At 37.3% G+C, this 115343-nt stretch carries 125 protein-coding genes, 3 pseudogenes and 1 riboswitch (2 of these 129 only partly in view); of the genes and pseudogenes, 46 read left to right on the top strand and 82 right to left on the bottom strand.

Going from position 1 to position 115343, the window contains the following annotated elements:
- Positions 1 to 580 carry the final stretch of a UvrD-helicase domain-containing protein gene (locus RCG21_RS09350; protein WP_133338336.1) on the top strand. The gene continues 1730 nt to the left of window position 1, outside the view, so 580 of the gene's 2310 nt are visible here — the last part of the coding sequence; the start codon falls outside the window, past its left edge; the stop codon is at positions 578 to 580.
- Positions 581 to 597: 17 nt separating this feature from the next.
- Here the strand turns inward: RCG21_RS09350 and spoVIF are convergent, their stop codons facing one another.
- The 7 genes from spoVIF to RCG21_RS09315 form a co-directional block, all read right to left on the bottom strand.
- On the bottom strand, positions 598 to 855 hold the full coding sequence (gene spoVIF / locus RCG21_RS09345; RefSeq protein WP_026574562.1) for a sporulation-specific transcription regulator SpoVIF: 258 nt from the start codon (positions 853 to 855) through the stop codon (positions 598 to 600).
- A 127-nt stretch (positions 856 to 982) separates the two neighbouring features.
- Positions 983 to 1108 (bottom strand): YjcZ family sporulation protein, encoded by a 126-nt coding sequence (locus tag RCG21_RS09340; protein ID WP_133338338.1) that lies wholly within the window; start codon positions 1106 to 1108, stop codon positions 983 to 985.
- Between the two features lie 127 nt (positions 1109 to 1235).
- Positions 1236 to 1592 (bottom strand): stage V sporulation protein AE, encoded by a 357-nt coding sequence (gene spoVAE, locus RCG21_RS09335; RefSeq protein ID WP_133338340.1) that lies wholly within the window; start codon positions 1590 to 1592, stop codon positions 1236 to 1238.
- 4 nt (positions 1593 to 1596) lie between these two features.
- Complete coding sequence (gene spoVAD / locus RCG21_RS09330) at positions 1597 to 2622, bottom strand: stage V sporulation protein AD (protein ID WP_133338342.1); 1026 nt, start codon at positions 2620 to 2622, stop codon at positions 1597 to 1599.
- Positions 2623 to 3099, bottom strand: coding sequence for a stage V sporulation protein AC (spoVAC, locus tag RCG21_RS09325; protein WP_133338344.1), 477 nt, complete (start codon positions 3097 to 3099; stop codon positions 2623 to 2625).
- A gap of 15 nt (positions 3100 to 3114) precedes the next feature.
- A complete protein-coding gene (locus RCG21_RS09320) occupies positions 3115 to 3495 on the bottom strand; it encodes a YhcN/YlaJ family sporulation lipoprotein (protein WP_235824912.1) in 381 nt (126 codons plus the stop codon).
- 414 nt (positions 3496 to 3909) lie between these two features.
- Complete coding sequence (locus RCG21_RS09315; protein WP_133338422.1) at positions 3910 to 4266, bottom strand: DUF1360 domain-containing protein; 357 nt, start codon at positions 4264 to 4266, stop codon at positions 3910 to 3912.
- Positions 4267 to 4408: 142 nt separating this feature from the next.
- On the opposite strand from RCG21_RS09315, the gene RCG21_RS09310 reads away from it, so the two are divergent.
- Positions 4409 to 4909 (top strand): CotY/CotZ family spore coat protein, encoded by a 501-nt coding sequence (locus RCG21_RS09310; protein ID WP_026574556.1) that lies wholly within the window; start codon positions 4409 to 4411, stop codon positions 4907 to 4909.
- Between the two features lie 40 nt (positions 4910 to 4949).
- Here RCG21_RS09310 and RCG21_RS09305 read toward each other — a convergent pair whose 3' ends face one another.
- From RCG21_RS09305 to RCG21_RS09295, 3 genes are all read right to left on the bottom strand, one after another.
- Positions 4950 to 5447, bottom strand: a complete 498-nt coding sequence (locus RCG21_RS09305; RefSeq protein WP_133338348.1) for a CotO family spore coat protein — start codon at positions 5445 to 5447, stop codon at positions 4950 to 4952.
- Between the two features lie 120 nt (positions 5448 to 5567).
- Positions 5568 to 6335 carry an enoyl-ACP reductase FabI gene (gene fabI, locus RCG21_RS09300; RefSeq protein WP_133338350.1) on the bottom strand — a complete coding sequence of 256 codons (768 nt, stop codon included), beginning with the start codon at positions 6333 to 6335 and terminating at the stop codon, positions 5568 to 5570.
- 91 nt (positions 6336 to 6426) lie between these two features.
- Entirely contained in the window at positions 6427 to 8286 is a 1860-nt protein-coding gene (locus RCG21_RS09295) for a monovalent cation:proton antiporter family protein (RefSeq protein WP_133338352.1), read from the bottom strand.
- A 71-nt stretch (positions 8287 to 8357) separates the two neighbouring features.
- Here RCG21_RS09295 and prpE point away from each other — a divergent pair, with 71 nt between their 5' ends.
- Positions 8358 to 9098, top strand: a complete 741-nt coding sequence (prpE, locus tag RCG21_RS09290; protein WP_133338354.1) for a bis(5'-nucleosyl)-tetraphosphatase PrpE — start codon at positions 8358 to 8360, stop codon at positions 9096 to 9098.
- 51 nt (positions 9099 to 9149) lie between these two features.
- Here prpE and RCG21_RS09285 read toward each other — a convergent pair whose 3' ends face one another.
- The 4 genes from RCG21_RS09285 to RCG21_RS09270 are packed head-to-tail and all read right to left on the bottom strand — an operon-like array spanning position 9150 to position 11903.
- Complete coding sequence (locus tag RCG21_RS09285; protein WP_133338356.1) at positions 9150 to 10049, bottom strand: RluA family pseudouridine synthase; 900 nt, start codon at positions 10047 to 10049, stop codon at positions 9150 to 9152.
- Between the two features lie 18 nt (positions 10050 to 10067).
- Entirely contained in the window at positions 10068 to 10862 is a 795-nt protein-coding gene (locus RCG21_RS09280; protein ID WP_133338358.1) for an NAD kinase, read from the bottom strand.
- A 22-nt stretch (positions 10863 to 10884) separates the two neighbouring features.
- Positions 10885 to 11523 (bottom strand): GTP diphosphokinase, encoded by a 639-nt coding sequence (gene yjbM / locus RCG21_RS09275; RefSeq protein WP_133338360.1) that lies wholly within the window; start codon positions 11521 to 11523, stop codon positions 10885 to 10887.
- A gap of 20 nt (positions 11524 to 11543) precedes the next feature.
- Positions 11544 to 11903: a UPF0738 family protein gene (locus tag RCG21_RS09270; RefSeq protein ID WP_133338362.1), complete on the bottom strand. Its 360-nt coding sequence runs from the start codon at positions 11901 to 11903 to the stop codon at positions 11544 to 11546.
- 111 nt (positions 11904 to 12014) lie between these two features.
- On the opposite strand from RCG21_RS09270, the gene RCG21_RS09265 reads away from it, so the two are divergent.
- From RCG21_RS09265 to RCG21_RS33760, 4 genes are all read left to right on the top strand, one after another.
- Complete coding sequence (locus RCG21_RS09265) at positions 12015 to 12608, top strand: CYTH domain-containing protein (protein ID WP_308913094.1); 594 nt, start codon at positions 12015 to 12017, stop codon at positions 12606 to 12608.
- Between the two features lie 385 nt (positions 12609 to 12993).
- Positions 12994 to 13398 carry a globin domain-containing protein gene (locus tag RCG21_RS09260; protein WP_133338366.1) on the top strand — a complete coding sequence of 135 codons (405 nt, stop codon included), beginning with the start codon at positions 12994 to 12996 and terminating at the stop codon, positions 13396 to 13398.
- Positions 13395 to 14264, top strand: coding sequence for a ClpXP adapter SpxH family protein (locus RCG21_RS09255; RefSeq protein WP_235824913.1), 870 nt, complete (start codon positions 13395 to 13397; stop codon positions 14262 to 14264). The genes RCG21_RS09260 and RCG21_RS09255 overlap by 4 nt, the downstream gene beginning before the upstream one ends.
- Positions 14265 to 14724: 460 nt before the next feature.
- The gene (locus RCG21_RS33760) at positions 14725 to 14910 is read left to right on the top strand and encodes a hypothetical protein (RefSeq protein ID WP_504928505.1); all 186 of its coding nucleotides are present in this window, start codon (positions 14725 to 14727) and stop codon (positions 14908 to 14910) included.
- A gap of 36 nt (positions 14911 to 14946) precedes the next feature.
- Here the strand turns inward: RCG21_RS33760 and pepF are convergent, their stop codons facing one another.
- The 5 genes from pepF to spxA all read right to left on the bottom strand — a co-directional run bounded on the left by pepF (position 14947) and on the right by spxA (position 21375).
- The gene (pepF, locus tag RCG21_RS09250; protein ID WP_133338368.1) at positions 14947 to 16764 is read right to left on the bottom strand and encodes an oligoendopeptidase F; all 1818 of its coding nucleotides are present in this window, start codon (positions 16762 to 16764) and stop codon (positions 14947 to 14949) included.
- 113 nt (positions 16765 to 16877) lie between these two features.
- Positions 16878 to 18074 (bottom strand): competence protein CoiA, encoded by a 1197-nt coding sequence (locus RCG21_RS09245; RefSeq protein WP_133338370.1) that lies wholly within the window; start codon positions 18072 to 18074, stop codon positions 16878 to 16880.
- Positions 18075 to 18165: 91 nt separating this feature from the next.
- A complete protein-coding gene (cls, locus tag RCG21_RS09240) occupies positions 18166 to 19677 on the bottom strand; it encodes a cardiolipin synthase (RefSeq protein WP_133338426.1) in 1512 nt (503 codons plus the stop codon).
- 72 nt (positions 19678 to 19749) lie between these two features.
- Positions 19750 to 20421, bottom strand: a complete 672-nt coding sequence (gene mecA, locus RCG21_RS09235) for an adaptor protein MecA (RefSeq protein ID WP_026574540.1) — start codon at positions 20419 to 20421, stop codon at positions 19750 to 19752.
- 558 nt (positions 20422 to 20979) lie between these two features.
- Entirely contained in the window at positions 20980 to 21375 is a 396-nt protein-coding gene (gene spxA, locus RCG21_RS09230; protein WP_026574539.1) for a transcriptional regulator SpxA, read from the bottom strand.
- Between the two features lie 597 nt (positions 21376 to 21972).
- Between spxA and RCG21_RS09225 the strand changes: the two genes are divergently transcribed.
- Positions 21973 to 22155 carry a hypothetical protein gene (locus tag RCG21_RS09225; RefSeq protein ID WP_133338428.1) on the top strand — a complete coding sequence of 61 codons (183 nt, stop codon included), beginning with the start codon at positions 21973 to 21975 and terminating at the stop codon, positions 22153 to 22155.
- A gap of 40 nt (positions 22156 to 22195) precedes the next feature.
- Here RCG21_RS09225 and RCG21_RS09220 read toward each other — a convergent pair whose 3' ends face one another.
- From RCG21_RS09220 to RCG21_RS09200, 5 genes are all read right to left on the bottom strand, one after another.
- The gene (locus tag RCG21_RS09220) at positions 22196 to 23131 is read right to left on the bottom strand and encodes an ABC transporter ATP-binding protein (RefSeq protein WP_133338372.1); all 936 of its coding nucleotides are present in this window, start codon (positions 23129 to 23131) and stop codon (positions 22196 to 22198) included.
- Positions 23132 to 24175, bottom strand: coding sequence for an ABC transporter ATP-binding protein (locus tag RCG21_RS09215; RefSeq protein WP_133338430.1), 1044 nt, complete (start codon positions 24173 to 24175; stop codon positions 23132 to 23134).
- A 17-nt stretch (positions 24176 to 24192) separates the two neighbouring features.
- Positions 24193 to 25221: an oligopeptide ABC transporter permease gene (opp3C, locus tag RCG21_RS09210; protein ID WP_026574535.1), complete on the bottom strand. Its 1029-nt coding sequence runs from the start codon at positions 25219 to 25221 to the stop codon at positions 24193 to 24195.
- Positions 25218 to 26150, bottom strand: coding sequence for an oligopeptide ABC transporter permease (gene opp3b / locus RCG21_RS09205; RefSeq protein WP_133338374.1), 933 nt, complete (start codon positions 26148 to 26150; stop codon positions 25218 to 25220). The genes opp3C and opp3b overlap by 4 nt, the downstream gene beginning before the upstream one ends.
- 112 nt (positions 26151 to 26262) lie before the next feature.
- Complete coding sequence (locus tag RCG21_RS09200; protein ID WP_133338376.1) at positions 26263 to 27939, bottom strand: peptide ABC transporter substrate-binding protein; 1677 nt, start codon at positions 27937 to 27939, stop codon at positions 26263 to 26265.
- A 221-nt stretch (positions 27940 to 28160) separates the two neighbouring features.
- Between RCG21_RS09200 and RCG21_RS09195 the strand changes: the two genes are divergently transcribed.
- The gene (locus RCG21_RS09195; protein WP_165976354.1) at positions 28161 to 28517 is read left to right on the top strand and encodes a DUF3899 domain-containing protein; all 357 of its coding nucleotides are present in this window, start codon (positions 28161 to 28163) and stop codon (positions 28515 to 28517) included.
- 140 nt (positions 28518 to 28657) lie between these two features.
- Positions 28658 to 29650: a tryptophan--tRNA ligase gene (gene trpS, locus RCG21_RS09190; protein ID WP_133338380.1), complete on the top strand. Its 993-nt coding sequence runs from the start codon at positions 28658 to 28660 to the stop codon at positions 29648 to 29650.
- Positions 29651 to 29708: 58 nt separating this feature from the next.
- Here the strand turns inward: trpS and RCG21_RS09185 are convergent, their stop codons facing one another.
- From RCG21_RS09185 to RCG21_RS09145, 9 genes are all read right to left on the bottom strand, one after another.
- On the bottom strand, positions 29709 to 30455 hold the full coding sequence (locus RCG21_RS09185) for a YjbA family protein (protein WP_133338382.1): 747 nt from the start codon (positions 30453 to 30455) through the stop codon (positions 29709 to 29711).
- 196 nt (positions 30456 to 30651) lie between these two features.
- Positions 30652 to 32451, bottom strand: coding sequence for an oligopeptide ABC transporter substrate-binding protein (opp4A, locus tag RCG21_RS09180; RefSeq protein WP_372512612.1), 1800 nt, complete (start codon positions 32449 to 32451; stop codon positions 30652 to 30654).
- A gap of 18 nt (positions 32452 to 32469) precedes the next feature.
- Positions 32470 to 33378 (bottom strand): ABC transporter permease, encoded by a 909-nt coding sequence (locus tag RCG21_RS09175; protein ID WP_133338384.1) that lies wholly within the window; start codon positions 33376 to 33378, stop codon positions 32470 to 32472.
- Positions 33379 to 33394: 16 nt separating this feature from the next.
- Positions 33395 to 34363 carry an oligopeptide ABC transporter permease gene (gene opp4B / locus RCG21_RS09170; protein ID WP_133338386.1) on the bottom strand — a complete coding sequence of 323 codons (969 nt, stop codon included), beginning with the start codon at positions 34361 to 34363 and terminating at the stop codon, positions 33395 to 33397.
- A 16-nt stretch (positions 34364 to 34379) separates the two neighbouring features.
- Entirely contained in the window at positions 34380 to 35306 is a 927-nt protein-coding gene (locus RCG21_RS09165) for an ABC transporter ATP-binding protein (RefSeq protein WP_133338388.1), read from the bottom strand.
- Positions 35293 to 36315, bottom strand: coding sequence for an ABC transporter ATP-binding protein (locus RCG21_RS09160; RefSeq protein WP_133338390.1), 1023 nt, complete (start codon positions 36313 to 36315; stop codon positions 35293 to 35295). Before RCG21_RS09160 ends, RCG21_RS09165 begins: the two co-directional genes overlap by 14 nt.
- 208 nt (positions 36316 to 36523) lie before the next feature.
- Positions 36524 to 37294, bottom strand: a complete 771-nt coding sequence (locus tag RCG21_RS09155; RefSeq protein WP_133338392.1) for a DUF2268 domain-containing putative Zn-dependent protease — start codon at positions 37292 to 37294, stop codon at positions 36524 to 36526.
- Positions 37295 to 37407: 113 nt separating this feature from the next.
- Positions 37408 to 38646 (bottom strand): beta-ketoacyl-ACP synthase II, encoded by a 1239-nt coding sequence (gene fabF, locus RCG21_RS09150; protein ID WP_133338394.1) that lies wholly within the window; start codon positions 38644 to 38646, stop codon positions 37408 to 37410.
- Positions 38647 to 38727: 81 nt separating this feature from the next.
- Positions 38728 to 39660: a beta-ketoacyl-ACP synthase III gene (locus tag RCG21_RS09145; RefSeq protein ID WP_133338396.1), complete on the bottom strand. Its 933-nt coding sequence runs from the start codon at positions 39658 to 39660 to the stop codon at positions 38728 to 38730.
- Between the two features lie 198 nt (positions 39661 to 39858).
- Between RCG21_RS09145 and RCG21_RS09140 the strand changes: the two genes are divergently transcribed.
- On the top strand, positions 39859 to 40101 hold the full coding sequence (locus RCG21_RS09140; RefSeq protein ID WP_133338398.1) for a hypothetical protein: 243 nt from the start codon (positions 39859 to 39861) through the stop codon (positions 40099 to 40101).
- Between the two features lie 26 nt (positions 40102 to 40127).
- Here RCG21_RS09140 and RCG21_RS09135 read toward each other — a convergent pair whose 3' ends face one another.
- From RCG21_RS09135 to RCG21_RS09120, 4 genes are all read right to left on the bottom strand, one after another.
- Complete coding sequence (locus RCG21_RS09135) at positions 40128 to 40325, bottom strand: ComZ family protein (RefSeq protein WP_197031442.1); 198 nt, start codon at positions 40323 to 40325, stop codon at positions 40128 to 40130.
- Positions 40321 to 41286 (bottom strand): BMP family ABC transporter substrate-binding protein, encoded by a 966-nt coding sequence (locus RCG21_RS09130; RefSeq protein ID WP_133338400.1) that lies wholly within the window; start codon positions 41284 to 41286, stop codon positions 40321 to 40323. Before RCG21_RS09130 ends, RCG21_RS09135 begins: the two co-directional genes overlap by 5 nt.
- A 148-nt stretch (positions 41287 to 41434) precedes the next feature.
- Positions 41435 to 42283 (bottom strand): hypothetical protein, encoded by an 849-nt coding sequence (locus tag RCG21_RS09125; RefSeq protein ID WP_133338402.1) that lies wholly within the window; start codon positions 42281 to 42283, stop codon positions 41435 to 41437.
- A 78-nt stretch (positions 42284 to 42361) separates the two neighbouring features.
- Positions 42362 to 43084 (bottom strand): lipase family protein, encoded by a 723-nt coding sequence (locus RCG21_RS09120; protein ID WP_133338404.1) that lies wholly within the window; start codon positions 43082 to 43084, stop codon positions 42362 to 42364.
- A gap of 194 nt (positions 43085 to 43278) precedes the next feature.
- Between RCG21_RS09120 and RCG21_RS09115 the strand changes: the two genes are divergently transcribed.
- Entirely contained in the window at positions 43279 to 43461 is a 183-nt protein-coding gene (locus RCG21_RS09115; protein WP_026574517.1) for a YjzD family protein, read from the top strand.
- 50 nt (positions 43462 to 43511) lie between these two features.
- Here the strand turns inward: RCG21_RS09115 and clpB are convergent, their stop codons facing one another.
- Both clpB and RCG21_RS09105 read right to left on the bottom strand, forming a co-directional pair.
- Entirely contained in the window at positions 43512 to 46106 is a 2595-nt protein-coding gene (gene clpB / locus RCG21_RS09110; RefSeq protein ID WP_133338406.1) for an ATP-dependent chaperone ClpB, read from the bottom strand.
- 114 nt (positions 46107 to 46220) lie between these two features.
- Positions 46221 to 46400 carry a YjzC family protein gene (locus RCG21_RS09105; RefSeq protein WP_133338408.1) on the bottom strand — a complete coding sequence of 60 codons (180 nt, stop codon included), beginning with the start codon at positions 46398 to 46400 and terminating at the stop codon, positions 46221 to 46223.
- Between the two features lie 268 nt (positions 46401 to 46668).
- Here RCG21_RS09105 and RCG21_RS09100 point away from each other — a divergent pair, with 268 nt between their 5' ends.
- Positions 46669 to 47334: a Crp/Fnr family transcriptional regulator gene (locus RCG21_RS09100; protein WP_235824915.1), complete on the top strand. Its 666-nt coding sequence runs from the start codon at positions 46669 to 46671 to the stop codon at positions 47332 to 47334.
- 31 nt (positions 47335 to 47365) lie between these two features.
- On the opposite strand, the gene RCG21_RS09095 is transcribed toward RCG21_RS09100, so the two are convergent.
- The 3 genes from RCG21_RS09095 to RCG21_RS09085 all read right to left on the bottom strand — a co-directional run bounded on the left by RCG21_RS09095 (position 47366) and on the right by RCG21_RS09085 (position 50308).
- Positions 47366 to 48085 carry a YwiC-like family protein gene (locus RCG21_RS09095; RefSeq protein WP_133338412.1) on the bottom strand — a complete coding sequence of 240 codons (720 nt, stop codon included), beginning with the start codon at positions 48083 to 48085 and terminating at the stop codon, positions 47366 to 47368.
- 439 nt (positions 48086 to 48524) lie between these two features.
- On the bottom strand, positions 48525 to 49055 hold the full coding sequence (gene mobB, locus RCG21_RS09090) for a molybdopterin-guanine dinucleotide biosynthesis protein B (RefSeq protein WP_133338414.1): 531 nt from the start codon (positions 49053 to 49055) through the stop codon (positions 48525 to 48527).
- Positions 49043 to 50308 (bottom strand): molybdopterin molybdotransferase MoeA, encoded by a 1266-nt coding sequence (locus RCG21_RS09085; protein ID WP_133338416.1) that lies wholly within the window; start codon positions 50306 to 50308, stop codon positions 49043 to 49045. The genes mobB and RCG21_RS09085 overlap by 13 nt, the downstream gene beginning before the upstream one ends.
- Positions 50309 to 50540: 232 nt before the next feature.
- On the opposite strand from RCG21_RS09085, the gene ric reads away from it, so the two are divergent.
- Complete coding sequence (gene ric, locus RCG21_RS09080) at positions 50541 to 51239, top strand: iron-sulfur cluster repair di-iron protein (RefSeq protein ID WP_133338418.1); 699 nt, start codon at positions 50541 to 50543, stop codon at positions 51237 to 51239.
- A 63-nt stretch (positions 51240 to 51302) separates the two neighbouring features.
- Here ric and RCG21_RS09075 read toward each other — a convergent pair.
- Both RCG21_RS09075 and moaA read right to left on the bottom strand, forming a co-directional pair.
- Positions 51303 to 52633, bottom strand: a protein-coding gene (locus RCG21_RS09075; RefSeq protein WP_308913093.1) for an IS3 family transposase whose coding sequence is annotated in 2 segments (ribosomal slippage) — positions 51303 to 52264 and positions 52264 to 52633 — 1332 coding nt in all. Because the reading frame shifts where the segments join, the coding sequence is not laid out codon by codon here.
- Positions 52634 to 52761: 128 nt separating this feature from the next.
- Positions 52762 to 53778 (bottom strand): GTP 3',8-cyclase MoaA, encoded by a 1017-nt coding sequence (moaA, locus tag RCG21_RS09070; protein WP_235824937.1) that lies wholly within the window; start codon positions 53776 to 53778, stop codon positions 52762 to 52764.
- Between the two features lie 435 nt (positions 53779 to 54213).
- On the opposite strand from moaA, the gene RCG21_RS09065 reads away from it, so the two are divergent.
- Complete coding sequence (locus RCG21_RS09065) at positions 54214 to 54912, top strand: Crp/Fnr family transcriptional regulator (RefSeq protein ID WP_133339430.1); 699 nt, start codon at positions 54214 to 54216, stop codon at positions 54910 to 54912.
- A gap of 69 nt (positions 54913 to 54981) precedes the next feature.
- Here the strand turns inward: RCG21_RS09065 and RCG21_RS09060 are convergent, their stop codons facing one another.
- The 3 genes from RCG21_RS09060 to RCG21_RS09050 form a co-directional block, all read right to left on the bottom strand.
- Positions 54982 to 56106 (bottom strand): TIGR04053 family radical SAM/SPASM domain-containing protein, encoded by a 1125-nt coding sequence (locus tag RCG21_RS09060; protein WP_133339432.1) that lies wholly within the window; start codon positions 56104 to 56106, stop codon positions 54982 to 54984.
- A 175-nt stretch (positions 56107 to 56281) separates the two neighbouring features.
- Complete coding sequence (locus RCG21_RS09055) at positions 56282 to 56590, bottom strand: metal-sulfur cluster assembly factor (RefSeq protein WP_133339434.1); 309 nt, start codon at positions 56588 to 56590, stop codon at positions 56282 to 56284.
- Positions 56591 to 56621: 31 nt separating this feature from the next.
- Positions 56622 to 57389 (bottom strand): alpha/beta fold hydrolase, encoded by a 768-nt coding sequence (locus RCG21_RS09050; RefSeq protein WP_308913092.1) that lies wholly within the window; start codon positions 57387 to 57389, stop codon positions 56622 to 56624.
- A gap of 233 nt (positions 57390 to 57622) precedes the next feature.
- On the opposite strand from RCG21_RS09050, the gene RCG21_RS09045 reads away from it, so the two are divergent.
- The 3 genes from RCG21_RS09045 to RCG21_RS09035 all read left to right on the top strand — a co-directional run bounded on the left by RCG21_RS09045 (position 57623) and on the right by RCG21_RS09035 (position 58879).
- Complete coding sequence (locus tag RCG21_RS09045; RefSeq protein ID WP_133339438.1) at positions 57623 to 58435, top strand: Cof-type HAD-IIB family hydrolase; 813 nt, start codon at positions 57623 to 57625, stop codon at positions 58433 to 58435.
- Positions 58436 to 58544: 109 nt separating this feature from the next.
- On the top strand, positions 58545 to 58697 hold the full coding sequence (locus tag RCG21_RS09040; RefSeq protein ID WP_165976391.1) for a hypothetical protein: 153 nt from the start codon (positions 58545 to 58547) through the stop codon (positions 58695 to 58697).
- A 2-nt stretch (positions 58698 to 58699) separates the two neighbouring features.
- On the top strand, positions 58700 to 58879 hold the full coding sequence (locus RCG21_RS09035) for a DUF3813 domain-containing protein (protein ID WP_026574504.1): 180 nt from the start codon (positions 58700 to 58702) through the stop codon (positions 58877 to 58879).
- 37 nt (positions 58880 to 58916) lie between these two features.
- Here the strand turns inward: RCG21_RS09035 and RCG21_RS09030 are convergent, their stop codons facing one another.
- On the bottom strand, positions 58917 to 59696 hold the full coding sequence (locus RCG21_RS09030; protein WP_133339440.1) for a BsuPI-related putative proteinase inhibitor: 780 nt from the start codon (positions 59694 to 59696) through the stop codon (positions 58917 to 58919).
- An 11-nt stretch (positions 59697 to 59707) separates the two neighbouring features.
- Positions 59708 to 60550, bottom strand: a complete 843-nt coding sequence (locus RCG21_RS09025) for a YitT family protein (protein ID WP_133339442.1) — start codon at positions 60548 to 60550, stop codon at positions 59708 to 59710.
- A 128-nt stretch (positions 60551 to 60678) separates the two neighbouring features.
- Here RCG21_RS09025 and RCG21_RS09020 point away from each other — a divergent pair, with 128 nt between their 5' ends.
- A complete protein-coding gene (locus tag RCG21_RS09020) occupies positions 60679 to 61536 on the top strand; it encodes a DegV family protein (RefSeq protein ID WP_133339444.1) in 858 nt (285 codons plus the stop codon).
- Between the two features lie 286 nt (positions 61537 to 61822).
- On the opposite strand, the gene RCG21_RS09015 is transcribed toward RCG21_RS09020, so the two are convergent.
- Positions 61823 to 61954 carry a DUF3941 domain-containing protein gene (locus tag RCG21_RS09015; RefSeq protein ID WP_081810752.1) on the bottom strand — a complete coding sequence of 44 codons (132 nt, stop codon included), beginning with the start codon at positions 61952 to 61954 and terminating at the stop codon, positions 61823 to 61825.
- 71 nt (positions 61955 to 62025) lie between these two features.
- Positions 62026 to 62889: a CvfB family protein gene (locus tag RCG21_RS09010; RefSeq protein WP_133339446.1), complete on the bottom strand. Its 864-nt coding sequence runs from the start codon at positions 62887 to 62889 to the stop codon at positions 62026 to 62028.
- A 121-nt stretch (positions 62890 to 63010) separates the two neighbouring features.
- Between RCG21_RS09010 and RCG21_RS09005 the strand changes: the two genes are divergently transcribed.
- The gene (locus tag RCG21_RS09005; RefSeq protein WP_133339448.1) at positions 63011 to 63502 is read left to right on the top strand and encodes a YajQ family cyclic di-GMP-binding protein; all 492 of its coding nucleotides are present in this window, start codon (positions 63011 to 63013) and stop codon (positions 63500 to 63502) included.
- 98 nt (positions 63503 to 63600) lie between these two features.
- Positions 63601 to 64470 carry an SDR family oxidoreductase gene (locus tag RCG21_RS09000; RefSeq protein WP_308913091.1) on the top strand — a complete coding sequence of 290 codons (870 nt, stop codon included), beginning with the start codon at positions 63601 to 63603 and terminating at the stop codon, positions 64468 to 64470.
- Between the two features lie 86 nt (positions 64471 to 64556).
- Here the strand turns inward: RCG21_RS09000 and RCG21_RS08995 are convergent, their stop codons facing one another.
- Together RCG21_RS08995 and asnB are read right to left on the bottom strand one after the other, a co-directional pair.
- Entirely contained in the window at positions 64557 to 66089 is a 1533-nt protein-coding gene (locus RCG21_RS08995; RefSeq protein ID WP_308913090.1) for an alpha-amylase family glycosyl hydrolase, read from the bottom strand.
- An 89-nt stretch (positions 66090 to 66178) separates the two neighbouring features.
- Positions 66179 to 68026: an asparagine synthase (glutamine-hydrolyzing) gene (gene asnB, locus RCG21_RS08990; RefSeq protein ID WP_133339454.1), complete on the bottom strand. Its 1848-nt coding sequence runs from the start codon at positions 68024 to 68026 to the stop codon at positions 66179 to 66181.
- A 168-nt stretch (positions 68027 to 68194) separates the two neighbouring features.
- Here asnB and RCG21_RS08985 point away from each other — a divergent pair, with 168 nt between their 5' ends.
- Positions 68195 to 68758 carry a DUF2777 domain-containing protein gene (locus RCG21_RS08985; RefSeq protein WP_133339456.1) on the top strand — a complete coding sequence of 188 codons (564 nt, stop codon included), beginning with the start codon at positions 68195 to 68197 and terminating at the stop codon, positions 68756 to 68758.
- A 30-nt stretch (positions 68759 to 68788) separates the two neighbouring features.
- Here RCG21_RS08985 and RCG21_RS08980 read toward each other — a convergent pair whose 3' ends face one another.
- From RCG21_RS08980 to RCG21_RS08970, 3 genes are all read right to left on the bottom strand, one after another.
- On the bottom strand, positions 68789 to 69148 hold the full coding sequence (locus tag RCG21_RS08980) for a YisL family protein (protein WP_133339458.1): 360 nt from the start codon (positions 69146 to 69148) through the stop codon (positions 68789 to 68791).
- A gap of 91 nt (positions 69149 to 69239) precedes the next feature.
- Positions 69240 to 70331, bottom strand: a complete 1092-nt coding sequence (locus RCG21_RS08975) for a TadA family conjugal transfer-associated ATPase (RefSeq protein WP_133339460.1) — start codon at positions 70329 to 70331, stop codon at positions 69240 to 69242.
- A gap of 129 nt (positions 70332 to 70460) precedes the next feature.
- Positions 70461 to 70546: riboswitch (cyclic di-GMP riboswitch) on the bottom strand.
- A gap of 233 nt (positions 70547 to 70779) precedes the next feature.
- Positions 70780 to 71175, bottom strand: a complete 396-nt coding sequence (locus tag RCG21_RS08970; protein ID WP_026574485.1) for a globin domain-containing protein — start codon at positions 71173 to 71175, stop codon at positions 70780 to 70782.
- Positions 71176 to 71363: 188 nt separating this feature from the next.
- Between RCG21_RS08970 and RCG21_RS08965 the strand changes: the two genes are divergently transcribed.
- The 6 genes from RCG21_RS08965 to RCG21_RS08940 all read left to right on the top strand — a co-directional run bounded on the left by RCG21_RS08965 (position 71364) and on the right by RCG21_RS08940 (position 73399).
- Positions 71364 to 71585, top strand: a complete 222-nt coding sequence (locus tag RCG21_RS08965; RefSeq protein WP_026574484.1) for a spore germination protein — start codon at positions 71364 to 71366, stop codon at positions 71583 to 71585.
- Positions 71586 to 71602: 17 nt separating this feature from the next.
- Complete coding sequence (locus RCG21_RS08960; protein ID WP_133339462.1) at positions 71603 to 71851, top strand: spore germination protein GerPB; 249 nt, start codon at positions 71603 to 71605, stop codon at positions 71849 to 71851.
- Positions 71852 to 71944: 93 nt separating this feature from the next.
- On the top strand, positions 71945 to 72562 hold the full coding sequence (gerPC, locus tag RCG21_RS08955; protein ID WP_133339464.1) for a spore germination protein GerPC: 618 nt from the start codon (positions 71945 to 71947) through the stop codon (positions 72560 to 72562).
- Positions 72559 to 72765, top strand: coding sequence for a spore germination protein GerPD (locus RCG21_RS08950; protein ID WP_133339466.1), 207 nt, complete (start codon positions 72559 to 72561; stop codon positions 72763 to 72765). The genes gerPC and RCG21_RS08950 overlap by 4 nt, the downstream gene beginning before the upstream one ends.
- Positions 72746 to 73135: a spore germination protein GerPE gene (locus RCG21_RS08945; RefSeq protein ID WP_133339468.1), complete on the top strand. Its 390-nt coding sequence runs from the start codon at positions 72746 to 72748 to the stop codon at positions 73133 to 73135. The genes RCG21_RS08950 and RCG21_RS08945 overlap by 20 nt, the downstream gene beginning before the upstream one ends.
- A gap of 45 nt (positions 73136 to 73180) precedes the next feature.
- A complete protein-coding gene (locus tag RCG21_RS08940; RefSeq protein ID WP_133339470.1) occupies positions 73181 to 73399 on the top strand; it encodes a spore germination protein in 219 nt (72 codons plus the stop codon).
- Positions 73400 to 73443: 44 nt separating this feature from the next.
- On the opposite strand, the pseudogene addA reads toward RCG21_RS08940, so the two are convergent.
- The 5 genes and pseudogenes from addA to RCG21_RS08915 all read right to left on the bottom strand — a co-directional run bounded on the left by addA (position 73444) and on the right by RCG21_RS08915 (position 83028).
- Positions 73444 to 77228: pseudogene (gene addA / locus RCG21_RS08935) on the bottom strand (helicase-exonuclease AddAB subunit AddA).
- Entirely contained in the window at positions 77221 to 80706 is a 3486-nt protein-coding gene (addB, locus tag RCG21_RS08930; protein WP_133339474.1) for a helicase-exonuclease AddAB subunit AddB, read from the bottom strand. The pseudogene addA and the gene addB overlap by 8 nt, the downstream one beginning before the upstream one ends.
- A 155-nt stretch (positions 80707 to 80861) precedes the next feature.
- A complete protein-coding gene (gene lepB, locus RCG21_RS08925; RefSeq protein ID WP_133339476.1) occupies positions 80862 to 81416 on the bottom strand; it encodes a signal peptidase I in 555 nt (184 codons plus the stop codon).
- Complete coding sequence (locus tag RCG21_RS08920) at positions 81406 to 82062, bottom strand: TVP38/TMEM64 family protein (RefSeq protein ID WP_133339478.1); 657 nt, start codon at positions 82060 to 82062, stop codon at positions 81406 to 81408. The genes lepB and RCG21_RS08920 overlap by 11 nt, the downstream gene beginning before the upstream one ends.
- A 33-nt stretch (positions 82063 to 82095) precedes the next feature.
- Positions 82096 to 83028, bottom strand: a complete 933-nt coding sequence (locus tag RCG21_RS08915; RefSeq protein ID WP_133339480.1) for an LCP family protein — start codon at positions 83026 to 83028, stop codon at positions 82096 to 82098.
- 266 nt (positions 83029 to 83294) lie between these two features.
- Here RCG21_RS08915 and RCG21_RS08910 point away from each other — a divergent pair, with 266 nt between their 5' ends.
- Entirely contained in the window at positions 83295 to 83660 is a 366-nt protein-coding gene (locus tag RCG21_RS08910; protein ID WP_133339482.1) for a YhjD family protein, read from the top strand.
- 13 nt (positions 83661 to 83673) lie between these two features.
- Here the strand turns inward: RCG21_RS08910 and RCG21_RS08905 are convergent, their stop codons facing one another.
- Complete coding sequence (locus RCG21_RS08905; RefSeq protein WP_308913089.1) at positions 83674 to 84243, bottom strand: competence protein ComK; 570 nt, start codon at positions 84241 to 84243, stop codon at positions 83674 to 83676.
- A gap of 191 nt (positions 84244 to 84434) precedes the next feature.
- Here RCG21_RS08905 and RCG21_RS08900 point away from each other — a divergent pair, with 191 nt between their 5' ends.
- Positions 84435 to 84668 carry an IDEAL domain-containing protein gene (locus RCG21_RS08900; RefSeq protein WP_026574472.1) on the top strand — a complete coding sequence of 78 codons (234 nt, stop codon included), beginning with the start codon at positions 84435 to 84437 and terminating at the stop codon, positions 84666 to 84668.
- 90 nt (positions 84669 to 84758) lie between these two features.
- Here the strand turns inward: RCG21_RS08900 and RCG21_RS08895 are convergent, their stop codons facing one another.
- A complete protein-coding gene (locus tag RCG21_RS08895; protein ID WP_133339486.1) occupies positions 84759 to 86033 on the bottom strand; it encodes a M48 family metallopeptidase in 1275 nt (424 codons plus the stop codon).
- 329 nt (positions 86034 to 86362) lie between these two features.
- On the opposite strand from RCG21_RS08895, the gene RCG21_RS08890 reads away from it, so the two are divergent.
- On the top strand, positions 86363 to 87925 hold the full coding sequence (locus RCG21_RS08890; RefSeq protein ID WP_308913088.1) for a fatty acid--CoA ligase family protein: 1563 nt from the start codon (positions 86363 to 86365) through the stop codon (positions 87923 to 87925).
- A gap of 49 nt (positions 87926 to 87974) precedes the next feature.
- On the opposite strand, the gene lplA is transcribed toward RCG21_RS08890, so the two are convergent.
- From lplA to hemE, 5 genes are all read right to left on the bottom strand, one after another.
- The gene (gene lplA / locus RCG21_RS08885) at positions 87975 to 88964 is read right to left on the bottom strand and encodes a lipoate--protein ligase (RefSeq protein WP_308913087.1); all 990 of its coding nucleotides are present in this window, start codon (positions 88962 to 88964) and stop codon (positions 87975 to 87977) included.
- An 11-nt stretch (positions 88965 to 88975) separates the two neighbouring features.
- Positions 88976 to 89710 carry an MBL fold metallo-hydrolase gene (locus RCG21_RS08880; RefSeq protein WP_308913086.1) on the bottom strand — a complete coding sequence of 245 codons (735 nt, stop codon included), beginning with the start codon at positions 89708 to 89710 and terminating at the stop codon, positions 88976 to 88978.
- A 106-nt stretch (positions 89711 to 89816) separates the two neighbouring features.
- Entirely contained in the window at positions 89817 to 91256 is a 1440-nt protein-coding gene (hemY, locus tag RCG21_RS08875; protein ID WP_308913085.1) for a protoporphyrinogen oxidase, read from the bottom strand.
- 31 nt (positions 91257 to 91287) lie between these two features.
- Entirely contained in the window at positions 91288 to 92220 is a 933-nt protein-coding gene (gene hemH, locus RCG21_RS08870) for a ferrochelatase (RefSeq protein WP_133339496.1), read from the bottom strand.
- Between the two features lie 90 nt (positions 92221 to 92310).
- Positions 92311 to 93357, bottom strand: coding sequence for a uroporphyrinogen decarboxylase (hemE, locus tag RCG21_RS08865; protein ID WP_133339498.1), 1047 nt, complete (start codon positions 93355 to 93357; stop codon positions 92311 to 92313).
- A 271-nt stretch (positions 93358 to 93628) separates the two neighbouring features.
- Here hemE and RCG21_RS08860 point away from each other — a divergent pair, with 271 nt between their 5' ends.
- Together RCG21_RS08860 and RCG21_RS08855 are read left to right on the top strand one after the other, a co-directional pair.
- Positions 93629 to 94132, top strand: a complete 504-nt coding sequence (locus RCG21_RS08860) for an antibiotic biosynthesis monooxygenase family protein (RefSeq protein WP_133339500.1) — start codon at positions 93629 to 93631, stop codon at positions 94130 to 94132.
- Between the two features lie 169 nt (positions 94133 to 94301).
- On the top strand, positions 94302 to 95498 hold the full coding sequence (locus RCG21_RS08855) for a hypothetical protein (RefSeq protein ID WP_235824939.1): 1197 nt from the start codon (positions 94302 to 94304) through the stop codon (positions 95496 to 95498).
- A gap of 717 nt (positions 95499 to 96215) precedes the next feature.
- Here the strand turns inward: RCG21_RS08855 and RCG21_RS08850 are convergent.
- Together RCG21_RS08850 and RCG21_RS08845 are read right to left on the bottom strand one after the other, a co-directional pair.
- Positions 96216 to 96347, bottom strand: coding sequence for a hypothetical protein (locus tag RCG21_RS08850; protein ID WP_268884142.1), 132 nt, complete (start codon positions 96345 to 96347; stop codon positions 96216 to 96218).
- A gap of 336 nt (positions 96348 to 96683) precedes the next feature.
- Positions 96684 to 97313: a GNAT family N-acetyltransferase gene (locus tag RCG21_RS08845; protein ID WP_133339502.1), complete on the bottom strand. Its 630-nt coding sequence runs from the start codon at positions 97311 to 97313 to the stop codon at positions 96684 to 96686.
- 414 nt (positions 97314 to 97727) lie between these two features.
- Here RCG21_RS08845 and RCG21_RS08840 point away from each other — a divergent pair, with 414 nt between their 5' ends.
- Positions 97728 to 97910, top strand: coding sequence for a hypothetical protein (locus RCG21_RS08840; protein WP_133339504.1), 183 nt, complete (start codon positions 97728 to 97730; stop codon positions 97908 to 97910).
- 136 nt (positions 97911 to 98046) lie between these two features.
- Here RCG21_RS08840 and RCG21_RS08835 read toward each other — a convergent pair whose 3' ends face one another.
- Positions 98047 to 98511 (bottom strand): GNAT family N-acetyltransferase, encoded by a 465-nt coding sequence (locus tag RCG21_RS08835; protein WP_133339506.1) that lies wholly within the window; start codon positions 98509 to 98511, stop codon positions 98047 to 98049.
- A gap of 275 nt (positions 98512 to 98786) precedes the next feature.
- On the opposite strand from RCG21_RS08835, the gene RCG21_RS08830 reads away from it, so the two are divergent.
- On the top strand, positions 98787 to 99809 hold the full coding sequence (locus RCG21_RS08830; protein WP_372512610.1) for a GMC oxidoreductase: 1023 nt from the start codon (positions 98787 to 98789) through the stop codon (positions 99807 to 99809).
- Positions 99810 to 99896: 87 nt separating this feature from the next.
- Here RCG21_RS08830 and RCG21_RS08825 read toward each other — a convergent pair whose 3' ends face one another.
- Together RCG21_RS08825 and RCG21_RS08820 are read right to left on the bottom strand one after the other, a co-directional pair.
- Positions 99897 to 100235 carry a YmaF family protein gene (locus tag RCG21_RS08825; RefSeq protein WP_133339508.1) on the bottom strand — a complete coding sequence of 113 codons (339 nt, stop codon included), beginning with the start codon at positions 100233 to 100235 and terminating at the stop codon, positions 99897 to 99899.
- A gap of 330 nt (positions 100236 to 100565) precedes the next feature.
- A complete protein-coding gene (locus RCG21_RS08820; protein ID WP_133339510.1) occupies positions 100566 to 101405 on the bottom strand; it encodes a DUF2935 domain-containing protein in 840 nt (279 codons plus the stop codon).
- Between the two features lie 490 nt (positions 101406 to 101895).
- Here RCG21_RS08820 and RCG21_RS08815 point away from each other — a divergent pair, with 490 nt between their 5' ends.
- From RCG21_RS08815 to RCG21_RS08800, 4 genes are all read left to right on the top strand, one after another.
- Entirely contained in the window at positions 101896 to 102006 is a 111-nt protein-coding gene (locus tag RCG21_RS08815; protein WP_133339512.1) for a YjcZ family sporulation protein, read from the top strand.
- Between the two features lie 36 nt (positions 102007 to 102042).
- A complete protein-coding gene (locus RCG21_RS33510) occupies positions 102043 to 102207 on the top strand; it encodes a YjcZ family sporulation protein (protein WP_133339514.1) in 165 nt (54 codons plus the stop codon).
- A 325-nt stretch (positions 102208 to 102532) separates the two neighbouring features.
- Positions 102533 to 102661: a YjcZ family sporulation protein gene (locus RCG21_RS08805; RefSeq protein WP_308913084.1), complete on the top strand. Its 129-nt coding sequence runs from the start codon at positions 102533 to 102535 to the stop codon at positions 102659 to 102661.
- A 53-nt stretch (positions 102662 to 102714) separates the two neighbouring features.
- Positions 102715 to 102801 carry a YjcZ family sporulation protein gene (locus RCG21_RS08800; protein ID WP_133339518.1) on the top strand — a complete coding sequence of 29 codons (87 nt, stop codon included), beginning with the start codon at positions 102715 to 102717 and terminating at the stop codon, positions 102799 to 102801.
- 290 nt (positions 102802 to 103091) lie between these two features.
- On the opposite strand, the gene ltrA is transcribed toward RCG21_RS08800, so the two are convergent.
- Entirely contained in the window at positions 103092 to 104420 is a 1329-nt protein-coding gene (gene ltrA / locus RCG21_RS08795) for a group II intron reverse transcriptase/maturase (protein WP_308913083.1), read from the bottom strand.
- Between the two features lie 713 nt (positions 104421 to 105133).
- On the opposite strand from ltrA, the gene RCG21_RS08790 reads away from it, so the two are divergent.
- Entirely contained in the window at positions 105134 to 105664 is a 531-nt protein-coding gene (locus tag RCG21_RS08790; RefSeq protein WP_133340283.1) for an NAD(P)H-dependent oxidoreductase, read from the top strand.
- A gap of 77 nt (positions 105665 to 105741) precedes the next feature.
- Here the strand turns inward: RCG21_RS08790 and RCG21_RS08785 are convergent, their stop codons facing one another.
- Complete coding sequence (locus tag RCG21_RS08785; RefSeq protein WP_133340285.1) at positions 105742 to 106101, bottom strand: winged helix-turn-helix transcriptional regulator; 360 nt, start codon at positions 106099 to 106101, stop codon at positions 105742 to 105744.
- A 156-nt stretch (positions 106102 to 106257) separates the two neighbouring features.
- On the opposite strand from RCG21_RS08785, the gene RCG21_RS33505 reads away from it, so the two are divergent.
- Positions 106258 to 106419 (top strand): ATP-binding cassette domain-containing protein, encoded by a 162-nt coding sequence (locus RCG21_RS33505; protein ID WP_372512609.1) that lies wholly within the window; start codon positions 106258 to 106260, stop codon positions 106417 to 106419.
- A gap of 738 nt (positions 106420 to 107157) precedes the next feature.
- Here RCG21_RS33505 and RCG21_RS08775 read toward each other — a convergent pair.
- From RCG21_RS08775 to RCG21_RS08765, 3 genes are read right to left on the bottom strand one after another with little or no spacing between them, the layout of a single operon-like run.
- The gene (locus tag RCG21_RS08775) at positions 107158 to 107562 is read right to left on the bottom strand and encodes a DUF5360 family protein (RefSeq protein WP_133340287.1); all 405 of its coding nucleotides are present in this window, start codon (positions 107560 to 107562) and stop codon (positions 107158 to 107160) included.
- Positions 107559 to 107921, bottom strand: coding sequence for a DMT family transporter (locus RCG21_RS08770; RefSeq protein WP_133340309.1), 363 nt, complete (start codon positions 107919 to 107921; stop codon positions 107559 to 107561). The genes RCG21_RS08775 and RCG21_RS08770 overlap by 4 nt, the downstream gene beginning before the upstream one ends.
- Positions 107922 to 107942: 21 nt before the next feature.
- Positions 107943 to 108500: a TetR/AcrR family transcriptional regulator gene (locus RCG21_RS08765; RefSeq protein WP_133340289.1), complete on the bottom strand. Its 558-nt coding sequence runs from the start codon at positions 108498 to 108500 to the stop codon at positions 107943 to 107945.
- Positions 108501 to 108964: 464 nt separating this feature from the next.
- On the opposite strand from RCG21_RS08765, the gene RCG21_RS08760 reads away from it, so the two are divergent.
- Complete coding sequence (locus tag RCG21_RS08760; protein ID WP_133340291.1) at positions 108965 to 109156, top strand: ferredoxin; 192 nt, start codon at positions 108965 to 108967, stop codon at positions 109154 to 109156.
- 567 nt (positions 109157 to 109723) lie between these two features.
- On the opposite strand, the gene RCG21_RS08755 is transcribed toward RCG21_RS08760, so the two are convergent.
- Positions 109724 to 110272 (bottom strand): GNAT family N-acetyltransferase, encoded by a 549-nt coding sequence (locus RCG21_RS08755; protein ID WP_133340293.1) that lies wholly within the window; start codon positions 110270 to 110272, stop codon positions 109724 to 109726.
- A gap of 235 nt (positions 110273 to 110507) precedes the next feature.
- On the opposite strand from RCG21_RS08755, the gene RCG21_RS08750 reads away from it, so the two are divergent.
- The gene (locus tag RCG21_RS08750; protein ID WP_133340295.1) at positions 110508 to 111512 is read left to right on the top strand and encodes a DUF3231 family protein; all 1005 of its coding nucleotides are present in this window, start codon (positions 110508 to 110510) and stop codon (positions 111510 to 111512) included.
- A gap of 259 nt (positions 111513 to 111771) precedes the next feature.
- Here RCG21_RS08750 and RCG21_RS08745 read toward each other — a convergent pair whose 3' ends face one another.
- Together RCG21_RS08745 and RCG21_RS08740 are read right to left on the bottom strand one after the other, a co-directional pair.
- Positions 111772 to 112437, bottom strand: a complete 666-nt coding sequence (locus tag RCG21_RS08745; protein ID WP_133340297.1) for an HAD family hydrolase — start codon at positions 112435 to 112437, stop codon at positions 111772 to 111774.
- A 277-nt stretch (positions 112438 to 112714) separates the two neighbouring features.
- A pseudogene (locus tag RCG21_RS08740) lies at positions 112715 to 112822 on the bottom strand (VOC family protein); the annotation flags it as partial.
- Positions 112823 to 112998: 176 nt separating this feature from the next.
- Here RCG21_RS08740 and RCG21_RS08735 point away from each other — a divergent pair.
- Positions 112999 to 113376, top strand: coding sequence for a hypothetical protein (locus tag RCG21_RS08735; protein WP_308913082.1), 378 nt, complete (start codon positions 112999 to 113001; stop codon positions 113374 to 113376).
- Positions 113369 to 114408, top strand: a pseudogene (locus RCG21_RS08730) (IS3 family transposase); the annotation flags it as partial. The gene RCG21_RS08735 and the pseudogene RCG21_RS08730, both read left to right, overlap by 8 nt.
- Before the next feature lie 279 nt (positions 114409 to 114687).
- On the opposite strand, the gene RCG21_RS08725 reads toward RCG21_RS08730, so the two are convergent.
- A complete protein-coding gene (locus RCG21_RS08725; protein ID WP_133340303.1) occupies positions 114688 to 114897 on the bottom strand; it encodes a tape measure protein in 210 nt (69 codons plus the stop codon).
- A 273-nt stretch (positions 114898 to 115170) separates the two neighbouring features.
- Here RCG21_RS08725 and RCG21_RS08720 point away from each other — a divergent pair, with 273 nt between their 5' ends.
- On the top strand, positions 115171 to 115343 hold the 5' portion of the coding sequence (locus tag RCG21_RS08720; protein WP_308913081.1) for a DUF3231 family protein. The gene runs 832 nt beyond the window's last position; only the first 173 of its 1005 coding nucleotides appear in the window; it begins with the start codon at positions 115171 to 115173; its stop codon lies beyond the right edge, outside the window.

The following is a 115343-nucleotide window of genomic DNA, read 5'->3' as shown; positions in this document are numbered from 1 at the left end:
GGCGCATGCCTTTCAGGAAAAAAAATTAAAAAAAGCAGTCCCCACCATCCGGACATTAAAGCAAATGGCCCCGCTTACAGCCATTGAAATGATTGAAAAGGATATTGGATTTCTGGATTTCCTAAAGAAGCGGGGAAATGAATCAAATATGTTGGAGAAAGGTTCGGATGATATTAAGGACCTGAAAGTAGCAGCGAAAAATTTTAGTACAATTGAAGCCTTATTGGCTCATGCAGAACATATGTCTGCGATGAATAAGGAAATCAAAAATTTAAGTAAGCATTTTACTGAGGCCATTACTTTAAGTACGATTCATCGAGCAAAGGGACTCGAGTATCAAACCGTTTATGTTCTTGGTGCTGTGGATGGAAGCCTGCCGCATGATTTTGCCTTAGAGAGCTACCGGAACGGTGACTATTCAGCATTAGAAGAAGAAAGAAGATTATTTTACGTTGCGATGACACGTGCAAAGGAACAGCTTTACATCTCTGTTCCAAGTAACCGTAGAGGCAAAAAAGCAAATCGCTCACGTTTTTTGGCACCATTAATCAAAAGAAGACAAAGGCCCACTTCCTTATAGGAAAGTGGCCTTTGTCTTTATTTTTTATTATTCATCATATTTGCAATGGTATTAAAATCAAGCGATTTTCCATCGTTTATAATCGATTTAACAATTTGATCTTCTAATTCCTGAGGTACTGGTTTATTGGCAATTTGAGACACTCTTTTAATTACATTCCGGACTGTTTTTTCATCCCTAAAATTTGCATTTTGCAAAGAATTCGCTAATTCAAAGATATCTTTCATGTTCACGCCAGTTTTCTTTTCTATGTTTTTAAAGAACCCATTATCCATGTTATATTCTCACTCCTTCATAACAACTACTTTATAGTATGAAAGAAGGTCAAAAAGGTTCATAAAACAAAGAAAAGGCTGGCCATCCTTATAGCCAGCCCTCTTCCTTAATGCAAATCAGAAAATCTTAGACAATGAAGCTTGTTCCTACAATGATCAATAGGATAAATAATACAACGATTAAAACGAAAGTTGAACCTCCGTAGAAACCGCCGCCATAGCCGTAGCCGCCGTATCCGTATCCGAAGCACATAGACCTAGTCACCTCACTTTAGTAATCTCACTTATAACATATGAGAATACTGTAAAAAGTGTATAGGCAGCGTCCTTTTTTCGAATACTGGCAGTAAAAAATGGAGTATTGTCCTGCTCCTACGCTTCTACCCTTTTGGTCTAAATATGAGCGCTCCAATAAATCCAAAAATAATGGCAGCGGAAATTCCGGAGCTGGTTACTTCAAACATCCCTGTTAAAACCCCTACAATTCCATGTGCTTCTGCCTCTTGAAGCGCCCCGTGTACCAAAGAGTTACCGAAGCTCGTGATTGGAATGGTTGCCCCTGCTCCAGCAAAATCAATTAATGGCTCATAAAGGCCGAACCCATCCAATACAGAACCTATGCAGACCAGTAAACTTAAAGTATGACCCGGTGTTAGTTTGGCCACATCGAATAATAATTGTCCAATCACACAAATAATTCCACCAACTACGAACGCCCAAAAAAACATGGCAAGCATTTTATCACCCCTTTTCCCCATTCATTTCAATAGCAACGGCATGCGCAATGCAGGGAATAGATTCATTTTGTTGGAAACTTAACGGTGATAACAAAGCACCTGTGGCTACGACTAAAATTCGTTTGTAAACACCTTTTTTCATTTGGTTTAGTAAATGTCCATATAAAACAGTTGCTGAACAGCCTGCACCGCTTGCCCCGGATTGAACAGGCTGATCTTTTTTGTATATAAGTAAGCCGCAGTCCTGGAATTGTTTTCGCTCCAGCTTTAAGCCGCTTTTATTGATTAATTCAAAAGCCGTATCATGGCCGACTCTCCCTAAATCACCGGTGATGATAAGATCATAAAAGGATGGATCCAATTGTAAATCCCGAAAATGGGCCATAATCGTATCCGCAGCGGCAGGGGCCATCGCTCCCCCCATATTAAACGGATCTGTTAACCCCATGTCAATTACCTTGCCAATTGTTGCGGAGATCGTCACAGGCTGATTCTTCGATGAATCATTGGCTGCCATCAATGCTACACCTGCCCCTGTAACCGTCCATTGTGCTGTTGGCGGCTTTTGCCCGCCATACTCCGTTGGGTAGCGGAACTGCTTTTCAACAGCTGAATTGTGACTCGAAGCCCCTGTGAGAATATATTTCGCTCCTTGATTATTAATTACAAAAGAAGCAAGTGCTAATCCTTCCATGGATGTGGAACAGGCTCCAAAGAGACCGAAATAAGGGATTTGCATCGACCTTGCTGCAAAGCTTGTCGGTGTTATTTGATTAATCAGGTCACCCGCAAATAAAAATTGAACCTCCTCCTTATGAACATTTGCTTTTTGCAGAGCCATCTTGATTGATTCCTCCAGCAAAACCCGATGTGCTTTTTCGTATGTTTCCTGTCCCATCCACAAGTCTTCATGTAATAGATCAAAATCATTCGCTAAATTCCCATTCGCCTCAAATGGGCCACCTGATACACCCGTGGCCATAATCATTGGCCGGTTTGCAAATACCCAAGATTGATGCCCTTTTAACAATTACAAAACCCCCCACATTACCAGTAACGTTTTAATGAGCGCGACAACAAAAGCCGAAAAGACACCAAACAAAATAACAGACCCAGCCAGTTTAAACATATTTCCGCCGACTCCTAAAACAAACCCTTCCGTTCGATGCTCAATTGATGCAGAAATCACCGCATTGCCGAATCCTGTTACCGGTACCGCGCTTCCTGCTCCAGCAAATTGACCTAGACGGTCGTAGACTCCAAAACCAGTTAAAAGCATCGAAAAGAATACCATTGTTGCGACAGTTGGGTTTCCAGCTGTCTGCTCTGTAAAATTGAAAAAATATATGTAAAAGTAACTAACAGCCTGACCAATTACACATATCAAGCCGCCGACGAAAAAAGCCTTCAAGCAATTTTTTAAAACTGGCCGTTTAAACTCATGCTTTTGCTGCAGTTGTTGATAGTTTTGTTGCTGTGGAGTTAAATTTTTTTGTTTGCTTGCCATTCCAATGTCTCCCTTCTATGTCATATCTTTTGTCATTTTAATGATTTCACGCAGCCTTTTTTCAGCATCTTTTTCTGAAAATTTCTTGCTTTCTATTCGCTCATTTAATCGAACCGCTTCAAGGAAAATTTTATAATCACTCGAAACGGTGATATCCTCTTTTGGAAATCTCTTTTCTAAGAATTCGGTAAGGTTTTTTTCGATTTTTTTCATTTTGAAGCGGTGCATATGCTTAACCTTATAAACAACAAGTGTTTCTTTTGTTCCTTTGATGACTGCCGCATCATAGATTTCTGGAAAAGAACTGACTGCCTTTTCAATTTTTTGAACACGTGTTGTTTTTTTATCTCGATCGGTCATAATCGGATTGGGATTGGTTGTTTTTATCAGAGCCAATTGGCTATCCTTTCCCTTTTGGTTCCCGTTGCAGGATACTAAAAGACATACACATGAAAGTAGGATAAGTCGTTGAAAGTAAATCATTTTTTAGTTCCTTCCCTTGTCCATTAGTAAGAATCTTGTTATCCTATAGTTTTTTCGACCTGAACCAAAATTATGACAGATAAGATTATTTTAAAGATAAAAAAACACTGCCGGTGTTCCCGAGCAGTGTTTTCTGTTATTTCTGTGTCTTTTTCCCGCATCCACAGCCACTTTTTTTAATCCGCTTTGATTCTTTAAAGGTTTGGCTTGAGCCTTGATTGTTTTTATTTTGCTTATTCACTGTTCTCTCCACCCCATTGCAGTAACATTATGTTTTAGAATATGTGATGAAATGAAATCTTGTCTCTATAAATAACCATTTTTCCTTTACTTTTGAAGCCAATTTTGAACGATGGTTTCCAAAATGGACGACAGTCCTGCAATCGCTAAAATCAAAACCACGGGCTCATACAGAGCAGAATTAACATAATGTAACAGGACCAATGCGATGGATGACCAAATTCCTGTACACCAATAACAGCTTAGAAGCTCCCCAAAGAATCTTTTGATGGGGGTCTCTTTCGGCACATAATATACTTCCATTTCCCCCTGGTCATTCTCTTCGACCACCTCCGTAAAAAAAGGATTGCGGAGAAATTCTGTAATTTTATCAAATACCAATAATCTTGTCAGCCGAAAGGCCGCTAGCCCCAAAATAGTGAATTGTAAAAGACTAATATCCATAAACAAATTTGTCCTTCCTTTCCTTGATATAGTGAACTAGCCTAATTTTCTTAAAAAAGGCAATTGTCCGTAACCCAAAAGGCCCCTGTGAAATATGTTAGTAATGTAAGATATATATCACGGATTTAAGGAGGAAAAATAAATGGGTTGTGGAAATAATCATAACGATTTTCACGGTGACAGCTGTGTGTGCGAAGTAGTTCGTGCGATTAAAGATATACAAGATAATGCTGTTGAAAATGAGTGTGCGGAGTGTTCAAGTTGTTTTACTGAACCACTTGGCTCATTAGTTTCACCTACAAGAAGAGAACCAGTAGATACACGTGTGTTTGTTTTAAGTGATGCAAAAGGTAATCCATTCCATGCATTCTTTAACGGTGAAAATAATGCGTGTGTGTCAATCTTCTTCAGGGTGGAAGATGTATTTGACAACTGCTGTGCAACACTTCGTGTTCTAATCCCTGGACGCAGAGAAAGCGGAAACTTTGTTCCGGTGAACCTTGTTAATAATGGTAATGTTGACCTTTCAAGAGTTTGCCAAGTGGACCGTTTCCGTGCAAGCAATGACTGCGTAACAGTTGATTTAAAATGCTTCTGTGCAGTACAATGTATCGCTGATGTTAACTTAGGAATTTGTAACTAATAAAAGTAGCCAGTCGATAACGGCTGGCTTTTTTTATTGTTTAATTTTTTATTCCAATCATGATGACATCTTTTAAGTCAGCCACTGGAATCGTTTTAGTTGTTTGATCATGGAATTGAATGGTAATTTCCTGCCCCCGATAATCCTGTAAATACCCCTGATAATTTTTATCTACTGTATAAAATACACACGGTACAGGAGGAAGAGCCTTTGGAAAATCCACTAAATACCTTAAACGTTCCTTCATGTTCATTTCCTTAAAGCTTTTAACCTTTTTAAAGGAATATCTTTGCTTGTCACTTTTCTCCTTTTTGTCAGCAGCCTTTTTTTCTGACATTGTTACCTCAATTGGTACAATCTCCTTGTTCGATTCCTCCTTTAAAGAATTCCTTTTGGATTCGCCTTTTTGTTTGTTTTCTTCTATAGGAAGCGTTTTTTCTTGTTTAGTTGAATACACTTCCTGCATTTTGATAGAAGGAGTTTTTGAAAAAGGCTGGTAAATATAAAGTAATGGACCTTGGTTTTTCTTTTCTGTCATAAACCTTGAGCACCTCCAATACAAAGTCCTTCACTTTATATGTATGCTCGATGCCCATACTCGTTCACTTCTAATCTAAAATTCAAAATAAAAAAACCCGCAAAAATGCGGGTTTATTCATTAAAGAATGTGGTAACCAGAGTCAACGTGGATGTTTTCACCAGTAATTCCACGAGAAAGATCACTAAATAAAAATACGGCTGTGTCGCCAACCTCTTCTGGAGTTGTCGTTCTGCGCAATGGAGCCTTTTCTTCAATTTCCTTAAGGATTGAATTAAATTCACCAATTGCTTTTGCAGATAAGGTTCTGATCGGCCCTGCAGAAATGGAGTTTACGCGAATCCCATCCTTACCTAGGTCAGAAGCTAAATAACGGACACTTGCATCAAGAGAGGCTTTTGCAACACCCATAACATTATAGTTTTGAATCGCACGTTCACCGCCAAGATAGGTTAAGGTCACAACACTTCCACCTTCTGTCATTAAACCGCGTGCTTCTTTGGCAACAGCAGTTAAGGAGAAAGAACTGATATTTTGAGCAAGCAAGAATCCATCTCTGGATGTATTTACAAATTCACCTTTTAATTCTTCTGTTTTGGCAAAAGCAATACAATGAGCGATTCCATGAATGGTTCCCACTTCTTCTTTAATCGTTGCAAAGCACTTTGCAATATCTTCATCACTTGTTACGTCACATGGTAATACAAGTGTACCTTCTGCTTCTAGAGAATCCGCTAATTCACGGACGCTGCTTTCGATTCTTTCCCCTACATAGGTGAAAATTAATCTTGCACCTGCATTGTGAAGAGAGCGGGCAATCCCCCAAGCAATACTGCGTTTATTGGCAACACCCATGACTACAAATGTTTTTCCGTTTAGTGAAAACATGTATTTATTCCTCCTATATTTAACACAAGTTATTAGCACTTGGTACTAATTTTACACTATATTCGAAAGTATGTACATATCTAGTTGATTTTTAGCAATGCTCACAAAATTCAAGCTCCCTTTTCAATTGGTCAACGTATTCCTTGGATCCAGTCACAATTAAACGGTCGTTTACCTGCAGCTCTGTGTCACCATGAGGCACAATCGACTCATTCCCTCTGAAAATCCTGACAAAAATGATATCGCCTGTAAACGGAAATCTCCTTAACGACATCCCATCAAATTGCTCGTTTACCATGGCAATTTCATACAGTGCCATCTCTTGATTGGTCAAAATGTTAATCACTCGCGGTGATTCAATTAAAGAGCGAAGCAGGGCATTAGTTGATTTAAACACCGAAAATATTTCAATATTATGTTCCTTCAAGTGTTCTTCAAGATCAGGACTTTCAATTCTGGCAATTACCCTTGGAACTCCTTTTTCCTTCACAGCAACTGACAACGTGGCATTTATTTCTTCATCACCCGTGGAAATAACTACCACTTCTGATTGATATATCTTCGTTTGGCCAATCGTTTCGAGCGAAAAGTCCGGAATTTCAACAATATCAAATAGAGAATTCGCAATCTGCTTTTCCGATTTCTCAATTTTTGTATGGTACAGAACTGGATCATAAAGACCTGATTTTAATTCCCTTGAAACTGGCAATGTAATTTGGTTGGCTCCCAGGAAAGATACACTGACCTTTCGATTTGCAACCACTTCTTTTGGAAAAAGCTTTTTGAAAACCATTGGAGTAAAAATTGACGTAATAACTGCCACCAGAATTAGTGTTCCACTCATTTGTTCCGTTATAACCTTCATTCTCTCCCCAATTGTAGCTGCTGCAATAACTAGGGATAGGGTGGAGGTTAAGAGAAATCCTGAGGCCAAAACTGTCTTTGTATCGTACCAAATCTTTAATAGATAAACAGGAATAAGCTTTGATAGCAGCAGTCCAATCAATAAAAGCGGTATTAACAGCAATAGCTTTTTTTCACTAAAAAGGGACCAAATATCAAGTTTTACCCCTACCTCAACGAAAAATATCGGGATTAAAAAACCATACCCAAAGGAATCAAGCTTATGAACTAGCTCTTGATTCGGAGCCAATAGTGAAACAAGAACGCCTGCAAGGAATGCTCCTAATATATTTTCCGCTCCAACCGTTTCAGATAACCCCACTAAGACGATAATAAGCGTAAACACAGCCCTTGTGCCTATTTGGGAAGTCCCCGTTTCCAGCGCTTTGACAAAAGAACGGCTTTTAAATCGCTTTCCTACAAAATAAAGTCCAACACCTGCGGCAAATAAAATTAATAGCAGCCATGTGTTCCCATGTCCTTTATCATAAAGTGAGACAAAGACTGCCAGAAGAATCATCGTAACCAAATCAGCAATAACTGCGATAAGCAGAATGATTTGGCCAATTACCGTTTTCATCATGTTACCTTCCTTTAGGGTCGGCACAACTACACCTAATGAAATCGTTGAAATAATTAGAGTCATCAAGAATCCATTATGAATAAAGTCCAGCATGACAAAAACAAATGATAAGACTAAAGAAAAAATGAAAATCCCGATGAAAATAACTGTTGAGACAGCAAAAGAATTCGGCTCTCTTTTTCCATTCGGAAGAATTTCTCTTTTCTTTCCTTTTGAAAATACAGTAAAATCAATTTCCAAACCGCTTAAAAACATCAGAAAGATAAATCCCAAGGTGGATAAAGTCGAAAGCCACATATCTTGATGAACGACATTGAAGCCGCTTTTCCCGATGATTAACCCCATAATAATTTCGGCAACCACTACTGGGATAAAATTCAATTTAAGCCGATGCAGAATAATTGGTGTCAAAAATGCCATTGTGACAACAATTAATAAAGAAAGAACCGACGCATGCTGTGCCAAATTAATTCCTCCTCTCAAAAATAAAAAAAGTAAAATAACGAAAAATAGAAAGGTAAAGGGGGCTTCATACCATGAAAATAGATATTATTGGTGATATTCATGGCTGCTTTAAGGAATTCGAAGACCTGACGACTAAACTTGGCTATAATTGGGAAAGCGGGATTCCGCTTCATCCCCAAAAACGAGTTCTAGGTTTTGTTGGTGACTTAACCGATCGAGGCCCAGAGTCCTTAAAAGTGATTGACATTGTATGGAACTTAGTCATTGAGCAGCAAAAGGCTTATTACACTCCTGGAAACCATTGTAATAAATTGTACCGTTTCTTTGTTGGAAATCGTGTTCAAATCGCCCATGGTTTAGAAACAACAGTAGCAGAATATGAAGTATTAGACAAACGTGCTCAAAAATCAATTCGAAAAAAATTTATGGACCTTTATGAAAATGCACCGCTTTATTTAGTTTTAGACGAAAAAAAACTTATTATTGCCCATGCTGGAATTAAGAAAGAAATGATAGGAAAATCCGGATCAAAGGTTAAGACATTTGTTCTTTACGGAGATATTACCGGTGAAAAGCACCCGGATGGATCACCAGTTAGACGAGATTGGGCAAAAGCTTATCAGGGCGAAGCCTGCATTGTCTATGGCCACACACCTGTAAAGGACGCAAGAATCATTAACCATACATATAATATTGATACCGGTGCTGTTTTTGGTGGTAAACTGACTGCTCTGAGGTATCCGGAAATGGAAATCATTTCTGTGGATTCTACTATGCCATATGTAGAAGAAAAGTTTAAGCAATTTGATTGAAAATGAGTAATTATAACTAAAAACGAAACAGGCTGACACTGAGTATGTGAATTAGCGGTCAGCCTGTAAAAGTTCTTGCATATCATCTGGAAGTTTAGCTGTAAACGTCATTTCCTTCTTTAAAAGAGGGTGAATAAATGTTACTTTTTTACAATGCAATGCCTGCCGTTTAAGCAACGTCGTTTCTCCCCCGTATAAATCATCTCCGAGTAAGGGATGCCCAATCGAAGACATATGTACCCTAATTTGATGCGTTCTCCCCGTTTCGAGCTGCAACTCTGCATGGGTAAAAGCTTTATGTCTTTTCAATACTTTATAATGGGTACAAGCATATTGGCCATCTGAACGGACTTCTCTTTCAATAATACTATCCTCTTTCCTGCCAATTGGTTTTTCAATCGTCCCTTCATCATCCTCCAATGTCCCGCCCGCAAATGCTTCATACGTTCTTCTTACTTTGCCTACTAGCTGATCCTTACTAAAAAGATGATGAACATGGCGGTATTTAGCAATTAAGACAATTCCCGATGTATCCCGGTCCAGCCGAGTAACAATGTGTGAGGTTGCTTCTAATCCAATCCGCTGGTAATACCCCACTAAGGCATTAGCAAGGCTTCCTTTTGGGTGCTCTCTCGAAGGAATTGTGCTCATACCTGCAGGTTTTACTACGACAAGGAGGTATTCATCTTCAAACACAATATCAAGGGGTAAATCTTCCCCGAGTACACCTTCACCGGGTTTTTCTTTAGGAAATATTAATGAAAGTACATCATCTTTTTGTAACTTGTATCGCACATTTACTTCTACTTGATTAACAAGAATCCTTCCGCCCTTAAATTTAATATCTGTTAAGGCAGTCCGGGAAATTTCCTCATCCTTTAAAAAATCTTTAACCTGCCTGTCTGCATCTCTTTTATCAATTACCCAATTAAGTTCAAATTGTGAAGACATTTTCTTTCCTCCAGCAGATTAATCCGAAATAAAGGAATCGTGTACTCTCTTCCAAAACGGAAACGGCCGAAAGCGGGCAAAACGGATTTTTTCATCCGGCACTCTAAACTGAATCGATTTAACATCTTTGTGAAGCAGGGTAAGATGATCAATCGTTACCTGAAAATCTGAATGGTTTACAGGCTTTAGCATACAGGTATGATGGGCAGGCAGAATTAGTGGGGAGCCAACTGTCCGGAAAACTTTGTTATTAATGGAAGCCATCTCAGCAACCTGAATGGCTGAAATCGATGGGTGGATAATTGCCCCACCTAGTGCTTTGTTATAGGCCGTACTTCCAGAAGGTGTGGACACACATAGACCATCCCCGCGGAATCGTTCAAAATGCGCACCACGAATCTCAACATCCATGACAAGCGTACCCTCAACGCCCTTTACCGTTGATTCGTTTAACGCAAGGTATCTGGATTCCTGTCCTGCATGCTTATAACGAATGATGACCTCTAAAAGAGGATATTCAACCACCTGATAAGGAGTTTTAGCAATCGCAATTACAAGCTTTTCAATTTCATCCGGAATCCAATCTGCATAAAACCCAAGGTGACCGGTATGAATTCCGACAAAAGCAGTTTTATCTAATCGGCTGCTATACCGGTGAAAAGCATACAGCAATGTACCATCACCGCCAATGGATACAACAATATCCGGTTGGTCTTCATCATATACAAGATCAAAATCAAGTAAATAGGTTCTCATTTTGTGCATCAGAATGTTTGATTTTTGATCTCCTTTTGAAGTAATCGCAAATTTCATTCAACCCGCTCCTTACCGGTTTTTAATTCTTTTCTTCCTGCTTTAATTCTTTTTTTCTTGTAAAAAACGCTTGTGCTTCCTGTATTTCGCCTCGGATTAATGACATTTCCTCATCAAGGCGAAAAGCAGCCTCCGCGGCTCTTTTCAGCCGCATATGAATATCAGCAGGAAACATTCCTTTATATTTATAGTTCAATGAATGTTCAATCGTCGCCCAAAAATTCATTGCTAATGTCCTAATTTGGATTTCCGCCAGGATTTTTTTTTCCCCATGGATGGTTTGCACGGGGTAACGGATGACCACATGATAGGACCGGTAGCCGCTTGTTTTTTTATGAGAGATATAATCTCTTTCCTCAACAATTTCAAGATCATTTCGATTTCTTAATAAATTCACAACAGTATGTATATCATCGACAAACTGACACATCATGCGCAAACCGGCTATATCCTGCATCTCTTCCTCTAATTGATCAAGGGCAATTCCCTTTTGGGATGCTTTATCTAAAATACTGGCAATCGGTTTTACTCTACCTGTTACAAATTCAATGGGCGAGTGGTTGGAGTCAAGTTCAAACTGCCCGCGCATTCCTTTTAATTTAATCTTGAGTTCTTCCACTGCTTGTTTATATGGAGCTAAAAATTTATCCCAGTGGTTCATGATCTCACCCCAAACAACTTTTAAAAATTCTCCTCAACCTTCGAAACCATTTGATCCCCATAGTTTCCGTTTCCTCTAATATTACTGATGATATAATCAAGCTCTTCTGTAAACTGGGATAATTCTACCTGTTCATTGTTAAAGGAAAGCCATACAGATAGTTTGTTCTTTACTGCTGTTTTTAAAAGCTCCCATGTCTCTTCAGGGAATGCAATATAAGAGTAGTCCTCTTGATCTTCCATTAAATAAATAAAGGAAATCTGATCGGAGTCAACAAGAATTTGTTCTGCGGGCCGTAAATAAGTGATGGCTTCACCTACGGTAAACGTGATCTGATTCTCGGTAATCTTTCCATTCATTGCTGTTAATTTTTTTTTCATGATCTAACCTCCATTTTCACATCCCTATTTTAGCATAGTCGAACCATTTCTCCCAGAAATTGCAGTCGTGTTATGATTAGAAAAGAAACTTACGTGGAAGGAATGTAGAGGATGTTTCAAAACATTGAAATAGAATTTAAAAATATGCTGACCAAGGAAGAATATGAACTTCTTTTAATAAAATTCACCACCGTTGAAAGCAAATTGATTACACAGGAAAATCATTATTTTGATACTAAAGATTTTGCCTTGAAGAATGAACAGTCCGCTTTACGAATTCGCCAAAAGGGCCAGCAATTTGAAATGACATTAAAACAACCGGCAAATATCGGCTTGCTAGAAACAACACAAAATCTTACGGAAGCGGAGGCAACCCTTTCTATCCAGGAAGGAAAGCTTCCATCAGGGGCAATCAAAGAGATTATTTCAAAAATGGATATCGTGTTTTCGAAACTTAGTTATTTTGGGTCGCTTAAAACAAATAGAGCAGAAATGAACTATAAAGGTGGCATTCTCGTTCTCGATCACAGTCTTTATTTAAACAAAGAAGACTATGAATTAGAATACGAAGTGGAAAACGAACAACTTGGACAAAAGATTTTCGAGGAATTATTGAATCAATACAACATCCCCCACCGAAAAACCGAAAACAAAATCCAGCGCTTTTACAATCAGAAAAACTTATTAAAAAATAGCGCATTTTAAAGAACAATGTTGATTTTTTAAACAAGGTGATTGGAGCGGAAGGCACGAAGACTCCTCGAAAATGCTAACGCATTTTCTTCGTGCGTGGGCGGATTCAGGAAGCAATTCAGTGTCCTGTGGGAGTACGGGTTAGGGGAGACCCCGCAGGAGCAAAGCGACGAGGAGGCTCCCCAGACCGCCCACGAACCGCTTGTGCCTGGAGCGGTAACAAAGCCAATATTAAAAGGATATTTTTTCATCCTTTTTTTTCAATTAAAAGAAGGTTTCATTGTAAACATTACTAAGGAAGTTAAGGATTAATTTAAGCTTTTGAGCGATTTATTTGAGATATGAAAAAGCCATTGCTAAAATAAACTCATACAAACATTCTAAAGGAGTTGTCAACATGATTGAGAGTAAGCCTACACCATATGAGGCCATCGGCGAAAAAAACCTACACCGTCTTGTGGACACTTTTTATGGGCTGGTTGCACAACATCCTGACCTTGCACCAATCTTCCCTAATTCTTTTACTGAAATTGCTCGAAAACAAAAGCAGTTTCTTACACAATATTTAGGTGGACCACCATTATATACAGATGAACACGGACATCCTATGATGCGCGCTCGCCATTTACCCTTTCCAGTAACCCCGACGCGGGCGGAAGCATGGTTGTCCTGTATGAGACAGGCGATGAATAAAGTTGGTTTGGAAGGACCATTACGTGATGAATTTTACGCTAGGCTTCATCTTACTGCACAACATATGATAAACACACCAGATACGCAGGAAACTGGTGAATTACAGTGAGCAGAATTGGACATACAAGTTCAAAAAAGCAATGTGGAAAAAGTGAAAAAAAGCCTGTTGAAATTTACATGTTTATTGACCCTTTATGTCCCTCTTGCTGGGCGCTTGAACCGATACTTAAAAAGCTTCATATTGAATATGGCCGCTATTTTTCCATTAAACATGTCCTAAGCGGCAGGCTGGCCAATTTAAATTTAAGTAAAAAAAAGAATTATGAAAATATCGTGGAGCTATGGGAAAAGACAGCAAGCAGATCGGGAATGTCCTGCGATTCAAGTCTTTGGTATGAAAACCCGGTTGACTCCCCGCATATAGTCTCTATTGCCATTAAAGCAGCCGAGCTCCAAGGAAGACGAGCAGGAATCCGTTTCCTCCGTAAACTGCAGGAAGTTTTATTTTTGGATAAAAAAAATATTTCTGATTTAGAAGTATTAAATGATTGTGCCGGGGATGTAGGATTAGATATTGAGGAGTTTAGTACGGACCTCCATTCCGAGAGTGCGGCCAAAGCATTTCAATGCGATTTAAAAATAACCTCTGAAATGGATGTTCATGAAATTCCAACGCTTGTTTTCTTTAATGAAAATGTTGAAGACGAAGGGATTAAAATAACCGGAACCTATCCATATGAGATTTATGTACAAATCTTGGAGGAAATGCTCTCAGAACGGCCCGTTCAATCACCGCCGCCGCATCTTGAGACGTTTCTAAAGTTTTTTCGATTTGTCGCTTCAAAGGAAATTGCAGTCGTCTACAATATGACGATTTCCCAGGTGGAAAAAGAAATGAAAAAATTACTTTTAAAACAGGTAGTTGAACAAATACCAGCTAAATACGGGACATTTTGGCGATATATTGAAGAATAAAAGGGTGAAGGAATCCACCCTTTTTTTGTGGATATCTTCTTAACGAAAAGCTCTTTTCGTAAACTTTGTTGCTCTTGGTCTAAAAAATGTTCCATTTAGAGAATTTCCGGACAGCTTTAGCGAAGACATGGGGCAATCAAGTCCAAACTGGAAGCCGTAGGGAGAAACGTTTAACATTAATTTTGTTCGAAAAACACAATCAATCCGAAAACAACCTAACGAAAAGACCTTGCAGCTCCGGTTCTGCAAGGTCTTTTACTAATACGAACAAAAGGGGATGGGAGAAATCTTTCACGGTCAAACAAAGGGGTTTATGTTTGTTGTGATCAACTTCACGAGTTAACTATATCATGGTGTTGTACCTTAAACAATGACTTTGTGCTTTATTTCACAATATTGTCAAAAAGTCATATTTTTTCGAATTGGACAATAGACTAATAGTGAGATAAAGCAAAAGTAGGTGGAATTTCCGTTGAAGAAGCTCCCTATTTTCTTCCTGATTCTTTTTTTTATCCTTGCCTTTTTTCTTCATTTGCTTGCACTGCTTAAAATTTTCCCATTATGGATCAGCATCCCCCTGTTGTTCCTATCCATTTTCACCATTTTATTCTTCGTAAATGAAAGGAAACGATTTCGCGGGTTTTAAAAAGGGATGACGCATTTTTAAGCGCCATCCCTTTTCTCATGATAACAGCTGTTCAAGCTCGTTTAGCTTTTCTTCAAATACCTTGCAGGCATCTTTAATTGGCTGGGAGCTGGTCATGTCTACTCCTGCCTTTTTAAGGACTTCAATTGGGTAATCAGAGCTTCCTGCACTAAGGAACCCTATATAGCGCTTCACGGCAGGCTCCCCTTCTTCTAGAATTTGCTTACTTAATGCGGTTGCCGCACTAAATCCAGTGGCATATTGATAAACATAATAATTGTAATAGAAATGAGGGATTCTTGACCATTCTAAGCCTATTTCTTCATCAATGACAATATCCTCTTCTCCAAAATACTTTTTGTTTAGCTCATAGTATTCTTTTGTCAATAATTCAGCCGTTAACGCCTCGTTATTTTGAAGTTTTTGATGGATAAGGTGTTCAAATTCTGCAAACATGGTTTGCCGGAACACAGTTCCTCTAAATCCTTCTAAGTAATGGTTTAATAAGTAAATCCGTTTCTGTTCATCATCAATGGTCTTTAATAAATAATCGTTTAACAATGCTTCATTACAGGTCGATGCCACTTCGGCAACAAATATTGAATAGTTCCCATAAGGATAGGCCTGTGATTTACGTGTATAGTAACTATGCACGGAATGTCCTAACTCATGCGCAAGTGTGAACAGATTGTTCACATTATCCTGCCAGTTCAAGAGGATATAGGGATTGGTGCCATAGGAGCCAGAAGAGTACGCGCCGCTTCGTTTCCCTTTATTTTCGTGAACATCTACCCAGCGGTTTTCAAAGCCTTCTTTTAAAACTTTAGCATATTCTTCCCCTAATGGTGCTAATCCTTTTAGAACAATATCCTTTGCTTCCTCATATTTAATCTCCATTTTTACATCTTTTACAAGAGGTGTATATAAATCGTACATATGCAGTTCATTAAGTCCTAGAACCTTCTTGCGCAGCTTTATATATCGCTGTAATAAATGCAAGTTTTCGTTTACTGCTTTAACCAAATTATCATACACACTTTCGGGGATATTATTGGCTGCTAATGCTGCCTGCCTTGCTGATTCATACTTTCTAATTCTTGCATTAAAATTATCCTTCTTCACATTACCACTAAGAGTGCTTGCGAATGTATTACGGAAATTACCATAGGTTTCATACACCGCTTTAAAAGCATCCCGGCGGACGCGTTGGTCAGTGCTCTCTAAGAATCGTATGTAGCGGCCATGGGTAATTTCTACCTCTTCCCCATTTTCATCTTTAATGGATGAAAACGCCAAATCAGCATTGTTTAGCATCCCAAATGTATTGCTCGAAGCATCCATCACCTCGCCCGCTTCGGCTAACAATGCCTCTTGTTCAGCTGAAAGAACATGCGGCCTTTGCAGATTAATTTCCTCAATTGCATGCTCGTAAAGCTTTAACTCAGGCTTCTCCGTTAAAAAACCTTTAAGTTTACTTTCATCAATCAATAATAGTTCTGGAACAATAAAAGCAAGTGAACTACCCGCTTGAGCGTAAAGGTTTTTCATCCGATCATCTAAGCCTTGATAAAATGAATTCGTTGTATCTTGATCATATCTCATATGGGAATAGGCATAGAGCTTTCCGAGTCTTTCAAGAAGTTGATCCTGATACTGAAGGGCTTTAAATAGAGTTTCCGCACTCTCTCCAAGCTTTCCTTCAAATTGTTTTGCCCCAGGGACTTGGCTTTTTACCTCCTGGAATTCCTTTTCCCATGCCTCATCATTTGCAAATATATCTTCTAATTTCCAGGTTTCTTCAACAGGGATTTCACTTCTAGCCGGCAGCGTTTTAACTGCAGTTTCATTTGCCATCTTTCATCCTCCATTCTAATTTCCAAATTACCAAAAGAACCCACTATAATATTTCTCCTTTTCCTTCCAAATTCCTTCATTCTCTATTATTATGCCCTTCATTAATATTTCATTTATCGTTTTGAAATCATTCGCTGATATTTTTGAAAAAATACCTTCTTTCGATCTTCCCTTTCACGATTTGATTGTGGAAAGGGGATATTCCTGTTTAGTTGAAAAGCAGCTTTTCCCTTTTGAGTCATAATCCCAAATTTTTCTAGCATGAAAAGATATTCCATCACTGCACTAAAAGGATGAATGTGCTTGATTAACGGGAGGTCACGGATGATAATTTCCTTTCTCCCTATTCTCTTATAAAAACTCCTTTCTACTTCTTGAACCGTAAATATGTCCATTGGATGTTTTTGAGTCAAGATATCAAGATACACATAGGTTTGCCAAATGATTGGTGAAGTTTGAATCAATAATGAAGAGTGAACTGGGAGACCAATTTCAGGAGGTAATAGAAAAAGATTAAGATTATGCTGATATATCTCATGAAGGAAGGAGTTTTGCCTCGAATTTGGGTGAAGCGCCCAATTCATATTGGCTTTCTCTAATTCAAAATTCCAATTTGAAAGATTAATTTGACCCAGACATTCCGGATTCAAAAGACAATTAATTTCTACATTACTAATGGGATAAAAGCGGTTTTGTATAAAGGCATTTTTTATGGAATAAGAGACAATTGAATCAAGTAGGTGAAAGTGCTTTTTTTCGGGGCAATAGGAGGGCAAGTAATAACTACCTTCTACTGTCTGTTGTATAAATAAATAGTGGAAATTTGAAAGTGAGAGAATACTTTTCTTCTTTTGATGGATTTGTTCGTTCCCCAAAATCCAGAGTGGAACATATCCTGCATCAACATAGCTTCTTGTTCTTTTCAAAAAGATTTCTTCAGAGATTGGGGAGCATTGAAACTCTAAAGCATATTTTTGATTTTCGTAAGTAAACTTTATATCGGGCCGCTGCTGGATTTTCTTATCATAATATTCAAGGACCGCAGGGATTTTTTGACGTAACAGCCAATGATAGAGCTGAAGTTTTCCTTCCATATGATAAACCGACTCATTTTCATAGGAGTTCCTGCATTCTCCCCCCTTTATATGAGAGAAATGATACATTCTCTGATCGCCCAGCTTTAGTAAAACTCTTTCACCACAAACTGGACAGAAGAATTCTTCCCTCCTTCTAAAGTATAATAGCGTTTCTTTTTTGTAGTTATAGCCCAGACATATTTTTTGACCATTTTTTGTGCTTGCTGTTAGCATGCCATTCACCTCCACCTATAATAATTCGATTGATTATTTAAAAGTCCTTTTTTTGCAGAAAAAAGCAATCAGCCAATTGCCGATTGCTTTGTTATAGTAATGGGGACATCAGCCTTGCTGTTGATTCCAATAACCGCAGGCCCAAATGTCTTTTTTGGAACGTTTTAAGTTCAAGCTGCTTGGCAAATTTTAAATCATTTTCATATTCATCCACCAGCTTTTGTGCACTTTTCGTTCGAAACAAAAAGGCATTAACTTCAAAATTCAAATGAAAACTCCGCATATCCATATTGGCTGTTCCAATCGAAGCGAGTTCTTCATCTACAATGATAATTTTGCTGTGCATGAAACCACGTTCATATTCATACACCTTCACCCCTGCTTCCAAGAGTTCTGGAAAATAGGAACGTGAAGCATGAAAAACGATTCGTTTATCCGGGCGGTTCGGCACCAAGAGCCGAACATCAATCCCGCTTAAAGCAGCCACCTTGATAGCCGAAAAAATGTCTTCATCAGGAATAAAATAAGGGGATGCAATCCAAACCGATTTTTCAGCTGAAGCAATCATTGAAAAAAAGATATTTTTAATCACACTCCATTCATTATCAGGTCCTCCTGCAATTAGTTGAACCCCACCGTGGCTCTTATTATCAAGTTGCGGGGATAAATATTCGGCAGTTAAAAAACTATGGTTGGTCATATAATACCAATCCTGTAAAAAAATTAACTGAAGGGTCCTTACGGCTTCTCCCTTTACCATTAAATGAGTATCACGCCAAAATCCGATACTTTTCACTCTTCCTAAATATTCATCGCCAATATTTAAGCCGCCTACAAACCCAATAGTACCGTCTATTACAATAATCTTTCGATGGTTACGAAAGTTGAATTTATTATTTAAAAATGGAAGTTTTACCGGACCAAAAGAAACTGTTTCAATTCCTGCATTTCTCAAATCTGCAATATACTTCTTAGACAATTGCCAGGAGCCGACCGCATCAAAAAGGAAACGAACCTTGACCCCCTGCATGGCTTTTTCTACTAATATCTCTTTAATTTCTTGTCCAATAGCATCATTACGAACAATATAATATTCAAGATGGATATGATGTTTAGCTCTTTTTAGTTCTTCTAAAATATGTTGGAATGTTTCTTCACCATTGGTTAAAATTTTGGTCGAGGTATCAAAAGATATGGGACTGTTCCCAAGCTTTTGCGCCAAACTGAATAATTTCCCTTGATGTTCTCTCATTAAACTTAACTTTTCCCTGCTTCGTGGATCATTTTCACCTTCCACATTCAAAAAGGCTTGTTTATCTAGAAAATACTTTTTACGGAACATTTTCTCCTTTCGATAATTCCGCCCGAAAAGAAGATAAAAAATAAATCCAACAAGCGGAAACCCGCCTAAAACAACCAGCCAGGTAATCGTTTGCGTGGGGTGACGATTCTCAAGGAAAATCACAAATCCAATGAAAATAACGGACAAGGAAATAAATAGGCTAAATACCCCGAAAAGACCACCCTTAATATGATCTTTAAAGATCAACATAAGTACGGATATGATTATAACAAATAGAACGACCCTAACAGTGTTTTTCAGTGTCCTCACCTGCACTTTAAAGTAAATTAATACTAAAAAATACCGATTTCAATAGTGAAATCGGCTCTAATTTTAGTGAAAATGCTTTCTAATTTCAGAAAACACATTTTCAGAAATTATTTCTTTTCCGTATTCCTGAACACGATGTATGGTCACTTGTGTTTCAGTACCGTATTCCAAAAGAATACTTAAGATATCATCTATTTCATCTTCCTCAAATACATCCTCTAGAAATTCGGTGTAGAGATAATATCTTCCTTCAAAATGATAAAGAGTCGTTTTTAATTCATCGAGACCCTCGCGTTTCGATAACATAATAACATCCTCAAAATCCTTAAAGGCAAGCATAAATTCAAGGGGATCTTCATCAAGCAAATAGTCTTCCTCGACCTCATGCTTTGGATTGAAATGTTGATCAAGAATATCTTCAATATTCTCATCAACCGGTATATCCTTTACCTTATCACCCGGAATTGGCAGTTCAAATTTTTGGCCATCTTTAGAAAGCTGGGCTTTGGTAACAAGAATTTCTAAGCCTTTTTCCAATGCCTGAACTTGGATCCAAAGTGGACCTTCCACAACAAACTCTTCTTCCTGATGAACCTCATCCATCATTTCCCAGAAAAGTTCTTCACTGCGCTCACGATTGTACCAAATTTCCTCCCGGTCAAAACCTCTGTCTTCTATATCACCATATGAAATGTAGAACTTTACAGTATTCTCATTTATTCTTTCAATCTCCATTTTTACCTCTCCCTTCCGTTTTCCATATTGAAGGGACTAAATACCCCCAAGCAGACAGTGCCAAAAGCATTTACCCAATTTAGAAAGGACTATTATTAGTGAGATTTGTTAAAAAAAGGACATAAATCCTTGTACTTTTATTTTATGACAAAAGCAGCAATAAGGGAAATAAAATTAATCAAATAATCAAAAACCATCAATACGCCTATTTTCCAGCATTAGTTGGCACTTAAAATATACAAACGGAAGATTCACTTATTATTAGATATTCATTTTATTGTACCAAAATGCCTTTAAAATCACAAATGAAACGGAAAAGCGGAAGCGCCTTCGGAACAAGCACAGCTTGTTCCTGCGATGATTATTCAAAGGAGCTTTCCTTAGTGGTCAGCCCCGACAAGTGCTGGAGGTCCTGACGGTGAAGTCGTTCTTTGACTTCATTGTCAGGACCAAAGCAACCACGAGGGGCTAGGCGCTGGAGCTGGACAATTCTCGAATTCAAAGAAATATTATTTGCAACAAAGAAAAAGACCTTCTGCTTTCAGAAGGTCTTGACTTTTAATTTACCATTCGCTGTGCTTCACGCAATTGGAATGTTCTCACTCTTCTTGGTAAGAACCGGCGAATTTCATCTTCATTATAACCGACTTGTAAACGCTTCTCATCAATAATGATTGGACGGCGTAATAGTCCTGGATTTTCCTTAATTAATTCGAATAAATTCTGAAGGGGCATGGTATCTAAATTTACATCCAATTTTTGAAATGTCTTGGAGCGAGTGGAAATAATTTCATCTGTCCCATCTTCAGTCATACGAAGTATTTCTTTAATCTCTTCAATAGATAAGGGCTCTGAGAAAATATTTCTTTCCTTGTAAGGAATCTCATGTTCTTCCAGCCATGATTTTGCTTTCCTGCATGATGTGCAACTTGGTGAAGTGTATAGTGTTACCATTCGTCTTCACACTCCTCTTTATTTAACTGTCTGTTTATAAGAAAAACGAAAATCTGTTTAATAACTTATACCCTAATTAAAATAATTATAAACAAGTAATTTATATCACCAATTATACACCACTGATTCTGAAAAAGGTATCCTTTTTTCAAAAATTCTCATAGGGCCAAAACTTAAAGAATTTTTTTAAACTACAATATATTAGACGAATATTCACGTAAAAAGTTTCATGGTTTATCCATTTTTTTCGTTAAAATTTTGTAATACTTTGAGATTTACTGTAAAATTATTCGTTTACTTTTTGCAGTTTTTGTAGGTTTAAAAAAATATTATTTCCCTCTCTTACTGCTTGTTATTCTAGCAGATTATTCTTAAGTATTTCTTAACCTTTTATTAAATTTATATTCTCAATTAAATGAGGAAGAATGAAAACGCATACATCAAGCTGTGAAATAGTCACAAAAATTCCCCCAATTCTTAAGGAAATAATGAAGAATGTCTTTTAATTCCCCCTAAGTTCTTTTAAAATATAAATAGGGGATATTCAAAAGCATTCATCATGCTGACATTTGAAATAAAAATGGAGGGTTAACGATGATTGGTGGTTACATAGCAGATTTAACCATTGTAGCCGTTCTTGTTGTGGGCATTACAGCATTAATGGGTGTCATAACAAATGGTGTTGGTGAAAGAGTTTTCGGAGGAAAGAAACGAACTGAATTTACCGACCGTGTTTCAAAATATCAAACAAACTGGAAACAAGTTGGCGGAAATAAATAACCAATAAAAAACGATCTCAAATGAGATCGTTTTTTATTGGTTATTTTGAAGCTTTAAATTGAGCAAACTCTTTTTCTGAGCAAAGGACAAAATGTCCTGGAGTTACTTCACGGAATTCAATCTTATCATTTTCATTATAATGATGGCTTGCCGGATCATAGGATTTCCGTTTTCTCATCCGCTCACTAATTGGGTCTGGTGCAGGAATTGCTGATAACAATGATTGAGTATAAGGATGAAGTGGGTTTTTATACAATTCATCAGCTGGAGCAAGCTCAACCATTTTACCAAAATACATAACTCCAATTCGATCACTGATGTATTTTACCATGGAAAGATCATGCGCGATGAAAAGGTAAGTTAAGCCCTTTTCATGTTGCAGTTTCTTCATTAGATTTACAACCTGTGCTTGAATGGATACATCCAGGGCAGAAATTGGTTCGTCGGCAATAATGAATTCCGGCTCGACCGCTAGTGCACGAGCTATTCCAATCCGTTGACGCTGACCACCGCTAAATTCATGAGGATATCTATTTGCATGTTCTCTATTTAACCCAACTGTTTCTAATAGCTGATACACACGTTCCATACGCTCTTGTTTTGATTTAGCAAGACCATGGATGTCAATTCCTTCGGCAATAATATCGGCAACTTTTAATCTTGGATTTAATGATGCATGTGGGTCTTGGAAAATCATTTGCATTTTACGGTTAAAAGCTTTTAATTCACTTTTCGACTTTTTCCCATGGACATTTTCACCATCATACAATACTTCCCCGCCGGTAGCATTATATAATCGGATAATGGTCCGGCCGGTTGTAGATTTTCCACAGCCAGACTCCCCAACTAACCCTAATACTTCCCCTTTATAAATATCAAAGGAAACATTATCGACTGCACGAACTTCATTTACTTTTCCAACATTAAAATATTGTTTTAAGTTTTTAATCTCAAGTAATTTTTCATTTTGAGCCATTTACTTTCCCTCCTTCATTTCAGGGAATTGACGCTGACGTCTTTTTACAGCTTCCGGTGGTTCAACTTTAGGAGCATCTGGATGTAATAGCCAAGTTGCTGCATAATGAGTGTCAGACACCTTAAAGAATGGCGGCTCTTGCTCTAAATCGATTTTCATCGCATAAGGATTACGCGGTGCAAATGCATCCCCTTTTGGCGGCTCTAATAAATCAGGTGGTGTTCCCGGTATAGAATACAATTCTTCATCATCCGTATCCATATCCGGCATTGAACTGATTAATCCCCATGTATAAGGATGTTTGGGATTATAGAAAATCTCATCTGCTGTACCAATTTCGACAATCTTCCCACCATACATTACCGCAACACGGTCCGCTACATTTGCAACTACACCGAGGTCATGTGTAATAAAAATGATCGAAGTATCAATTTTCTTTTGCAAATCCTTCATCAATTCTAATATTTGTGCTTGAATGGTCACATCCAAGGCAGTTGTAGGTTCATCTGCAATTAAAACTTTTGGATTACATGCTAAGGCAATCGCAATTACGACCCTTTGTCTCATCCCACCGGAAAATTGGTGAGGATATTGATTGATACGGATTTCCGGCTTAGGAATCCCAACTAGCTTTAGTAAATCAATGGCTCTCGCTCTTGCATCATGTTTGCTCATATTTTGATGCTTAATCAGAGGTTCCATAATTTGATTGCCAATTTTCATTGTCGGATTTAATGAAGTCATTGGGTCTTGAAAGATCATGGAAATATCATGACCCCGGATTTTTTGCATCTCTTTATCTTTAAGTTTGGTTAAGTCCTTACCACCAAAAAGGATCTCACCTTTTTTAATTTCTGAATTATGTTCAGGAAGGAGACGCATAATTGATTTTGTTGTAACAGATTTTCCGGAACCCGATTCCCCAACAATTGCCAGCGTTTCTCCCTTATATAAATCAAAGCTCACACCTCGTATTGCTTGAACTTCCCCTGCAAAGGTGTGGAAGGATATATTTAAATCTTTTACCTCTAAAACTTTCTCCACTACCATTCACCTGCCTTCTAATCACGCATTTTTGGATCTAGAGCATCTCTAAGACCGTCTGCAATTAAGTTAAATGCTATCATAATAAGGGAGATCATAATAGCTGGAATTATCATCTGATATGGAAACGCTATCATTCCCCTAAATCCATCATTGATCAATGTACCTAATGAAGCGTGAGGGTCCTGCAAACCTAATCCGATGAAGCTTAAAAATGCTTCAAAGAAAATCGCATTCGGAATCGAAAACATTGTATTTATGATGATGACACCAAACATATTTGGAATCATATGTTTAAAGACAATAGTTGAATCTGATGCCCCTAATGTTTTAGCTGCCAATACGTACTCCATATTTTTATATTTAAGAACCTGCGCACGTACAACACGCGACATACTTACCCAACCGGTGATACTTAAGGCTAAGATAATCGGGATAATCCCTGCTTTTAAAACGAGAATCATCAGGACAACGACGATAAGGTTTGGAATTCCCATAATGATTTCGACAATACGTTGCATAATACTATCCGTTTTTCCACCGATGTAACCCGAAATCGCCCCATAGGTAACCCCGATTAGCATATCAATTAAAGCTGCAAAAAAAGCAATTAATAAAGAAATTTGAGTGCCCTTCCAAACCCTAGCAAACAAATCTCGTCCTAATCCATCCGTACCAAACCAATAATATTCTTTAACATTTCTTGTTTCATAAGGATGTAATTCTACGCCCTGTCTATTTTTCAATGTACCATCAAATGGAAGCCAGTGAATATTTTCTAAACCTTGAATCCTTGGTGGTAAATTAGCATGTTTAGTATTTTGGAAATCATACGCATACGGTGTGATTAATGGCCCAACAAATGCCATGATAATTAATAATACAGTCACAATTAAACTAATCACTGCACCTTTATTTTTTCGGACCCTTAACCATGAATCCTGCCAAAAAGTCAAACTTGGCTTTGCAATTTTCTCGCTTTTAGATACATCCACATGGGCGGGCTCAAATAACTCTTGTGAAATTTTTTCATGATTGGTAATCATTTAGATCGCCCCCCTGAAATTCGAATCCTTGGGTCAATAATTCCATACAGAATATCCACCACTAAAATAATCACTACGAATGCGGCAGCAAAAAGAATAGTTGTTCCCATAATAACCGGATAATCATTTACGGTAATGGCCTTAACAAATTGTTCTCCTAGACCTGGGATAGCAAAAATCTCCTCAATGACAAGTGAACCTGTCATTAAGCTAACTGCCAAAGGTCCTAAAACAGTGATAACAGGGATTAAAGCATTTCTTAATGCGTGCTTTACGCTAATTTGAAAATAGCTTGCTCCCTTCGCCTTCGCTAAAGTAATGTAATCCGATCCTAATACATCAATTAGCTCTGTACGCATGAAACGGGCAGCAATCGAAATTGGAAACATTGCCAAGGCAATGGTTGGCAGAATGGTATACTCTGCTCCCCGCCAAAACATTACTGGAAACCATTCTAATTTTACCGCAACATAATACTGAAGTAGTCCGGCAAATATAAAGCTTGGTATCGATTTCCCCGCAACTGCAATAAAGGTCGCACTATAGTCCACCCAAGTATTTTGTTTTAACGCGGCAATAACTCCCAATAAAATCCCAAAAATAGAGCCAAATACCATTGCCTCTAAACCTAATGTTGCTGAAGGTCCGATACGAATTGCTAGAAGTTTGGTAACAGGGGTATTATTGAATTGAAAGGAGATTCCTAAATCACCTTGGACCATGTTCTTTAAGTAATTAGCATATTGAACAGGTACTGGGTCAGTTAAGTGGTATTTCTCTTGCATAATTGCTAATTGTTCGTGTGTGAGTTTTCCAGCATTACTAAACGGAGTACCAGGAACTAACTTCATTAAGAAGAATGTAACTGAGACAACGATAAACAATGTAAGAATCATGTATATTACACGTTGTAAAATGTACTTCGCCATGCCTCCACCTCCTATTTGATTGAAGATTCATCATTTTTCGACAATTCTTATACAGGTAAAAAGAGAGTATACCTTAATATACTCTCTTTTATATACGTTTACTTACCAATTACTACTTAACAATTTTAATCCATTGATAGCTATAATCAGGACCAAATCCATGGTGTGCTAAACCTTTAACTTTATCAGCAACTAACAAGTTAGCAGAACGTTGGTATAGAGGTGCTAGAGCAGCATCATCTTCTAACACAATTTTTTCAGCTTCTTGTAATGCTTTCCAACGCTCATCAGGTTTAGTAGCTAAAGTAGTTGCTGCATCTTTGACTAACTGATCAACTTTTGGATTTTTATAGCTCATATGCTGTTGGCCGCTAGTTGATGGCCATAAATCCATGTAAGTCATTGGGTCAGCATAGTCAGGACCCCAACCACTGAAAAGAATATCATATTGTTGTTTATCTTCTCTATCAAGTTTTGTAGCAAATGGAATGTTGTGAAGTTCAACTTTAATTCCTGGTAAAGTTTTCTCTAATTGGTCTTTGATAAATGCATCAGTATCCTTTGCAGCTGCAGTATCTTGACCAACATAATTGAATGTTACTTCCTTCTTACCGATTTCAGATAAACCTTTTGTCCATAATTCTTTTGCTTTTGCTTTATCTGATTTTAAATATTCGCCAGTATCAGCACGGAAGTCTTTACCATTATTGAACGCGAAATCTTTCGCAACGATAAAGTTAGCAGGAATTGAACCATTTGCTAAAACATCATCAGTTAAAGCTTTTTTGTCAATTGCTAAAGCAATAGCTTTACGGATATTAGCATTTGCTAATGCTGGGTTTTTCTCATTAAACTTCAACCAGAAAATGGATGGTTCAGTGTAACGAAGAAGATTTTTTGAACCTTCATATTGTTGAATGATTGCTGGTTGTGCAAGTTTTGGTGTAATGTCTGCTTCGCCAGCTTCAAAAGCATTGGCCGATGCCTGCCCGTCTTTTTGTACGTTAAAGTTGATTTTCTTTAAAGAAACTGTATTTGCATTCCAATAAGTATCGTTTTTCTCTAGTACCCATTCAGTTGCCTGTGGGCCATCCCATTTAGTCATTTTGAATGGACCATTATAAAGAATGTGGGAAGCATCCTTCGCATAATCTTTACCTTGAGACTTAACATACTTTTCATTTTGTGGATAGAATAATTGGAACGTAATATATGACTCAAAGAAAGGAATTGGCTGCTCTAAGGAAATTTCTAGAGTATAGTCATCCACAGCTTTAATTCCTAAATCAGTTGCAGGTTTTTTCTTAGCTACGATATCGCTAGCATTTTTGATTTTGCCTTCCATGAAATATGGACCATATGGAGAAGCAGTTTTAGGATCAATTGCACGTCTCCATGCAAATACAAAGTCATTAGCAGTTACAGGATCACCGTTTGACCATTTTTGATCCTTTTTCAACTTAATCGTGTAAACGGTTCCATCAGCATTCGCAACAGGTTTACCGTCTGCAACACCCTCGATTACCTTTTGATCTGGGTCTAAACGATATAATCCTTCGTTTGTTGCATTTAACATGGTGAAACTCATAACGTCTTGAGCCATAACACTATCCATTGTTGGAACTTCTGCTGACTCTAAAACATTTAGTACTTGTTCAGGTGCTTTACCATTAGAAGTACCACCATTGTCCTTTTCTTTTCCAGTGTCTTTTCCACCAGAACAAGCTGCTAAGAACATGCTAAGAACTAGTGATAAAACTAAAAGTAGTGAAAGTTTTGATTTCTTCACTAGTAGACCTCCCTTTTCTATTATTCTGAAAAATTACTACATTCCCTATTATACATTTTTTCAACTAATTGTACATTACTTTTTGAAAATTAATTTACATTTTCATAACATTTTAAACATTTGGGTTACTGGAACCTATGTTATCATTTACTCTCGCACTGATTTTTTGTATAATATTTAAAATACTTTTCCTTATAAATCAAGGTTTTGGAGGATTAGAAATGAACTTTCGTTTTAAAAATACTCTGATAATTTCTGTGGGTTTTCAGTTGTTAATTATTTTCCTATCACTCATTTTTTACCGAAAGATTTCTTTGTTAAGTTATATCAATATATCTTTTTACATTTCATTTGCCTTACTTCTGTTTTCTTTATTATTATTTACTGTTAAAACTGGTTTTTTTGACGCTATAGCTAAGTCATTTAACTTTGCTGCAACAAGAGGAAAGGAAAAAAGAAGTCTTGCCGAAATTCCCTCTCTTTCTGAAATGGTGACAATCAATCAAAAGCCTTTTGTTTTCCATGGAATCATTACCGGCTTTCTTATGTTAATCGCCCTTGGCTTCTATTATGTTTAACGGACTTGATTACGATTATTCATTTCATTATAATATGATTATAAATAGTCACTAAAAGCGTTGAACCATTCTTCCCTATATGGATTAGGTGACGAATGGTTTTTTTATTTAAATGCTTATTAGCAGGAGGAAAAAATACCATGAAAACCATTTTTTCTGGCATCCAACCAAGCGGAACTATTACACTTGGCAACTATATTGGAGCAATGAAACAATTTGTAGAACTGCAAAATGAATATAATTGCTTCTTTTGTATCGTTGATCAGCATGCCATAACCGTCCCTCAAGACCCGCAAGTTTTAAGAAAAAATATCAGAAGTCTTGCTGCACTGTACATCGCAGTCGGTATCGATCCAGAAAAAGCAACGCTCTTTATTCAATCAGAAGTTCCTGCGCATGCTCAAGCCGGGTGGTTGATGCAATGTATTTCCTATATTGGTGAATTGGAAAGAATGACACAATTTAAGGATAAGTCTGCTGGAAAAGAAGCCGTATCTGCAAGTTTATTGACCTATCCGCCACTTATGGCTGCTGACATTTTATTGTATAACACAGACCTTGTCCCAGTCGGTGAAGATCAAAAACAACATCTGGAATTAACCCGTGATCTTGCAGAGAGATTTAATAAGAAATACGGGGAGGTTCTTACTATTCCTGATATAAGTCTTCCGAAAGTCGGCGCGAGAATTATGTCACTTCAAGAACCTACCAAAAAAATGAGTAAATCCGATCCGAATAAGAAAGCTTTTATCACCCCTCTCGATGACCTGAAGCAAATTGAGAAAAAAATTAAAAGCGCTGTAACAGATTCTGAGGGCATAGTTAAATTTGATAAAGAAAACAAACCAGGAATATCTAATTTATTGTCTATTTACTCAATTCTAGACGGTAAATCGATTTCTGAAATTGAAGAAATGTATAGTGGCAAAGGGTACGGTGAATTTAAAGGAGATTTAGCTCAGGTAGTAATCAATGTTATTAAACCGATTCAAGAAAGATACAATCAACTCATTGAATCAAAGGAACTTGATGATATCTTAGACCGTGGTGCAGAAAAAGCGAATAAAATTGCCTCGGAAACACTCAATAGAATGGAAAATGCAATGGGCCTTGGAAGAGGTCAGAGAAGGTAGAACCCAAATAATAAGAGCCTGACCCATAAAGGTAGTGACTACCTTTTGGGTCAGGCTTTTAATTTACCTTTGGACCATGCTCCATTTCCCATAACTTTTCAAAAAATGGCTGCCCTTTAATTATATTCTCACAAAATGTTACATGCCTCTTGCCCCATCCGTATTTTGTTTCCTCAAATAATTGCTCCCATACATCCTCAACATTCATTTCCTGGATGGCGGCGTATCGTTCCGGACACCATTCGGTATACCAATAACGAACTTCTGCTTCATTATTTGAAGAGTGTAATTGGTCAAGGGCCATAAATAATAACTGCTTTAATTGGCGTTCCTTTCTTGTTAGGCCACGCATTAATTCTGGCTCAGGCGACAAAATATGATGATCTTTCATTTCGCTAGGCTGATAAAAGTGATAAACATTTGCCTCATTCGTTTCAATCATCTCATATACAAGCTGTTCTTGCCTTGGAATTAACCTGCTTTTTCGGATTGGAATGGTATAGCCAATCGTATCAATTGCTAAAATACCTACCCCATCCGTTACAACAAAACAATAATCAAGCTGAATTCGCTCATGGTTTTTTCGTAAATATGCTTTTTGATAAATATCATCTAGGAGTTGTTGAGGTAATTCTGCTAAATCATTCTCAATATAGTTAAATAAAATCGGTTCAATCTTTAAGAGTGGAACTTGATCCAAAAGTTCGACTCCATCATCCTTGCGCCATTCATGAAAGTGGCATACATTATACCCGTTTTCTTCACCTTCAAACCAATTCACCCAAACATCATGAAGATACAACATTGTACAACCCCTCACTTCAAGAAACTGTTTGTCAATCAGTATGGGCAGACCTTAGTTAAATTATTCCTTTATATATGTTTTGCTCCATAATTAACTTTTATTACTAATATTGATGAATCTTTAAGCAGCAGGTGATGCTTTCATTTCAATACAAAAAAAGAGATAATCACCAAAGTGACTACCTCTTTTTACTTTATTATTCTACTTCAGGGGTTTCGCTTGTAACACCAACTTTAGCCCAAACATATGGGTCAGCTGTATAATTGGCAGTTAATGATGTTACACGATTGTTAACTCCTGAAATTGTAGAACGGAATAGTGTTGGAATAACAGGCATTTCATCATTCATAAATGCTTGCCACTCATCGTAAACTTTTTTACGATAGTCATGGTCAAATGCTTTTACGGAATGACCGTCTGCTAATAATTGATCGTTTTTCTCACTTACAAAGCGAGAGTAGTTAAACGGAACATCTTTACCGTATAAACCATATGGGTCAACGTCTGTCCCTGTTCCCCATGCACCAGCATAAATGTCAACTTTCTTGTTATCTTCTTCAACCATTTTGTAGAAAGAGTTAAATTCTGCCAAGCGGCCATCTACAAGGGAAACATCTAGCCCAACATTTTTCCAGCTTTGCATATAGAATTTTGCAAGTGGTTCAGCTGTGTCACCGCCACTCATCGATAAGAAATTAATGTGGAATTTCTTACCGTTTGGATCTTCACGAAGACCGTCATTATCAGTATCTTTATAGCCTGCTTCATCTAATAGTTGTTTTGCTTTTTCCGGATCATATCCAATGGCATTTGCATCTTTGTTATACCAGCTTGGGAAGGACGGCGGAATTAAGGATGTAGCAGGGAAACGTAAACCGTTATAAATTTTCTCACCCACAGATTTCTGATCGAGAGCATAGGCCATCGCTTGTCGTAAGCGTTTGTCTTGGAATTTAGGGTTATCCATAACGTTTACGCCTTTTTTAGCATCCCAGTGGCCTAATTTAAAGCCAATGTAGTTATAAGCTAGATCGATTTGACCGATAAATTGGAAGTTCTTAGCTCCCTTAGCTGCAGGGTATTGATCTACTGGAAAATCAGCAACATCGACTTCACCTTTTTTAAGTGACTGTAAAATAACTTTTGGATTGACAACTTTTGCAATAATCGTTTTTAATTTTGGTTTTCCGCCAAAATAATCATCGTTACGCTCGAATTCTACTGATTCACCTGGAACCATCTTTTTAATCTTGTATGGACCAAATCCAATTGGAGTTTTATGGATTTTATCTGCCTTTGCAAGGTCTTTTATTGGAATATCCCCAATATAATGCTTAGGCATCGCATATGGCCATAGACCTGTTATTAAAGAAGGATTTGCGTCTTTAAAGGTAATCGATAGGGTTTTATCATCGATAATTTTGATCCCCGAAATATTTTTGGATTTGCCTGCGTGGTATTCTTTCATCCCAACAATACTTTGGATGATCGCATCACCATAACGCACACCTGTGTAATCCTTGTTACCAATTACCAAGAATGAATATTCATAGTCTTGGGATGTTACCGGTTTTCCGTCGGACCAATTAACATTGTCCTTAATTTTTACAGTAATGGTTTTATTGTCATTGGACATTTCATAGGTAGCAGCACCATCATTTGTAAATTCATAGTCTGCATTGGTTGAGAATAGTGGAATGTCGAAGAATTGCAGAACTTCGGCATCTGGTTGTCCAGTATAATATGCATAGTTTAATGTACCTTCGAATGGAGTATCGTACACTAATGCATATGTTAGTGACCCGTCCTTCACCACTGGCTTGTCGCTTTTAATGACTGAAGGGAATGTACTAATATCTTCTTTCGGTTTGTCACTTGATGACGTTGGCTTTTTACTTCCACTGTCTTTGCCTCCAGTCGAATTGGAACATGCTGATAGGAGCATACCCAAGACAACTAGTAAACTAAAAAACTTGAAAAAATGCTTTCTCATCATCCTTCTTTTCCCCCTTTTTTATCCTAATCTTTGCCTTGCATCGGCTGCACGTTTTAACGCTTGACCGATATAATTTATACTCAACATCATGACTAAAATAAGTAATGACGCAGGTAACCAAATCCACCATTTATTTTCAAGAACATCCGGATTGGTTGCATAACTAACAAGAGTTCCCAAACTCGGAGTACTTTCCGGTAATCCAAATCCTAAATACGTTAACCCTGATTCAATTCCAATATTTCCTGCAAGATTTAGAGTTAAATTTACGATAATAATAGAACTTAAATTAGGCAGAACTTCCCGGAAAATAATTTTCCAATCAGGCGTCCCAAGCGTTTTTGAGGCACTTACATAATCAAGCTCCCTTTCAGCAAGGGTTTTTGACCTTATTAACCTAGCTTTACCTGTCCATAAAAACAAACTCATAATTACGATAAAAGTAAAAACATTATATTTTGGCGCTATGGAAACAAAAACAATAACTAGCATTAAGGTTGGAAGGATAAGAAAAAAATCAATAATACGCATGAGGATATTATCGACTTTGCCTCCGAAATAACCTGCGCATAATCCGACACAAAGACCGATACATCCTGTTAATAATGTAATGCACAAGCCAATTGTAAAGGAGTTTTTAGCCCCAATGATTAATTGGCCAAATATATCCCTTCCACCATAATCGGTCCCTAACCAATGCTCTGAAGACGGAGGTGAATAAATAGATAACAAATCTACCGTTACAATTTTTTCTTGGTCTAATAAAAGAGATGCACCATAGACACCTACCACGATCAGGCCTAATAGGATTAGAGAACCAAGTGCTAGTTTATCTTTCACAATTTCCCGCCATAAAATGAAGAAAACTCCATTCTTCGGCCTTTTTATCGCCTTTGGCTGCTTAGGATTTACGATTTCAGCTTTCATATTGGCTCCCTCCCCTTTATTCAATTCTGATTCGTGGATCAACAGCACTTAAAATGATATCTGAAACTAAAGTACCCACTAGGGTGGCTAGACCTGATATCATAACAAGTGCGGTGACGACACTGAAATCTCGCTGCATGATGGAGGTGAGGAACAATTGTCCAATCCCCGGATATCCATAGATAGATTCCAAAAAGACTGAACCGCCTATTAAATAAACAATTTCATAGCCTAGAAAAGCCGCAATGGGAAGAAGTGAATTTCTAAAAATATGACGCGTATAGACTTTTGATTCACTAACCCCTTTTGCTCTCGCCGTTTTAACAAAGTCCTTTATTTTTGTATCAATGATTTCATTACGCAAATATTGAATCGTTACAGTCGTACTTACAATCGCACCTGAAAATGCTGGCAAGATGAGATGGTTAAATTTACTTATATAATAAGCAAATGTCCCATCTTCCGCACGGATATCAACACTTCCGCTTGTAGGGAACCATCCAAGCACAAAACCAAATATATATAATACTAATAACGCAAAAATGAAAAGTGGTGTAGCGAATGTTAAATAGTTGTAACCAACAATCATTTTATCCGCCAAAGAATCTGTCCATCTGCCTCCGATAATTCCAAGAGGAATGGAAATAAGATAACTTAAAACCATTATGGCAAAACCTAACAGGATTGTATTTCCCATTTTACCTGCGAGCAGGTGGGTTACCGATGTTTGATGGATGACTGACAAGCCTAAATCCCCATGAAGCAATCCCTTAATCCATCTTCCATATTGAATATATAAGGGATCGAATAACCCCAATTTCTGTTTTAATTCATGTATTGTCACGGCATCCATTTTAGGATTACTTGCTAATTGTCCCGTTAATGCATCACCGGGCATTGCTTTCGCCAACAAAAATATAAGTATACTTAAAATAATTAATTGAGGGATCATTACCAAGATTCTGCGTAAAATAAATTTCAACATTTATATAAACCCCTCCCTATGGTAGTGCAACTGAATGGGTTTTAGAAATAGATTTAAGAGTATAAACTTTACCCTCAGCATTAAAATATTTATTATAGGAATCTTTATATTCGTTGTTTATCTGTTGTCGAATCTTAATTTGCCTTTCTCTGTTTTCCGGATTTATTTCTGGAATTGCTGAAATTAATCTCTTTGTATAGATATGCTGTGGATTTGTATATATATCTTTACTTGTTCCTTCCTCAACGAATTGACCTCGATACATAATACCAATCCGATCACACATATGTTGAATAATCCCTAAATCATGGCTAATAAATAAATAGGTCAGATTAAACTCCTTCTGAATATCCTGCATAAAATTTAAGACCTGTGCCTGAACTGAAACATCGAGAGCCGAGACAGGCTCATCAGCAATGATTAACTTTGGCTTTAATGTTAAAGCACGGGCAATCCCAATCCGCTGTCTTTGCCCGCCTGAAAACTCATGCGGATATTTGTAGATAGATTCAGGATTTAAACCAACTTTTTCTATGTAAAACTGTACCTTTTGTCTCTCCTCTGTTGGCGAAAGCTTTTCAAAATTTCTCAGCGGTTCGGCAACGATATCCAACACCCGTTTTCTTGGATTTAAGGAGGAATAAGGGTCTTGAAAAATCATTTGAATATCTTGTCGATAATGATGAAAATCACGGCGGCTTATTCTCATTAAATCCTGATTTTCAAAAAGAATTTCCCCTGAAGTGGCCTTTATGAGTCCGATGAGGGTTCTGCCGGTTGTAGTTTTACCGCACCCTGATTCACCCACCAGTCCATAAGTTTCTCCCTGTTTTAGTTCAAAGCTAATATCATCCACAGCCTTTACATGACCAACCACTCTTTTGAAAAAACCGCCACGAATTGGATAATATACTTTAAGATTATTGACCCTAAGAAATGACATAGTTCACGTCTCCCATGTTTTTTTCTGGAAAGTGAAAGTCCTTATAGCAAGTGCATCGCACAAAATGATTTGGTTCAACTTCTCGTAACACCGGATTCTCTTCATGATTATGTACATCAACCCACTCAATCCGGTCTTTAAACCGACATCCGGTTCTTGGTAAATTTTTTAAGGACGGTACAATACCTTGAATAACATGTAATCTTCCCTTGAATGTGGTAGAGGATGGAATGGAATTAAATAATGACCTTGTGTAGGGATGTAAGGGCTTTCTAAATAATGTATTTACGTCTGCGATTTCAACAATTTCTCCTGCATACATAACGGCAACACGATCTGCCATTTCGGCAACGACTCCAAGGTCATGGGTGATGAGAATAATACCAGCTTTCGTCTGCTTTTGCAGCTCTTTTAGTAAATCCATTATTTGGGCTTGTATTGTAACATCTAATGCCGTGGTCGGTTCATCCGCTATTACTAGCTGCGGGTCACATGCAATGGCAATAGCGATTACGACACGCTGCCGCATTCCGCCGGATAATTCATGAGGATATTGTTTGTAGGTTCGCTCTGGATTAGGGATCCCTACCTTTTTCAAGAGCTCAATAACTTTTCTTTGTCTTTCTGGGCCAGATAAATTTGTGTGAAAGGTCATACTTTCTTCTATTTGTTTTCCGCAGGTCATAAGTGGATTAAGAGCTGTCAGAGGATCTTGAAAGATCATTCCAATCTCTTTGCCCCGGATTTTATTTATTTCTGCAGTTTGAAGGGGCAGCAGGTTTTTTCCTTTAAAATTCACATTCCCTTCTTGCTTCGTTCTATCCTTTGGATGTAACCCCATGATGGACAGAGCAAATGCGCTTTTTCCGCATCCCGATTCACCCACGATTGCCAAAACTTCATTTTCATTTACTGTCAATGAGACATTATCTACAGCAGCGAAATAATCGTTTTCAATCCGAAACGAGGTTCGAAGGTTCTGTACCTGTAACAGTGGATGATTGACCAAAATTGAGACCCCCTAAACTATATCATTCTATAAAAATCCCTATCTTGAAATCACCATAATTTCAAGTAATAACATATTCTGTTTAATTTTGTATGTTAATAAAATTTTATTACAGAATTATTTCAATTGCAATACTTTTGGGAAAATTGTTATTTTTCTCTCAAATCTAAATAAAAAAAACCTGATTTATCAGGCTCTTTCTCTTATTCTATTCTATGAATTTGGAGGAAGGGATCGTAAAAGATTGTTTTGTAGAATAGTGATGACTTTCGTAATATTCCTTCACTATTTGGTAACCGGCAGCATATCCCAGCAGTTTAGGAATCCTTCCTCCCCCATATAATAGCTGGTCGTGTGTTCTCTCATTTTTTTTACGATCAAGCTGATCGTTTAAATACTTTTTCCAAAAACCCTTAATTTCTTGTTCCGTATACATGTGACACCAGCTTGCTGTGTAATTTCTCCCACAATTTTTTAATACAGCATATTCAGCAAGTCCTTCAATAATGATAGAATCCAATAGGGTATATTGGTTCATTTTCTTGTTTAGTTTACTGAGCCTGCAGACATGGTGATATTCATGTACAAAAAGCGCTTCTAATTCCTTCGAGTCATCCAAAGGGGATAGAAATAGGAACATTTTATCCGGATAAGAAACACCTGATTTATTTTTCTCCACCCGAAAGAAAAACCCTCCTGATTGGGCAATGGGAAAGAGAAAAATCGGAATGTCCGGACCCGACCACTTTTTTTGATAATGTTGCAAAAGTTTCTCCACTTCGTCCCACATGTTTTCTTTTATCATCATGTCAAAAATATATTTTGAGCTTCTCGATGGCTTATACATTCCAAAGCTGATTAATTGATGGTAGATTTCATTTGCAGTATACCCCTTAAAATAGGGCAGCAGTTTCTCGCAAATCTTCGTTGGGCGGTCAAACTCCTCTTCGAGCCATTGATTTGTTCGTACAATTCCCATTCCCTCACTCCATTTTTCAGGTAACTCCCTAATACATTTTATGAATGGGTAAAGTTAAAGGTTCTAAAGAAATAAGAAAGGGACTGAGCAAATGCCTAGTCCCATAATCGTCATTATTCATACTTTTTGAAAACAATCGTTGCATTGTGGCCACCAAAACCAAGAGAGTTGCTCATTACAGCTATTACTTCTTTTTGACGTGCTTTATTTACAACATAATCCAAATCACATTCCGGATCTGGAGTTTCGTAATTAATTGTTGGCGGAAGAATACTGTCCCTTATCGCCAATACAGAAAAAATTGCCTCCACTCCTCCGGCTGCTCCAAGCAGATGTCCTGTCATCGATTTAGTTGAACTCATTGCCAGTTTATAGGCATGGTCGCCAAACACTTCTTTAACCGCTAATGTTTCAAATTTATCGTTATAATCGGTACTCGTTCCGTGAGCGTTAATGTAATCAATTTCCTCCGGCTTAAGACCACTGTCATTTATCGCCATTTTCATTGCGCGAGCTCCGCCTTCACCGCCAGGAGCTGGAGCAGTAATATGATAAGCGTCCCCTGTTGCACCGTAGCCAATAATTTCAGCATAGATTTTTGCACCGCGGGCCAAGGCATGCTCTAATTCTTCAAGGACAACAATCCCTGCTCCTTCACCAATAACAAAACCGTCGCGATTTTTGTCGAAAGGTCTGCTTGCTGTTTGAGGATCCGGATTTGTAGAGAGTGCAGTATTGGCACAGAAGCCGGCAACAGACATTTTCGTAATTGGCGCCTCTGCACCGCCAGAAATCATAACATCGGCATCGCCGCGCTGGATTACTTTAAAGGCATCTCCAATTGAGTTAGTACCCGTTGCACAGGCGGTGACAGAACAGTTATTAAATCCTCTCGCACCAAGAGTGATTGAAACTTGGCCTGTAGCCATATCTGGAATCAACATCGGCACAAAGAATGGACTTACTCTTCGATAGCCTCTTTTTTGAAAAATTTCGTACTGATCTTCAAACGTTTCCATTCCACCAATTCCTGAACCGATCCAAACACCCACTCGATGGGAATTCTCCTCATTGATGGTCAAATTTGCATCCTTAGCAGCCATTATTGCCGAAGCCACCGCATATTGAGTAAAACGATCCATTTTTCTGGCATCTTTTCTTTCCATAAAGACTTCCGGATTAAAATCATTGATTTGTGCTGCAACTTTTGCCGGATATTCATCTGCATTTACTCTCGTTAATGGACCAACACCTGATTTTCCATCAATAATATTTTTCCATGTGGTTTCAGCATCCAAGCCAAGAGGGGTAACCGCTCCAACCCCTGTAACCACAACCCTACGCTTTTCCATGAATTACAGCTCCTTTTCCAACTATTCTTCCCTACTTATTCTAAGTTGTTCTATTTCATTCTTAGCCCGATTGCTTATAGGTTATCTTCCCCAGCGGATCGCAATGGCTCCCCATGTCAAGCCACCGCCGAACCCTACCATTACAATCACATCATCATCTTTAATTTTTCCGGCTTCTAATTCCTCAACAATGGAAATCGGAATCGATGCTGATGAAGTATTTCCATATTTCTGGACTGTTTTCGACATTTTTTCAACCGGAAGCTCTAATCTCTGTCTAGAAGCCTCCATGATGCGAATATTTGCTTGATGCGGAATTAGAAGATCCACATCATCATTGGTTAATCCAGCCTTATTAAGCACATTTACGCAACTTTCGCCCATTTGGCGTACAGCAAATTTAAATACTTCTCGTCCGTTCATAATGATATATTCATCCTGATAAAGATGTTTTGCACCAGTACCGTCAGCACCTAGTTCAAATGCTAGGATCCCCCGGTTATCTGATACAGGCGCTATAATCGCAGCACCTGCACCATCACCAAATAGAACAGCCGTATTTCGATCATTCCAATCGGTAATCTTCGAAAGTTTTTCTACCCCGACAACTAGAATATTATTATAAACCCCTGTTTCAATAAACTGCGACCCAGTTATGATTCCATACATAAAGCCGGCGCAAGCTGCGCTTACATCCATTGCCGCTGCCTTTTTTGCTCCTAATCGTTCCTGTAGCACGCAGGCAACTGACGGAAACGGATGGTCAGGAGTTACCGTTGCGACTAAAATCAAATCAATGTCCATCGGTGTAATTCCTGCATCTTTAATTGCATTTTGTGCTGCAGCAAAAGCCATATCTGATGTATCTGTATTATCGTCGGCAATTCGGCGCTCTTCAATACCTGTCCGCGTCCGAATCCATTCATCTGAAGTATCCATTACCTTCTCTAGATCAGCATTTGTCACAATTTTTTCAGGCAAATATCTGCCCATTCCAATAATACCGGCTTTCATCACAGCCATCTCCTTTTATAAGGTAAACCCTTTTTAATAATAATTAATATCAAATATTATGACTTGGTACTAATTTTATCAAAGACACCCCAATTTAAGCAACTGGAAATTACACATTCATCATCCGCTATTGTCCATACCCTTTATTTATTTAAACATATTCTAGATTATAAATAATTTTAAAGGGGGTTTTTTCAAATGGATGAAAACCTTCAGGAAGATGTTAGGGACCCTGGGAATATGTTTGATCAATTCATGTTTGGGCCTGAACAAAGGAGACAAGAACAACTTCAACCACCGGAAACAAATTATAGTCAAAACTATATCGATTATGGTGAATTAATCGTCCATCTTGATACCTTAGTAGACTCTGCCAGAAATTTAAAACCACTGTTTCAAAAGATTTATCCTCTTATTGAACAATTCTGGAAAAAGAAATAAGCTGCCTTTTGTTTGGCAGCTAATTTTTATTCGTGTTCCAATTCCTTCTTAGCTTCTTCCCAGCCAAGTTCATAGGCTTCATGCATTACCTTCGTAAATAGGTTCATAAAAGGCTGAATCAGATCCATTGATAATTCTACTCCTGCCTTATCTAATTGGTCTTTTGCTTCTGGTAAGTATTTCATCGCAATTTGCATAAATTGTAAAGATTTATCCTGATTAATCATATGTATCTCCTTCTTGTGGTAATTTTCCTGTTTGTTTATATTTTTCAATTTCCTTGTTCATTTTTTGTCTAAAATTTTTGTTTACGAGCTTACTGTATTTACCTAATGTAATCACATTATCTCTAAAGTCAAATGAGAGATTACCCGATTTTAAATGATTTTCATTGTATTGTTTTGCCACTAATTCATATAATTTATCCACTTGTTGAATGGTGCTGGTTAGTACCGTATTTTCGCCTAAATCCGATTGATCCGATACATACCCAATTACATATAATCCGTGTTCCTTTACATTTTCAATCACTGGAACATTAAACCCATCTCCAGCCGGATAGACAACATCCACTCCCTTTTTCATCATATGATCAACCAACTCGATCGCTTTTTTCTCGTCATCCCAATTGCCGACATATTCAATATCAACATTTGTATTTTTATTTTCAGCCAAAGCCCCCTGATAAAAGCCCTCTACTTCAGGCTGCCATTCATAAGCTGCCAGTATACCTACATTATGCCTTTTTGACATATGTGCAGCAACCATCCCGCCAAAAAAACCCATTGCATGCCCTTTAAAGTTCAAGCTGGTTGTATTCTTGTTTTTTGCATCACCATTAAAGCTGACAAAATGAATCTTGGGATAGTCTTTGGAAATATCATTAAAGTATTCGGCATATTCAGAACCATGTCCAAAAATTAAGTTAACCCCTTTTTGGCTAAATTCTTTAACAGCTCGTTTCACAACAGGTTCTGAATTCATCCCTTCTTTATAATAAACATCCGCATTAAACTTGGATTGAATTCGGAGCATCCCTTTAAAGCCTTTTGTCCCCCATACTTGATCATTGACTGTTTCGGGAACTAACAGTCCAACTTTCTGCAATTTGCCGGTGGACTTTGTTCCACCACAAGCACTAAGTAAAAAAAAGCATAAAAGAATGATCCCGAATCGGTTTAGCATTAAATGCATCTCCTTCTTACAGCGCCAGACCCATAACACGTTTCACAACACCATTTTAACCAATTATATTCTAACCCCTACGAAATAAAATGAAAAGATAAATTTCCTCTGGACCCATTATCTGTAAACAATAATCGTTTACCTTGTTTTACAGTATATTTGAATATAACTGTTGAATATGGTCAATTTGTTTTGAAAAGGAGTCATCGATAGCTGTAACACTTTTGACAGGCACCCTGACAATCTTTCGATTTCCCACAATATTTCCACTGAATTCTGAATCTAATGGTTTTCCGTCGATTTGTAAATATTCTGCACACAATTTCCAATAAGCCTTTTTACCGCTTTCAAAGAAATAACTGCCGGGCTTTTTGCTTTCAATGATTTCCAACATAGCATCAAGAGCATCATCAATAAACAATGCGTCCGTCCTATCTTCCCGCTCACCTTGACCCTGAACTTTTCTATTCAGATTAGTTAAAATTTTTCTTTGAAAGAGAAAGGTTTCAGGCTGCCAAGGACCATAAATAGTAGGTAAATAAAAGAATTGGGTTTCGTCCACCGGTATATTCATTTTCGTAAGAAAGTCATTAAAGATGTTTAACGTATTTGAGAATTTAGAGCTTGCAGCCAATTGGCTCGGCAGAAGTATTACAATTAAATCTTTTCCTTCCCTTTCATTCACATATTGAAGAATGGACTTTGTTACGGATTTATTTTCCAAAAGATTCTCTTTATGAAGCATATAGAGGTCATAAAGAGAAATAATAACATTCGTTTTTGATATAGGCTCGTCATTTCGTACTGTCCAGTCTGATAATGAATACTCATTAAAGTTAGCATTTCTGCCAACTTCCAGTCTTTTCTCGTCAAGATAGGGTTCCTGTTGACTCTTATCCAAAACCACCCCATTCACTTCTACGCCATTATTCAGTAATGCCTTGCAAAAATGAAAGCTTACGAAATCGAATACATTAAAAATAACTGCCTTGTCCATAAAATCTTCCTCCCTAAAATTACCTTATTGAATCCTATGCAGATAATAAGGAATTATTTCATTTAGGGAGGAGGTGAATTAAAGGAATATTTCATATCGTTTGAAAAACTTTATAAACATTTTACCCAGCTGTTGTTTTTTTTCAGGAACAACATAACTGGGGCTAATTTCCGTTTGGCTGACAATTTGCTGAATAAGCTTCGATTGATGATAGGATTTTCCACCAGACATGACATGGATGATTTTTATAGGTATTCCAAAATCAAGTTTAATCACACCATCCGATTGGAGAAGCTCACCTTCAAGAATTTTATGATCCTTTTTATAAGCTGCCTCTAATTCTTTCATCAATTTTTTATAGAAAAATTTATGTTCTTTCTCTTGTTCAAGATGATGCTTTAACGAAAGAATCGGATTTAGGAGAGCCACTGACCTGAGATGATCCTTCATTTTCTCCATTAACTTTATTGCCACAAGAGCCCCCATACCTTCTGCTAAAATATGAATCTTGTCATTCAAAATTTCATTGCGAATCACATATTGATATAATCTTTCGGCTAGTTCCACCGCTTCTTCACTGCCCCAATTTCGGCCATACAGATTTGAGGAAAAAATGGTGTACCCATATTCTTTTAATTGGTTGATAATCGTAAGCTTTCCTTCATTCTGACCCCAGAAGCTTTTGCTTTCATCCACAAAATGCCTTTCATCACCGATTACTAAAATCCCGAAACCTGTAGGCCTTTCAGGGTAATGGATGATATTCCACTCGGTATCCAATTGAAAATTCCGGTTCTCCATCGTTATATCCCCTTTTACATAAACCCTCACCATATTGTATGTTGCTTCACATAAGTTGAAAGGGGGGTTTGCCCAATTAGCAAGGTATTCAGCGTATTTTTTAGCCCATTACGGAAAAAGCGAAAATAGCGTTTATTAATTTAAGATGCTATGGTAATATTAAATGAGATGAAAAATTTTTAGAGGTGAATTTTGTGCGATATTTTTGGGCTTTTTTCTGGGCATTTTTATTAGTTGAGATGTTAACATACGTTGTCAGCTCGATGACTGGAGCTACATTTAATTTTCAACTCGGTGCAATCTTAGGAGTAATTGTAACTATTTTAGTTTATGTTATTTCTGCAGTGATTCCGAACGAACCTGCTCAAAAACATTAAACAGTAGCAAAAGGTCATCCTTTTTTAGGATGACCTTTTCTCTTTACGTTTTATTGAACGGATATGTCTAATTCCCCATCATCACAATCCACAATTACTTTCGAGTGATCGTGTACTTTTCCCGCAATGATCGCTCTAGCCAGCTTTGTCTCAATACTTCTCTGGATATACCGCCTTAACGGTCTTGCTCCAAAAACAGGATCAAACCCATTTTCAGCAATAAACTCTTTTGCCTCATCACTTACAAAAATTTCAATATGTTGATCCTTTAAACGATTTTCTAGTTCATTCATCATTTTCACTACAATTATTTTGATTTCACTTAAAGATAATGGTTTAAAAAGAATGGTTTCATCAATCCGATTCAAAAACTCCGGTCTAAAATGGATTCTTAGTTGATTAAATACTTTTTCTCTAGTAGTTTCAGTAATTTCACTCTCATTTTCACTGCCCTCAAGTAAATACTGTGATCCAAGATTGGATGTCATAATCATGACTGTATTTTTAAAATCTACAGTCCGTCCTTGCGAATCAGTAATTCTCCCGTCATCAAGTGCTTGTAATAAGATATTAAAAACCTCCGGATGTGCTTTTTCAATTTCATCAAGCAAGATGACGGAATAAGGCCTTCTTCGAACGGCTTCCGTCAACTGGCCGCCTTCTTCATACCCTACATAACCAGGAGGTGCGCCAATTAGCCTTGAAACAGAAAACTTCTCCATATATTCCGACATATCAATTCGAATGATTTGCTCCTCACTATCAAATAGAGCCTCAGCTAAGGCCTTAGCTAATTCCGTTTTCCCGACACCGGTTGGACCTAAAAATAGGAAAGAACCAATTGGACGGTTTGGGTCTTTAATCCCTGCTCGAGCCCGAAGTACAGCATCTGAAACCAATTGTACTGCCTCATCTTGACCTATGACTCGCTCATGTAATAGAGATTCAAGCTTTAATAGCTTCTCCCTTTCTCCCTCTACCAGCTTTGATAACGGGATTCCAGTCCACCTCGAAACAATATTTGAAATCTCTTCCCCTGTTACCTCTTCTCTTAAAAGCTTATCACTCTTTTCAGCTGCAGTTTCCAACCCCTTTAGTTCCTTTTCGGCTGATGGAATAAGCCCATGGCGAAGTTCTGCAGCTCTGTTTAAATCATAACGGTCCTCTGCCTGCTGGAGTTCACGGCGAAGTTTTTCAATTTGCTCCCGCTTCTCTTGAAGCTTTTGGATGCTTTGCTTTTCAAGAAGCCATTTTGCTTTCATGGCATCTGCCTGTTCCTTAAGTTCCGCTAGCTCTTTTAAAAGAATTTCCAGTCTTTGTTTACTTGCTTCATCCTGTTCCTTTCTTAAAGCAGCCTCTTCAATTTCTAACTGCATGACCCTGCGTGTAACCTCATCCAGTTCCGTTGGCATCGAGTCGATTTCCGTTCGAATCAGTGCACACGCCTCATCTACCAAATCAATCGCCTTATCAGGTAAAAATCGGTCCGTTATATAGCGATCCGATAAGGTTGCGGCTGCAACAAGTGCATGGTCATGGATTTTTACACCATGATGAACCTCAAAACGTTCTTTTAATCCTCTTAATATCGAGATGGTATCTTCCACATCTGGCTCCTGAACAAGAACCTGTTGAAATCTTCTTTCAAGTGCAGGGTCTTTTTCAATATACTTTCGATGTTCATCAAGTGTAGTCGCACCAATACAATGCAGTTCCCCACGTGCTAGCATTGGTTTTAACATATTCCCGGCATCCATTGCTCCTTCCGTTTTACCTGCGCCGACAATTGTATGAATTTCATCAATAAACAAGAGAATTTGTCCTTCACTTTTTTTTACTTCATTTAAGACTGCCTTTAGTCTTTCCTCAAATTCTCCCCTGAATTTTGCACCGGCAATTAAAGCACTCATATCCAATGAGAAAATCGTTTTATCTTTCAGACCTTCCGGAACATCCTTTCTTACAATTCTTTGTGCCAACCCTTCAACGATGGCCGTTTTTCCTACTCCGGGCTCACCAATTAAAACCGGATTATTTTTCGTTTTTCTTGATAAAATCCGAATAACATTACGTATTTCTGCATCTCTGCCAATTACAGGGTCCATTTTGCCTGTTTTTACTTCCGCTACTAAGTCTCTACCATATTTCTTTAAGGCATCATACCCTGCTTCAGGATTTTGTGAAGTCACTCTTTGGTTCCCCCTTATTTCTTTAATCGCCTGCATAATTTCTTCCGGTGTCTTCCCCATTGTTTTTATTATTTTTTTGAAGTAGCTTTCATTGACAAAAGCAGCTGCGAGCAATACATGTTCTATTGATAAATATTCATCTGAAAACTTGGCAGCAAATTCATCCGCTTCTGCAAAAAGCCTTTGGAGCAATCCCGTAATGAAAAGTTTTCCTTGTTCTGCCCCTCCCCCAGTAACCTGAGGCTTTTTCTCAAGCTCTTCTTGAAATTTCTCTACCACCAGCTGTGATGACAAACCAATTCTTTCCATTATCAAAACTGCCAGACTATCTTCCTGACTCAATAGCGCTATAAATAAATGAGGTTCATCAACCTCTTGATGATGATGTTTTATGGCAATTGTTTGCGCATTGAGTATTCCAGTTTGCAAACGTTCTGTCATTTGGTTTAAGTCCATACTCCCACCTCATTTGACCTTTTTTGACCTTTAAGTATATTATATCCAATTCCTGATAAATTACAAATTTTGCACAAGAGAAAAGCCATCCTCTTTGGATGACTTTTTCACTGTTTATGGTTTCCGCTGATAGGTCCAATGGCGGTTATCATTTGACGTTTCAGGGAATGCATCTCCTGCTTTTAGCTTAATCTTTTTGGGATTTACAACATTATCTCCTGTTTCGCCTACCTCAATATACACCCCATTGTTTGGTGCCTTTTGTCCTGATTTAAAATGGCGATTTTGTCCCATCCAAATCCCTCCTTATCGAGTACAGTATTATTGTTTCCAAATATAACGCAGCCATTAGAGGAATTTCTTTGAAGCACTTACCATTTTCCGACATTATTTCCCAAGTAATATTCGGCATTTTTTTTAGTTTATGACGATTGTATGAACTTATTCTACAGTTATTGCTAAATTTTCTTTGTAATCAATATAATTATAGTATAATCTTGCGATTCGTTTCGCCCCCTTTAAGGTGGTTATGGATATGAAGTCATTAAATGAAATTCCCTTTATGCTAGATGAACTTTCAAAATTGTTCCATCATACTCGTAAAATGGAAAAGGGTTCTTTTCTTTTCCAAGAAGGTTCTGCAGCCAATGAACTATATATGATCCAAAGCGGAATAGTACAATTAACGAAAATAATCCCTGATGGACGTGAACTTACCTTAAGAATGTGTTCGAAAGGAGATTTGGTTGGTGAACTTGATTTATTTACCCCAGCCCCGTCCTACCTTTTAAGTTCCCGCGTAATAGAGAGCGGAGAAGTGGGAGTAATTATGAAAGATGTTCTGGAAGAAAAACTTTCGACAAATCTTCCGCTTTCCTTAGAATTTATGAAATGGATGAGTAAGCAATACCGGAAAACGCAGACTAAATTCCGCGATCTCGTCCTTCACGGAAAAAAAGGTGCATTATATTCCACCCTTATAAGGATTACGAATAGTTATGGAGTAAAAACGAATAACGGAATTTTAATTGAATTACCGTTAACAAATCAAGACCTTGCCAATTTTTGTGGTACATCCCGTGAAGTGGTGAATCGTTTACTTAGCGAACTGCGAAAAAGTGGGATTATTTCGGTGAATAAAGGTTCAATTACTGTCCATGACCTTAATTATATCAAGACAGAAATTGATTGTGAGGATTGTCCAATAGACATATGTAAAATAGACTAAAAAATCGGTCGAGGAGACCGATTTTTTATTTTTAGATGACCAATTGTATGGTCATGACCATAAAAAAGATTGCAGAATTGATGATTTCATAAATACCAATTTGTTTTGGTGACAATGGTCTTCCATAAAAAAGAATTGAGCGAATAAGGCTCGGTATATAGGCAATTGCCAAAATCCCAAAACCGGATATGACCCAAACCGCAGGTATTAGAATATGATAAACCCATGATATCCATTTAAAATGCATATTTCGTTTTTCCCGAATCATTGTTTTTACATAAAATGTACAACCAATAAAAAATAATACACAGGCTAAAAAGAGCAAGATGGAATGAGCCGTTATTATCCCCAGCCCAAGATAACTGGAAGCTAAACCGGCAATCGAAAAAGCAAAAATAGCGCTAAAATCATTCATTAAAGCCCGATCTTTATTCTTTGTTGAAAAAATGGCATTAATGATAAAAAACGGAACCATCAAAAGACCGAAATGAAAGATGGAAGGTCGTTTAAGAAGTGGAAACAGCAAGAATAAAATAGCAGGAATCATGTAAAAAAGGGTCCATTTTGTATAAAAAGAGAGCTTCTTCTTTTTAAATAATAGCAGCATCGGATAGGTCCCTAAATATAATAAAATCCAGCCAATAAAAAAGGGAATGTCCTGCCATAAAAATCCCCCATTTATCACTCCGAGCCAAAATGGAATGATGGCCATCGCCCACGCACCATGCTGTTTTGGTAAAAAAAGCTTCATTTCGTTCACTCCTATTCCCTTGGCTTATCCTAAATATAAGATAGAAAAACCAGAAAATATGTGAAACAAATCACAGTTTTACCGAGAAAATTGTGAAGAAATTTTTACCTTTACCTATGGGAGTCCTGATTCAGACAGGGGTGGTGATTTCAAAGAAGATTGAGCCCGAATCAGCAGCCCTTTAATCTATTCTACAAACAACAAGCCTTGTGAAAACCGCCTTTTTTTGATAAAAGAGAAAAAAAGAAGGCTTATGCCTCTTTTTTAATAGGTTAAAGGTAAATTTTGATTTTTGAACACTGTTGATTGGAGTGGAAGGCGCCAAGACTCCTGTGGGAGTACGGGGCAGGGGAGACCCCGCAGGAGCGAAGCGACGAGGAGGCTCTCCGAACCGCCCACGGAAAGCGAAGCGCCTGGAACGGAAATCAACAATCTAAGTTTACCAGAGCTTTTTTATTAGTATTTCTGCAATTTTGCTTACTGACGTCTTATCGTGAATAGAAAAGCTAATTATATCATTTTGTTGATCTAAAATTGGTTTTATTGCTTCATCCCAATATAGCACCATTTTTACATTTTGTACTATTTCTAATAATGAGAGACCCGCTTTATCCCTTATAATCAAAAGCTTTGGATAATGCTGATATTTATGCCCTTCAATTAATATGACATCTGGCTGTAAATTTCTTAAAAGTTCAATTTGCTTTTCAAGTGGTGTTACTATGTTTTCCACATGTAGTAGCAATCTCCCCTCGCCTTCGACAATGGAAGCAGCTGCTCCAGCATCAATATGCCTTGAAGAATCCTTTCCGGATAATACAGTCGGCTTTCCACCATGGCCATGATGTTTAATCGTAACGGTTTTGCGGTTTCGTAATGTTAAAGCTTCAATAAGCTGTAAAATTAAAGTCGTTTTTCCGCTATTTTGAAAGCCAACGATTTGAAATATAACTGGCGTTACCAAGGCCACTCACTTCCGGTTTGATCTTCTAATAAAAGGATATCGACCACATTTCCCGCCTCAAAACCCCTTGTACCGCCAGGCAGCACCATTAAAGAATTTGCACCAGCAAGACTTGTCACGATATTAGACTTATCTGTCCCGCTAGGCGAAACTGTCAGCTTGCCTTCATTAATTTGCACAATGCTTCGAACAAATCGGGTAAATGGATTTGGTTTTGGAAAATTTGCCAGGAGTTCAGCCTTTTCTTTTCTTAGATGCGGTTGAGTTGAAAACAACATTCTGCGAATAATTGGCCTCGTAAATAATTCAAACCCTACATAACAAGCTGAAGGATTTCCCGAGAGACCAAAAAGAATTTTACCTTGAAATTTAGCAACCGTTGTCACACTCCCAGGCCTCATTGCCACCTTATTAAATAAAACCTCGGCTCCCAACTTTTGATAGATTTCCGGAAGATAATCAAAATCACCAACCGACACTCCACCCGTTGTGATGAGTAAATCAACTTTTTCTAAAGCATTTTTCACTGCATTAAAGCATGTATCAAAATCATCAGGGAGCCTGCCATAATAATGAGCCATTCCTCCGGCTCTTTCAATTTGTGCAACAATCATATGGGAATTGCTGTTGCGGATTTTCCCCGGCTCCAACGGTTCATTTACCTCCAAAAGCTCCGTTCCTGTTGCAAATAACCCAATAACAGGTTTTTTCGCGACCGGAACCTCACTATAGCCAAATGTTGCAAGGATGGCTTGTACACCTGGATTAATATATGTACCTTTTTTTACTAGAGTTTCCCCAGCTTTTGTATCTTCACCTCGAAATGATACATTATCCCCCTTATTAAGCTTGCGCTTAATCGACATAAAGCGTTTACCATTCTTTTCGAAACTATTTGTCAACTCAAGCATAACAACTGTATCAGCCCCATTCGGCATCATTGCACCGGTCATAATCCTGACTGCTTGAAATTCATTCACGGTTTGATCGGATACATGGCCTGCTCCAATATGGTCAATGACTTCAAACTCAACAGAGTGGTCAAGCGAGGCATTCTTTGTATCAATGGAACGCACTGCAAAGCCATCATAGGGTGACCTGTCAAAGTGTGGGACATCATTCGTGGCAATAATATTTTCCGCTAATATACGACCATAACTCACTTCAATAGGTACATATTCAGTCACGCCAGTTAGTTGGTTTTCCATTATTTTTTTTACCGCATCCCCTACTGGTATCGGTTTTCTTCTTTCTAACAAAGCAATCAGCTCCTGCCTTTAATCAGTCAAATTCTTAAGTCATATAGATAATTTTATTATAAGACTATCGAAACGGTATGAACATCGCAACTATCACAGTGACGACATACTCTTATTTTAAACAAAAAATTCATATGAATTGTGTGATTCATGTCACCTGTTTTTTTTTCAATTTCGATTATGCTTATAGTAAGAAATAAAAAATACTTTTCAATTTTAGGAGGAAACAAAAATGTCCATTCCATTTACTTCAGATACATTAGTTAAAGATATTGTAAACGAATTACCTAAAACAAGTGATGTGTTTAAAAAGAACCGGATTGATTTTTGCTGCGGCGGTAATATCCCACTATCTCAAGCTGCTGCACAAAACAACCTAAATATGGACAATTTAATCGAAGAATTAAAAGAGGTCTATGAAAAAAGTGAACCTGCTGATACAGATATAGAAGTATGGACTAATTCTGATTCCAATACGATTATCGACCATGTTATAGCGGGGTATCACCGTGTTACCGAAGATGAGTTAACACAACTTAGCCCATATGTTACAAAGGTATCACGTGTACATGGTGACAACCATCCAGAGCTGTTAAAAGTAAATGAACTATTTTATGAATTTAAAAAAGAAATGATTGAACACATGGCAAAAGAAGAAGAAATTGTTTTCCCATTAATTAGACAGCTTGCAAACAATACAGCACCAAATCGTGAAAAGGCCATTGCAATGATTGTCGAACTTGAAAAAGAACATGACCATGCCGGGGAAATTTTAAGACAAATTCGCGCGGTAACAGCTGATTTTGAACTTCCACTAGATGCCTGCGGAACTTATCGATTAGTTTACAAGCGTTTGGAGGATCTTGAAGGATTAACCTTCATGCACGTACATCTTGAAAATAACATTTTATTCCCTCGCTATATAGATTAATAAAAAAAACAGCCTGCTCAAATTTAAAATGTACCCTTTGTAAAGGACATTTAAAAAAAAGGCTTAGGCAACTTGAAGAAGATGATTTCTGTATTGTACAGGAGTCATCTTTTTTAGGTTCCATTGATATCTAGTTTGGTTATAATAACGCATATATTTGTCAATTTCCCGTTGAAGCTCCTCAATTGTTTTACATGTATTTATATCAACTTCATCTTTAAGATGACCAAAAAATGATTCGATAGGAGCGTTATCCCAACAGTTCCCTCTTCTAGACATGGATTGGCGTAATCCTAGGTTTCGAACAAGTTTTTGAAAATCAGGATGTGTGTAATGAGTACCTTGATCGGAATGGATGAGGGCATCTTTAGCCTGCTTAAAGTTTCTATTCTTCTTCAGCCTGGTCAAAGTGTTGGTAGCCAATTCCATGGTGATACGGCTTAACATATAATGTGCCAAAACTTCACCTGTAGACCCATCCTTAATGACGGACAAATAGGCTCTCTGTCCACCGTGATAGTTCAGGTAAGTGATGTCTGTAAGAAGTACTTTGCCAGGCGTCTCCTGCTTGAATTGACGATTTAGTAAGTTCGGAGCGACTCGATGTTCCTGAGTAGCTTTCATCATTCTCCGGTAAGGATTTGCTTTCCTAATTGGGCAAACGATATTATATTTTTTCATGATTCTACGAATTTTTTTCAAATTGAAGACACACTGAAATTGACCCGCCAATGTCATTTTGATTTGACGTGCCCCTTTCTTACGACTTTTAAAGTGAAAATCCTTTAAGATCATGGCTTTTGCCTCTTCATCTTTCGCTTCTTGGTATTTCCGTTTTTCTTCTGACTTAGCTGAGAAGTAATTGTAGTAACCGCTTCTTGACACATCGGCAGCCTCACAGAGGAATTTCACCATGTGTCTCAAGTTATATTTTTCAATAACTTCACGAATAAGAATGTACTTCTGACTAACGGGAAGCTTTACCTTTTCAGCCCCCTTTCTAACATACGAATCTTTTTTAAGAGTTCATTCTCTGCTTTTACAAGATTCATCTGAGCTTCTAGCCTTGCATATTTCTCCTCAATGGTTAGTTCTTTTAATCGTGGCCTTCCAGAACTATCTTTTCTGGTGTCTTTTAGCCCAAATACGCCTTCAGCTTTATAAGCAGCTCTCCAACGTTCGGAAGCAGATTTAATTCTTTGCATTCCTATGATTTCAACATCAAAACCCGCTTCTTCAAAGATCTGTCTTGAGAACTTCCCCTTACTAAATTCTGAAACAAAATGTTGTTTAAACTCATGAGAATAAGTGATTCCTTTTGAACTAACAGATTTAACATAGGGGTTTTTAGATAAAATTATGATTTCTTTCTCTGTAAAAGTCTTTTTACTCATGATTTCTCCGTCTCCAGTATGTCTCTAGTTGTGTTATTAAATTATATAAAAAAAGTACCCTATAGAAAGCACTTTTTTAAGTGTCTACTCTATAGGGTACATTTTAATTGAAGCAGGTTGTTTTTTTATTATCCACCAATATAAGACATTTCAATTTTTTTCCGCTTCTTATTGGATTCAGCCATTCTTTCGTCAGAATAGCGATCATCACGACCATTCCAAATTTCTGAAATCCGCCTGGTAAGCTCCTCATCCGTAGCACCATTTCTCATGATATTACGAACGTCATGACCGTTTCCATTAAACAAACAGGTAAATAATTGGCCATTTGCCGATAAGCGTGCACGAGTACAGCTTGAACAAAAAGACTCAGACACGGATGAAATAAACCCAACGTTTACATTCGTATCTTTATAACGGTAAAGTTTCGCCACCTCACCAAAATAAGCAGGGTTCACCGGCTCCAACTCATAATGTTCTTTTAGCATTTCATAAATCTGCCTTTTCGTAATGACATCATCCATCTTCCAGCCATTCGTTGAACCTACATCCATAAATTCAATATACCGGAGCTCAAGACCGTTTTTCTTGCAAAAATCCGCCATCGGGACAATTTCGGTATCGTTTAGCCCTTTTTTAACTACCATATTGATTTTCACGCCCAATCCTGCTTGTTTTGCCGCTTCGATTCCTTCTAGAACAGGTTTGGTTCCGATATTTCGCCCGTTTATTTTTCCAAACAATTCATCATTCAGGCTGTCAAGGCTGACATTAACCCGTTTTAGTCCGGCCTGTTTTAGTTTTTCAGCAAATTTCTTCAACATTACACCGTTTGTTGTTAAACCAATATCTTTAAGACCTTCTATTTCAGAGAGTTTACTAACCAATACAGGTAAATCTCTTCTTAACAGTGGTTCTCCACCTGTTAATCGAATTTTTTCAACTCCTATTTGAACAAAGATCTTTGCCAGCCGCTCAATTTCTTCATAGGTTAATAAAGCGCTTTTTGGCAAAAAAACAAAATCGGGTCCAAATTGATCTGCTGGCATGCAATACTGACAGCGGAAATTACAGCGGTCAATAACAGAAATCCGCAAATCATGTAATGGCCGATTAAATTTATCTTTAATAATGGTATTTTCCATTCTAATCAACTCCATTATTTTTAGGCTCTGTTGATATGGCAGTCGATTTCCGTTCTAGGCACGAAGAAAATGCGTTAGCATTTTCGAGGAGTCTTCGTGCCTTCCACTCCAATCAACTTTGTTGAAAAATCAACATTAACCTTTACACAACTTATTTAAATAACCACTCATTTTTTTGATGAAATCCTCACTTTTACTAGTTAACTTACTATTTATCATAACAGAAGATGGTTTTGGTACAAACGATTGTTTTTGGAAATATTCATTGAAAAATATTTCAAAACATTTATCAAAAAAAGCGATAATCAGTTTTCACTATATTGTCATGGTTTACTTCTTTTTTTCACAAAAACCTGAGGTAAAATGTTTATAACAATACAAAAATGACCTAGTGAAATATAACTAGTTTTTAACTATAGACGGGGTGAGAACTGAATGATGACGAAAATGAAACCTACCCATTCATTAGAAATAATAGAATTACTTAAATTCGCTGACCGTAAGTTCAGAAGTGAGAGAGGAAAATTTTTATTCCAAGAAGGAATGGTGGCTGAGGAACTCTATATCATCCTTTCCGGCAAAATCCAAATTAGTAAAATTACCTCAGATGGACGGGAGCTTTCCTTAAGAATCTGTGGGGAAAATGATATTTGTGGAGAATTGACACTGTTTACGGATAATCCAAAATTTTTACTTAGTGCCAAGGTCCTGGAAGAAGGGGAAATTGTCGCTATTAAAAAAGATGTGATTGAAAGCGAAATTTTCCAAGACAGCAAACTTGCTTTTGAATTCATGAAATGGATGAGTGATCATTTCCGCAAAACCCAAACAAAATTTCGTGATCTTGTCTTAAATGGTAAACGCGGCGCACTTTTTTCAACGCTTATTCGAATGTCTAATAGTTATGGTATTCATAAGGACCGTGAAATATTAATTGATTTACCCCTTACAAATCAAGAGCTTGCCAATTTCTGTGGCACCTCCCGCGAAAGTACGAATCGTATTTTAAGTGAATTAAAGAAGGACAATATTATTTCAGTTAAAAAAGGAAAAATCTCAATTTTGGATCTTCAATATTTAAAAGATGAAATCGGCTGCGAGAATTGTCCAGCTGTTTATTGTAATATCGAATAGGATGGGAAACCATCCTATTTTATTTTGGGTCGGGGAAGCACTCGGTTTGAATTACTTCCCCGAAATTTTTTACTGGACTTGCTTATCCCTTAATGCTTTTGGAATGTAAACGCAGAATGGTTCACTTTCAAGATAATCCCCTGTCATCGCATATGCTCTAGATCTTGATCCACCACAGACATAGCGGAATTCGCAAACACCGCATTTTCCTTTAAACGAATCCGGATCTCGCAACGATTTAAAGATTGGAGACTCACGGTAAATTTCCGCAAGTGGCCTCTCACGAATATTCCCAGCTTGTACAGGTAAAAGTCCACTAGGATAGACATCACCGATATGAGAGATGAACACAAAACCATTTCCGTCATTTACACCTTTTGGTGCACGGCCTAGGCCGTCAATTGAACCTGTAAGTCCTTTTTCTGTTAGAGCAGTTAAATAGTTAATTTCATCGGTTTGTTGTTTCGCTTCACGCATTTTTTGCTGGATGACCACACGACGGTAATGCATTGCTTCTGTTGTTTTAATATCAAAGGATACTCGTTTACTTAAATCATAAAGCCATCTTAGAACCCTTTCATGTTCTACTGGGGAGATCATATCCGAAGCCTGGCCTCTTCCAGTTGGTACAAGGAAAAAGACACTCCAAAGTACACAGTTTAAATCCTCGACCATTTTCGCCATTTCATCGAGATATTCAACATTATATCTTGAAATTACCGTATTAATTTGAATCGGCAGCCCTACCTCATGCAAGTAATTTATTCTTTCCATCGTCAAATCAAAGGACCCTGCAGTACCGCGGAAATGGTCGTGGACCTCCGCGTTTGGTCCGTCAATACTAAATGCCCAGCGGGAAAGACCAACTTCCTTCGCCTTTTGAATGGCTTCCTTCGTAACATTTGGAGTCGCACTCGGAGTCATCGAAACTCGGACGCCTTTTTCGACTGCATATTTAGCAATATCAAAGATATCTTCCCTCATAAGCGGATCTCCGCCTGTAAAGACTAGCATAGGATTATTCATTTCATATATTTGATCAATAAGATTTTTTCCTTCTTCAAAGGTTAATTCACGCGGGTCCCTTGCATATTGGGCATCGGCACGGCAATGCAGACATTTTAATTGACAAGCACGTGTAAGTTCCCAAATAACGATAAATGGATCTTTATTAAAATCTCGGCTAATAGCCATGATGAAACGCCTCCTACATCAGCTATTTCAAAACAAACAGCTTTAATAACTGTATTATAAAGTTGTTTATATTTGAAAAATGTGAAATAACTCACTAAAGAGGCGTTTAAATATGTCTGTTTTGTGAAAACAAAAAAACAGCAAGAGTTCGACTCTGCTGTTTAAAAACTAAATTCTAGCGAATTCCAAGGGCAATTTTAGCATAGCGTGACATCATTTCTTTATCCCATGGCGGATTCCAAACGATATTTACCTCTACATCTTTGATTTCCGGAATATCTGCTAATGATCTTTTCACCTGATCCACAATTGTTCCTGCAAGGGGACATCCCATTGAAGTTAACGTCATCGTAATATCAACTTTGCCTTGATCATCCATTTCCACATTATAGACTAAACCTAAATTAACGATATCAACACCTAATTCCGGATCGACTACTAGCTCTAGGGCACCCATTATATTTTCTTTTAATTCCTCATTCATTATGTTCACTCCTGTTCATTTTCTATTTACTTTACAAGTATTTTGCAAACCAATCAACCGTTGCTATTAAGCCCTTCCTGCTAACCTTATGACCGGCATGCTCATCTGTTATAAAGGCTAGCCTTTCAGGGTTTTGGCTATAGCTAGATATAATGGTTTCATAAAATTGATATGTTAAGGAATAGGGAACAATCGGGTCTTTTTTTCCATGCCAAAACAATAGCGGTCTTTGTTCTAGTTTTTCCGGATATAGACTTAAGTCATAATCCCTAAGAATCATGAGCTGATCCGCAATTTCTTCCTCAGTAAAAGGAATTTCCATTCCCTGGCTTTTTAAATGGTCAAGCTGCCAGAGAGAAAATTGCTCGTATGACGGCATTCCCATTAAGCTAACTGCCACTTTAATCCATTGGTATTGGGTGATAGCACCGAGTGTTACAATTCCACCCATTGAAGTTCCGACAAGACCGATACGGTTTGGATCAGCCAATCCATGTTGAACCAAATGTTCTTTTAGCGTCTTAAGTTCAGTAATGGTTTCGATGACGATGTTCCAAAATTCGGTGACTAACTCCCTCTCCTCTAATTCTTTCTGACGTTCACCATGGTGCATGGTATCAGGCAAAATCACCCGAAAACCTTTTTCTGCTAATAGATAGGCATAGTGCAGATTATGTTCCTTTGCACTTGTAATTCCATGAATAAAAATAATGGTTGGCAGTGAATCTTGATGTATTTCTTTTTTAACAACTTCTAAAGCAGGTATATCCTTAATGTAATCTCTTTCGATGATGACCACTATAGAATCCTCCTGAAGCTATATATAAGTATATCGATAATTTACATGGTATGATGTGAATTTTTTTACAGGTTAGGTATAAAATTGTTAACATAGTATTTATATAAGTTCTAAACCTGCTTTCAATTGTATGTAGAAAATCACATTTGTAGTGTATCATGTAAACAATCATTTTCCTAAAATAAAGCTTTTATCGCTTCCAAAATAAAAATAGAGAAGGAGTCCATATCCATATGGCAGAAAGACACTTAATTGCTTTAGATTTAGATGGGACATTATTAAAAGACGACAAAACGATTTCATTAAAAACAAAGGATATTTTGAAAAAAGCCAAAGACGCAGGACATATCATTATGATTGCTACAGGGAGACCATACCGCTCTAGTGAAATGTATTATCATGAATTGGAATTGGATACTCCTATTGTTAATTTCAACGGAGCATTTATGCATCATCCACGAAACCCTGGCTGGGGATTTTTTCATGAACCCTTGGATGTTAAAGTGGCAAAGGAAATTGTTGATGCCTGCAGATCCTTCCAATTTCATAATATTATTGCGGAAGTGATGGATGATGTTTATTTTCATTACCACGATGAAAAGCTTCTTGATATTTTTGGAATGGGAAAACCAAAGGTGACAACCGGGGATTTAAGTAATTTTTTAAAGGATTCACCAACAAGTTTATTAATTCATACAGAAGAGGATGAGTTACGGCTAATTCGCCAGCATTTATCTGAAATCCATGCAGAAGTGATTGAACAACGCAGTTGGGCTGCACCATGGCATGTGATTGAAATTATTAAATCCGGAATAAACAAAGCAGTTGGCTTGAAAAAGGCTGCTGATTTTTTCAATATTCCTGCTGAAAGAGTGGTTGCATTTGGGGATGAGGATAATGACCTTGAAATGATTGAATATGCTGGGCATGGAATTGCGATGGGCAATGCAATTGATCAGTTAAAAAATATTGCAAACGATGTTACCCTTACGAATGAAAAAGATGGAGTCGGAGTATATATAGCTGATTTATTACATTTAAAATAGTGCTTTTTTCGCCATTGTTTACCTAAATGAAAACGTCAATTCGGAGCATACTAATTTTTGAGGCAGCAACTGCTGTTTCAATCGAAGCTCAAACATTGGAGGGATTCGAATGGGTAAACGAAACAAATCAAAACGCTTTGTCCAGCAAGGAAAAGATACGGTCTCTAAGCATGCCGAACGTATCCCCTATCACATGACATACGCTGAAGCGGAAGCTCAGAAAATGTCCAATGTGCAAGACTCCTCGCTGGGAGGAATATAATAATGGGTAACCAATTATTCCAGGAAGCACGAAGATTTGTGGAGATGGCGAAGTCTGCCAGCCCTGCTGAACGTGATTCGGCTGTGGAAAAAGCCAAAAATGCTTTAAGTTCCGCATTTGCCAATTCTACATTCGCCGAACAACGTCAGCTCCAACAAATGCAAAATGAGCTTGAGCAATAAGAAAAAGGAAAGCGCCTGGCGCTTTCCTTTTTCATTCCTACTGATAAAATTTTTCTAAAACAACTGGGAAGGAATTCATTATTTTATTTTCATGGTCTCTTTCATATAAAAATAAAATGAAGGATCCATGCTCAGGAAGCTTTGTTTCAGAGATTTGAACTTGAATCGTAAACGGTTTCCACACTTCTGTTTTCTGTCCAATATTAATTTGTGTTTCTTTAACAAACTCCCTGTGTCCATCTTCCACTGTATAATAAAAATTCCCTTTTGATGGTTTTGTTTCGCCCATTATTTTATATTTCCCACGGTTTCCTGCCACCTTCACATGTCGGAAAACTGGATTCTCTTCGGGGATGATTATTGTTTTATGAATCGTTAATTTCTCTCTATTTGATATAGGTTCCTCATTCAAACTTACAGGTTTTAACGTGATATGAGCATTGTATTCACCAGCAGGGACCCTTTTTCCGTCAACCATATAATCCCAGACAGCAATTCTTTTATAAGAAGTTTTTGGCTCTATCTTTATTGTTTGAAAGGCCTGTAAAAAATAGCGTCCTTTGGAATAGCGATATACTTCATTGCCGCTTTTATCTGTGACGGTAATGTCAAAAAGTTGAGAAGTTGGGAATTCCAAGTTAAGCGGTATTTCTCCTTCATTCTTAAGAAGAAATTCAAATTCCACAGCTTCCGGCCCTGCTGAAGGGATTACATTAAAGGTAAAGGCAGAATCACTTACATTCCTCTCGTTTCCATTTGCAAACGTATTTGTATGAAAAGAAAAAAATAGTAGAAAGATACACAATAGATTCTTCATAATGCCTCCTGTTAATCTTTTCGAAAGAAACCGTAAATTCCCGCTGTTTCTATGATATTTGTAAATGCTTTTGGGTCAACCTCCTTAATAATTCTTTCTAAATCAAAAAGCTCATAGCGAGTAATCACAATCATCAACATATCTCGGGGTTCATTGGAAAAAGCCCCCTTTGCAGGTACCATTGTGATTCCTCTAACCAGTTTGTTTTGTATTTCCTTTTTTAATTCATCCGCTTTTTTTGTAATAATCATCGCAGTCAGCTTTTCATGTCGTGTGTGAATGGCATCAATGATCCTAGTGGACGTGTACAAGGTCACCAGTGTATAAAGTGCTTTTTCCCAGCCATAAAGAAGCCCGGCAGTTGCAATGATAATTCCATTTAAAATAAACATATACGTCCCAACCGGCTTGTCTTTCATCCTTGAGAGAACCATTGCAATGATATCCAATCCGCCTGTTGATGCTCCCCATTTTAAAGTGATTCCAACCCCAACAGCCAAAATTACACCGCCAAATACTGCATTTAACAGGATATCATGAGAGACCTTATGAATAGGGATGACGGATAAGAATAAAGAAGAAAGGATAACACTGAGAAAGCTATATATGGTAAATGACCTTCCCACCTTCATCCAACCAAGAATTGCAACAGGAATATTTAACACTAGCAATAAAAATCCCATTGAGACATGAATCGGGGTATGGTCACTTAACACTCTTGAAAGTAATTGGGCAATCCCTGTAAAGCCACTGGAATAGACATTGGCAGGAATTAAAAATAAGTTCATTGCAATCGCATTCAATAAAGCCCCCGCCACGACGATTAATATTTTTTTCGTTTGCAGCCAAAGCATTTCATCATCCCTTCATTTGTAAAATTCAATGTTCTGATTGTACAGTTCCTTCCATTTCTGAATTGTATTTTTAGCCTTAAACCGATAAACTAAAGTTAACTATATTAGCTTGAAAGCAGGTGAGCTTCATGCCGATAAAGATTCTGGCGGATAGCGCATGTGATTTACCTCTTAGTTTTTATTCTGAAAGCAATGTAACACTGATTCCGCTAAAGGTTCACGTAAATGGGCAGGAGTATGAGGATGTAAAAACCATTGATCCTAAAACTGTTTATGATGCCATTCGAAACGGAAGTGTACCGAAAACATCCCAAGCATCTCCTCTATTATTTGAGCAGATCTTTACAAACATGGCTGAAAATAATGAAGTTGGAATTTATATAGCCTTTTCCTCACAGCTATCCGGAACCTATTCAACCGCTGTTATGATTCTTGACCAAGTCAAGGAAAAATATCCAAATTTTGATCTAACAATTATTGATACGAAGTGTGCCTCTCTTGGACAAGGCCTTATTGTGACGGAAGCGGCAAGGCTTTCATCGAAAAATGTTCCGAAAGAAGAAATTTTGAAGGATATTATTTTTAGAAGTCAGCATATGGAGCATCTTTTCACAGTCGAAGACTTAGACTATTTAGCAAAGGGGGGCAGGGTTTCGAAAGCATCTGCCTTTCTCGGAGGATTACTAAATATTAAACCGGTTTTAAACGTAGAGGACGGAAAATTAGTTCCGATTGAAAAAATACGCGGTAAAAAGAAAGTGTTGCGCCGTTTAATTGAATTGATGAAGGAGCGCGGTTCCGATATACAGGAGCAAGTCGTAGGAATCAGCCATGCTGACAATGAAGAAACAGCCCTGGAAATAAGAGCAATGATTGAAGAGGAACTACACCCCAAAGCGGTATATATTTCTTCCATTGGCTCAGCAATTGGTTCCCATACCGGTGCCGGAACCATTTCAATTTTCTTCTTAAATCAATTGCCATAATGCCCTTTTGCCTCACTAAGCTGTCGAAAAACTTTCGATAGCCTTTTATTTCTTCATTCCCTTTAATAATTCACCGCAATAATTTATTAAAACATTCATAATATTAAAGCCTGTTCAACAGGCCCAATAGCATAGACAATCATTTTAAAAAATCAGTATTTTAATTAAATAAAAATTGCCAAGAAAAATAACATTTCTCGACAATCTGAGTGAGACTTTTGCTTATCTAGCTCTAGCGTCTAGGGGCTCTGGACATAAGCCCCTGGTAAAGACGCTTTCGCTTTTCTTATTTATGGTCTGTTTTCTTCGAGTATTGATTTTTCCCTGCTTGGCGATTTTTTTCGCGCATCATGTTTTTTTCGTGTCTTAAGGCATTATTGTCCTGTGCTTTTTTATCATTATCTGATGTATGAGGCAAATTCAAAACTCCTTTCCTTCATGTTCAATCATTAGTGTAAGCATTTCGAAAAGGAGTATGTAATATGTTTGCTAATCTTTTTTTACATAGGTCCAACCATTCTCTTGATAGACCTTGCCTTCTTTCATCAGCTTTCCAAGAGCACGTTTAAAGGAACCTTTGCTTAAACCAAATCGTTCTTTAATATCCTCAGGCATACTCTTGTCCCCGTATGGCATGGCGCCATTTCTGCTCATTAAATATTCATAAATTATTTCTCCATCCTGATCCAGCGATTCCTCTTTTCTGGCAAGCAGTGAAATATTAACCGTCCCATCTTCTTTTACATCAATGATCCTGCCTTCGATTTTTTGTCCAAGACGGGGTTCTTGCTGTCTTTGTGACTCATGAATAAAACCCTTAAAGCCCTCAATTGTATAGACCCAGCTGCCGACCTTTGCCGTACGGTAAATATGGCCCTGAACATTTTTATTGAATGCCTGTCTTGTTGCTTTGACGGAAATAGATTGAATGATCTGGTCACTGGCAAGCTTTGCGTACAAAAGATAATTACGATTTACCCTCAAAGTAATGTAAACCATATCACCAGGCTCCGGCCAGACGGATTTATGGGCTGGAAGATCGTCTGCACCTAATAAAAGGTCCTTTTGCATTCCAATATCTAAAAAGACTCCGATTTTCGGATTAACATCTGTTACCTTGACCCAGCCATACCTGCCAACAGAAATTTCCGGAATCTTTGTTGAAGCAATCATCCTGCCCTGCGAATCATGGAAAAGAAAGACCTCTAAGCGCTCTCCTTCTTCATATTCACGCTCGGTTTCATTTATATGTAACAAGACATCCTCATTTCCATCTGTTAAAAAATAGCCAAATGGCGCTTTTCGTGCCACTTCCAAACTGGTAGTCTGGCCAATCAATTCTTTTATTGACATGTTTATTCCCCTTTTCTTTCCCTTGGAGATAGTTGTTTGAACTGCTATATTTTACTATAATGTACCCATAAAGGGAAACCATGCAAATATTGGCGAAAATGATAAACAGGAGGTTTTTGTTATGTCTAAAGATAGTTCGTTTGATATTGTGTCCAAAGTAGACTTTTCTGAAGTCACAAACGCAATCACCCAAACAATGAAAGAAATTCAGACCCGTTACGATTTTAAAGGCAGTAAGAGTGAGGTATCACTCGATAAAGAAGATCTTGTCCTTATTTCAGATGATGAATATAAGTTAGACCAATTGAAGGATGTTCTGTTAGGCAAACTGATTAAGCGAGGGATTCCGATCAGAAATCTTGATTATGGTAAGATTGAAAAAGCTTCCGGAGGAACCGTAAGGCAAAGGGCGAAACTTGTTCAAGGAATTGATAAAGAAAATGCCAAAAAAATAAACACAATCATTAAAAATAGCGGTGTTAAAGTCAAAAGCCAGGTGCAGGACGACCAGGTACGAGTCAGTGGCAAGAACCGGGATGATCTCCAAAAAATCATTTCATTAGTCCGAGAAGCAGACCTTACTGTAGATGTTCAGTTTATTAATTATCGATAGAAAATATGGGAAATGGTTGAAAAACCTTTTCCCTTTTTTCATATTCTTAGGTTTTTATCGAAGACTAACAGGTGTAATTAACACTTGGAGGTAACAATATGAGCAGCCAAAAGCAACCAAAAGCAGTTTTTCCGCCACAGCACCAAAATCATCAGCCTGGCGTGGAAAGTGAAATGAACCCTCGACCCATTTCGATTGATGCAAATTATAAATCCAGCGGAAAATTATCCGGAAAAAAGGCGATTATTACCGGTGGTGACAGTGGGATTGGTAAATCGGTGGCCATTTATTTTGCCAAAGAAGGCGCGGATGTAACTATTGTCTATTTAGAAGAACATCAAGATGCGGAAGAAACAAAAAAGTTAATTGAAGAAGAAGGAAGGCGCTGCCTGCTCTTTTCCGGTGATATAGGCAGTGAAGACTATTGCAAGGAAGTCGTGAACAAAACCATCGAAGAATTTGGAAAGATTGATATACTTGTAAACAATGCGGCGGAACAGCACCCGCAAAAAAGCTTACTGAATATTACAGCGGCCCAGCTTGAAAAAACATTTCGCACCAATATTTTTTCCTATTTTCATATGTCAAAAATGGTCCTGCCACATCTAAAAAAAGGAGCATCGATTATTAATACGGCATCAATTACTGCCTACAAGGGAAATGAACAGCTGCTGGATTACTCTGCCACAAAAGGGGCAATTGTTTCTTTTACTCGCTCACTTGCCCTCTCGCTTGCATCGCAGGGAATAAGAGTGAACGGGGTTGCACCGGGCCCAATATGGACCCCGCTCATACCCTCTACCTTTACAGATGATCAAGTAGCCGTATTCGGTTCGACCACTCCTCTAGGAAGAGCAGGGCAGCCACATGAGCTTGCTCCAAGCTATGTTTTTTTAGCCTCTGATGATTCCTCCTATATTAGCGGCCAAATGTTCCATGTAAACGGCGGGGAGATTATTAATGGATAAATAGAATAGCTCCAGTGCTTTTCTAAGAGTCACTTTCGCTAGACAAAGAACGCACCGGAAGCCTATCAGCTTTCCGGTGCGTTCTTTTAATTCATATTTCTTTTACTTCTCCTAATGATTAAAAACAAAAATAAACAGGCCAATATGATTACAATCATAATGGCTGAAACAAACGGAATATTCATCCCTGTCTTATCCGCCAACACATAAATTTCAGAGTTATCCCGGTCGAGAATAATCGTATATCGATCGCCTTCACTCTTTACCGTATCACCGTTAAGTAAACCGCGAAGCTCTTTTCCCGCATCTAATTGCTTCTCCTTTAACGTGATACTTTGTGATTTTTTCGTATTATTAATTGCAATGACCGAGGTTTCACCTTTATATTCCCGCTTATAAATAACCATACCATTCTTTTCATATAATACTTCAAGATTCCCTCTTGTTAAAGATGGAAGTTGATTTCTAAGCTCTCCGATTTTTGTAATAAAATCAATTAAATCTTTTTCTGCTCTGAAGCTCATCTGCCGGCGATTATCCGGAATATCACCGCCATTCAAAGCAATTTCCGTTCCATAATAAATTACGGGTATTCCTGGAATCGTATATAAATAGGTCAAAGCAGTTTTCCAACGGGAACCGGGGAACTGTCTATTTTTTACAATATCTTGCGTGAATCTTGTTGTATATTCATTATCGAAATAATTTGCCATATTGGCTGACGTGTCAAATGTTTTTTTCCCCTTGTCCAATTCAGAAACAACAGGTTGAATGGATTGGTCAGTATTGGCAAAGGCGTCCCTTAAATCCGCACTAACGGGCCCATTATAAAAACTATCAATCCCGGCTTTTTCATACTCTAGTTCATTGGATGGTGATTTTACTGCCGGAATTCCCATTAAAAAAAAGTTTTGCTTCACACCTTTAACTGACGTTGAAAAATCATGCCAAAAGCTGACAGGCACCATGTTTACTTCGGGTAAACTATATCCGTCAATATCTGTTTTCTGAATCCACCATTTAGCAGCCTTAATTAAATAGTTTTTTACCTCAGGGTTATCCTGATTCAGGTCCGGCAACCCATCTGCCCAGCCATTTTCAATCTCTTGGGCGTTGTTCCAGTCCTGGATATCCTGCTTTTTATGAAACCAATCCTGCTTATTTGGATCTGTCACCCACATATGATTTGCTGCAACATTGTTTGCAGGAAAATCAATTAATACTTTCATTTTGCGTTTATGAGCTTCGTTAACCAGCTTTTGAAAGGTCTTAATCGAGCCAAAATGCTCGTCCGTTTTATAAAAATCTTTCACCCAAAAGCCATGATATCCTTTATCGGCATTATCAAAAATCGGATTAAGACGAATAGCGGTAAAACCCATATCATGTATGTAGTCAAGTTTATCGATGATTCCTTGAAAATCGCCGCCGTTATAGACATTAGGATCTTTTGTATTTACATCGAAATTGATACTTGTGTCTCCATCATTAAAGCGGTCCACCATAATTGAATAGATGGACTCATCCTGCCATAACCGCTTATCTTTTTTTACTGCAGCATTTGCAGGAACGGAAGACATCAGAAAAACTGAAATTAAAATGAGTATGATTCTTTTCATATATTGTTCCTCCCTTAAAAAGGGAAGAGGTTCTCCCTCTTCCCTAAACCCATTTTAATCGAATTATGGTTTGAAATCCAAATTTTAACTCAATTTACTATGTTAATATTATAGTCTTTAAACCATGTGTGTAATTGAACAAAATAGGCTAACAACTGCGGTCCTGTCATCAACTGACCAAACCATGGTTCTTTAAAGGATTCTCCCCCGGAATCAACAATACTTTGTAATGAGGTCTTTTCAAAAAATTCATGAAGAGCTGATGATTTATCCTTTAGAATCTCTACCATACGTTTTTGGATCATAGCGGTATATTCCGGATTATGTGTTTTGGGATAAGGACTTTTCTTCCGATAAAGAACTTCTTCGGGTAATATCCCTTCAAATGCCTTACGAAGAATCCCTTTCTCTCTTCCTCGATACATCTTCACATCCCAGGGAATATTCCAGACATATTCAACAAGACGATGATCGGCAAAAGGAACTCTGACCTCTAGGCTGGCCCCCATACTCATTCGGTCCTTTCGGTCAAGTAAGGTGGTCATGAACCAAGTCATATTAATATAAAATAGCTCCCGTCGTTTCGCCTCTTCCAAGCTTTCTCCCGGTAAGCTCGGTGTTTCCTTCACCGCTTGCTGATATTTTTCCATCACATATTCAGATAGTTTTAATTTTCCCCGCCAATTTTGGTTCAATAAATTTTCCCGTTCAAAAACGGAACGCATCCATGGAAACCCCGCACGTTCAAGGTCTTGTTTCCGATGAAACCATGGGTAGCCGCCGAAAATTTCATCTGCACATTCGCCTGAAAGACTAACGACGAAATCCTTTTTGATTTCCTTGCAGAACCAGAGTAAGGAGGAATCTACATCCGCCATTCCAGGGCAGTCCCTTACATGAACCGCTTCGATCAAATCGTCTACAAGTTTTTGCTGTGAAATCATTTTGTTGTGATGTGAGGTATTAAATTTGTCGATAATCATTTGGATGTACTTTCCATCTGCATCCGGCTGGAATTCATTTGCGGCAAAATGGAGATCATTGCCCTCATAGTCAATTGAGTACGTATGGAGTTGCCCTTTCCCTTGGTCTTGAAAGCCTTTCGCAGCAATCGCTGTTATAATGCTTGAGTCAAGCCCGCCTGATAAAAATGTAGATAATGGAACATCTGAAACAAGCTGTCTCGTCACTGCATCTGTCACTAGATAACGTACCTTTTCTGCTGTTTCCTCCACCGAATCTTTATGTTCTTCACTTTTCACGTTCCAATAACGCCAAGTTTTTAAGCCATTTTTTGAAAAGGTCAATGCATGTGCCGGCCGTAGCTCTTTCATTCCCTTAAAAATCCCTGAACCTGGTGACCTTGATGGTCCTGTACCAAGAATCTCGGCCAGCCCTTCACGGTCGAGTTCTGTTTTGATTTCGGGGTGCGTAAGAATCGCTTTTAATTCTGATGCAAAGAGTAACCCTTTTTTGTGTTCCGTGAAAAAAAGTGGTTTTACTCCTAATCTGTCCCGTCCAATAAATAGCTGTTCCTTTTTACTGTCCCAAACAGCAAACGCATAAATTCCGTTTAAATAATTTACGCACTCTTCCGCCCATTCTATATAGGCAGTTAACAGAACTTCTGTATCAGAATGACCCCTAAAAGAATATCCTTTAGTAAGGAGAATTTTACGTAAATCTTCTGTATTGTATAATTCTCCGTTGTAGCAAATGGTATACACAATGCCTTCTTTTTGTTTCGACATTGGCTGTCTTCCCCCTTCTGGGTCGACAACAATCAGTCTCTTATGTCCAAAACCAACATGTGTATTTGTCCAGATGTTCGTTTCATCAGGGCCTCTTTTTGCAAGTGTATTGGCCATTTTTGCTATTGTTTCTGTTTCATTTTTTAATAATTTTTCAAAATCTACCCATCCAGATATCCCGCACACGGTAGTTGGCTCCTTTCTACTACTGTAACTCCAATTTCAATTACATGTTTTAGTGTATTCAGCCCAAAGCAATTGGTTAATTGTCCAAATAAAATGGTATACCAAGTTATAAATTTGCAAGAAGATGTCAACAAAGAAGATGAAAGCATTTGGCACGGAGGTTTAAACATGAATCGACAGCAGCGAAATAAACTTTATGATAATCAACAAAGAGCCTTTAACCAAGGAACTGTTGAGCAAATAAATGATCAATGGATTTTCTTTGATGAGGAAACGGAAGAAGCAAACATGCTTGATGATTTTCATCAGCAAGAAATGGAAATCTTCCGGATGAATCGCTGGAGAAGAGGGATTTTATTTGAGTCAGGAAAAATCCGTTTGGGAAACGAAGTCATTATGCTTCGTGACCATGATCAAGTAAGAATCAAGAAGCATTTGGTGTATTCCCTGGAGAGATTGCTTGAAGGGATTAATGATGATGCCTTTTTTCAATTTGTTACTACCCTAAACTCATTAGGTTTTTCTATTTATGATTGTATCTACTGCTATAACCATTTATCTTTCTTATCAGAGGAACAGCGAAAGGATGGGGTGAATTTTATTGTTTTTGATAATCAGGAACAAATTTGCAATGTGCAGCACCATTTTTTCTATTTTGAAAAGGTCAATGATCGATTTGAATTTACATTGAATACAGGGAAAAGGTTAATCATTGAGAAAATGATTTCATAAAAAAAAGCTGCCGATAAAGGCAGCCTTTTTTTATGGATGTAGGAAAGACATTGGCAGTACGGCAAATCCTAAATATAAAGCAAGGGCGAAAGCCACAACAAACTGAATCCAAAAAACGGAAGTCCTACGATCATTTTTTACCCGTGTTAAAATCATTTCAAAGGTTCCGATTACCCATAGCCCAGCTACTGCTTTTAAAATATATTTCCAGTCAATAATAGATACCTGCGAGAGCAGACCAACACCTGTTGCAATAATCAATAGATAAAATAATCTTAAAATCATTTGGACAATTTTGGCACCTTTTGTTTTGCCGCTTTTATTTAAAGAAAGTGCAACAAAAAATAAAATAAGTGCTACAATCCATGTCGTAATATGTGCGTGAATCATGTAAATTTGCCTCCTTATGTATAGTCCAAACTATCATATCACAGGCAAATTAAAATTACTAAAAATTAAGGCTTAAATCCTGACAATATTGTTAATGAAATAAAGAAGTCGGCATGGCTATACCTGTTGCTTCAAGCTGCTGATAAAATTTCGGCCTTACGCCAGTTGGTACCAAACGACCGATAATTTCCCCTTTCCGATTGATTCCTTCTTGTTTAAAGGTAAAAATCTCCTGTAATAAGATTCTATCTTCTTCCACTCCTAAAACCTCTGTAATACTAGTTATTTTTCTGGAACCATCCTTTAAACGTGATTGATGAATAATCACATTAAGTGCTTTTGCGATTAGGTTTCGAGTAGCCCTTACCTCTAAATCCACTCTTACTATACGCACCATCGTTTCCAAACGAATAATCATATCCCTTGGGCAATTGGAATGTCCTGCAGCCAAAGCCCCCGTGTTACTAGTATTCAGAGCTTGAAGCAAATCAAATGCTTCCTCTCCGCAAATTTCATCAATTATAATATAGTCTGTTGCTACCTTTTCTTCTTCCTCAATATCTATCAAACGTTCACCATTCGGAATAAAATTTTTCAGAGCATTGAGAGTAGTCGATTTACCTGAACCTGTCCCACCACTGAGAAACAGATTGAGCCTGGCTTTTACGCATGCATTCAAGAAAACTGCAATATCCTCTGTTACTGTACCAAAATTAATTAAATCATTCATTTTATAAGATTCCTTTGAAATCTTTCGAATCGTAATAGCCGGTCCATTAATTGCTAATGGCGGAATAATTGCATTCACATGCGACCCATCGGGAAGCGTTGCATCCACCATTGGCGAACTCTCGTTAATTCTTCGCCCAAGTGGAGCTATCATTTTTTCTATTAATCTTATAACATGTTTATTATCCGAAAATTGGATGGGGGTTAAGATCAATTTCCCCTTCCGTTCACAGTAAACCTGATTAGGACCATTCACCATTACTTCCGAAACGTCCTGATCTAAAAGGAGTTGTCTAAGCTGGGAGAATTCCGCAAAATCGCATAGTAATCCTTGATTACAACTTGCTTTATGATTCGCATGATTGGGAGAGGATGAATTGAGTTTAACAAAAGATGCCTTTTTAGCTGCCTCACCGCCACTTTGGTTTCTTTTATTTTTATTTATTAAACCCATTAATACACCCTGCCTTTCCCAAAAAAAATAACCCCGCCTTTACCTAAAGGGGGGTTGTAGACACAATACTCTTCAGAACATAGAGTGCCTATGCTTTCTAAAAAATATTGTGATAAAACACCCTGATCTTTCGGTAACTGGCTGGCATCGTGCGTAGCACCTTAGCCCCTGTAGCTTTGCGTCACTGATTTTCATCAGCTTTGCCTTTATCGAGTTCAGTGTCTTTCTTATACCGACTGATCTCGTAATCCCATCATAGAACGTTTTCCCCTCGGAGAATACCCAACTTTTTTCTTATTTACTAACAAAAACGATAGTTCTTTTTGACTATTTTATCTTTTTAACGTCATAACTATTGATTACTTTTGTAGAAAAATGGACTTTCATCCTATATCACTAGAAAGAAAAATCCCCCTGCCTGAATCAGCAAGAGGATTTAAACCTATATTTATTCATCCGAATCTGGACTGTTAACCATGATTCCGGCAACTTGTGTTAAACGGTCATAGAATGCTAATCCGGCCGGATTTTGATCCAGACCAATTTCCTGAAATGCCTCCCACATACAACGGAGCCAAGCCCTTGCCCTTTTAGGTGTCACTTCAAATGGCAGATGCCGATCACGCATCGCCGGTGGTCCAAATTCCTGGCTGTATAGCGCTGGCCCGCCTAAGAACTGCGGCAAAAACATGCGCTGTTTTCTCATAATTTCACTCATATCGCCCTCAAATAATGGCCTTAAATCTTTATCATCATATACACGTGGATAAAAGGCATTAACAAGCTGATCAATTGTTTCTTGTCCGCCAATTTCATTATAAAGCGTCTTAAATTGATAATTCATTTTCTTCACCCACTTTAATATTTACTATTTTTATAATTATAAACTTAAATTAAGAATAGTTTTGTGATTCATATCACACAAAAACAGCTTGTAATTTTTAGGGCCTACATTTTTTGGGCGAATGAATCACATTATATCCGCCTATACATATGATAAGTAAAGAAACTTATAAAAAAGGGTGTTGATTTATGCCGGCCATTGTTGGAGTTGCTCAGGTCATTACACTGGGGAACAGTTCAGTTTTTCACATTGGAGATGTTTATAAAATTATGCCCTTTGCTGCTGCTAAAACATTCTCTGGAGCAGGTTCCTTTAACACTGGGGAACGTTTAAACGTCCATAACAATTTAAGTTCCACTAATACAACGGATCCAGACATGATTGATCAAGCAAATGCCTTTAATATGTAATGAATGGGTGATCTAGAATGAATTTTTACATCCAGCAGTCCATTCAAATTAATTTTATCAAAATTGGCGGGATTACCAATTCCTCTGTCCTGCAAATTGGCAGTGCTGGTATCATTAAACCGGCCGCTTATTTGTACAACACTGGCGGGTTTACAGGACCGGCACCGCAAGCTATCAAGCCCGGTGAAGTTCTCCAAACGCCACAGTCCTCACAAATTCTGGCACCGGCTGTTCCATTGCAGGCACCGGTAAGAATGGATGAGTAAATTCCCCGTTATCAAAAATAATTAGCATGTCTCAGGTCGTTCCGCATATATATTTATTTAGGATAGGGAGACGACTAGACGGGGTGATTTTAAATGTATCAGGATTTATACCAATATCTTCAGTGGCTGCTGTCAAACATTCAAACACAGGAAAAAAGGATTGCTGCATTAGAACAGGCTTTGCAGAAAATGCAGAACGATTTAAAGCAAATAGGAGAAAAGCCAACGATTCATGTTGATACAATTGAATATAAATTTGATCAGTTAAAGGTTGAAACTCTTGAAGGCACGCTTTCGATTGGCCTTAATCCTAATGATTTATCCGGTATTGAGGATTTTGCGATACAAGGTCAATCATTAAATACCCCAATTTCTCCAAAGGACCAAATGCAGCGGTCAATGAAAATTGAAGAGGCGATTTATCGTTATTTGGAAATAGATTTACCACAAATAATTGAGGATACCGAAAAACAATTAAGACTCCAGCCAAATGAGTCCTATTTAGCTTTCATCAAACAGGATATAATCAAACAGCTTCCCAATAGAATTGAATATCATTTAAAATCCATTCCTGTAAATGAACAATCAGAGGAAAATAAAACGTTAGTGGAAAATCGAATTATAGAATTACTGAAACAGGAAATTCATAATGGTGTTTATACCTTTTTCAATAATTTACCAGATAATGTGAAAGGAATGAATATCGAATGATCCTTGAAGTTTATAACCGTGAGCTGGTAGTAGGAAACATTCAAATTACTGGTGTAGCCAGTTCTTCTTTAGTCCTTGTGGGTGATACCCAAACGATTCAATTGGCCTCAGCTTTCGACACTCCTGCTGAATCATTAATTATCGGACCATTTGTTCCGCTAGAACCGGATGTGACCCCTGGTTATGCTACAACGAACATCTAATGTTGACCGATTAAATGTAATGGTCCTATCCTACTCCTCGATTATTCAGCTTGGGGATTCCTGCATCGTTAATGGATTTTCCCGCGCCATCGCAGTTCAAAGAGAAGCTGAAATATTCTACGGAAATGAGGGAAATTTCCCAACCTATATGATTTTTAAAAAACCTATTCCATTACCGCCTATCGACGAAGCCATTTCATTTATACCTCACAATCCAAAACCAATAATTAAAGTGAAAAATATTGATATTATCGGTATTTCATCATCCTCGATTTTACATGTAGGAAACAGTAGAAATATTTCAATGGAGGCTAGGGTAAAACATATTCGGCAAGAACTCCCCTTTGGGCATGAACAGGATATGCAATAGCCGCATATGTTACCTTAGACATTTTTATGGTAAAGGATGTTTTTGATGCCAGCAATTATTGGCCCTGTACAAATCGTTACGGTAAGTGGAGGAATTGTTCAATTTGGTGATACGTTTTATATTTCGCCAAAAAGCACTGCAAAAGCTAATGGAGGCTCTGGGGGATTTAATACCGGTGGAATTGTTGTTACCAACAACGCTATCAGTGGAACAAATGTATTGGATACCGATCTAATTGATCAGCCCATTGTTGGAAACAATTAAAAAACGACATAAACCTATGAACTGGTTTATGTCGTTTTTTTAGTTTATCGCGTATTATCCAAATTTAACATATGGGCACCATCGAAGAAAAACAAATAGCGTTCATTCACTTTTCTTTTCCAAATTTGCTCAATTGCCTTTGTATATAAATTAATCTGCACTTTATAACGTTCATGAAGTATTGGTTTTGCCTGCTCAAACCCGCCTTTATATCGGTCCGTTATTCCATCTGATTTGTAATCAATCAGTACCAGCCCTTGGTCATCTTCAAATATACAATCAATAATCCCTTGAACAAAGATTGATTCTGTATCGTCTTTCCAATTGATGTATACCTCTTCTGCAGGGAGTGATATGGTAAAAGGAACTTCACGGTAAATCTCTTTCGCAGCGCACAGCCTTTTCCCCAATTCCGATGTAAAAAATTGAACAATTAACCGGGCATCGATTACCTGTGCTTGTTCAACTGTCAATAATTCATTCACGACCATATTATTTATTTGTGCTTGGATCGACTCAACACTGACTGGTTTTGTTAAATCAACATGCTGCATCACCATATGAAGAGCTGTACCACGCTCCGCAGGGGTCAATTGTTTTTCTTGCATAAACTTCGGCCGCTTTAAAATCGGCTTGTTAAACCTTCGAATAAGGTCGGTACCACTCTGCTCATCCGAAATCTCCCTTTGCCGTTTCATTTCTGAAACGGATTGTTTTGAACGATTGGCCACAGCATCCCGGTGGATATATTCCCATGTCAACCGATCCTGTATTTCTCCAGCATAGGGTGAATCAACCAACACGGACTTGGACAATCTTACTAAATCTAAATTGTCATCTTGCTCACCCTCATTGCCTATTTCTTGATTTTTAAGAATTTCACTCGTCAAAATGGAAATCTCCCATGCCGAAGGATGGCACATAATTTCACTGGAAGTTTGCAAGTCCTTATTTTCAGAGACTCTTAAATCTGCACAATCCTGATGCCGAACCAATGCTGGACCAATCCAATCCATATAACAGTAAGCAGATGCCCTTTCATAGTCCTTTAAAAGCCATTCCTGATTTGTCGCCCCATCATTCCATTGGTCTATTTTTTTACCGGCATCATTTACTGTACCAAGTAAATATAGTTTTTCCTTTGCCCGCGTTAAAGCAACATACAATACGCGCATTTCCTCCGCAAGCATTTCCATTTTCTTTTTTCTCTTAAAAGCCATTTGCGGCAAGGACGGGAAGGTAATTCTTTTTTCTACATTTACATATTTGGCAGCAAATCCATACTCCTTATCAAGCATATAGGAATTTCGAATATCCGACATATTAAAATTACGGGACATCCCTGCAACAAATACAACCGGAAATTCAAGACCTTTACTGCTATGGATGGTCATAACCCGAACAACATCTTCCTGCTCTCCAAGCGCTCTTGCCGCCCCCAGGTCATCTCCGCGTTCAATCATCCTTTCGATAAACCGTAAAAACCTGAATAATCCTCTGAAGGAGGTTTGTTCGTACTGCCGGGCCCGATCATATAAAGCGTTCAAGTTCGCCTGACGCTGTTTGCCGCCTGGTAATCCTCCTACAAAGTCATAAAAATAGGTATCTCGGTAAAGCTGCCAGATCAGTTCTGAAAGTGCTCCTTTTCTGGCTGTCACCCGCCATTCATTCAATAACTCAGAAAAACGACGGACTTTTTTGAAAAACACTTCGGTATTTTCGGCCTCCGTACTCCTCGAAAACGCACGAACTGCATCCCAAAAGGACCCTCTTTTTTATGAATTCGAATTTTGGCAAGCTCTTCTTCATTTAGCCCGACAATGGGAGAACGAAGAACAGACGCCAAAGGGATATCCTGATAGGGATTGTCGATTACACGAAGCAATGACAGCATGATCGCGATTTCGGTTGCTTCAAAGTAGCCTGATGATAAATTTGCATAAATGGGTATTCCCTGCTGCTTGAACTCTTCAAGAATTTGCGGCGCCCATGTCATCGACCTGAGCAAAATGACAATATCCCGATACATAAGAGGACGGCTGGTTTTTGTTTTAGTTTGATATACCTGTCTGCCACTAGAGACTAATGCCTTAATTTTCGAAGCCATCACTCTTGCTTCAAGCTGTGACTTTTCTAAATCAACCGCATCAAACTCAGCCTCCGGTGTATCTCCTTCATCCTCTGTACCATGGGTTTCTTTCTGCTCTTTATTTAAATCTACAAGCAATAGCTCTACCGGATAAGGCTCCTCCTCAGGATAAGGGGCACCATTACGGAGTTCAGCCGCTTCATCATATTCAATTTCCCCAACCTTTACTCCCATGATTTGTTTGAATAAAAAATTCGTTCCATCTAAAACTTCTTTTCGGCTTCTAAAATTTCGGGCTAGGTCAATTTTAAGGCCCGATAATTCTCCATCATGGCGAAATCGATTATATTTTCCTAAGAATAAATTGGGTTCCGCAAGTCGAAAACGATAAATAGATTGTTTGACATCCCCAACCATGAACAAATTGCCGTTTAGTTCATTTTCGTTTGCCACCAGCTTTAAGATCGTTTCCTGAACCATATTCGTGTCCTGGTATTCATCGACAAATATTTCTTTAAAATGCTTTTTGTAGGCTAAAGCAGCACTTGACGGGAGAAATTCACCTTCATTGGTAATTACCCCAGTGAGAATTCGCAGACAATTATGCTCTAAATCGGCATAATCTACTAGTCCTTTTTCCTTTTTCTCTTTCTCGAACCGTTCTGAAAAGTCACTTACCAAACGAATAAGTGTCTCAATCAGCGGATACATTTCCTCCATATCACGCAAGAAACTTTCAGGCTTTCTCGAAAAAAGTTCATCCTTTAAATCAGTCAGCTTTTTCTTCGCTTTGTCCCGTAGTTTTTGGGCTTTTTCGGTTAAATCTTTATTATATTCGTCCCCTTTAACTGGCTTAGCTCTGGAAAAAGACCAGGCCTGCATGGCGTTGTAAAGCGTTTGCCATGAATCTCGATTCGCCGATATAAGCGTATCAATAACATTTAAATCATCTAAAAAGTTTTCTGACCTAGGGTGTGGACCGCCTGGCTGTTTTGCGATTTCCAAACAACTCATAATCATTTCCTTAGCAGCCTCTAGCTGCAATTCAATATCATAAAGAAGCGGCCCAATAAATGGTAAATTTTCAATTGTCGTTATCGATGTGACATCGTACATTTTAAGAATCGATTCCAAATACTTTTCCGGTTCCGGGTTCGAACGTGCAAAATCATAAATGGAGCGGACAATATCCATTAAGGCAGCGTCGTTCCGATCGTTCGTAAACGAATCAACCAGGGTAAAAAATGCCTCATTTTCCGGCTTTCCATATTGTTCTTCAAACAATTCATCCATGACTTCATCTCTAATTAATTGAGCTTCAGTCTCATCCGCGATCCGGAACCCTGGGTCAACATCGATTAAATAATAATACTTGCGGATTACTTCCATACAAAAGGAGTGCAGCGTAGAAATAGACGCTTTATTTAATAAACTAAGCTGTTTTCTTAAATGTCTTGATTCCGGATCATGGTCAATAGCTTTCTCTAATGCTTCACCAATACGATGGCGCATTTCTGCCGCTGAAGCATTTGTGAAAGTAACCACCAGCAATTCATCCACATCGATTGGGTCATCTGTCGAAAGGATCTTTTGAATGATTCGCTCAACAAGGACTGCAGTTTTCCCCGATCCTGCTGCTGCTGCAACAAGTATATCCTTATTTTTCGCCATGATCGCCTTCCATTGATCTTCTGTCCAGGTTGCCCCTTCCGGCATAGGCGGGATCATTAATTTACTCATTCTGGTTACTCTCCTTTCCAATCAACTCAAGAACATCCTCTTTTGAGTGCGGAGCTAAAATCCGGTACTTGTTATCTTCGATTGCTTCGTCAAATTGACAAACTGATTTATAGGCACAAAATGTACAGGGTGTTTTATCTTTTAGCTTATATGGTGCGATCTGAACCGCCCCATCAATAATCGAATTTCCCGTTTTTTGATAGAGATTTCGAACATAATGCCGTAAATTTTCAAATTCATTTATGCTGGCTACTTTGGACTTTTTAGATAAATTTCCGTCTTTTTTGATTCCCGCAGAAATAATTTGTGAATCACCGGATTCAAGTGTTTGATCCATCAAACGAATGACATTTTGATCACTCAGCATTAACCCGTTCATTTTAAACTTTTTCATAATTTCCTTTTCGATTTCATCGATGGTTAACATTTTTTTCGTACTAATAAACGGGTTGTGAACATGGAAATAAAGAACACCAGCAGGAGTCGCTTCCATTTCTACCAGCTCTTTTGAATGGGTAATAACGATATCGAGATAGGTCAGCATTTGCAATGCAAGCCCATAATAAACTTCGCCTAAATTAACATCTTTTTCACTGGATTTGTAGTCAATTACCCGCAAAAAGACACTTCCGTTTTCATCTTTTGCTTGATCCACACGGTCAATCCGGCCTGCCAACTCCATTTTCTTTCCATTTTTTAAAGAAAAGCTTAATGGAGGAAGTTCTCCTTTTGTGCCAAACCCTAACTCTAAGCCAATCGGTGAAAAGCCGCTAACCTTGGCATGTTCACTTAAAACTAAAGAGGCACGGGTAATAATTTGCTCCAATTTTCTTTTAATATAATGATGGCGTTCAGAGCTCAGTAAAATTTCATTTTGCAGCTTAGGAGCTAAAGTATTAACCGCTTCTTTTGATAAAACTTCACATTGCTGCCTCGTTAAATTACTCCAAGAAATCTTTTGTTCATTTACGGTATCTGATATATGCTTTAGTGCTGCATGGAATAATTCCCCAATATCAGGTGCTTCCAACCGGAAGATTTGTCGTTCCCTTAGTTTGAGACCATGCTGGGCAAAATGAGAAAAAGCACATCCATTGAATAATTCCATTCTTGAAACACTTGCCTGAATGGTCTCTCCGTACAATTCCTCTGCTACATCCTTTGAAAGGTTTACCGTTTGATTGGTGTAAAAAAGGCTGGATAAAATTTTTTCAGCCTGGGCCTTACCTACACCTTCTATATAAAAGTTATATACCTTCCACCAAAGAGGAGAAATCGAATAATTCCTCTTCTTTAATTGAAGTTGAGCCGTTAAATAAGACAGTGTTGAAGTTGGATTTGAAACAAAGCTAAGCTGATCTTCCTCCACCAGCTCCACTGGGTCGTTTACAAAAACATGTTCAACTAATCCTGGGAACATATCTTTTACTCTTTTAATATAAGAGGAAGGAATAAGTGCTTTTCCCTCGTTATTAGCAAGCGGATAGGTAACATAAAGCAAATCTGACGGGATTGTCAGTGCTTTATAGGCTAAAAAGTTTTCATCAAGAAGGCGTGTCCTGCTGCTTGGTGCAACCTTGATACCTGCAATCATCAACATTTCTCGTTCATCATCTGCTAGTATTCCTTCATCCGTTAGTTTTGCAGGCAATACCCCTTCATTAACACCGACCACGAATGCGACCTTGATTTCTGTTAATCTTGATTTCTCCAAGTCTCCGATTAAAACTTGGTCGATTGCCGGAGGAATAAGAGAAAAACGCAGGGATTCAAATCCTGCTTCTAAAATAGCCGTATATGCTTTTAATGAAATCGGTTCTTCCCCTAGGATTTCTACGTATTGGTCTAAAAGGTCTATCACTGCATTCCAGACCTGTTCATGTTCCCGCATTTTAACAAGATTGCCTTGTTCCTCTTCAGCCAATTTCCACTTTTCAAGCTTGGCAGGTACCTCTAATTCTTCTAAATATAAGTAAATGGCTTCACAAAGCCTTCGTCCGGTATCTGCTTTTTTCAAACGTCTAGATAATCGTAATATAGGGGCAGATACCATAAGTTTCAATTCATTTAATTCCTGTTCAATTTCCTTTTCAGCATCCGTTTGAACTGTTTCTAACTCCAAACCGTAGGAACGGCGGTAACTCCACCGCTCTTTTTTCGTCCACTTACTTCCTTTTATACCATAAGCTAGGCAATAGTTTTCGAGTCGGTCCATTTTTTCACGCATTTTATCGGGATTCTCCTGAAGTGGGTAAAGCAATTCCGTTTTAATTACCCTAAATATTGGCTCATAGCGCCAATACGTTTGAATAACCTCCAGGCTTGAACGAAGGAATTCGATAAGAGGATGGTTTAACATCGTTCTTTTTTGGTCGATAAAATAAGGAATTTGATGGTCATCAAAGACCGGGACCAAAAGATCATGATAGTCCCCTCCATTACGGATCACTAAGGCTATATCGCGGTAGCGGTACCCTTTTGTCCGGACCAATTCACGTATTTCTCTCGCAATCCCTTCTATTTCGGCCCGCCTGCTGACTGCTTGACCAATATGAATCGCCGTTGGCCCTTCATATGGCACAACAGGCCTCTCATCGAACATTTCCTCAAGATGGCGTAAGGACGGTTGATTCCACTTTTGTTGGTTTTTTAGTAGAATCGGCTCTTCCACCTCTATCCCTTCCGCGCTCGCCATTTCAAAAATAGAATGACAAGCATCAGAAGACAGTCTGAATAAATCAAGTTCATCAGGTGCTGCATGAACAGATACATGATCTGTCGTCATCGCAATGGTAACGCTTCGGCAATTCCTCATGAGTTCCTTTATGACAAGATATTCCTGTGGTGTAAAGCTGTAAAATCCATCAATATAGATTTCTGCTTCCTTTAGATATCGGGAAGATGTCACTTTTTCTGAAAGGAGGTGAAAATAGTCTTCAGAGTCAATGTATTTTCCAAAAACCTCATCTTCAAAATGTTTATAGATAATTTCTAAATCATGTAATTTATCTTGAAGTGCCTTAGCGGATTCATTGCCGAGTTTTACTGACCCTTCGATCAGTTCTTCAGGCCGAACACAATACCGCTTAAATTCAATAATCATTTGCTCTAATTGTTGAATAAAGCCTTGTTTATCTGCAGCACGCTCGAACAAATTTAATTGTTCCTTTTGTTCTTCAATGATTTTACGAATCAGCATACTCATACCGACATTGCTTAAATGGTATCGGCTGATTCCGCCCGTTTCTTGTAAAATTCTCCATGCCAGCCGCGGAAAACTATAAACCTGGGCTCGAATCGTACCGCCAATTTGCGGATCTCTTGCTAAATGATACTCCGATAAAAACGTCATTTGCTCGGGAACAATGTAAATAATTGGTTTACCCATTGGATTTTCCATTAAGCGATCTCGTATTTCGTTTAAACACAGCGATGTTTTGCCGCTTCCAGACCGCCCGATGATCATTCTTACTGACATGTACGGACCTCCATTCCCTAATCTCTCTGTTTTTCATTTTATCACGAAATGGGCACAAACGTTTGGAATTACGTCCGTTTTATGCAACCAAAAATGGTAAAAAATTCGCAGCAAAAAAAGAGCATGCTAACATGCTCCCTGCTTAAAGTTTTATTTTAAAAATGGACATCCATTTCGTTTAATGGCCAGTAGCGTAAATCCACTTTGCCAACCACTTGATTGACTGAGATGAAGCCAAAATGGCGGCTGTCCCAGCTGCCTAATCGATTATCGCCAAGAACGAATAGCTTACCGGCAGGCACTGTATTTACCCCGGTAATTTCTTTTAATGTAAAATCACCTGTTAATTTTACTCCTGGGTTTTTTTGTTTATAAATATCTAAAAATGACTCCTTATACTTTTTTCCATTTACATATAAATGATCATCACGATAAACAATTTTATCCCCTGGCAATCCAATGATACGTTTGACGAAATCTTCCTTTTGATTGGCATGAAAGACGATCACGTCAAATCGGTTTAGATCTCCAATTTGGTAACCAAGCTTATTCACAACAAGTTTGTTCCCGTCCTGAAGAGTTGGCATCATTGACTCCCCTTCAACTATGTAGTTTGAAAAGAAAAATGTCCGAATAAAAGCAAAAATAATGATTCCAATTGCAAAAGCCTTAATCCATTCCACGCCTTCCTTTTTCCATTCAATCTTCATTGAAACTCCTCCATCGATCCAATCCCTCTTTTTCCCCATTATGGTCATTTTCAATTCTTCTATTCAATCTTACTTCAATTCTTTTTCCAACATACCAAAGAATGAAAATTACGCCCACTACAATAATCGTTCGGTAAGGCTTCGTAATGAGTGAATGGAGATCATAGCCAACAAAACTAATGGTAAAAATCATCACCATTTTCCCAATAAAAACGGCTAGCATATATTGATACATACTAATTTTAGATAGACCGGCAACAATATTTACCAAGGCCGATGGTGTAAAGGGGAAACAAAGAAGTATAAATAGCGGGCCAAATCCGTGACGGTCCACCCAATCCATTAATTTGCGAACTTTTGGATGTTTTGGTAGAAAAGATAATAAACGCCTTTGCCCAAATCTTCTGATAACGAAAAAAAGCAGTAATGCACCAACACAAGCACCAAGCCAAGAAAATAAAAATCCCCACCATAATCCAAAAGCACTTGCATTGGCCATTACAAATAAAAAAAGTGGCAAGAATGGCAAAAAGGCTTCAAGCATTGGAAGCAATATCCCCGGCAACGGGCCAAGTGAACGATATTGCTTTATTAAATCCATGATATTATCGAGTGAAAACCACTCCTTTATCATCTCAAAATCCATCATACCTCTCCTCTTTGCCGAACCTTGCTAATTCTATTTTTTAATAAATTGGTGAAGGGCCTCCCGATTTTTAGCAACATCAATGGCTAATACCGCTCCTTCTCCATAAATCCGTTGATTGGTATAACTATTGTCCACGGGAATCCTTAAGGTCTCAACAGGACCTTCCCTTTTGGAGAAATAATTTGTTGACATAAATATTATATCGGATGTTTTCATGTTTGTATTGATATATGGTGTAATTACACCAATTAATTTTGGTATTTTCGGAATTGTGTTTATGCTTGTCAGCTGATCTCCAATTGCTTTCACTGCCTGCTGTTGCCGTTTTACGCGTCCAAAATCTCCAATCGCATCATGGCGGAAACGAACATAGCCCAGCATTTCCTTTCCGTTTAGTCTTTGAACCCCCGGTTTAAGCGATACTCCAATATTTTTTGACATGGCCTTTTCAACATCAATCTTTACACCATCTGGAAACGCCTCATCAATTAATTGAACAAATCCTTGAAAATGGACGATCGCATAGTATTGTAGATCAATATCGAAATTTTCTTTAATCGTTTTCCTCATCAAATCAGGGCCGCCACGAGCAAACGCAGAGTTAATTTTATGCTTACCATAGCCCGGAATATCTATATAACTATCCCTCATAATGGAAGTAAGTTTATATGTTCCTTTATTTTCATTATAATGGGCAATCATGATGGTATCAGCTCTTGATACTTCATTCCCTCTTGCATCACTGCCCAGCATGAGAATGTTTGTATCCCCGTATTGGTCCTTTTTCCCATCAAAGGTATAAACTACTTTATCTGTTTTGCTTACTTTTTTTAATGATTGGTTCACTCCTTGTTTATATTGGTAATAAGAATAGCCTGTACCGGCTATCAGCAATACAAGGATTACCATCAGAACAGAACGCCATTTTCCTTTTTTCTTTTTCTGATTTTGTTCATATCTCATTCATCCATCACCCATCCTAGTTAAATTTTCCCACCTATATAGACGCTTGTACCAAAACACAAGTTTCTTCTATCTTCATTTTCCCCTACTCGATACCCTTCTATAAAAAACTTTCTTAAAGATTTCCTAACGAAAAAAAACAGCATATGAAAACGAAGCGGTTGTAAGTACAGCATCCTTAGAGAGCCTATTGCCTTTTCATATCTTTTTTTATAAAATATAGGAACAAACGTTCGAATCAAATAACAGGAAGGAGCTTAAATCAAATGACAAGAATTCCTGAAGAAGACCGTAATATTATGGAGAAAGCCATTTACTTACCAATGGTTTTAATTATCTTAAACCGGGATTTAAGCGTAGTGGAAAAGAGTCCTTTTAAATTAAAAAAACCTTATTTGGGATTAATTGAGGAAACGATGAAAGAGGTCCAAAGAGAATTGGCAGAGGCTAAACAATATATGAAAAAGAATAAACTCCAAGTAACCGAAACAAAACGGGACGATGCCTTTACGATGTATCTGTTCTTATATAAGGGCTATGAAGAAAGCCATAGTTACTTTAATCCAAGAATCCGAAATAAAGTTCAAGAGTTAATCGAGCTCTATTTTTTAAAAAAGCACTCGGCCCGTTAGATTTGCGCTATGTTTAATTTTTTGTAAAAAGATCTTCACCATATTTTCGGGTGTTTTCTGAGGCCTCCATCGAAACTGGTTTTTGCATCAAATAAAATGATTTTCTATCATTAAATTCAATTCTTTGCATTAACTTTGTTCTTAAAAAAGATGTTCTTAATAATTGATTGTCAATCGTGCTATAAGGAACTGGAAATAAGTGTGCCTGTTTATTGCGAAAGGTAATGAGTGTTTGCTGATTGGAAATACGGCGATGTTCCTTTACATGATCATGTGAAATCCAAATGCATTCAGAACGGGTCGGTGATGTAGTTGGGAAAAAATAGAGGCGGTTGGACGGTTCAATCGCGATTGGAATTTTATGTGTAATCCCAATGAGTTGTCTTGTTCCTTTCTTCCGGCTTTCGTAATCACAGCCAAAATAATCACAGCTTTTTTTAATTATATCCAAAGGCTTAAATGGAGAAAGAAACTCATCCTCTTCCTCAAAAATTTGTGAATATATTTTACTGCCATACTCTACAGGCCGAATAAACATGGTACCAGAATTAATTTCATATTCTTCAATCTGATTTTGCTTCAATACCGCCAACTCCCCATTATTCTATTTTTTCCATCATATCATGTTCATTTGCCAATATCTTGATTTTTTCGAATCGTTACCAAATTGGTCACAATTAATGTCAAGAAGATTATTTCTGAAGATTATAAATATTTGTTTGATTTTATCTGAAAAAATCCATATAATAAAAAAAAGCATCAGGGGTGATTTTCATGAATGAAAAATCCTACACGGAATTAATGAAAATTGGTGCCATGAAACGTCAAAAGAAAGAAAATTACGTTCAGGATTTGTACATTGAAATGCTCCTAGCAGAAGTCCAATTAAACATTGAAAAGGAAAAGCTGTTAAAAAAAATTGACTGTGCCATTGATCATCGGGACAAAAAGGCATTTTTCTTATTATCCGGCCAGCTTAGAGAGCTTAATAAGCGATTTGGAACTTAAATTTTTTTAAGAGCCGTCCAAAAATGGACGGCTCTTTTTTGTTCCAAGAACGAAAAGGACTGAAAAAGCACATCAGTCCTTAACCATTTTTTATTTTATCTGCTTCCGATGTTTGATTTCATATTCTTCGAGCATTGAAATCCGATCTAGCATGGACGGATGATCATAGCGGAATATTTTTACCAAGAGAGGTGGATTTACTTGGCTTAAGCCTGACTTGGTTAATTCCTGGAAGGAGGTAATGGCGGCCTCCGGATCTTTGGTCATATGAATCGCATAATTGTCCGCACGTGACTCTTCATAACGGGAAATAAGGTTTGTAAATGGGCTTGCTGCAAACATTAGGAATGAAATAATCATTAAAAACAACGGCAATGAGCGTATATCCCTCTTTTCCGGTATCTTCAGTTCAGTTCCCCAACGTTTAATCGCCCAATCCATTATTCGATTGGCTAAATACAATCCCAGCAGTGAAAGCAGCAAATAACCTGCTATTCCAAAATAAATATGTTTCTCCACATAGTGGCACATTTCATGTGCCATGATAAATAAAATTTGTCGATCCGATAGTTGATTTAAGGTTGTATCCCAAAGGACAATCCGCGCATTGGAACCAATCCCCGTTACATATGCATTCATTGAATTTGTTTTTTCCGCCATATTCACTTCAAAAACATGTTTTGCCGGTATGTGAGCTTTATCAGCCATCGTTAATATTTTTGTTTCAAGTTCCTTATTTTTCAAGGGATAGAAGTCATTATACAATGGGTCAATCACAACCGGCTGTAAGAACATCATAAATAATGTAAAAGGAATGGATAACAGCCAAGCATAGAACCACCAGCGCTTGCTTTTTTTCATCAGCCAATATATGACTGGAACAATAATCAGCCATGTCCCATAATTAATCCAAAAGTCAATTAATTCATCCTTCATCCACGATGGGAAGGTTTGTGTCGAGATGTGATAGGTTTTTGATAAGGAATAGCTTATATAGCTTAACGGGAAGGTTGCCACATAAGCAAAGAATGATAACCAAATCAGATAAATTGCCGTTTGAAGCAGTTTATACTTAGAAGTGCTTTCCGCCCAGCGTTTGAAGGCCCTTGAAAAGCCAAATAATAAAATGACAAAGTAGAAAAGCCATTCAAATGGGGTGGATAAGAAAAATAAAAGATTTCTTATCTTCGAATACTCTTCACTCAGCATTAGTTCCCTTCCATTTAGGAAAGTGGCAGGGTCGGCTTTTGACCCTTGATATTCAAAGGGCAGTTTTGTATCGGCAAAATAGAATAAGTACCAATAAAAAAACAACCCATATATCACATAGGCCAGAACCGCATAAATCCCCATTTTCCGTACCATGAATTGTCCTCCTTTTTGTACAACCTCTCTTTACTTAGTTTAGTTAAAAAGCGCTGTTTTAGAACTGAACATTAAAAAAAGCCTGTTTTTGCCGAATTACATGAGGTAGGAGAATACTTCCAGAACGACAATCGACTCTAGTTCAACAATTATAACGATCGCACCACAAACGGCTGCAAGGAAACCTGCAGCTGTTTCCGTCCGTCATTGGACCCCAGTTTAATTTTTTTACTTTCTACTTGAATACTTAAATTTCTAGCAATATAATATATTTAGAAAATTAAAAGAATTAAATGAATGAGTATTCATTCATAAAAGGAGGGAACTAAATGAATTTATCGTCACAGCTTCATGAAACTGCAAAAGCTTCGGCCAACAAACCTGCCTATTATTTTTTAGACAAGGTCACTACATATGCCGAACTGGATGGAGCGATTACAAGGTTTGCATCAGGTCTTGAAAAATTAGGGGTTAAAAAAGGTGATCATATTGCCCTATTGCTTGGGAACTCACCGCATTTTGTCATTAGCTTATACGGTGCATTACGACTAGGCGCAACGGTCATCCCCATTAATCCTATTTATACGGCAGACGAAATTGGCTATATTCTAACCAATGGTGATGTGAAAACAGTGATTGCACTAGACTTGGCAATACCTTTAGCAGAGGAAATGCACACGCATCTCCCAAAGGTTGAGCATTATGTATTTTGTGAAACAGGATTAAGTGACTTTGAACAAACAAATTTAGAAAACCTCCCAGTATTTTCAAAAATGAAATCGTTTACAAGTGTAGTAGCCTCCGGTGACGTAAGCTTTCAAGATCCCAAACTTGATGATGATGAGGTTGCCTTGATTCTCTACACCTCGGGGACAACCGGAAAACCAAAAGGGGCGATGTTGACCCATAAGAATTTGTACAGCAATGCAAAGGATGTCGGTGATTATTTAAAGATGAATAATAATGACCGCGTCATTACAGCATTGCCAATGTTCCATGTATTCTGTTTAACAGTGGCTTTAAATGCTCCATTATTAAGCGGGGCAACCATGCTGATTGTTCCAAAATTCAGCCCAAAGGAAGTCTTCCGTCTTACCAAAGAATATAAAGCGACTGTTTTTGCCGGTGTTCCAACCATGTATAATTTTCTATTCCAATATCATGAAGGAAATCCTGAGGATCTCCAAACCTTCCGATTATGTATTTCCGGGGGAGCTTCCATGCCAGTCGCGCTTCTTAAAAATTTCGAAAAGAAATTTAATGTAATAGTCTCAGAAGGATATGGTTTATCAGAGGCGTCGCCTGTCACATGTTTCAACCCGCTCGACCGTCCGCGAAAGCCCGGATCGATTGGAACATCCATCCTGAATGTGCAAAATAAAATAGTCAATGAACTTGGTGAAAAGGCTCCTGCCGGTGAAGTAGGAGAACTGATTGTCCAAGGTCCAAATGTAATGAAGGGCTATTATAAAATGCCAGAAGAAACTCACGCATCGATTCGAAATGGCTGGCTTTATACGGGTGATTTAGCGCGGACAGATGAAGAAGGCTATTTTTATATCGTAGACCGAAAAAAGGATTTAATTATTGTCGGGGGATATAACGTTTACCCTCGTGAAGTTGAGGAGGTTTTTTACAACCATCCGGATATTGTTGAGGTCGCCGTGCTTGGTGTTCCGGATCCAAATCAGGGCGAGGCTGTCAAAAGCTATGTGGTTAGTAAAAACCCAAATCTAACAGAAAATCAACTTCTTGAATACTGTAAAGAGCATCTCGCAAAATATAAAATTCCATCGTCGGTTGAGTTTTTGGACGAACTTCCGAAGAATACTACCGGTAAAATATTAAGAAGGGCGCTAAAATCCCAAATAAAACAAAAGGTCAATCAATAAACTTGATATAAAAAGGCAGGTTTTCAGCCTGCCTTTTTAGTGAAATGGATCAATAGACTAGCTGAATAAATTCCTCTTTCGTTACATTCCCAAAATAATGGGCGACATCTACATCAGCAAGCACCTTTTCAATTTCTGATTTTTCATAACGAATATTCTTTAGTTTGTCTTCAATTTCACTTACATCTCCGACACCGAAAAAGTCCCCATAGATTTTACAATTCTCAATCATCCCTTTATTTACCTCTAAACAAACATCAATTGAGCCAACAGGGAATCGATGAGAATTTTGCAAATTAAATTTCGGAGATTTTCCGTAATTCCACTCCCAGTTTTGATAGCGTTCCTTGGACAGCTGGTGAATTTTCTCCCAATCCTCATCGGTAAGGACGTATTCGTTAATCTTCTCTTCCCCACCAAAAATATAATTTAGAAGCAGCGAACGAAACTCCTCAATACTAATCTTATCAGTAAGATAATCAGAGATATTCGCTACCCGGCTGCGGATGGACTTAATACCCTTCGACTCAATTTTTTCCTTCTTAACCTTTAATGCTGAAACAACATTATCCATTTCTGAATTAAATAAAAGCGTTCCGTGGCTAAACATTCTCCCTCGTGTTGAAAATTGAGCATTACCGGAAATTTTTCTGCCTTCTGCAAGGAGGTCATTTCGGCCGCTTAGTTCCGCATTTACTCCAAGCTTTTTAAGCGCCTCGACTACCGGTTCGGTGAATTTTCGGAAGTTATGAAAACTTTCGCCATCGTCCTTTGTAATAAAGCTAAAATTTAAATTACCGAGATCATGATAGACGGCTCCCCCGCCGGACAATCTTCGAACGACAATGATCCCATTCTTTTCTACATACTCTGTATTAATTTCCTCAATCGTGTTTTGGTTTTTTCCAATAATGATGGATGGCTGATTTATGTAAAATAATAAATAGGTTTCATTGATATCAAGATTTTTAAGGGCATACTCTTCGATTGCAAGGTTCATTTGCGGGTCTGTTATCCCTTTATTATCAATAAATAACATATGCCTTCCTCCTAGAGTAAAATCGTTTGAAATTCTTCAGCAAGCCTTATTATACCAGTAAATTCAGCAGAAGCCTCGTGAACTAAATCACTTAAATTTCCGTAATGCGGAAGGTGAGTAAGAATTAATTGTTTCACGGCAGCCTCTTTCGCGAATTTCCCCGCCTCTATACTTGTCATATGACCTGAAGACTTGCCTTTTTGATTTCCATAGAAATTGCATTCACATAACAATAGATCGGCCTCTTTACTAAACGGAATAAACTCTTCCTTAAAAGAACTATCCGCAGTATAGACCACAACCTTACCGTTTGCTTCAATCCGCATCGCATAGCACGGAACAGGATGACTGGTCTTTAAAAAGGACACCTGAAAAGGTCCCACTGTAAGAACCTCATTGGGATCATAGGCAATTCCCTTGGTAATTTCCTTATAGGTTAATTTGGAAAATTCATGTTGATCGAAATGATGTCCATAAATAGGCAGGGTGGGGATTTCTTTTCCTAAAAACCCCTGGATCAATCTTGCATGCTGAAGTACACCAATGTCGGCAATATGATCCGGGTGGTAGTGGGAAATCAACACCGCATCCAGTTCTTCCGGCTCTAGTTTATTTTGCAGCTTGGATAAAACACCGCTGCCACAGTCAATTAAAAGATGAAAGCCTTCATGCTCAAGTAAGTAACCAGAGCTTGCCGCATTCTTTTTCGGATATCCGCCCCAATGTCCAATAACTGTAAGTTCCATGGAATTACCCCCTCTTATTTTAACTAATTGTTGATTTCCGCTCCAATCAACGTTGTCAAAAATCAATATTGTCCTTTTACACAACCATTTGTTAAAAAAGAAGCTGTTATGGCTGAACAGCTTCTTTTTGTGTCTTTTCTTGTAAATATTCAAAAACAGCCTTAACAGCGGCTTCCCCTTGGTCAATACAATCGGGGACACCTACACCTTCATAGGAAGCTCCAGCCAAGAATACTCCAGGTAATTCTTCTTTTATATGTTTCTTAATGGTTTCAAGCCTTTGTTTATGACCTACCGTATATTGCGGCATAGCATTTTTCCAGCGAGAAACAACGGCAAAATCAGGTTCCATTGAAATATCCATTGTTTTGTTCAAATCATCTAGAACAAACTTAATGATTTGATCGTCTGAGAGTTCAACAATGGTCTCATCCCCCGCTCTTCCCACATAACACCGGAGCAAAACTTTTCCTTTAGGAGCGGAATGCTCCCATTTTTTATGTGTCCACGTACAGGCAGTAATCGAATAATCACTATTTCGCGAAACTACAAACCCTGTCCCGTCAATATCCCTTTTAATTGCTTCTTTTGGAAAAGCTAAGGCAACCGTTGCGACTGATGTTGATGGAACCGATTTAAACGGGTGAAAAAATTTATAGTGCGAAAACATGGACTGTGTCACCTTATGAGGTGTTGCTGCAATGATACAATCAGCTTCCAATGTTTCTCCATTGTTCAAAAAGATTTCATATCCTTTATTTACCTTCGTGATTGTATCCACACGATGCCCTTTTAAAATCGAATGAGGGTCCAATTTCGCTTCGATGGCTTCACCGAACGACTGAAGTCCGGATTTAAAGGTCAAAAAGCCGCCCTTTCCCTTTTGAGTGTTGACCGGTTTTTTCGGCTGGGCTGGGGCAGATTTTTTCATCCCGATAATCAAGCTTCGATACTTCTGCTCGACCTCATAAAATTGCGGGAAGGTTGACATCAAACTTAAATGATCAATATCACCCGCATAGATTCCTGATAAGAGTGGCTCAATTAAATTCTCCACTACTTCATTACCCAATCTTCTTCGAAAAAAATCACCCAATGATTGGTCCTGTCCACTTGGGGATTTTGGCAAAATAAAATCGGCAGCAGCTCTAATTTTACCGGGAAGAGAAAATAATTTCGTCGTAATAAACGGACCAATCTCAGTTGGAATTCCCATGATGGATCCGCCTGGCATAGAATGCAGTTCCTCATTGACCATGACATATGATTTACCGGTTGAATTTGGAACCAATTGATGATCCATGCCCACTTCCTTTGCCAGGCGGATAATGCTCGTTTTCCGTGCCAAAAAGGAATCCGGGCCCCTTTCAATCGTGAAGCCGTCCCTCATAACGGTTTGCATTTTTCCTCCGAGACGGTGGGAAGCTTCAATTAACATGACCTCGATTGGCATTTGATTTTCTCTTATTGTTTTTTGAAGATAGAAGGCTGCCGCGAGCCCGGCAATTCCACCCCCAATGATGGCAACCTTTTGTTTTTCCGCCACGGATGTCACCTTCTTCCTACTTGAATTCCCTTCAATCCGTTAACGTTTTTAAAATTACCCCAGCTAAGCAATCAATAAATTCTTCTTTGGCATTCGGCATTTCCGGGCGATAGTATGTTGCCCCCACCTCATCTGTAACTCTTTTACATTCAATATCATTATCATAAAGAACTTCAAGATGATCACAAACAAACCCGACAGGTGCATAAACAAATGCCTTATAGTGATGTTCTTTGAATAAATCTCTTGTTAAATCTTGAACATCGGGGCCTAACCATGGTTCTGGAGTGTTCCCCGCACTCTGCCAGCCAATTTCATATTTGTCAATGCCTGCTTGCGAAGCAATTAAATCTGCTGTTTCTTGAAGCTGTTTAGGATATGGGTCTTTAAATTGGAGGATTTTTTCCGGCAGGCTATGGGCTGACACAATTAGAACAGCATTCTCCTTTTCATCCTCTGGCATATGTTGATAAATCCCCTTAAGCTTCTCTGCCCAATAATCAATGAATTTAGGTTCTTGATACCAGCTTTCAATCGAAGTAATCTTCGGTCCGCCTAATTTTTCCGCTTCTTCAACTGCTCTCCCATTATAGGATTTAACACTAAAAGTTGAAAAATGAGGAGCAAGTACAATACTAATAGCTTCTTCTATTCCATCTTCATGCATTTGTTTAACAGCATCTTCAATAAATGGTTCAATATGCTTTAATCCAAGATACATTTTAAATTCCACTTTATCCTGGATTTTATTTAAATGCTCTTCAAGTTTTTCTGCCTGTTCGAGCGTAATTTTTGCAAGCGGGGAAATACCGCCAATTGCTTCATAACGATTACGAAGGTCTTCGAGCATTTCATCTGTCGGCCTCCGTCCATGACGAATATGTGTATAATAGCGTTCAAGATCTTCTATTTGATATGGGGTACCGTATGCCATTACAAGCAGGCCCATTTTTCTTTTTGTCATGTTTTGCACCTCTTTTTAAGTCTCTATTGACAACTCACTATATTGTCCAAAAAATTAATCATCTTATCAATTTTAACACTTCATTGGTAATTACCGACTTAACTTCGATGCAGAATAATCATGGATGAATGCAGTTAGTCTTTTCAATGTATCTGGGCTAACAGAAGGGAAGACTCCATGTCCCAGATTAAAAATATATCCATCTTGTGCCATACCTTGGTCTAAAATGGCTTTTGCTCTTTCTTCAATAACCTCCCAAGGAGCGAGCAAAATGGCAGGGTCTAAATTCCCTTGAACCGTTTTATGAATCCCTAATTCTCTCGCCTGCTGAATCGGCATACGCCAATCCAATCCAACTACATCGAGCGGAAGGTCATTCCATTCCAATGCTAGATGACTTGCGCCCACACCAAACATAATAAGCGGCACATTTTCTTCCTTAAGGGAGGCGAAAATTCGGTTCATAATTGGCTTTATAAAAGTTCGATAATCTTCAACATTGAGGGCTCCAACCCATGAGTCAAAAATCTGAATCGCTCTTGCCCCTGCATTGATTTGAGCTTTTACGTATGTAACAATCATATCGCCAAGCTTTTCCATTAAGGCAAACCAAGCCTTTGGTTCTGCATACATGAAGGCTTTGGTTTTGTTATAGTTTTTTGAAGGACCCCCTTCAATCATATAACTGGCGAGTGTAAATGGCGCACCAGAAAAGCCAATTAATGGAACACTCAACTGTTCCTGTGTTAATAGTTTAATGGTTTCTAGTACATAGGGAACATCGTCCTCCGGAGAGATTTCCCCTAGTTTTTCCACATCCGCTAAGGATTGAATGGGATTTGAGATGACTGGACCAATTCCGCCTTTAATCTCAACGTCCACTCCTAATGCTGGCAGCGGCGTCATAATGTCTTTATAAAGGATCGCGGCATCCACATTATAATTCTCAACAGGAAGGCGAGTCACATAAGCACATAGCTCCGGTTGATGGGTAATCTCAAATAAGGAATATTTCTCTTTAATTTCTCTATACTCAGGCTGTGAGCGTCCGGCTTGTCTCATATACCAAACTGGAACATAATCCGTCTTCTCTCCTCTTGCAGCTTTTAAAAATGTCTCGTTGATTACTTTTGACATTTACGAAAATCCCCTTTCAAAACATGTCTGTTTTCCATTGTAATATATATAGAAGTAAAATAAAACTTCACTGCAGTGCAGTCTTGTAATGATTACACTCTTCACTATATCCATTATTCCTATTGGTGTATAGATAACTAGTATAAGTGTCAAAAAATAGTCGTTTTTACGTTTCACAAGTGGTTTCAGGGGTAGTAGAAATATGTAAGCATGCAAAAAATGATTTTAGTATAAACTAATCCGTAATGAAACTTAAGCTGGAGTGATGTAAATGAACATTTATATGACAGTTGGCACATATGATTTTTTAAAAAGTATTGAAAAAAAGTATCCCAGTGAAACCATGATTACGATGACAGGTGGAAATGGCGCCTTATTACTGCATGAAACAAATGGAAAAACTGTTTTTCAGGAACCGAGAATTTATGAGGTATTTGAATCAGCGGGGAATATTCAAAATGGGAGCATGGTCATCCTAAGCAATTATCCGGTAACGGATGAAGGACGCCCATTATTTGAGCATTATTTTAAGAAAAAAGCGCAATCGATTGAAAACGAACAAGGATTTATCGCGATTCGTGCCCTTCGACCGAAAGACTCCAATACATACGCAATTTTAACTGTTTGGGAAAACGAAATGTCCTTTCATAGCTGGCAGAATACCTTATCCATTTCCACGCAAGAAGGAGAAGCGGCAGGGGAAAATGGAATCGATACCCTTCCACATATATTTGATAGTGAACCATATATTAGTCAATATTCAATCCCAAAATAGGAACATTGGAATGGAGCACGTCTCCGTTCCATTTCTTTTGTTAAAAAGCTTAATCCCTAAAATTTTTCTTACGCCTCCTCTCACCACTTTGGTGTTTTTTCATATTCTGTAATACATCTAAGGGCGAATGACCTATTCGCCTTTGGGTGAATGAAAGGAGGTTAGTACTATGCTAGTAGAGCTCACAGCTCTCCATTGGATATATGTTGTCTTTATTGCTTTGATCATTGGTTTTATGGTGATGAGAAGAGATACCACACTTGTCTGTATCGCTGGGATTTTCTTAATTGCGATTACGGCCACTGGATCATTAAGTGCTTCTGTTAGCAGTATTTTTAACAGTTTTGCTTATGCCATAACAGAGCTTTTATCTACTATTTTAGTTATTTCGATAATAGTTGGAATGAGTAAGACCTTAACAGACACCGGAATTAACGATGTTATGATATCCCCTTTTACAAAATTAATCCGAAACCCTACTCTTGCTTATTGGACTATTGGTATTTTGATGATGATTATTTCATGGTTTTTCTGGCCTTCTCCGGCTGTCGCTTTATTAGGCGCTGTACTCCTTCCTGTTGCGATTCGGGCCGGACTTCCAGCGCTTGCCGTAGCGATGGCAATGAACCTGTTTGGTCATGGGATTGCTCTATCAGGAGACTTTGTTATTCAAGCTGCACCGAAATTAACCTCTGATGCCGCCGGACTCCCCATTCAAGATGTAATTGATGCAAGTATTCCCTTAGTATTTGTCATGGGGCTTGTAACAACCTTAACGGCTTTATACTTTATTAAAAGGGATATGAAACGAGGCACACTTACACTCAACTCTTCCGTTGTAGATGAATCTAATACGGAAACCTCTGAAAAACCAACCCTTTTATCCACTGCCCAAAAACGCTTTTTTGCCATCTTAGTTCCCCTTCTTTTTGCAGCTGACGTGGCAGCTATGTCACTCCTTAAATTGCAGGGCGGTGATGCAACCGCTTTAATTGGCGGTACCTCCATCCTTATCTTGCTATTAATCACAATGACAGGTCATAAGGGAAAGGGTTTGGAACAAACAACACAATATTTAATAGAAGGATTTCAGTTTGGCTTTAAGGTGTTTGGACCGGTAATCCCCATCGCAGCTTTCTTCTATTTGGGCGACGCTGGATTTACCAAAATCATCGGAGACTTTTTACCAAAAGGCTCGCAGGGTATTGTCAATGATCTTGGTATAGCATTAGCCAATATCGTGCCGTTAAGTAAAGCTGTTGGCGCTGTTACCTTGACAACCGTGGGTGCAATCACGGGATTGGATGGTTCAGGATTCTCAGGAATTTCCCTTGCTGGGTCTGTTGCCCATTCATTTGCTTTTTGAGGCTATTGAATTTGGGACATGTCCATTAATCTACAAAATAAAAACACTCAGGGTTTAATTCCGCACCGAGTGTTTTATTTTCTTCATATTTAATTAATAGTCATGCTAAAATTCTTGAAATTCCTCTTTAGTTACTATCCTGTCTGAAAAAGTTTTCAATTGATATGCAATTAATAAGCATTTTCCCTATTTAAATTCCAATAAAAGCTTCTTATTTCCTGTGTTTTCTACTATGTTGATAAGATGCAAGTTAAAATTTCCCTGTTAAAATCAATTTATGAAAAAAACATGGAGGGGATTGAAATGCAATATCCCTCAACTATCCCTTTGCCGTACTGCTAAAACCTCAATAATAGCAGTTCCTATCCCTTTGCCGTACTTTACTACTTGTCCAAATAATTTATTGGCTAGTTTTTAATAGCTTCATAACATTACTATAATAAAAACCACCATAAAAATTTACAATGGTAACTTTACTATTAATTATCCTAAAAAATAGCTTGTACACATTGAATACAAAAAAATATAAAGTTTCTATTCTTTGGATAATTTCCTTCAAGGTAGGACCCTTTAGCCATTAATGAAACGGAAAAAACATTACCTTTAAAATTGAAATATTCCCTTTGCACATAAAATTGCGTGTTTCAATTTCACACGCAATTTTATGTGTCATTTTATACTTTTACTCCCGAAAATGGAACCCAAAACGCTTACGACCTAAGTGGCTTTGGTTTTATATTCTTCATTTTTTATCAGTAAACGTGCTAAGAAGTTATAAAATTCTTCTTTAGAAATAGATTTATCTGAAAAGGAAATTCGAACATGCTTTATTTCTTTTTGTAGTTTCATTATTCCCCCCTCCTCTTTATCTATAAATCTATGAATATACGAGATTGTCCCATTCCGATGAACAGTTAAGATAATTTTCGTTTTAAAAAAAGTGACTATCCTAAATACATTAAAAAAAGCTCAATAATCAATTTATATATATGGGTTGTCATGTATGGTGGAATAAAAAAAAACCTTTTGATACAAGCATTCACTTGTAATTAAAGGCTTTTTTGTATGATACCTATTCTAAATACCCAACCAATAGGATTTTTCTAATAATCATTTCATTAAGAAACAAATTTTTAGTTGTATCTTTTTAATATATGCATATTTCTTCGATAGTTTTTTCATTTGTTAAAGATTAATTAGGGAAGATTTGTTATTTGTCTTCAAATCGTATTGACTTATTATTACCTTTTCTCCCCTAAATGAATTTTGATAACTTATTTTAATTGACATCTTAGGTTCACTTATTTTTTTAATGAAAGGTCGGGTCATACTTGGAGTATACGAAGGGTAAAGATCTGCTTCTGTAAATCCAACTTTACTCCAAAATGATGCTGCTTTTAGATCCTGTGCCTTCAATATCATTATCTCAAATCCCCAATTCTTATCTTCTATAAAATCAATTAATTGGTTAATAACTTTTGTACCTAAACCTTTTCTTTTTGGATGCATTACAAAATCAACAATTTCCACTGTTGGATTAATAATTTCTATATCCGCAGCCCCAAATGTTTCTACGCTTGGATCATATACATAGAGGATAAGCCGAATGGAAGAACCTATACCATGTCCATTAAAAGAAATTGTCCACCTCTCCTTATCGCTATTATTTACATACACCTCAATTGGATAACCTAAGATAATTTCAAGTTTCTTACCCAGTTCATCAAACAAAGATGGGCACAAATTTTTTAAAATGTAGGTAAGTTTAGGTTGATAGTACATTTCACTCCAAAAAAAATGTGTTTTTCTATTCATATACTTCCCCCTATGGATTTTACTTTGAACAATATAAGGACGGAACCAACTAAATAAATCACCCCTTCGTCATAAAATGAACCCAAAGAACTGAATAATATATCCAATAGACAAAAAAGCATAGTCTGACGTATATAGCCCTCCCTTGTCATATTTACTAATCGATATGAAATAAATGATGAAAAAAACACTCCAAATTGGAGTGTTTTTCAATTATTTTCTCTGCCTTTATTTATTCTGATTTTTTTATCTTTTAATTCCATTGCCTGTTTTAAAGCTTCAAATATATGAGTATTTTCATAAGCAGAAAGTTCTGTAAAGTCTCCCTAATTTTCTCATTGAACTAAAACCAATTTCAGTTTAATATTATTTGAATTTAAACTTTATTGCACTTATTTAAGAGGTGTTGGAATAGTGAATTGGTTTGAATACCTTACCATCATTGAGGAACTTGGTCGGCTATTTGAAGAATATTATAGGTGTGAGGATAATAATATTCGTGAGCAAATATATGGAGAAATTAAACGATTAGGAACTTTATTAGTGGAAAATCGCAATCTTCCTTTTTCACTCTTGAATAGTGATTCCTTACTTTAATAAAATTACGAAAGTAATCGCCTAAGCCGTCCCCCATCTTTAACTCTTGCACCCGTTAGTGTAAGTACAATTCTTCATAATGTTACCAAAAAAGCATTACTCTACGATGAAGTAATGCCAATGGTAATTTATTAGATTACAAAATTTTTTTCATTCTTAATACGGGCTGTCCTTTATTCTCTTCCCTTAATTTGACCATTCCCGAATTAGTATATAATTGAATTGCCCTTTGGTTGGTTGAGGATACCCGTAAATGGTACTCAGAAACATTCATATCCCTGAAAAAGTTTTCTGCATTCGTAATTAAATCTTTTCCAAGTCCTTTTCCACGATAATCAGATAACAAATAAATTAGATTTATATATCCAATCTGTGTTCCACAATAATCAACGATACCAAGTCCTATTTGTCCTATTGGAGTATTATCTTCTTCAACAATTAACTGACCACTAGGGCATTTATTAACCCTTTCTTCCATTCGGTTTATATATCCTATTTCATCAAAACCTTCATCTGTACCAAAACTGTGGATATAAGTGTCCTTCCTAAACTTAATAAGTAAATCCTTGTCTTTCTCAATGTCTATTATACGAAAATTCATTTCTTACTCCTCTTTTATTAATTTCCTTCATATAAACTAAAATGCCTATAATAAAATATTCAGTAAAAAAGTCCAAAATCCGCTTAAGCTAACCTGCCCCGTTACTTGAATAAGAAAAAGCGACCCTTCGTTATGGAAGAATCGCAGTCCAGAAATTCATGGATTTAATGGTCGTATAGATATAAGACAAACTCCAAAAACCCCCCCTACCGTTACGAAAAAATTGGTTTCAGCCATGGAACAAGCAACTGATTTACCTAAAATTCTTGATTATAATGACCCTAGAACTCCCATTTGACCTTTTAACCGCTGGCAATTATATCAAAAACCTAATGGGTTCTTCCACCGCATTTTTATCTTCAGATATTATGACTCCTAATGGAATTGGGGTAAATGGGCGTAAACTAAGGGTATTATACAAAACAACAGCTCTTCGTATTTTATTTAGGGGGAAAACGGCTAATGGAGTTGAACTCCTTAAAGAGGGCAAAAGGATTCAAGCCTTTGCCCGAAAAAAGGTTATTATATCAGCAGGCATAAACAGTGCTCAGCTTCTAATGTTATCTGGAATTGGACCATCACAAGACCTAAAACAGGCAGGAATTAAAGTAATTTTTGATAATCCAAATGTAGGAAAATATTTAACGAATCATACGTTAAACACAGCTACATTTACAATGAATCAAAAGGATCTTCCTGAGCTTGAAAAAGACCCGTTTGCACTATACACAGGAGGGGCCTTTTTACCAAATCCTCTTTCTGGAAAAAAGAATCAACGCCGTGCTGTCCAACTGATTGGCATTGTATCTGAAGGGAATTTAAATATTGCCATTTTATTTTTACAACCTAAAAGTCGAGGGTCTATCAAAATACAAAATAACGATCCCCCAAAAATTGTTCTTGCAGATGAAGGATTCCTTGATAACGAATCTGATTTGGAAAGCGTCAAAGTCATTTATCGAACTTATATTAAACATATCGCAGAAAGCCTTTCAAAAATTGATTCAACATACCAACTGGTAAGTCCAACAATTGAAATAATTAATGATGACGAACAACTTGAAGACTTCATTAAAGAAAACTTTGGGCATAATCACCATCAACAAAGCTCATTACGGATGGCACCATTAAATTTGGGTGGTGTAGTTGATTCTTTTGGGAGAGTACATGGGTTCAATAATTTAATTGTTGCGGATGCAAAGATAATCCCCTTTACTGTTGATGGCAACACATCTGCCGCTGCATTCCTAATTGGATATACGATAGCGAAACATTTAATACAGGAAGGCGATCGTTAAGATTGGGCAAAAGTTCTTGGTGAAACGAAAATTAAATAACCAACCTGTCAATCGATAGGTTGGTTTGTGTATTTTTTATTTGACATTCTATTTATTACCAGGAGCTGGTTGGTCAACACCCTTAATATGGTGTCGATGTCCATCGTCTTCTGTTGTGTGAAAATCATAGTAATGGACATGCATTCCATTTCCAACAGGAATAGCTGGACCTGAATATGCCTTATAATGATGAGTATGCCCGTTTTCAAAGACAACATATCCCTCAGTATAATGAATATGGTTGCCATCCTGCGTTTGAATTGGAGGAGATGTAACATCTAAACACTGATGAACATGGTCTGCCTCCACTGAAGTATAATCAACTGAACCATGATTGTGGTGCGGAACAAACCCATTTACAAAATCATCTTTTCCTACCTTTGCCACTGCCTCCACCCCTTATATTTCCTCCTATAATGGATTTTTAATGTTATTAATCACGGATTATCCAACTCAGAGACCTTTAACCTCATGATAAAGATGTTTTTATATGATTCCCCCAACTTTATTACACATGATATTTGTTAAATTATTAAAATATGTCCATTAAATAAGTAAAAAAATACCTTTTTCCATTGCCCACCCGTTACTTTCAGTACAATTCTTCACAATCTTGTAACTATAATAAAAAAAGAGCTGCCACCGCAACTCGATTTTTAATTCAAGCACCAATCCTTTATTAACCCAACATGTACATCCTTTAACTTTTGATCTAGATTATCGGGTACCACCTGTAAGATGCGCGTCAAACATATCAATGATCTCAAGGAACCTATCGGCTTCCCGAAAAACATGATCTGCTAATAGAGGATGAATAATACTCTTTATTTTACATTGTTCAATTAAATCACGGGCTGTTTTCTTGAAGTCCCTAAGAGATGCGACCGACACCCGATTTTGATCAAGGAATTGATCTAAAAGAGGCACTGTTTGAGATTGTGGTTTCATAGATTCTAAGTCCTTTGCTTGATACAGCAATTGATCAAAATCATTGCTGAAATTCCGTGCTACATCAACAAGTTTCCTTTCGGACGGATCAAGGAGATGCCCAATAAATTTGGCGTGATCTGCCATAATCCTTAAGAAGAAGACATTTTCTTTAATAATGGCATCTGGAAGCGATTGTAATTTTCCTTCGTTTAATTCAATTAATCGTTTTCTAAAATAATTAGCTTCCCTACTTATATGGTCAACTAATAGTGGGAAATTATTTGCCCCTGGCAATTTGCATGTGAGAATTAGTCCTAATACTTTCCGTTTAAATACGAAAATATTAGTTGCAGCTTGCTGTACTTCTGAATTAAACCTTCTTATTTGTTCGGGGTCTGTTTGATTATTAAAGGAATGTGCAGTTTGTTCGATTTGTTCAAATAAGCGATAAAATTGATTAGCCTCTTGAATTAATTGAGTATCTTCTGCTCTAAAACCCAATCGAAGAAATAAAGAATGTTCTTTCATAATCCTAGCCCAAAAACGAATTTCATTTATAGAGCGCTCAACAAACAATGTAGATGTAACACCAGTATCAGCATGCAAAGATATATCATCCCCGTGCATTCTATAACCTCCCTGAAAATACTCCTTTTGCTCTATTCATATTTAAATAGTCAATTGAATATGCCTTAAAGCAAAAGTTCCGTTTTACTTTGAAAATTATGAAATAAAGAGGACTTTATCTTTGTTCTGCCTAAATACTATCGTTAAAAACTTTGGTTCCCACATTAATCTTATGGAACTAAACTGTAATGTTAGCTCAATAAGTCAAAATGTAGCTCTGATTCTCAACTTTTGCACTCGTTAGTGGAACAACGGAAGTACTCAAAGCTTATGATTTATTAAATAAAATGTAATTTATGTAAGAAGAAGAAAATCCCAAACTTTTCTTCTTCAAGAAAGGAGGCGGAACACACCTGAGGTGCAGCAGGCGAATTCGGTCTATATAACATATGCCAAATATGACTTTATGGGCAGGGCTTGGTTAAGCGCCCACCCCCTTTTTGGTGTTATTACATATTTTATAAGTAACAGGTGAAAGGAGGTTCTGTATATGTCTGATGGTGTAGCTTTCGCAGGTGGTGGCTTTGCGTTAATCGTTGTATTGTTCATCCTTTTAATTATTGTAGGAACTGCCTTTGTTGGTGGTTGTGGTTTTGTTTAAAAAATAACCTATTCCTTATTGAAAGGAGGATTTAATATGGATGGTTACGGTTTCGGTGGCTGCGGTGGATTCGGTGGCTACGGTGGTGGTGGTTGCCCTGGATTTGGCTACGGTGGTGGCTTTTGCGGAGGCAATCCATTCGTTTTAATTGTAGTATTGTTCATCCTGTTAATTATCGTTGGAGCAGCTTGTTTTTACTAATTTAAATTCTCGAAAAAAGTCTTATAAAAAAAGACTTTTTTCTTTTTGTGTAATCTGTTTAATAAATACAAAAAAATCAGCCCTTGTCCATTACATTTCAATATCTTGTACATATATTATGATTACCACCAGCGAGCCAGACATATTACATTACCTTCTCGGATATAAAGAACGTCTGCCTATAAAGCAGACGTTTCTTTGCATTTATAGGCAAATCGTATATTTTTCCTTCTCAATATGATGTTTGTCCAAGCGATTCTTGTCTTTTAAAATATGATACATAGTGAAAGTTTTATTTTAGACATTCTAACAGGTGGTGATAAGTATGTTTGGATACGGCTTCGGAGGCTGCGGTTTTGGCTACGGGGGTGGCTTTTACGGAGGTAGCACTTTCGTTTTAATCGTAGTATTGTTCGTTCTTTTAATTATTGTTGGTACTTCTTTTATTGTTTAATAAACCAATACACGTTCTAGCGGAATGAATCATTAAGGCTGGGGGTGTAATAAATGGACGGAGTAAGAAATAGTTTTGCGTTAATCGTAGTATTGTTCATCCTTCTAATCATCGTTGGTACAGCATTTGTGTTCTACTAATAATAAGATGGATGGAGCAGGAAGAAGGCCCTTTATCGGGCCTTTTCGATTATCGTAAATTTTTGAGCGTTTTGTTGGTGGATCCCTATAAAGATCCTAGATGGGCTATTTTTTTTCTTGGCTCAGTTAAAGAATGACCCAATTAAAAAGACCTTTAGAGGTCTTTTTTGTATGTCTTCTTAAAGTAGTCGAGTAGAAGGGAGCCTTTCTACCTTGCGGTAGATTGTACTCCTCCCCCTCACAGAACCGTGCTTGCGCTATTAACGCACACGGCTCCTCCTAGTCATCATTTACAAAATATAGCTAATTTCTTTTCTTAAGTCGTATATATTAACCTTAACTCTTGCGTATGGTAATGGATATTTATTAAGAAAGAGTGTGAATTTATCCCAAGTAAATGATTTCCTTTGACTTCTTCTATTGAGCCATTTAAACAGTAGGTATCCGATTTTGTCTCTGAATTTGTTTACACTTTGGGTATTATCTGTGATGCAATAGTAGTTGTAATAACCTACTAGTGAGCGTTTAAATCTATCCATAATCATATGAATGTCTTTATTTCTGTTAATTTTCAACCATTCTTTAATTTCTTTTAGTTTAGCTTGGACTTTCTTCCTGCTTGTTCTCCGTTTTACTCGAAATTTCCCTTGTTTACTCCTACCGCAATAGTGTGTAAATCCAAGGAAATCAAAAGTTGCAGGTTTACTTCTTCCCTGTTGATTTGCATTTTGCTCCGCAAACCGCCCGAAGGGTATGATTTTGGTTTTATCCTCAGCTATTTCTAGATTAAATTTCTTTAATCTCAACTTTAATGAACGGAAGAATTGCTCGGCTTCACATTTATATTGAAAACAACAAACAAAATCGTCTGCATATCTCACTATGTAGGCTTGTCCCATGCACTGTTTCCTAACCCTTTTCTCAAACCATAGGTCAAGGACATAATGGAGGTATACATTGGCTAATATCGGAGATATTACTCCACCTTGCGGTGTGCCTTTGTCTGTTTTATATTTCTTACCTTCTTCCATGTATCCACCTTTAAGGAATCTACCAATGATTCTTAGTAGGTTAGGGTCAGCGATTCGCAGTTTTAAGAAATCCATCATCCATGTGTGGTCAACGTTGTCAAAGAATCCTTTAATATCTACATCTACTACATAATTTACTGTTCTCTTTTCAATATAGTGGTTAAGTATTTTCAAAGCATCGTGGCAGTTACGATTTGGACGGAATCCAAATGAACAGTCTAGAAAATCATTTTCATAGATGGTATTTAGTATTTTCGTTATGCCTCTTTGAACAATCTTATCTTCATGTTCCGGAATCCCCAATGGTCTTTTCTTGTTTGAATTGAGCTTTGGAATATACATTCTCCTTACTGGAACAGGACGATAACTTTTGCTTTTAAGCCTATTTACTAAATTCTCTATGTTTTCTTTTAGATTTTCACTGTATTGCTCTTTAGTTGTACTATTAACTCCAGTTGCCTTCTTGTTAGGTAGCTCCTGGTGACATTGAAATATTGATTGCTCATTTAGTAAATGTGCAAGAGATGTAAATTTCATTTTAGGACTTGATTTTGCTAATTCTGCTATCCTTAGTAGTTTTGTTTCCATTTATTATCCCTACCTCTGCGTGTAGTAAATGTGTCTCTAGTAAGGGTGATAACTGGTAGCTAGCCTTTCCTCCGTCGGCATTACCCAACTTCATTGGTACTACGCTGCTATCCGACTCCCTACATCGGCATTTGGTTTCCTTGCTTGTTATCGCTTGTACACCATACTCTTCTAAAAAAAGAAAAGACCGGTAGGGTCTCCCGAGTTGCCGTATCATATCAATGTATAACGTGCCAAGGTCTCTGACTCCAGAGAGGTTTTATCTTTCTTGCCTTTAACGAAAGATAAAATGTAGCTTTCTGCTGTGCTTAAGGCATCAGCCCTCTCAATTTACTAACATTATGGAGCTCAATCCCTTCAACCATTTGGCTTTCGGCCCGCTACCTAACTGTCTACGCTTAAAGACTAAAGTTACCTTTAGCCCTCCAAGACTCGCTACGAGCGAATGGCTAGTTCTTACTCGACGGGAATCCCACCCGTTATATGATACGACCTATGCTCGGCCGCACAAGCACCCGTTAGTTTAAGTACAATTTTTCACAAACCTGTTTATATCAATGCAATTTCTGTTCATAAAATAAGAATAATTTTTATTTTAATGACTGATTTACACTTACCTTTATGTAAGTACCTGTACTAAAAGTGCATACTTACATATTTGCAGTGTTTACTTTATTATCAATATATAATTAATATTTAAGGAGGCAAAATTTATGAAAACTCTTGTTATCGTAACACATCCTAGCATAGAAACTTCCGTCATTAATAAGCGATGGGTAGAAGAACTAAAAAAATATCCGGAAAAGTATACTGTTCACGAATTGTCTAAGGTTTACCCGGAAGGAAACATAGACGTGGAAAAAGAACAAAAACTGATTGAATCTCATGGTAATCTTGTTTTGCAGTTCCCTATATATTGGTTTAATTGTCCGCCTCTCCTTAAAAAATGGTTTGACGATGTTTTAGCTTATGGATGGGCTTATGGCTCAAATGGAGGAGATAAATTAAAGAATCGTAGAGTTGCTTTAAGTGTATCTGCAGAAATTAAAAAGGAAGATTATGGTGAAAACGGAAGATATCGGTATACACTTGAACAACTATTAGTTCCATTTGAAATGACATTCCTGTATTGCAATGCAGATTATCGTCCGTTCTTTGCGTTTTATGGAAAAGAAACTGAGCCGGGTACAAGCAAATTGGAAAAAAGCGCTATGGATTATTTGAATTTTGTTGACAACCTGTAATAGGAAAGCTTTATTAAAGTTATAACAAAGAAGTATTATCGCTTAGGAAATACTTCTTTTTAATTAAATAGCTATACCTACCGATGTACATTCTCTAAATCTGGCAAACGGTTCCTCTCTCCCCACTCACACATCATATCTAACAAGGGAATAAGGGAGCGACCACGCTCAGATAATGAGTATTCTACTTTTGGGGGTATTTGAGGGTAATCCTTGCGTATGATAAGACCATCTTTCTCTAACTCTTTTAACATAATACTTAGTGTTTTAAAGGAAACGGTACCAATACTTCGCTTTAACTCATTATGCCTTATAACCTTATTTTCAACCAGCCAATATAAAATGATCATTTTATATTTACCGCCTATTAAAGACAACGTATATCCAAATCCAGTGTCTTTTAGTTCAATTCCAGTCGGAACACAGGTTTTACACACAAGTTACACTCTCCTTTAGGTAAATATATGAATAGGCATCCTTTATAGTTATAATAAATTATTACGCAATCTTTTTGCAAAGGATGTAAACTAAATCGCTATAATGAAAAGAAAAGCAATAATTAAATGCTTATTCTACTATAGGGTGCTTATAAGGTGAAGGATTATTCGCTCGGTATGAAGCAAAAACTTGGAATTGCTCAGGCCATCATCGAAAATCAAGACGTTCTAATTCTCGATGAGCCATTTAATGCTTTAGATTATAAAACGTATAATGATATCAAGGAAATTATAAGATCACTTCAAGCTGCTGATTGAACCATTTTATTAACCAGTCATCATTTTGAAGATATTGAAGAGCTTTGCGATGAGGTGTATTTCATTGCTGACGGAAAACTAAGTCATTTAACAGATGAAGTGAAGTCAATTTATTTTTAACGATGTAATAAAGTTCTATAAAATATTATTGTAACCGTAAGCTTGGATTATAAAAATGAATTAAAATAAATTAGTTCTTCGAACAAGTAGTAGTATTTCATATAAAAACAGTAGTTGATCCTCAACAATCGTAATGAAAAAAAGTCCAATTTCTCCATTATTAATACAGAGAAATTGGGCTTTCTAGTATTGAAATTTCCTTAACGTTGTAAATACGCGATTCCTGACGCTACCCCATAAAAGGGTTCAGCCGAGATACGTGTAAAAATGGGTCATAGGCTTACTTTTTTTCCCATATCTTACGATATCCATAATGGAGTATGGAAAGAATTCGTTATTTTTTGGACCACCCATAAAAAAGATAGATTTTTAGTCAGCAATGTTGAATTAAAATTTATCAAGACCTAAATTATAAAAATCCTTAAAAATAAAGAAGAGCACATATTAGTCATATATAATATATGCTCTTCTTTTATTCAATTAAAGCACCCGATTGTGGAATATTGGAAAATATAAAAAAATCCGTAAAGATGACCTCTCAATTATTTTACTAAAGTTATTAGTACAATAAGAAAAATTTCCATCGGGTCCTATTCTTTACTATACTGTTTTTCAAATTTACGGTGATCTTAATTCCCTATTTAATCGTTTTAATATTGATCTCAAGAAGACACAAGGGTAAATAATCAAGTATAAATTGAAGAGCCACCACGTCCAGTCAAAATCTAATCGTATGATCCAAAAGACAATTGCTTGCAAACCAGAGCAAAAGGTTAGTACTAATGATATTAGTGCAAAACTACACCAAAGCATGTTTTGCTTGGAGAAAAAATAAAGGCTTAAAAATCCCGTAATGGAAATAAGCAAATCTAGAGGTAAAAATGACCAGTTCCATGCAACAAGAATTGGATGATTGTAATCTTTGAATAAATACTGCTTAGGGATTACATGAACAAGTGTTATCAACCAATAAATCAGAAACCCAACATCAGTAATAATAAAAAAATACTTTAACATCTTCATTTGCTTTGTTCCACTTTTGTTTGTATGTTGGATGATTCCTGAACTTTTCCAGTAAAGTTTAAAGTAACTACTCCGATAATAATTAATAAGATTGAAATAATCTTGACAATACTCAAACTTTCTCCAAAATACAAAAAACCGATAAGTGTAATCACAACAATTCCCATCCCTGACCAGACCGCATAAGCAATTGAAATCTCTATGTTTTTTAAAGCTAATGTTAGAAAACTAAGACTGCTAATATAAAAAACAATCATTAAAGCACTTGGAATTATTTTTGATAATCCGTTTGACAGCTTCATAGTAGTGGTACCTGCTACTTCAAAGAAGATTGCCAAACATAGAAATATCCAATACATAAGCATTTTCCCCTCCATTTCTTATTTTTTGTTTAAAATACCATACAAAAGGATTTCTATAATTGATTGAAGCATTTCTCCGATAGTGAATTGGTGTTTTAAAAGAAATTTTGGATCATAGATTTGATTAATGGCACCTAAATATAACTCTATAAATAATGGGAGGTAGATAGGTTTGATGTAGCCGTCTTCGATACCTTTTTCCATAATTAGAAGAACTCTCGACCACTCTTCTTTTAAAAATTGATCTAACTTTACCCACTGATTATAGTGATATCTTTTTAAATCAGACAATAAGCGAATGTCCATTAATTCAAATTCTGTTGGAATACAGATAAGAATCTGTTTAATCTTTTCTAATAAATCTAACTCTTCATTTTCTGCAATTTGTTTTTCTTTCTCTTTAATTTGAGAAATAAGTCTATTTATTACTTCTGTAATGAGCTCATCTTTTGAGGAAAAATGTTCATAAATTGTTCGTTTACTGACAGCTAATTGTTTTGCCAAATCACTAATGGTAAATGTAAATCCTTTTTGATGGATTTGATGAATGGTTTCGTTTATGATTCGCTCTTTCATCCCTCTACCCTCCTAACTAATGGTACCTAAATATTTTTTTTGGTACCATTATTATATAATATTAACTTTCCAAATTTCCACTATTTTCATAATGCGTTATTCAAGTATTTGGCCCTTTAAATAAAGAAAAGCACAATTCTTACTGCAGAATTGCGCCCGAATGGGGGGAATCATTGCTAAATATTATTCTAGATATGCAGCTTGTTGAACTAGAAACTAGTTTTAAATTACTTAGAAATCCATGCTATATATATACAGCAAAAAATATTAGCTGGGCTATGAAGCGACATTGCTCGCTACTTTTTCTGCGCTTTTATCATCATTAGAGATAGATTATCTCCTTATTTACATTTATTTACAACACATGACCGTTTTTGGACTTATCTCGGACTTACCCCCTATTAGCATTATAATATAATCCTATAACAGGGAGCTAACTGAAATATTGGAGATGAAATATTAAAATGAAAGTATACGTATCAGAAGAATGTATTGCTTGTCATCGATGTTATATTTATTATCCAGAGGTTTTTGCAAAGGATGAAGGAGGATATGCCAAACCAAGAACTACAGATCATATAGATAATAAATTTGAGGACATGGCTGAAGATGCAATTGAAACATGTCCTGTAGGTGTAATAAGTTTCGATTGGTAAATTAATCCATAAAACCAACTCTTTTTACGACTAAAATTGTAAACAACAGTAATAAAGGGTGAGGAATCTTTATTGCCTTTCTTCCACTCCTGCTTACGTTTGTTTAATAATAATAGGAGGTGCCGTAGCTACCTCCGTGATAAACTCAAGCCCCTTTAGCTTAAGTGTAATCCCTCACAATCTTATATTGTTTTGTTTGTTGGTAAAAACTAATTCCCTGAAATTTAAAACATTGGATATTCCCTAAGACTACATTTCTTTTATGGCTTCCTTCCAACCTTTTCTTGAATCATTTGAAATCCATATTATACCTCCTTAATTAAGAAACAGCATTTAACACCTCTGTGTTAAGTTCTTTATTCAATTATAATCCTTCTTAATGTGTGACCTGCCCGTTAGCACAAAAAGAAAAGCTGCCTAAAATGGCAGCTGGATCTTCAACTCTTGCACCCGTTACTTTAAGTGCAATCCTTCACAAACTCACAAATCGGTTGAAATAAGAAAATGGCATTACCCCGTGGTTGAAGTAATGCACTTCTTTGAAGAAACACTTAATTTTCTTACTTCTCAACCCAATACCAAATCGCTTATCTTGATCCTCCAAATCATATGATCGTGTTCTTTTTCCCAATAATCCTTTAACAAATAATTAGGGTCTCCAAATTTCTTTTTCCAGATTTTTTGTGAACTTATATATCCACTATCTAAACAAAATTCTTCTATGCCTTTACTCTGTAAAGTAAAATACATTGTATTCAATAGCAAATTCACTACCCCCATTCTTTGGTAATCCGGCCGAACAAATACAGTACCTACCTCAATTAGCTCTTTGAAAGTGTTGTTTGTACAATTACATATGAGATCACTTGCTGGGCCATATTCAATTGAACCAATAATTTTATCATCATCTAAAGCAATCAAGAAATATCGTTCCTCACCATTGCTTTCAAAATCACATTCTAAGTATTTTTCCTTATCTTTGACTTCATCATTAATATCATTCAACTTCTCGCCTAAACCTTCTTTAATAAAAGTATCAGTAATCACTATTCTAAAAAATGAATTTAACTCTTTTATGTCCTCAATTCTTGGCCTTCTTATCTCTACGTTAAGCACCCAAAACTCCTCCTCACTCCTATTCACTTCAATACCGTACTTCAATTATCCTTCTTTAAGTATCCTGTCCGTTAGCACAATTAAAACCAGTATTGCAGCAGCTATCCCATCTTTAACGTAAGCACCCGGTAGTTCAACAAGAAACTGCTCAACTATTATCATCTAAAAGGTTTAAGTCCAAAGAAACGCATATCTATTTCTGTATCAGTAAAAAATAAGGAAGAGGTGAGAGCAAGTGGAAAATGGTAATTTAAAACTTACATCTTCCGAAATAGGAACACTATGGGGGGAGTATGTAAACGGAACAATGACGGAGATAGTAAATAGGTATATGATTTCTATTCTGGAAGACGAATCAATAAAAAAGGTTTTTGAAATTGCCATTGGGACATGGGAAAAGCAAAAGAAGCAGCTTGTTTTCTTCATTGAGAAAGAGGGATTTCCAGTTCCAATTGGATTTACTGAGTCCGACCTTAATAAAAGTGTAGAGAGATTGTTTTCTGACACATTCTGCTTAAATTATTTACATATTATGACTATTCATGGTTTGTTGGGTCATACGACTGCTTTAAGTGTTTCTGTCAGAAAGGACCTACGGGAATTTTATAACTCATGTGATAATGATGCAAAAAGTATGTACGATTTAACCATTGAGTTATTGCTTGAAAAAGGAAAATTCCAAAGAGACCCCTATTTCTATCCTAACGAGAGCCCTGAATTTATTGCTACCAAAGATTTTAGTGATGGATTCTTCGGAAAAGGGAGACTTTTATCTGCTTCAGAATTAATCAGTATTTCTCTTAACATTAAAAAGAGCATTATGGCAAAAACATTATCAATCGGATTCAGTCAAGTCGCTGAATCGAAAGAAGTAAGAAAGTTTTTTGAAGAATTAGAAAAAACAGCAGATGAAAACATACAAGCACTTTCAAAAATTATGCACAAGGATAATTTGCCAGTTCCAATGTCGTGGGAATCAGAGGTTACAACGTCAAAAGACTCTCCTTTTTCAGATAAATTAATGTTGTATCATATGGGTTTCTTGGCTCAAACTGCACAAGTATATCACGGGACAGGTCTAGCTGCAGCTATGCGAACAGACCTAGGTGTAGTTTATGAAAAAGCAATTCTAAAAACATTAGCAATCACCAAAAACTGGTTTGATATTATGGTGAAAAACAAGTGGTTAGAACAACCACCACTTGCTCCCAATAGAAAAGAAATTGCAAAAGAAAAATAACTAAAAATGCCCTTCCTAATCGGTCGGGTATTTTAATTTTTAGAAAGATTATTCTTCCACTAAACTGCCCCCGTTAGTGCAATAAAAAAAGCTGCCTCAATGACAGCTTCCGCTCTTAAACTCAAGCACCCTATAGTTTAAGTACATTTGTTCACAAACTTAGCTTTATTACAGGGATGCTGCCATTTACTTCAAGAAGAAAAGCTGCCGAAAATGGCAGCTGATCTTTAACTCTTGCCCCAGTTGAAGAACAAGTTTTTTATTTTACCAGACTTCCCATTAATAATTCCTTTAACTGGTCAACACTTTTGACAATATGGGTAGGGTTAGAATTACTTAATTCTTCATAAGAACCATAACCATATGTAACTCCAATTGAATCAATACCGGTGTTATTTGCCCCAATAATATCGTGCTTTCTGTCACCAACCATAATAAAGTTATCTAGCTTTTGTTCATTGTACTTATCTAGTATGTATTGAATAATTTCAGTTTTTGATGTTCTTGTTCCATCAAGATTACTTCCTACCACAAGTTCAAAATAGTGGTCAATATTAAAATACTTTAGAATTTGTTCAGAATAAATTGTAGGTTTTGAAGTTGCGACAACCAAAGTGAATTCTTGGTCTTTTAAAGATTTTAAGAGTAATGGAATATTTGGATATAATTTATTTTCAAACATTCCTTTTTCCTTAAACCTTTTCCTATAAAAATCAATTGCTTTTTGTGTATTTCCCTCATCGAAATCATAATATTCAGCAAATGAGACTTGTAGTGGTGGACCAATAAAACATTCAAGTTTGTCAATATCTGGTTCATTAATGTCCATCTTTTGTAAGGCATATTGAACCGATTTAGTAATTCCAACTTTTGGGTCTGAAAGTGTTCCGTCTAAATCAAACAAGATAACTTTATATTTGTCCATATTAAATAAATAAACTCCTTCTTGTAGTTAATGCCAAATCAATTTTATCATATAAATTTCAAAAAAATTGAAATTCTCATTCGACAATTCTTCCATTTACTTCAAGAAGAAAAATTCGTCTGCACTTATAGTAGAAACGCACCCGTTTGTTTAAGTACAATATTTTACTAAGTAAAAAATAATAAAGTTTTAATATAAAAATAGGTATTACCGTTTTGTGAAGTAATACCCCATTACCTAATGTAGATTTTTTATTTATTAATTTCCCCTAAAACATTCACAAAGGGAGATTTAATTGCCACGAAACCCCGAATCGGTCATCTAGCCAACCAAACTTCTTACTGAAACCATAATCGCTAATTAGCAATTGTTGAACTAAACTGTCTGTCAATAATGATTCCAAGCTGTAATCCTCTTGAATCACACAGCATTTAATTGAATATTAAATTAGCTTGAATTTCTGCAAAGTGTGAAAATTGTCGAACGGTTACTGAGTACAGTTTGTCTTCCATATTATACAATTAGGACAAGGTTTATGTTTCCAATATCTGGAGGTTTATGATGAGAAAAATGAAAGTATTGATTCTGACGGTTGTGTTTCTTTTGACTATGGCTCTGCCAGCAATGGCGCAAAGCAATTCCCATGTAAACAAAGGCTCTTTTCAAGGTGCTTCATTCTATGGTTCAGAAGCTACTAGCGATACCTCTGTAGGCCTTTTTACTAACTTTGAAGATAAGGATTCTTACATCCTTTATTACCAAACCTATGATTATGAAAAAGACGAATACTATTATGGCAGCGCTGTAGTTCCAGCAACCAAAGTGGTTTTTGACATTAACAAGGGGACAGCCAAAGTGAATCAGACAGTAGAAGTAAATAAAGTTGATCTTACTCGCGATGAAGAAGGAAATTGCACTGGCGATGAATCGTCGAATTAATGAACTTTCGCTTGAAGAACAAAACGCTAGGTTAGAGGCACAAATTAACCTTTTGAAGGCTGAGAATGAACTTTTAAAAAAGATTCGTATGGCAGAAAGGGGGCTGATAAAGTAAAAGTCCCAGCTAGCCAGAAATTCATTCTGATTGACTCAGTTATTGAAAAGTTCCATCTAAAACATATGGTGAAATACCTTTGTAAGATATCTGGTGTTTCACGTAGTGGTTATTATAACTATTTCTCACAGAAGTCTAGGGACCAAAGAAAACGCAAAGGTGAAAAGGATGCAGCGGCAAAGGAATTGATTTTAAAAGCTTTTCACTTTAAAGGTCGTATGAAAGGGGCACGTCAAATCAAAATGACATTGGCGGGTCAATTTCAGTGTGTCTACAATTTGAAACGAATCCGAAGAATTATGAAAAAACACGGTATCATCTGCCCTATTAGAAAATCAAATCCATACAAAAGAATGATGAAAGCAACACAAGAACATCGTGTAGTGCCAAACCTGTTAAACCGTCAATTTAAGCAGGAGATTCCTGGCAAAATACTACTTACCGATATCACTAATCTAAATTATCAGAATGGACAAAGAGCTTACTTATCAGTTATTAAGGACGGATCAACGGGGCAAATCCTGGCTAAACATATATCAGACCGTATCACTATGGAACTGGCCACTAACACTTTACACAAGCTAAAGAAAAATCGAAACTTTAAGAAAGCAAAAGATGCCTTGATCCATTCAGACCAAGGGACTCACTATACCCACCCTGATTTCCAAAAGCTCGTCAAGAAACTAGGGATACGTCAGTCCATGTCCAGACGGGGGAACTGTTGGGACAACGCACCAATAGAATCATTCTTTGGTCACCTTAAAGACGAGGCCAAAATAAAGTCATGTAAAACTTTAGATGAACTAAAACGAGAAATAAACAAGTATATTACTTACTATAATTATAACAGGTATCAATGGAACCTAAAAAAGATGACCCCTGTTCAATACAGAGATCATCTTCTTCAAGCTGCCTGACCTTTTTTTAAAATGTCCTTTACAAAGGGTACACATTAATCATTAACCGACCTTTTATTTTGTCGATAGTCTCACAAATTCGTCCTTTGAATTTACCTGCCCATTTAAAATAAGGTTGCCTCTATCGATCCCATCTTTAACTCTTGCACCCGTTACTTTAAGTGAAACATTTCACAATCTTTTTTTTGGAAATTTACCTAAAAAAGCTGAATTAATTAATAGAAAAATAAAAGGACTCTCTTTTTAAAAGTCTTAATGCATGTACCTCTTTGTATTAATCTAATCTTCTCGGTTCGCATCACCGTCATTAGCTTCATCGGCTCCTTCGCCGAGATTGTTACCCATCACTCCACCTGTAATTGCTCCTACTACAGTACCAATCGGACCGTAAGCAAGACCCACGGTAGCACCAGAGACAGCACCAACAACAGTACCTACAGCCTCACCAGCATCGTTATCGACTCGATTGCGTTCGTTTTTATCAGCCATTCATTTCACTCCTTATTAAAAAATGGGCAGTGCTTTTCCAGTACAATCCCTTAACATATTTTGTCCTAGAAAGACAGAATTACACGATGAATAATTTACTCCCTTAAATATCCTAACCGACAAGACAATAACAAAAATGTCACAAATTTTGCAACCATTGCACCCTTTAGTTTAACAAGAAACTGCTCAACTATTATCAACTAAAAGGTTTAAGTCCAAGGAAACGCATAACTATTTCTGAGTCAGTAAAAAATACGGAAGAGGTGAGAACATATGGAAAATGATAATTTAAAACTTACGTCTTCCGAAATTGGAACACTATGGGGGGAGTATATAAACGGAACGATGACCGAGATAGTAAATAAATATATGATTTCTATTTTGGAAGACGAAGAGGTGAAAAATGTTTTTGAAATTGCCATTGAGACATGGGAAAAGCAAAAGAA

The organism is Bacillus salipaludis, from assembly GCF_030938565.1.
GTDB lineage: Bacteria > Bacillota > Bacilli > Bacillales > Cytobacillaceae > Neobacillus > Neobacillus salipaludis_A.
The sequence above is the reverse complement of the archived record's forward strand: the minus strand, read 5'-3'. Positions and strand labels throughout refer to the sequence as shown.

Bases quoted from the DNA above. Each gene is read 5' to 3' on its own strand.
- spoVIF (WP_026574562.1), bottom strand. From the start codon at position 855: ATGGATAATGGGTTCTTTAAAAACATAGAAAAGAAAACTGGCGTGAAC.
- RCG21_RS09340 (WP_133338338.1), bottom strand. From the start codon at position 1,108: ATGTGCTTCGGATACGGATACGGCGGCTACGGCTATGGCGGCGGTTTC.
- spoVAE (WP_133338340.1), bottom strand. From the start codon at position 1,592: ATGCTTGCCATGTTTTTTTGGGCGTTCGTAGTTGGTGGAATTATTTGT.
- spoVAC (WP_133338344.1), bottom strand. From the start codon at position 3,099: ATGGCAAGCAAACAAAAAAATTTAACTCCACAGCAACAAAACTATCAA.
- RCG21_RS09315 (WP_133338422.1), bottom strand. From the start codon at position 4,266: ATGGATATTAGTCTTTTACAATTCACTATTTTGGGGCTAGCGGCCTTT.
- RCG21_RS09310 (WP_026574556.1), top strand. From the start codon at position 4,409: ATGGGTTGTGGAAATAATCATAACGATTTTCACGGTGACAGCTGTGTG.
- RCG21_RS09305 (WP_133338348.1), bottom strand. From the start codon at position 5,447: ATGACAGAAAAGAAAAACCAAGGTCCATTACTTTATATTTACCAGCCT.
- fabI (WP_133338350.1), bottom strand. From the start codon at position 6,335: ATGTTTTCACTAAACGGAAAAACATTTGTAGTCATGGGTGTTGCCAAT.
- prpE (WP_133338354.1), top strand. From the start codon at position 8,358: ATGAAAATAGATATTATTGGTGATATTCATGGCTGCTTTAAGGAATTC.
- RCG21_RS09285 (WP_133338356.1), bottom strand. From the start codon at position 10,049: ATGTCTTCACAATTTGAACTTAATTGGGTAATTGATAAAAGAGATGCA.
- RCG21_RS09280 (WP_133338358.1), bottom strand. From the start codon at position 10,862: ATGAAATTTGCGATTACTTCAAAAGGAGATCAAAAATCAAACATTCTG.
- yjbM (WP_133338360.1), bottom strand. From the start codon at position 11,523: ATGAACCACTGGGATAAATTTTTAGCTCCATATAAACAAGCAGTGGAA.
- RCG21_RS09270 (WP_133338362.1), bottom strand. From the start codon at position 11,903: ATGAAAAAAAAATTAACAGCAATGAATGGAAAGATTACCGAGAATCAG.
- RCG21_RS09265 (WP_308913094.1), top strand. From the start codon at position 12,015: ATGTTTCAAAACATTGAAATAGAATTTAAAAATATGCTGACCAAGGAA.
- RCG21_RS09260 (WP_133338366.1), top strand. From the start codon at position 12,994: ATGATTGAGAGTAAGCCTACACCATATGAGGCCATCGGCGAAAAAAAC.
- pepF (WP_133338368.1), bottom strand. From the start codon at position 16,764: ATGGCAAATGAAACTGCAGTTAAAACGCTGCCGGCTAGAAGTGAAATC.
- RCG21_RS09245 (WP_133338370.1), bottom strand. From the start codon at position 18,074: ATGCTAACAGCAAGCACAAAAAATGGTCAAAAAATATGTCTGGGCTAT.
- mecA (WP_026574540.1), bottom strand. From the start codon at position 20,421: ATGGAGATTGAAAGAATAAATGAGAATACTGTAAAGTTCTACATTTCA.
- spxA (WP_026574539.1), bottom strand. From the start codon at position 21,375: ATGGTAACACTATACACTTCACCAAGTTGCACATCATGCAGGAAAGCA.
- RCG21_RS09220 (WP_133338372.1), bottom strand. From the start codon at position 23,131: ATGGCTCAAAATGAAAAATTACTTGAGATTAAAAACTTAAAACAATAT.
- opp3C (WP_026574535.1), bottom strand. From the start codon at position 25,221: ATGATTACCAATCATGAAAAAATTTCACAAGAGTTATTTGAGCCCGCC.
- opp3b (WP_133338374.1), bottom strand. From the start codon at position 26,150: ATGGCGAAGTACATTTTACAACGTGTAATATACATGATTCTTACATTG.
- RCG21_RS09195 (WP_165976354.1), top strand. From the start codon at position 28,161: ATGAACTTTCGTTTTAAAAATACTCTGATAATTTCTGTGGGTTTTCAG.
- trpS (WP_133338380.1), top strand. From the start codon at position 28,658: ATGAAAACCATTTTTTCTGGCATCCAACCAAGCGGAACTATTACACTT.
- RCG21_RS09185 (WP_133338382.1), bottom strand. From the start codon at position 30,455: ATGTTGTATCTTCATGATGTTTGGGTGAATTGGTTTGAAGGTGAAGAA.
- opp4A (WP_372512612.1), bottom strand. From the start codon at position 32,451: ATGATGAGAAAGCATTTTTTCAAGTTTTTTAGTTTACTAGTTGTCTTG.
- RCG21_RS09175 (WP_133338384.1), bottom strand. From the start codon at position 33,378: ATGAAAGCTGAAATCGTAAATCCTAAGCAGCCAAAGGCGATAAAAAGG.
- opp4B (WP_133338386.1), bottom strand. From the start codon at position 34,363: ATGTTGAAATTTATTTTACGCAGAATCTTGGTAATGATCCCTCAATTA.
- RCG21_RS09165 (WP_133338388.1), bottom strand. From the start codon at position 35,306: ATGTCATTTCTTAGGGTCAATAATCTTAAAGTATATTATCCAATTCGT.
- RCG21_RS09155 (WP_133338392.1), bottom strand. From the start codon at position 37,294: ATGGGAATTGTACGAACAAATCAATGGCTCGAAGAGGAGTTTGACCGC.
- fabF (WP_133338394.1), bottom strand. From the start codon at position 38,646: ATGGAAAAGCGTAGGGTTGTGGTTACAGGGGTTGGAGCGGTTACCCCT.
- RCG21_RS09145 (WP_133338396.1), bottom strand. From the start codon at position 39,660: ATGAAAGCCGGTATTATTGGAATGGGCAGATATTTGCCTGAAAAAATT.
- RCG21_RS09140 (WP_133338398.1), top strand. From the start codon at position 39,859: ATGGATGAAAACCTTCAGGAAGATGTTAGGGACCCTGGGAATATGTTT.
- RCG21_RS09130 (WP_133338400.1), bottom strand. From the start codon at position 41,286: ATGCTAAACCGATTCGGGATCATTCTTTTATGCTTTTTTTTACTTAGT.
- RCG21_RS09125 (WP_133338402.1), bottom strand. From the start codon at position 42,283: ATGGACAAGGCAGTTATTTTTAATGTATTCGATTTCGTAAGCTTTCAT.
- RCG21_RS09120 (WP_133338404.1), bottom strand. From the start codon at position 43,084: ATGGAGAACCGGAATTTTCAATTGGATACCGAGTGGAATATCATCCAT.
- clpB (WP_133338406.1), bottom strand. From the start codon at position 46,106: ATGGACTTAAACCAAATGACAGAACGTTTGCAAACTGGAATACTCAAT.
- RCG21_RS09105 (WP_133338408.1), bottom strand. From the start codon at position 46,400: ATGGGACAAAATCGCCATTTTAAATCAGGACAAAAGGCACCAAACAAT.
- RCG21_RS09100 (WP_235824915.1), top strand. From the start codon at position 46,669: ATGCTAGATGAACTTTCAAAATTGTTCCATCATACTCGTAAAATGGAA.
- RCG21_RS09095 (WP_133338412.1), bottom strand. From the start codon at position 48,085: ATGAAGCTTTTTTTACCAAAACAGCATGGTGCGTGGGCGATGGCCATC.
- ric (WP_133338418.1), top strand. From the start codon at position 50,541: ATGTCCATTCCATTTACTTCAGATACATTAGTTAAAGATATTGTAAAC.
- moaA (WP_235824937.1), bottom strand. From the start codon at position 53,778: ATGGAAAATACCATTATTAAAGATAAATTTAATCGGCCATTACATGAT.
- RCG21_RS09065 (WP_133339430.1), top strand. From the start codon at position 54,214: ATGATGACGAAAATGAAACCTACCCATTCATTAGAAATAATAGAATTA.
- RCG21_RS09060 (WP_133339432.1), bottom strand. From the start codon at position 56,106: ATGGCTATTAGCCGAGATTTTAATAAAGATCCATTTATCGTTATTTGG.
- RCG21_RS09055 (WP_133339434.1), bottom strand. From the start codon at position 56,590: ATGAATGAGGAATTAAAAGAAAATATAATGGGTGCCCTAGAGCTAGTA.
- RCG21_RS09045 (WP_133339438.1), top strand. From the start codon at position 57,623: ATGGCAGAAAGACACTTAATTGCTTTAGATTTAGATGGGACATTATTA.
- RCG21_RS09040 (WP_165976391.1), top strand. From the start codon at position 58,545: ATGGGTAAACGAAACAAATCAAAACGCTTTGTCCAGCAAGGAAAAGAT.
- RCG21_RS09035 (WP_026574504.1), top strand. From the start codon at position 58,700: ATGGGTAACCAATTATTCCAGGAAGCACGAAGATTTGTGGAGATGGCG.
- RCG21_RS09030 (WP_133339440.1), bottom strand. From the start codon at position 59,696: ATGAAGAATCTATTGTGTATCTTTCTACTATTTTTTTCTTTTCATACA.
- RCG21_RS09025 (WP_133339442.1), bottom strand. From the start codon at position 60,550: ATGCTTTGGCTGCAAACGAAAAAAATATTAATCGTCGTGGCGGGGGCT.
- RCG21_RS09020 (WP_133339444.1), top strand. From the start codon at position 60,679: ATGCCGATAAAGATTCTGGCGGATAGCGCATGTGATTTACCTCTTAGT.
- RCG21_RS09010 (WP_133339446.1), bottom strand. From the start codon at position 62,889: ATGTCAATAAAAGAATTGATTGGCCAGACTACCAGTTTGGAAGTGGCA.
- RCG21_RS09005 (WP_133339448.1), top strand. From the start codon at position 63,011: ATGTCTAAAGATAGTTCGTTTGATATTGTGTCCAAAGTAGACTTTTCT.
- RCG21_RS09000 (WP_308913091.1), top strand. From the start codon at position 63,601: ATGAGCAGCCAAAAGCAACCAAAAGCAGTTTTTCCGCCACAGCACCAA.
- RCG21_RS08995 (WP_308913090.1), bottom strand. From the start codon at position 66,089: ATGAAAAGAATCATACTCATTTTAATTTCAGTTTTTCTGATGTCTTCC.
- RCG21_RS08985 (WP_133339456.1), top strand. From the start codon at position 68,195: ATGAATCGACAGCAGCGAAATAAACTTTATGATAATCAACAAAGAGCC.
- RCG21_RS08980 (WP_133339458.1), bottom strand. From the start codon at position 69,148: ATGATTCACGCACATATTACGACATGGATTGTAGCACTTATTTTATTT.
- RCG21_RS08975 (WP_133339460.1), bottom strand. From the start codon at position 70,331: ATGGGTTTAATAAATAAAAATAAAAGAAACCAAAGTGGCGGTGAGGCA.
- RCG21_RS08970 (WP_026574485.1), bottom strand. From the start codon at position 71,175: ATGAATTATCAATTTAAGACGCTTTATAATGAAATTGGCGGACAAGAA.
- RCG21_RS08965 (WP_026574484.1), top strand. From the start codon at position 71,364: ATGCCGGCCATTGTTGGAGTTGCTCAGGTCATTACACTGGGGAACAGT.
- RCG21_RS08960 (WP_133339462.1), top strand. From the start codon at position 71,603: ATGAATTTTTACATCCAGCAGTCCATTCAAATTAATTTTATCAAAATT.
- gerPC (WP_133339464.1), top strand. From the start codon at position 71,945: ATGTATCAGGATTTATACCAATATCTTCAGTGGCTGCTGTCAAACATT.
- RCG21_RS08950 (WP_133339466.1), top strand. From the start codon at position 72,559: ATGATCCTTGAAGTTTATAACCGTGAGCTGGTAGTAGGAAACATTCAA.
- RCG21_RS08945 (WP_133339468.1), top strand. From the start codon at position 72,746: ATGCTACAACGAACATCTAATGTTGACCGATTAAATGTAATGGTCCTA.
- RCG21_RS08940 (WP_133339470.1), top strand. From the start codon at position 73,181: ATGCCAGCAATTATTGGCCCTGTACAAATCGTTACGGTAAGTGGAGGA.
- addB (WP_133339474.1), bottom strand. From the start codon at position 80,706: ATGTCAGTAAGAATGATCATCGGGCGGTCTGGAAGCGGCAAAACATCG.
- lepB (WP_133339476.1), bottom strand. From the start codon at position 81,416: ATGAAGATTGAATGGAAAAAGGAAGGCGTGGAATGGATTAAGGCTTTT.
- RCG21_RS08920 (WP_133339478.1), bottom strand. From the start codon at position 82,062: ATGGATTTTGAGATGATAAAGGAGTGGTTTTCACTCGATAATATCATG.
- RCG21_RS08915 (WP_133339480.1), bottom strand. From the start codon at position 83,028: ATGAGATATGAACAAAATCAGAAAAAGAAAAAAGGAAAATGGCGTTCT.
- RCG21_RS08910 (WP_133339482.1), top strand. From the start codon at position 83,295: ATGACAAGAATTCCTGAAGAAGACCGTAATATTATGGAGAAAGCCATT.
- RCG21_RS08900 (WP_026574472.1), top strand. From the start codon at position 84,435: ATGAATGAAAAATCCTACACGGAATTAATGAAAATTGGTGCCATGAAA.
- RCG21_RS08895 (WP_133339486.1), bottom strand. From the start codon at position 86,033: ATGGTACGGAAAATGGGGATTTATGCGGTTCTGGCCTATGTGATATAT.
- RCG21_RS08890 (WP_308913088.1), top strand. From the start codon at position 86,363: ATGAATTTATCGTCACAGCTTCATGAAACTGCAAAAGCTTCGGCCAAC.
- lplA (WP_308913087.1), bottom strand. From the start codon at position 88,964: ATGTTATTTATTGATAATAAAGGGATAACAGACCCGCAAATGAACCTT.
- RCG21_RS08880 (WP_308913086.1), bottom strand. From the start codon at position 89,710: ATGGAACTTACAGTTATTGGACATTGGGGCGGATATCCGAAAAAGAAT.
- hemH (WP_133339496.1), bottom strand. From the start codon at position 92,220: ATGACAAAAAGAAAAATGGGCCTGCTTGTAATGGCATACGGTACCCCA.
- hemE (WP_133339498.1), bottom strand. From the start codon at position 93,357: ATGTCAAAAGTAATCAACGAGACATTTTTAAAAGCTGCAAGAGGAGAG.
- RCG21_RS08860 (WP_133339500.1), top strand. From the start codon at position 93,629: ATGAACATTTATATGACAGTTGGCACATATGATTTTTTAAAAAGTATT.
- RCG21_RS08855 (WP_235824939.1), top strand. From the start codon at position 94,302: ATGCTAGTAGAGCTCACAGCTCTCCATTGGATATATGTTGTCTTTATT.
- RCG21_RS08850 (WP_268884142.1), bottom strand. From the start codon at position 96,347: ATGAAACTACAAAAAGAAATAAAGCATGTTCGAATTTCCTTTTCAGAT.
- RCG21_RS08845 (WP_133339502.1), bottom strand. From the start codon at position 97,313: ATGAATAGAAAAACACATTTTTTTTGGAGTGAAATGTACTATCAACCT.
- RCG21_RS08835 (WP_133339506.1), bottom strand. From the start codon at position 98,511: ATGAATTTTCGTATAATAGACATTGAGAAAGACAAGGATTTACTTATT.
- RCG21_RS08830 (WP_372512610.1), top strand. From the start codon at position 98,787: ATGACCCTAGAACTCCCATTTGACCTTTTAACCGCTGGCAATTATATC.
- RCG21_RS08820 (WP_133339510.1), bottom strand. From the start codon at position 101,405: ATGCACGGGGATGATATATCTTTGCATGCTGATACTGGTGTTACATCT.
- RCG21_RS08815 (WP_133339512.1), top strand. From the start codon at position 101,896: ATGTCTGATGGTGTAGCTTTCGCAGGTGGTGGCTTTGCGTTAATCGTT.
- RCG21_RS33510 (WP_133339514.1), top strand. From the start codon at position 102,043: ATGGATGGTTACGGTTTCGGTGGCTGCGGTGGATTCGGTGGCTACGGT.
- RCG21_RS08805 (WP_308913084.1), top strand. From the start codon at position 102,533: ATGTTTGGATACGGCTTCGGAGGCTGCGGTTTTGGCTACGGGGGTGGC.
- RCG21_RS08800 (WP_133339518.1), top strand. From the start codon at position 102,715: ATGGACGGAGTAAGAAATAGTTTTGCGTTAATCGTAGTATTGTTCATC.
- ltrA (WP_308913083.1), bottom strand. From the start codon at position 104,420: ATGGAAACAAAACTACTAAGGATAGCAGAATTAGCAAAATCAAGTCCT.
- RCG21_RS08790 (WP_133340283.1), top strand. From the start codon at position 105,134: ATGAAAACTCTTGTTATCGTAACACATCCTAGCATAGAAACTTCCGTC.
- RCG21_RS08775 (WP_133340287.1), bottom strand. From the start codon at position 107,562: ATGAAGATGTTAAAGTATTTTTTTATTATTACTGATGTTGGGTTTCTG.
- RCG21_RS08770 (WP_133340309.1), bottom strand. From the start codon at position 107,921: ATGTATTGGATATTTCTATGTTTGGCAATCTTCTTTGAAGTAGCAGGT.
- RCG21_RS08765 (WP_133340289.1), bottom strand. From the start codon at position 108,500: ATGAAAGAGCGAATCATAAACGAAACCATTCATCAAATCCATCAAAAA.
- RCG21_RS08760 (WP_133340291.1), top strand. From the start codon at position 108,965: ATGAAAGTATACGTATCAGAAGAATGTATTGCTTGTCATCGATGTTAT.
- RCG21_RS08745 (WP_133340297.1), bottom strand. From the start codon at position 112,437: ATGGACAAATATAAAGTTATCTTGTTTGATTTAGACGGAACACTTTCA.
- RCG21_RS08735 (WP_308913082.1), top strand. From the start codon at position 112,999: ATGAGAAAAATGAAAGTATTGATTCTGACGGTTGTGTTTCTTTTGACT.
- RCG21_RS08725 (WP_133340303.1), bottom strand. From the start codon at position 114,897: ATGGCTGATAAAAACGAACGCAATCGAGTCGATAACGATGCTGGTGAG.